Raw genomic sequence first — 113,474 nt, forward strand, 5'->3', positions numbered from 1 at the left:
GATGCGGGCGGTTAATGGGCGGTCATGTTGCCGCTTCGTTACCTGAGGCTGTCGTGCCTGTTGCCGGCGTGCATGCTGGCCGTGCCCGCGCGGGCGCAGCAGGAGGACGAGCAGCTCTGGACGCAGATCAACACCAATGTGCCGGTGACCGAGGACGTGCGGGTGACGCTGGAGCAGATCGCGCGATTCAGCGACCGGCAGGACGGGCTGTACCAGACCGAATTCGGCGTGCTGCTGGGGGCGAAGGTGGCGAAGAGAATCGAGCTCGGCCTCGGCTATCGCAAGGTCGGCGCGCATAACGGCAACACCGCGGCGAACGAGAACCGGTTCCGCCAGCAGGTGGTGGGCACGTTCGGCGCGTTCACGACGCGGTTCCGGATCGACGAACGCGTCAACCCGCGCGGCGACGAGGTGGGGTTCCGCATCCGGCCGCTGGTCCGCTACAATTACCGGCTGGGCGGCCGGACGACGGCGCTGTTCGTCAGCCACGAGAGCTTCTTCCTGCCGAACACGACGCGCTGGGGGCAGCGCAGCGGCTATGAGCGGATGCGCAACATCGTCGGGCTGATGCTGCCGATCGGCCCGCGGATGGTGGCGGATATCGGCTATCTCAACCAATATCGCTTTGCCCGGTCGGGATCGCGCGCGCAGATGGACCATGCGCTCAACCTGCAGCTGACGATCAACATCCGCGGCGTGCTGTTTCCGCATGTGCACGACTGAGGCGGGCGGCATCGCCCGTGTTGCCGGTATGTTGCGGAACCGATGCCGAATGTGAACGCTTCATCCATCGCCCCACAGGAGTCGATCATGATGAAGCCGTTGCTCGTTCTCGCCGTCGCCGGTCTCGCTTTAGCCAGCCCCGCCTTCGCCGACATGCCCGGGCGCGACTGGATCAGTAGCGCCAAGGTATCTGCGATGCTGGCGAAGCGCGGCTATCGCGTGACCAAGATCGAGGCGGACGACGGCCATTGGGAGGGCGAGGCGGTGCGCAAGGCGATGCGCTACGACTTCCACGTCGATCCGCATTCGGGGCAGGTGACCAAGATGGAGCGCGATCGCGACTGATCGTCAGGTGACCGCCTGACGCTCGGCGAACCGGGGATCGCGCCATGTCTCCGTTGCGACGATGTCGCGCAGCTGTTCGCCGGCCTGCCAGACGTCTTCATGACTAAGGTAGAGCGGCGTCAGGCCGAGGCGGAGGACGTCGGGGGCGCGGAAGTCGCCGATGACGCCGCGGGCGATCAGCGCCTGCGTCAGTTCGTAGGCGTAGTCCGCGCGAAAGCTGATATGACTGCCGCGCCGGGCGGGATCGGCGGGGCTGACGCAGCTTAGGCCGGCGGCGGCGCCGGCCTGCGCGAGGATGTCGAACAGCGCGGCGCTTTTGGTGGCGATGGTCGCCATATCGACCTCTGCCCACAGGTCGAGCGCGGCTTCGAGGCTGGCCATGGCGAGGATCGACGGGGTGCCGACCAGCCAGCGCCTCATGCCGGCGGCGGGGCGATAGCCGTCTTGGAAGGCGAAGGGTTCGGCATGGCCCATCCAGCCGCTGACCGGGTTGACGAGCGCCTCCTGATGGCGGCGCGCGACGTAGAGGAAGGCGGGCGCGCCGGGGCCGCCGTTGAGATATTTGTAGGTGCAGCCGACCGCGAGGTCAGCCTGCGCGGCAGTGACGTCGAGCGGCACCGCGCCGACGCTGTGGCTGAAATCCCAGAGCATCAGTGCGCCCGCGGCATGGGCGCGGGCGGTCCATGCGGCGAGGTCGAAGCGCTCCGCCGTCTTATAGTGGACGTGGGTAAGGAGCAGCAGCGCGGTGTCGTCGTCGAGCGCCCCGGCGAGAGCGGCGCGATCGACCACCCTGAGCCGTGCGCCGGGGACGCAGGCGACCGCGCCCTCGGCGATGTGCAGGTCGGTGGGGAAATTGCCGGCCTCGCTGACGACGGTGCGGCGAGCGGGGTCGTGGCGGAGCGCGGCGACGATCGCCTTGAACAGATGCGTCGACGTGGTGTCGCCGACGATCACCTCGTCCGCCGCGGCGCCGATCAGCGGGGCGATCCTGGCGCCGAGGCGCTGCGGCGCGTCGATCCAGCCCTCGTTCCAGCTGCGGATCAGCCGCTCGCCCCATTGGCGCGTCGCCGCATCGGCGAGCGCGGCGGGGACGGCGCGGGGGAGGGCGCCGAGCGAATTGCCGTCGAGATAGAGGATGCCGTCGGGCAGGTCGAACCGGTCGTGGAGGGGGGCGAGCGGGTCGGCGGCGTCGAGGGCGCGGGCGTCGTCGCGGGTCATGTGGTGCTTTCAAGGGCGGCGAGGATGAGGGTGCGCGCCAGCGTCCATGCGGGCGTGCCGGGGGCGATCAGCTCGACATGGCCCGTGTCGGGCACGGTGTGAAGCTGCGCGGCGTCGCCGGCGGCGGTGGCACGGGCGACATAGTCGGTGGCCATGCGATAGGGGACGATCCGGTCCTCGCGGCCGGCGACGATCGTCTGGATGGCGCCGATCGGCAGCAGCGGCGGGATCGACGTGTCGGCGAAGGGGGCGGGGCGGTCGCCGACGAGCCGCGCGATCACATCGGTGCCGCAGCCGTTGTCGGGACTGGCGGCGACCGCTTCCAGATCCGGCAGGCCGCCGAGGACGACGACATGGCGGATCGCCAGCGGGTCGGGATCGTGGAGCGGGCTGGCCGCGGGCAGGCGGTGGCGCGCGGCGAGCCAAAGCGCGAGATGGCCGCCAGCGGAATGGCCGACCGCGACCATGCGGGCGAGGTCGAGGCATTGCGCGTCGGCCGCCACGCGCAGCCGGTCGGCCGACGCGGCGGCATCGCGGAAGGTGCCGGGATAGCCGCCGCCGTCGCGGTCGACGCCGCGATAGTCGATGTTCCACACCGCGACGCCATGGTCCCGCAGGTCGGCAGCGACCCAGTCCATCAGCCGGCGGTCGGCGATGCCGGTCTGCCAGCAGCCGCCATGGACCATCAGCACGACCGGATGCGGCCCGTCGCCGGCGGGGCGCCACAGATCGATGCGCTGGAGCGGATCGGCACCATAAGCAATGGTCGCGTCGGGCATCGCGCGCGGGCGTGCGGTGAGATCGGGCCAGGTGAGATAGTCGGTCATCAGCATCGCCCGGTTAGCCGAAGGCGCGGTCGCGATCCACGGCTTCCCGGGGAAGGGCGGGTTGTTAACGGTGGGGCGGGTAGGCGGTCGTTCGTCACGCGAGGTCAACACGGGGGCGGCGATGAAGATCCTGGTGCTGTCCAGCCTGTACCCCAATGATGCGCAGCCGCGGCACGGCATCTTTATCGAACATCGCGTCGCGCATCTCGCCGCGCTGGGGGATGACATACGGGTGGTGGCACCGGTGCCGTGGTTCCCGAGCGCGCATGCCGCCTTCGGCCGCTATGCCGCCTTCGCGCGGGCGCCGCACAGCGCGGTGCGGCGCGGGATCGCGGTGACCCATCCGCGCTATCCGGTGGTGCCGAAGGTCGGGATGACGGCGGCGCCGTGGCTGATGGCGGCGGCGCTCTATCCGCATATCGCGCGGCTGCGGCGGACGTTCGATTTCGACGCGATCGACAGCTATTACCTGTACCCGGACGGGGTCGCGGCAGGGCTGCTCGCGCGTGCGTTCGACCGGCCGTATCTGATGAGCGCGCTTGGCACCGATGTCAGCCTGATCCCGCAGCATCGCGCCACGCGGGCGATGATCCTGTCCGCGGTTCGGCGGGCGGCGGCGGTGACGACGGTGTGCGGCGCGCTGCGTGACGAGCTGTTGCTGCTGGGCGCGGCGGCGGACGGGGTATGCGTGGTCGAGCATGGCGTCGATCTGACGCTGTTCCGCCCGCCGGCCGATCGCGACGCATTGCGGCGGTCGCTGGGGATCGAGGGGCCGGCGATCCTGTCGGTCGGGCATCTGATCGACCGCAAGGGGCATGATCTGGCGATCCGCGCGGTCGCGGACCTGCCGGGCGCGGTGCTGATGATCGCCGGCGACGGGCCGCGCGCGGGCGCGTTGCGGGCGCTCGCCGCGACGCTGGGCGTGGCCGAGCGGGTGTGCTTTCTGGGGCATGTCGACCAGCCTCGGCTGCCCGATCTGTACGGCGCGGCGGATATCGTCGTGAACGCCGCGGATCGCGAGGGGATCGCCAACGTGCTGCTGGAGGCGCTGGCGTGCGGGACGCCGCTGGTGGCGACGCCGGTGTGGGGATCGCCCGAGGTGGTCAAGGTGCCGCAGGCCGGGGTGCTGAGCGCCGACCGGTCGGCGGCGGCGATCCGCGATGCGATCGCGCATCTGCTGGCCGCCTTGCCCGATCGGGCGGCGACGCGCGCCTATGCCGAACGCTACGACTGGCGCGAGACCGGGCGGCAGCATCGCGCGCTGCTGGCCCGCGCGGTGGGGGACGTTGCCGTTTCCCGCCCCGCCGCCTAGGGTGTTCCCGATATGGCCACCGACTTTCAGGAACCGCCGATCGGCATACTCGATGCGCCGTTCGATACCGCTCTGTCCGACCGTTATCTGGTCTATGCGCTGTCGACGATCACCGCGCGATCGCTGCCGGACGTGCGCGATGGCCTGAAGCCCGTCCACCGCCGCCTGCTGTGGGCGATGCGGCTGCTGAAGCTCGATCCGTCGCAGGGCTACAAGAAGTGCGCGCGCGTCGTCGGCGACGTCATCGGCAAATACCACCCGCATGGCGACCAGTCGGTCTATGACGCGATGGTCCGCCTCGCGCAGGATTTCGCGCTGCGCTATCCTTTGGTCGACGGGCAGGGCAATTTTGGCAACATCGACGGCGATAATGCCGCGGCCTATCGCTACACCGAGGCGCGGCTGACGCAGGTCGCGATCGACCTGATGGACGGGCTGGACGAGGATGCCGTATCCTATCGCCCGACCTACAATGGCGAGGAGCAGGAGCCGGAGCTGTTCCCCGGCCTGTTCCCCAATCTGCTCGCCAATGGCGCCAGCGGCATCGCGGTCGGCATGGCGACCAGCATCCCGCCGCACAATGCCGCCGAGCTGCTCGATGCGGCGATCATGCTGGTCGACAGGCCGGACGCGCCCGACACCGCGGTGCTCGACTACGTCAAGGGCCCGGATTTCCCCACCGGCGGGCTGGTGGTCGATCCGCCGGCGGTGATCGCCGAAAGCTATGCGACCGGGCGTGGCAGCTTCCGGGTGCGCGCCCGCTGGGGGATCGAGCGCGAGAAGGGCGGCGGCTGGCAGCTCGTCGTCAGCCAGATCCCGTACGGGGTGCAGAAGGGCAAGCTGATCGAGCAGATCGCCGGCCTCATCAACGATCGCAAATTCCCGATCCTCGCCGACGTGCGCGACGAATCCGATGCCGAGGTGCGGATCGTGCTCGAACCGCGCAGCCGCACCGTCGATCCGCAGGTGCTGATGGACGGGCTCTTCCGCTTCTCCGATCTGGAGACGCGGGTCAGCCTCAACCTCAACGTGCTCGACAAGGATCGCACGCCGCGGGTGATGTCGCTGGGCGGCGCGCTGAAGGCGTGGGTCGAGCACCAATTCGTCGTGCTCGACCGGCGGACGCGGCACCGGCTGGGCAAGATCGCCGACCGGATCGAGCTGCTCGACGGCTATCTGGTCGCCTATCTCAACCTCGACCGGGTGATCGAGATCATCCGTACCGAGGACGAGCCCAAGCAGGTGATGATCGCCGAATTCAGCCTGACCGACCGGCAGGCGGAGGCGATCCTCAACATGCGGCTGCGCAGCCTGCGGCGGCTGGAGGAGTTCGAGATCCGCGGCGAGCGCGACAAGCTCGACAAGGAGCGCGCCGAGCTGGAAGCGCTGCTCGCCGATCCGGGCAAGCAGAAGCGGCGGATGAAGCGCGACCTCAAGAAGGTGCGGGACCGCTACGGCCCCGAGACTCTGCTCGGCGCGCGGCGGACGACGATCGAGGAGGCGGCGCCGACCCGCGACATCCCGCTCGAGGCGATGATCGAGCGCGAGCCGATCACGGTGATCCTGTCGCAGCGCGGCTGGATCCGCGCGATGAAGGGTCATTCCGACCTGTCGTCGGCGGAGACGCTGAAGTTCAAGGAGGGCGACGGCCCCGCCTTCGCCTTTCACGCGCAGACCACCGACAAGCTGCTGCTCGCGGCGGAGAACGGGCGGTTCTACACGCTGGCGGCGGACAAGTTGCCGGGCGGACGCGGCTTTGGCGAGCCGGTGCGCGCGATGATCGACCTCGACGGATCGGTCGGCGTCACCGCCTTCCTCAACGCGCGCGCGCAGGAGCAATTGCTGATCGCGGCGACCGACGGGCGCGGATTTCGCGTGCCGGTGGCGGACGTGATCGCGGAGACGCGCAAGGGCAAGACGGTGATGACGCCGCGCGTCGGAGCGAAGCTGCTGATCGTGCGACCGGTCGCGCCCAATGCCGATTACGTCGCCGCGATCGGCGACAACCGCAAGTTCCTGGTCTTCCCGATCGCCGAGCTGCCGGTGATGACGCGCGGGCAGGGGGTGCAGATCCAGCGCTTCCGCGAGGGCAGCCTGTCGGATGCGACGACGTTCGTCTTCGCCGAGGGGATGAGCTGGCCGATGGGCGGCGACACCGGTCGCACGCGCACCGAGAGCGACCTGTCGCTGTGGCGGACCGCACGCGGCGCCGCGGGGCGGACGCCGCCGACCGGATTTCCGCGCGACAATCGCTTCGGCGGGTAAGCGCCCGCGTCCCGACTCGCCGATTACGTCGGGTTAGGACCGAATTCGCAAGAATTTTCAGCGGCTCTTAACGTTCACCGCCTAGTCAGGTCGGCATGGCCATCGCCTCGCCCGATCTGGTTTCCCTGCCGCTTGCCGAGCTGGAACTGTTCGCGCGGGACCTGGAGCTGATCCCGATCCCGACCGTGCAGGTGGTGCGCGAAGGGACGGGGTTCGATTTTCTGGCGGTAAACCGCGCCTATCGGCTCGCCGGGCTGGGGGTGATCGCCGACCGGTCGCCGATGCTGGCGCTGCTCAGCAGCCGGATCGACGCCTTCCTGCGCTCTACCGACATGCGCAGCGACTTCGACTGGTCGATCGGGCAGGTGATCGATTCGCGTTACTATCGCGTCACGCTGGCGCGCCCGACGCCGGCGCTGCGCGACCGCTGCCAGATTGCCTTTATCGACCTGACCGCGCAGGTCCACACCGAACGCTCGCTGCGCCGCGAGATGACGACCGACAGCCTGACCGGCCTGCCCAACCGCGAAGGCTTCAGCGACATGATCGAGGCGGTGCAGGCGGACCGCAGCCGCCATGCCGTGCTGGTCATCGACATCGACCGGTTCGGGCGGCTCAACGCCTGTCTGGGCGGGTTGGCGGGCGACGAATTGCTTATCACCGTCGCGCGCCGGATCAAGGGCGTGCTCCGCGCCCGCGATGCGCTGGCCCGGATCGGCGGCGATGAATTCGGCATCCTGATGGCGGTGGACGACGACGCGGAGGAGGCGGCGCGGCTCGCCGAGCGCATCCAGCGCGCGCTGTCGGCTCCGTTCCGGCTCAGCGATTACGAGATCGGCGTCGAATGTTCGATCGGCATCGCGCAGGGCGACGATGCGATCGAGGACGTCGAGGAGCTGATCCGCAACGCGCAGTTCGCGGTGAAGCGCGCCAAGACCGGGCGCCATGTCGAAAGCTACCAGACGCAGGCGTTCACGCTGGCGCGCGAACAGTTCGCGATGGAGACGGCGCTACGCCGCGCGATCGAGGAGCGGCAGCTGCGGCTGGCGTTCCAGCCGATCTGCGACCTGTCGAGTGGATCGATCGTGTCGTTCGAGGCGCTGGCGCGCTGGCGCGACCAGAATGGCGTCGAGCACGACCCGGGCGACTTCATCCCGGTCGCCGAGGAATCGGGGCTGATCGTGCCGCTCGGCCGCTGGGCGATGGACGAGGCGGCGCGGACATTGCGCTGGTGGGACGATATGTGCGGCGGCGATTGCGGGATGCGCGTCGCGGTCAATCTGTCGGCGATCCAGATGCAGCGCGACGATATCGCGCCGGTGGTCGAGGCGGCGCTGATCCGCCACGATCTGGCGGGCAGCCGGTTCAACCTCGAACTGACCGAAAGCGCGATCGTCAGCGATCCCGATCGCATCGCCGGCATCATGCACGCGCTGAAGGCGCTCGGTACCAGTCTGGCGATGGACGATTTCGGCACCGGCTATTCGAACCTCGCCTATCTGCAGAAGCTGCCGATCGACATCCTGAAGATCGACCGCAGCTTCGTGTCGGGCATGCTCGCCGACCGCGACAAGATCGCCATCGTGCGCGCGATCCTGAGCCTGGCGCAGGCGCTGGGGATGCGCACCACGGCCGAGGGGATCGAGAGCAACGAACTGGCGCAGACGCTGGCGGCGCTGGGCTGCACCTATGGCCAGGGTTATCTCTACGCGCGGCCGCTCGAGGCCGACGCGGCGCTGTCGATGATCGTGGCGGCGAGGGCGGCGGCGACCGCTTCGTCGGCGAGCTGATCGACGCGGGGGGCGTCGGGGAAGCCCTCGGCGATCCAGCGATCCTCGATTCCGCGCAACACGCGCGCGACCTCCGGCCCCTTGCGCAGGCCGCGCTGCACCAGCGCGCCGCCACCGATCGGCAGGGCGGGTGGGCTCCAGCCGGTGAGATCCGCGGTATCGGCACCCGCGATGAGCAGGCGATCGGTCGCACTGGCGAGGCCGGCACGATAGGCGAGCGCGCGCGACCCTTCGTCGCCGGCGCCCTGCGTTGCGGCGATCAGCCGCTTCCGATCCGCATTCGACAGCTTGAGCCGCGCCCCGACACCGTCGGCGGCATCGGCGGGCAACAGCGCGGCGAGGCGGCGGATCGCATCGGGGGGAATGCCGGCCGCCGCCTCGCGCGCGGCGAGCGTCGCCAGCGTTCCGGCATCGGTGATCTCGGGCAGGACGGCGCAGAAGATGCCGTGCTCGATCATCAGCGCGATCACCGGCACCGCGTGGCGCGCGACCAGCAGCTTGAGCAGTTCGGCGGCGATGCGCTCGCGCGACAAGGCCATCAGGTCGTTGGCGCGCGCGGCGCAGGCGGCAAGGCCTTCGGGGTCGATCGCGGACTGGTCCGCCGCGCCGAACCGGGCGTGGAAGCGGAAGAAGCGCAGGATGCGCAGATGGTCCTCGGCAATGCGGCGGTAGGCGTCGCCGATGAAGCGGACGCGGCCGGCCGCCAGATCGTGGAGGCCGTCGAACGCGTCGAACACCGCACCCGTCTCCGGATCGGCGTAGAGCGCGTTCATCGTGAAGTCGCGGCGGGCGCCATCCTCCTCCCATGCATCGGTGAAGGCGACGACCGCATGGCGGCCATCGGTCGACACGTCGCGGCGCAGCGTCGTCACCTCGATCGGGCCGTCGGGCAGGATCGCGGTGACGGTGCCGTGCGCGAGGCCGGTCGGCACCGCGCGGATGCCCGCACTCTTCAGGCGATCGAGCACCACCTCCGGCAGCAGCCGGGTAGCAAGGTCGATATCGGCGGGATCGAGGCCGAGCAAGGTGTCGCGCACCACCCCGCCAACCAGCCGCGTCTGTTCCGCGCCGCCGAGCGCGGCGATCAAAGCGGCGAAGCCGTTGCGCGGGGCAATCCGGTCGAGCGGCAGCGTCAGGCCCATGCGAGCTGCCGCGACAGGTTGACGATCATCGCCGCGGTGGCGCCCCAGATGCGGCGATCGGCCCAGCGGATCTCATAATAATGGCGGGTGCGGCCCTGCCACTCCGCGCTCGCCTCGACCTGATTGGCGGGATCGAGCAGGAAATCGAGCGGCACCTCGAACACGCTCGCCACCTCCGCCTCGCTGGGGACCAGCGTCAGGTCGGGCGGGATCACGCCGAGCACCGGCGTCACCGTAAAGCCGGTGACGGTGCGATAGCGGTCGACCTCGCCGACCAGCATCACCGCGGAGGGCGGCAGCGCAATCTCCTCGTCCGCCTCGCGCAGCGCTGCGGCGATCGCGGTTTCGCCGGGGTCGATCCGGCCGCCGGGAAAGGCGACCTGCCCGGCGTGGTTGCGCAGCGTCTCGGTCCGCTGGGTCAGCAGGACGCCGGGGCGCGCGCGATCGGTCACCGCGACCAGCACCGCGGCGGGGGTCAGATCGGCCTCGTCGCGCACCTCCAGCTCGCGATGGTCGCCGGTCAGCAGCACCGGGCGCGTCGCACGGCCACGATCCAGCGCCTCGCCCAGCCGTTCGACCAGGCTCATGCAGTGGGTTCCGATGGGGCGGGTTCCAGAGGGAAGAAGGCGCCGTCGCTCCACACGCCGGGGCGCGCCGCATCGTCGGCGAGGGCGCGCTCGGCGAGGTCGTAATAGACCGCACGCGCGACCAGCGCTTCCAGTCCGCCGCGGACGTGGAGATAGGGGCGCGGACCGTCCTCGCCCTCGGCGAAGCGCAGCGGATGGTCGGGGCCGGCGGTGACGAGATCGCCGGTGTTGAGCCGGAAGGCGAGGCGGGCGGCGCTGCCCTCGCCCTCGGCCTTCATCTCGACCGCGACGAACGGCGCATCCTCGACCGCAATGTCGAGCTTCTCGACCGGGGTGACGAGGACGTAGCGGCCATCTGCCTCGCGGCGCAGGATCGTCGAGAACAATCGCACCATCGCCTGACGGCCGATCGGCGACCCCTGGTGGAACCAGGTGCCATCGCGCGCGATCCGCATCTCGCTGTCGCCGCAATGCGTCGGGTTCCATTGCTCGACCGGCGGCAGGCGCCGCTGTTCGATCAGGGTCGCGATCTCGGCCAGGCTGAGCGTCGCGATGTCGGGCAGGTCCTCCATCGGCATCGGGGCGAGGTAGGGATTGTGGCGGTGCGCGTAAAGGCGCGAGACCGGTCAGGTGACGGCGGCGACCGCGGGGCCGAGCAGACCGGCGACGGCGGGGACGGCGTCGCCGCGGGCGAGCAGCCGGTGGCGCTCGACCGGACCGGGCAAGCGCCAGTCGGCGGTGCGATTCGCGTCGAACCCGAAGAAGCGGCCGTAATATTCGGGATCGCCGATCAGCATCAGCGCGTCGTCCAGCCCCTCCGCATGCGCCGCGTCGAGCGCGCGCGTCATCAACTGCCGGCCGATGCCGTCGCGCTGGAAGCCGGGGTCGACCGCGACGGGGCCGATCATCACCAGCGGCCGGGCCTCGCCGTCGTCGCCGTGCAGCCGGACCGGCCAGCACTGGATGGTGCCGATCAGGCGCCCGTCCGCGACCGCGGCGAGGCTGAGCGCGGCCAGCGGTGCGGCGAGGCCGCGAACCTTGTAGGCGGTGCGGCTGTGCCGATCGGGCCCGAACGCGCGGTCGAGCAGCGCCTCCACGGCGGCTCCGTCGACGGTGCTGAGCGGCACGAATGCGATCACGGCGGCGTTCCTTTCCGGCCCGCCGGTGCGATCCAGCGGCGGGCGGGCCGCGCGCATGGCGCCCGGGGCGGGCGAACGCAAGCGGAATGCGATTCGCGTGGGCGCGCGGGTCTTGCTAGAGGGCCGCGCCATGCAAGACAGTCTACAGCTGGAGGTCCACGACCTCGAGGTCCAGGTGCTCACCGGTATCTATTCGGAGGAAACGCACCTGCCGCAGCCGCTGCGGATCGACCTGACCGTCGACCTGCGCTGTCCCGATCGCTTTGCGCCCGAGACACCGTTGTCGGCGTCGAAAAACTATCTCGATCTGAAACATGCGGCGACGAGCGCGCTGCCCGAGGGGCTGCATTTCACGCTGATCGAGGCGGTGGCGGATCACATCTGCGAGACATTGTTCCTCGGCGACGAGCGGGTGCTGCGCGTGCGGGTCAAGATCGTGAAGCTGGCGATCGCGGAGGCCGGCGAATCGATCGGCATCACCCTGGTCCGCAATCGCCGCTGATCCGGCGTCAGCGCAGCTGGCGCGTCCGTCCGCAGGCGCCCAGTTGCTGCACGACGAAGGCATAATCCTCACGCGCGATCCCCGCATTGGCGGGGTCGAGCGAGGCGGTGCTGCGCTCCGGCAGGCTCGCGGGCAGTGCGCAGGCGAGCCGATACCACAGCAGCGTATCGCGCGCCGGCGGGGCGGCGGCCTCGTCGACGATCTCCGACAGCGCGACCGCATAGCGCGGCTGTTCGCCCGGGCGGCGCAGCACGGTCAGCGACACCGGTGCACCGTTGGCGGTGGTCAGGAACACCTGCGTCTCGCCCTCTCCGGGCAGTGCGCCGGGGACGTGGAAGGCGTTGCCGATGCCGGTGATGACCGGCGGCGCGTCGGCGGCGACGAGCCCTTGCGCGATGGCGCGGATGCGCTGGTCGTCGGCGGGCGTCCAGGCAACCTGCGCGTCGGGCGCGACGAGCTGGATCTGCCCCGGCATCCCCGCCACCGGGCGGCCGAACAGCAGCACGCGCAACTTCTTCAACTTCGGCATGCGACCGGTGGCATCGGGCGCGACATCAAGCAGATAGCCGATTCGCGGCGGCAGGCCGCCGGTACCGCGGACGAGCGCGACGACGTCCGCCTCGACATAGAAGCGCGTCGATCCGGGCGCGACCCCGGTGGCGTCGGCGCCCTTCAGCCGGATCGCCGAGCGGATCGTCGCGTCGGCGATGATCGGCGCGGCGATGACCAGATCGGCGAGGTCGGCATAGCCCGTTCCCGTCGCGGCCGGAGCGGCGGCCTGCGCGGGCGTTGCCTGTGCAGGGGGGCGTGCGGGGGTGGGGGGCGCGGCAAGCTGCATCGCGAGCGCGATGCCGGTCGGCAGGACGATGCGGAAACCCGGTGTCATGTCGCTTTCGCTAGCCGAGTGCACCTGAACGATACAGAAATAATTCTGTCTCGAAGCGATTGTACGTTTGTTGCGTCCGACAAAGCGTTTGCGTGCCGGGAAACGGGACGATAGGGTTCGGTCACTGCCACGCACGGCTTCAGCCGGGGCAGGGGCCTACGCGCGTTCTTCCCCCGGGCGCTGCGAGGACCACGAGATTAGGGAGTGTCGTTGCTGAATGGCCTATGCTGACCAGAAGATGTCCGGTGGCAGGGTGGTCGCGATCGTCATCGTCGTGCTCATCCATGCCGCGCTGGGCTATGCCTTCGTCACCGGGCTCGCGTACCAATACGTGAAGAAAGCCCAAGAAAAACTTAATACGTTCGACGTGGAGGAGCCGCCTCCCCCGCCGCCGGACGAGCCGCCGCCCCCTCCGCCCGACACGCCGATGACGCCGCCACCGGTGGTTTCGCCTCCGCCGATCGTGCAGAATCCCAATCCGCCGCCCGTGGTCATCCAGACGGTCTCGACGCCGCCGCCCGCCGTCAATCTGACGCCGATCGCTGCGCCGCCGGCTCCGCCTGCGCCCCCGGCACCCGCCGCCCCCGTCGTCAGCAAGGCGGCAGGCGCGAAGGGCAATCCCGCGGAATGGATCTCGCAGGACGACTATCCGCCCAGCTCGCTGCGCGGAAACGAGGAAGGGACCAGCGCGATCGCCTGGACGATCAACACGCAGGGTCGCGTCGAGAATTGCCGCGTCACGGCGTCGAGCGGTTCGGCCGCCCTGGATCGTGCGGCATGTCAGGCGATCACGCGGCGGGGTCGTTACACCCCGGCGCAGGATGCGTCCGGCAACCCGATCGCCACGTCGTCGTCGCGTCGCGTGGTCTGGAAGATCCCGAAGGAATGATGCGGTCCCCGCCTGACCGTCCGGAATTGGCCGGACGGGCAGGCGGGTCCTCCCCGAACTTCTACCCCGTTTGATAAGGACTCAATTCACCATGCTCACCACCATTCTCGCGGCCGGCGGCACCGCGGCAGCCGAAAACCAGTTCGGCCTCCAGGCCGCGCTGAAGGAAGGCGGCCTGATCTCGCAGTCGGTCTTCACGATCCTCGTGCTGATGTCGATCGTCTCCTTCTACATCCTGTTCTCGAAGCTGTTCGAGCAGCAGAAGATCATGAACCAGGCGAAGCGCGTCCGTCAGGGCTTCTGGCAGTCGACCTCGCTTCGCGAGGGTTCGGCCAAGCTCGAGAAGAACTCGGCCTACAAGCAGCTCGTCGACGACGGCCTGCAGGCGCAGGACCAGCACGCCAAGCTGACCGATCCGGTCGAGGCGCACGACTGGCTGCACGGTTCGCTCGCCCGTTCGGAAGCAGCGATCAACTCGAAGCTGGGTGGCGGTCTCGCCTTCCTCGCGACGGTCGGAGCGACCGCACCGTTCATCGGTCTGTTCGGCACCGTGGTCGGCATCTACCGCGCGCTCATCAAGATCGGCGCGTCGGGCGATCCCTCGATCGACAAGGTCGCCGGCCCGGTCGGTGAGGCGCTCATCATGACCGCACTCGGCCTCGTCGTCGCGGTTCCGGCCGTGCTCGCCTACAACTGGCTGCAGCGCCGCAACAAGTCGATCGCGGAGGACCTGTCGGCCTTCTCGAACGACGTGCTGGGCTTCCTCGCCTCGAACGGCGCGGTGAAGCCGACGCTGGCCGGTGCGCCTGCGCCGAAGGCAGCTCCGGTGAAGCCGGCAGCGGCTACCACGACCGCCGGCCAGACCGGTGGCGTGCAGACCCGCCCGTAAAGACCAAAGGCTGCGGGGCCGCCACGATGGCGGTCCCGCTACCGGTCGATGGCCCGAAGCCATCGGCAAGAGGAATGGATAGGATAGCTCGCACATGGCGATGAGCGCTGGCGGAGGAGGAGGTTCCTCCGAAAAACCACTGTCGGACATCAACACCACGCCCCTCGTGGACGTGATGCTGGTGCTTCTGATCATCTTCCTGATCGCCGTTCCGGTCGCAATCCAGACGGTCAAGGGCATCGTCCTGCCCAAGGTGCGTTTCGATCCGACGACGACCAAGCCCGAGAACGTGTTGCTCTCGGTCACGACCGGCCCGGACGGCAATTGTCTGGTGTATTGGGGCACGTCCCCGATCACGAGCAAGGACCTGCTGACCCGCGCGGTCGACAAGCTGAAGCTGGAAATCGAACGTCAGGGCGGCGCAGGCAACCCCGATCTCGAACTTCCCGAAGTCCACATCCGCGGCGACGTGAACACGCCGTACAAGTGCATCGGCGGTTCGGTGTACACGATGCAGCAGGCCGGGTTCGCCAAGGTCGGCTTCATCTCGCAGCCGCCACCCGCGGGCGGCGCGTCCTAATCCGTACCGGCCGACCCAGGAGTATCTGACATGGCAATGAGTGGTGGTTCGGAAGACGGCGAACCGATGATGGAAATGAACACGACGCCGTTGATCGACGTCATGCTCGTGCTCCTCATCATGTTCATCATTACGCTTCCCATCCCGACCCACGCGGTGAAGGTGGATCTGCCGGTTAATGACCCGCGGAACCAGACGCCGCCGGTCGATCCGCAGAAGAACAAGATCATCATCGATGCGGCAGGGACGGTGTCCTGGAACGGCGCGCCGGTCGACGAGGTCACGCTGCGCCAGTATCTCGATACGGCAGCGGCGATCAATCCGGAGCCGGAGCTGCACTTCCAGCCCGACCCGCAGGCGAAGTACGACAAGGTCGACCAGACGCTGGCCGTCATCAAGCGGTCCGCGGTCACCAAGCTCGGCTTCATCGGCAACGAGCAGTATCGCAACGACTTCTAAGGTCGCTTCGATAGATAGACGACGATAGGGCGGTTCCGCGAGGGGCCGCCCTTTCCGTTTTGGTGGGCTTGCAAGCGCGTTCCGGCAGTCAGCGATGGAAAGCAGACCTGCGGTGTTGCCGGGAAGAGCCGGCTTACTCTGGGCGGCTTCGCCTTCCCCGTCGTGGGCGGGTACTCATGACCTTCGGGCGGTAGGCCCGGCCCTGAAAAGATTGATTCACGCGGAGGCGCGGAGGACGCGGAGAGTTGCGCCCGCGGCAACGTGGTGCTGCCATCGACGTGGTCCGGTGGGAAGGTGATCGATCAGGCATGCGGAACACCTTCGCGCCTTCGCTTGAATCCAATCCTTCGTGCGATGCCTGTCAGCGCACCTTACGTCTCGACTGGACTGAGGTCGACGAGAAGTCGGAGCCACCCCGCTCATCATGCTGCCCGCCGGGGGCGGCGGCTGGAACTGCGTTACACCGGCCTTCAAACCCAGAGGCTGTCCGCCATGCCCGGGGCGCGGAGGACACGAAGGGGTTGCGCTCGCGGCAGCACGCCGCTTCTAATTAGAAAGCCGATGGGGAGGGCGACCGAACAGGCAGCCGGAACACCTCCGCGTCTCTGCGTCTCCGCGCGAAAACAATCTCTCAGGACCACCAGTGCGGGCCGTCACACCCGCCCGGACGACGATTAGCGGCGGATCGCCAGGTTCCGTCGATCAGTGGCATCGGCGAGGAACCGCGTCACGCTTCCCGTAATGATCTGATTGGTGATGCTGTGATAGGTCGTGTTAAAGTCGTGGCCCGAATAGGGGAACTCGACCAAGCGAACCCGCGCACCGATCGCATGCGCGCGACGGGTGAAGTCCCGTGCCGCAGCGATCGGCAGCAGCGGATCCTCGACCCCGGCAAGGATCAGCGTCGGCGGGTTGGAGTCGTCGAGCAGGCGACGCAGGTCGAGCGCGGCGTAGCGTTCGGGAACGGCGCGCGGCGGGCCACCGATATAGGTGGTCATATACGATCGCTGTACCGGCTGCAGGTCGCCGGGGTTGTTCCACGACCCGGCGGGATCGATCAGCGGCACCCGCGCGGTGACGGCAACGATGCGCGGCAGGCGCGGGCCGCAGCGGGGATCGGCCCGCGCCGTATTGACCGTATAGGCGGCCGCGATCGCGAGGTTGCCGCCCGCGGAGGCGCCGTTCAGCGCGACCCGGTCGAGATCGAGCCGCAGCGCGCGGGCATGCGCCACCGTCCAGGCGAGCGCGCAATGCACGTCCCGGATCGCGAGGTTCCACGTCGGCCGCCCGGGCCGCGCGAGGCGATAGTCGATGCTGATGACCGTCCAGCCGCCGCGCGCATAATGGCGCATGTTGGCCGCGCTGATCCGCCGGTCGCCGCCGACGAAGCCGCCGCCATGGACGACGACGATCACCGGGCTGAGGCGGGTCGGGCCGGCGACGGTGGGGCGATAGATGTCGAGCGACAGCGGCTCGCCGCCGGGCGTGGCATAGACATGGGTTTCGTCGGGCGTGGCATGTTCGCTGAAATGGCGGGTCGACAGGCTGGCGATCAGGTCGATCGCTATGCCGTTGTCGTGCGCGAGCGCCAGCAGGCGCCCGACGACGAGCGCGGCGGCGGCGGTGGTGGCGATGGCGGTCGCCAGCAGCGCGCGGGTCGGTGCCGTCGCTCGCCGGCGATGCGCGATCAGGCCGACCGCGATGCCGCCGCAGCCGATCAGCAGCAACCAGGTCGCGCGGTTGGGCACGACCTCGACCGCTTCGATACGGACCCAGGGGATGACCGGGACGATCGCGGAGAACAGCAGGATGAGGCAGGGCAGCAGGACCAGCCAGGTGACGGTCAGTATGGCCGTGCGGCACAATTGGCGGAACATGGTCACGCCACCGGCTCGCGGTTGGACGAATCGAACGACAGCGACGGTCCGGAGGACCGGTGCCCGACGATTCCGAGAACGACCGCGATGCCGCCGCAGCCGATCAGCAGCAGCCAGGTCGCGCGGTTCGGCACCAGCTCGACCGCCTCGATACGGACCCAGGGGATGACCGGGACGATCGCCGAGAACAGCAGGATGAGGCAGGGCAGCAGGACCAGCCAGGTGACGGTCAGCACGGCCGTGCGGCACAATTGGCGGAACATGGTCACACCACCGGCTCGCGGTTGGGCGAATCGAACGACAGCGACGGTCCAGACGACCGCGGCCGGACGATCCCCAGGATGCGGGCGAGGCTCGCGTGGTGGGCGAGCAGCGGCACCAGCGCGACGAGCGTCGCGAGCGTCAGCGCGAACAGCGCGAGCCCCCGCACATGGTCGGCGTGCCACAGCGCGAAGATGAGCGGATGCCAGAGGTAGTAGAACAGGCTGTTGCGCCCGATCGCCGCGATCCCCGGCAACGGGATCGGCAGCCCCCGCACGACCGGCAACAGATAGATCAGCGGCAGGCAGGCGATGAGTTCCGCGGCGACCTCCGCCGCGACGTTCGGCTGGTCGTATAGCGAACACCACCACAGAAAGCCGATCGGAGCGAGGATCACCGCCGCGCCCTGTCGCACCCGGTCGGGTTCGCGCTGCGCGACCAGCAGGCCGTAGAAGAAGTAGACCGGATAGATGAAGAAGCGTCGGTCGGGCATCCAGTGGTGGAGGGCGGGCGGCAGATGGCCGACGCCGAGCAGGTACATCGCACCGATGCTGACGGGGATCGCGAGTCCCAACATCGCCGGCGGCGTCCAGCGCGATACGGCGGCGATGAGGATGAAGGCCATCATCACCGGCACGAACCAGAGGTGGAACGGCGGCCATAGCAGGAGCGACAGCGGCGTGCCGATATGCAGTTCGCGCGTGAGCGTGACATGGACGAGGCTGGCGACGATCCACGGCAGGATCAGCCGCGGATAATAACGGCGCAACAGCGCGGTGATCGAATCGCCGCGGGCGCGCTCGAGATTGAACAGATAGCCGGTGAGACCGATGAACAACGGCATGCGCAGGCCGGCGCCGATCCAGGCGGGAAAGCTTTCCCCTTCCGTGATTTCGAAGAAATGGCCGAGGATCACGCCGAGGACGAGCAGGCCACGGACGCCGTCGATCCCGGTGCTGCGGTGGCCGGCCGTTCCTGATCGCATCGTCCGCCCCACCCCCCGAGAATTCAGGGTGTTAGCGTGGCCGTCCTAGCGGGGCGTTAACGGCCCGCGCATTCCGCTTGCAAGGCTGTCTTCGAAGTGACACAACAATGTCACAAAAGTGAAACCTGCCATCAAGGCGGGGGAAGGAGACGATGACATGCGTTTGATTGTAGCGACGATGCTGGCGGGTGCATGCCTGACGACGCCAGCGCTGGCCAACGACCGGACTGGCTATCAGGCGATCGCCGCGGGCAATTATGCCGAGGCGACCAAGCGGATCGAGGCGGAGCGGCGGATCTTCCCCCAACGGCCCGAACTGATGCTGAATCTCGCCGTCGCCTATGCGCGGACCGGCCGCACCAGCGAAGCGCGCGCGCTCTACAGCGATGTGCTGCAGCGCCCGGTGGTGGCGATGGACATGCCCGATGGCGCGGTGGTGTCGTCGCACGACGTCGCGACGCTCGGCCTGTCGCGATTGACCACGACGCTCGCGAGCCGCTGACCCGTCGGCGCTGGTCGAAACGCTGCGGCCCGCTCGGTGAGCGGGCCGTTGGCATTTGGGGACCGGCGGTTCGATAGCCGGGGACATGCCCGATGGCGCGGTGGTGTCGTCGCACGACGTCGCGACGCCCGGCCTGTCGCGATTGACCACGACGCTCGCGACCCGCTGACCCGTCGGCGATGGTCGAAACGCTGCGGCCCGCTCGGTGAGCGGGCCGTCGGCGTTTGGAGGACCGGAGGTTCTGGTCCGGCCGGTCAGGGACCGGTAACGGTCAGAGGCGGGGGAGCGTCACCCCGCGCTGCCCCATATATTTGCCGGCGCGGTCGGCGTAGCTGATCTCGCACGGTTCGTTGCCCTGCAGGAACAGGAACTGGCAGGCGCCCTCGTTGGCGTAGATCTTGGCCGGCAGCGGCGTGGTGTTGGAGAATTCGAGGGTGACATGCCCCTCCCAGCCCGGCTCCAGCGGCGTCACGTTGACGATGATCCCGCAGCGCGCATAGGTCGATTTGCCGAGGCAGATGACCAGCACGTCGCGCGGCACCCGGAAATATTCGACCGTCCGCGCCAGGGCGAAGCTGTTGGGCGGGATGATGCAGACGTCGGTCTTGCGATCGACGAAGCTGTTCGACGCAAAGTCCTTGGGATCGACCAACGCATTGTCGACATTGGTGAAGATCTTGAATTCGTCGGCGACGCGCGCGTCGTAGCCATAAGAGGACAGGCCGTAGCTGATGCAGCCTTCGCGGCGCTGGCTCTCGACGAACGGCTCGATCATGTTCTGGCTCAGCGCGGCTTCGCGAATCCAGCGATCGGACAGGATGGACATGGCGGCTCCCCTTCGATGCGCCTCTTCGCCGGTTCGGCGGGGCAGGGCAAGGCTGGCGTCACCCCGCCGTCCGCCCTAGCATCGCGGCATGCGGCCGTTGATCGATCTCGCCTATCGGATGCGCCGGCGGCTGATGGCGCTGGTCGGCTGGCGGACGCGGGGCGTCAAGGTGATGGCGGTCGATGCGGACGGGGCGCTGCTGCTGGTGCGGCATCGTTATGGCCGGTCCGACCTGTGGATGCTGCCGGGCGGCGGCATCGACCGGGGCGAGGCGCCGATGGCGGCGGCGGTGCGCGAGCTGCGCGAGGAAACCGGCTGCGTGCTGCGCGACGCGGCGCCGGCCGGGACGTTCGAGGCGCGGGCGGAGGGACGGCGCGATACCGTGTATCTCTTTCGTGGCACGACCGCCGGGCCGCCGCAGGTCGACGGGGTCGAACTGGCGGAGGCGCGATTCTTTCCGGCCGATGCCCTGCCCGAGGCGATCTCGCCGGCGACGCGGCGGCGGATCGAGGAATGGCGCGGCATGCGCGCGGCGGATGGCCGCTGGTAGGCTTGCCGCCGCGACCGATCGCGGCCACGGTCGCCGCAGACCATGAACGGAGGAGATGGACATGACGGTAAAGGTGATCGCATTCGTGACGGTCAAGCCGGGCCACGAGGACGCCTTCGTCGAGGCGGCGCGCGTGTGCGTCGCGGCGTCGCGCGCCGAGCCGGGCGTGCTCCACTACGAACTGTGGCGCGAGGCGGAGGGCGAGCGGCGCTTCGTGTTCAACGAACTCTATGCGGACGAGGCGGCGGTGCAGGCGCATATGGCGTCCGATCATTTCAAGGCGTTCGGCCGCGCCGCCCGCGACCTCGCCGCCGCCCGGCCGGAAATCATCGCGACGCAGCCGGTCGACGTCGCGGGGTAAGGGCCGCGGGTCGACGGCGCGATGGGGGGATCCCGACGCGGCTGGTGGCTGACGGGCGAAAACGCTAAGGCGCGGGCATGCTGCGCATTACCGAGTTAAAGCTGCCCCTCAACCATCCCGAGGAGGCCCTGGCGGCGGCGATCCGCAACCGGCTGCGGATCACGCCGCGCGATCTGGTGCGCTATACGGTCGCGCGGCGGGCGCATGACGCGCGCGACAAGATGGACATCCATTTCGTCTATTCGGTCGACGTGACGGTGAAGAACGAGGCGCCGGTGCTCGCCCGCTGCAAGCGCGACCGCCACGTCAACCCAACCCCCGACACCGGCTATCGCTTCGTCGCCAAAGCGCCGGCCGACTATGCCGGGCCGCGCCCGGTGGTGGTGGGGGCGGGGCCGTGCGGCCTGTTCGCCGGGCTGATCCTCGCGCAGATGGGGTTTCGCCCGATCATCCTCGACCGCGGCAAGCTGGTGCGCGAGCGGACCAAGGACACCTGGGGCCTGTGGCGGCGCAGCGAACTGAACCCCGAATCGAACGTCCAGTTCGGCGAGGGCGGGGCGGGGACCTTCTCCGACGGCAAATTGTGGAGCCAGATCAAGGACCCACGCCACCTCGGCCGCAAGGTGCTGACCGAATTCGTCAAGGCGGGCGCGCCGCCGGAGATCCTGACCGAGGCGCACCCGCATATCGGCACGTTCCGGCTGGTGACGATGGTCGAATCGATGCGCGCGACGGTCGAGGCGCTGGGCGGCGAATATCGCTTCCAGCACCGGGTCGATGATATCGAGGTGGAAACGGCCGCGGACGGCAGCCGGCACTTGCGCGGGCTGACGCTGCAGACCGGCGAGCGGATGGCGACGGGGCCGGTGGTGCTGGCGCTGGGCCATAGCGCGCGCGACACCTTCCACATGCTGCACGAACGCGGCGTGCATCTGGAGGCCAAGCCGTTTTCGATCGGGGTGCGGATCGAACATCCGCAAAGCTGGATCGACGAGGCGCGGTTCGGGCCCTGCGCCGGCCATCCCGATCTGGGCGCCGCCGCCTACAGCCTGTCGCATCACTGCCGGAACGGGCGCACCGTCTATAGCTTCTGCATGTGTCCGGGCGGCACCGTGGTGGCGGCGACCAGCGAGCCGGGGCGCGTCGCGACCAACGGCATGAGCCAATATTCGCGCAACGAGCGCAACGCCAATTCGGGCATCGTCGTCGGCATCGACCCGGCGCGCGACTATCCGGGCGGTCCGCTCGCCGGGATCGAACTGCAACGCGCATGGGAAAGCCGGGCGTTCGAGGTCGGCGGGGGCGATTATAAGGCACCGGCGCAGCGGCTGGGCGATTTCCTCGCCGGACGGCCCTCGACGACGCTGGGCGGCGTCATCCCGTCGTACCGGCCGGGCGTGCAACTGACCGATCTGGCGGCATGCCTGCCCGATTTCGCGGTGACCGCGATGCGCGAGGCGCTGGTCGCCTTCGGCCAGCAGATCCCCGGTTACGACCATCCCGACGCGGTGATGACCGGGGTCGAGACGCGGACATCGTCGCCGGTGCGGATCACCCGCGGCGACGATTTCCAGAGCGTCAACACCGCGGGCCTGTATCCGGCGGGCGAGGGTGCGGGCTATGCCGGCGGCATCCTGTCCGCCGCGGTCGACGGCATCAAGATCGCCGAGGCGGTCGCGCGCGACCTGATCGGACGGGCGGGCGCCGACCGGCCGGCGGCGGCGCGCGCGGCGTGACGATGGGTTTCAGTCCGCAACGGTCTTGTTTATCGCTGCGCAAATTTCTATACTGAGCGATATGGAAATGGTTGCCACTCTCCCCCCGAAAGGGCGCCCCCGCGAATTCTGCACCGAGGCGGCGCTGGCGGCGGCGCTGCGCGTGTTCTGGAGCAAGGGCTATGAAGGCGCCTCGCTCGCCGACCTGACCGAGGCGATGGGCATCACCCGGCCGAGTCTGTACGCGGCGTTCGGCAACAAGGAGGCGCTGTTCCACAAGGCACTCGACCTCTACGAGGCGGAGAAGCTGGACTATACGCGCGTCGCGCTGCGCCAGCCGACCGCGCGCGGCGTCGCCGAGCATTTCATGCGCGGTGCGCTTGAGATGCAGACCAGCCAGTGCGACCCCAAGGGGTGCCTGGGCGTCATCAGCGCGATGGCCTGCGGCGCCGAGGCCGAGTCGATCAAGGCCGACGTCATCGCCCGCCGCGCCTCGTCTCAGGCGGCGCTGATCGAGCGGTTCGAGGACGCGAAGCGCGACGGCGACCTGCCCGCGCATGTCGACGTGCTCGGGCTAACCAGCTATCTCTACGCGCTGTTGCAGGGGATGGCGGTGCAGGCCGGGTCGGGCGCGAGCCGTGCCGATCTCGAGCGGCTGGTCGATACCAGCCTGGCGGTCTGGCCGAGCCGCTGATCGCGCACCGGCCGCGGATTTCGCGCGGTCGTCGACGGAATCTGTGGCAGCATCGGGGACGATGACCGGATCGCGTCGCATCGGATGGGGGCTGCTCGTCGCCGCGCTGCTGGCGCTGGCGATGGTCGTCGCGGGCAGCCGCTGGGCAAGCCTGTCGGCGCGGACCGCCACCGACCGCGCCGCAACGACGATCGCGCGCAGCCATCTGGGGCTGCTGACCAGCGAATTGCAGAAATTCCGCCTGTTGCCGCTGGTGCTCGCCGAATATCCCGGCGTCGCCCGCGCGCTGGCCGGCGGCGATGCGGCGGCGGCGCGGCGGCTGGACGAGACGCTGGAGCTGCTCGCGTCGCGCACCGATGCCGCGGTCCTCTATGCGGTCGATGCCCGCGGCCGCGCGATCGCGGCGAGCAACTGGCGGTCGCCGACCAGTTTCGTCGGGCAGGACTACACCTTCCGCAGCTATTTCAACGAAGCGATGGCGCGCGGCCAGTCGGAGGTGTTCGCGCTGGGCAGCGTCAGCCGCCGGCCCGGCCTGTACCTCGCGCGCCGGATCGATGCCGGCGGCCGGCCGCTGGGGGTGATCGTCGTCAAGGTCGAGTTCGACCGGCTGGAGCGGGAGTGGGCGCAATCGCCAGGCGCGACCGTCGTCGTCGATGCGCGCGGGCTGATCCTCGTCACCAGCGTGTCGGCGTGGCGGTTCCACCCGACGCGGTCGCTGTCCGCGCCGGCGATCGCGGCGCTGCGCCGTTCGCGGCAGTTTGGGGCGTCGCCGCCGACGACGCCGGCCTTCACGCTCGCGGGGCGCGATGCCGTCCAGCGGACTGCGCGCTATCGCGTGGCGGCGGTCGCGGCGCCGATCGAAGCGACGCGGCTGCTCCATCTCGCGCCGCTCGCGCCACCGCTGGCGGCGGCACGGACGCAGGCGCTGTTGTGGGGATCGGGGCTGCTGCTGCTCGCGGCGCTGGCGGGCGGCATCGGGCTGCGCGGTGCGGAGCGGCGGCGGATGCAGGCGCAGGCGCAGGCGGCGCTGGAGCGTGAGGTGGTGCGCCGCACCGCCGAACTGCGCGACACCAATGCGCGGCTGGTGGTTGAATCGGAGGAGCGCGCCGAGGCCGACCGCCGCTTCCGCGCCGCGCGCGAAGAGCTAGCGCAGGCCAATCGCCTCGGCTCGCTTGGCCAGATCACCGCGGGTGTGGCGCATGAGATCAACCAGCCGCTCGCCGCGATCCGCACCTTCGCCGAGAACGGCGTCACCCTGCTCGATCGCGACGCGCCCGATCGCGCGCGCGACAATCTGTCGCGGATCGTCGCGCTGACCGACCGGATCGGGACGATCACCGCGGAGCTGCGCGCCTTTTCGCGCCGGCGTACGCCGTCGCGCGGCGCGCCGACGCTGGCGGAGGCGATCGCGGGTACGCTGCTGCTGATCGGCGACCGCGCGCGCGGCGTGGTCGAGGACAGGGTGCCCGCCGACATCCGCGGGCTGCGGGTGAGCGCAGACCGCATCCGGCTGGAGCAGATCCTCGTCAACCTGCTCCAGAATGCGCTCGATGCGGTGGCGGGCGTCGCCGACCGGCGGGTGACGATCGCGGCGGAGCGCAGCGACGGCGTCGTCGCGCTGCGCGTCGCCGACAATGGCAGCGGCGTCGACCCGGCGCTGGACGCGACGCTGTTCACCCCCTTCGCCTCGGCCAAGCCGGAGGGGTTGGGGCTTGGCCTCGCGATCGCGCGCGATATCGCCCGCGAATTCGGCGGCGAGCTGGCGCTGGCGCCGGGCGATGGCGGCGCGGTGTTCGTGCTGACGTTGCGCCTCGCATGACGCGGCAGACGGTCCTGCTGGTCGAGGACGACGAGGCGCTGCGCTTCGCGACGCAGCAGGCGCTGGAGCTCGCCGGCCTATCGGTGCGCGCCTTCGCAGGGGCGGAGGGGGCGCTGGCGGCGCTGTCGCCGGATTTCGACGGCGTCATCGTGTCCGACATCCGCATGCCGCGGATGGACGGGCTGCAATTGCTGGCGCGAGTCCGTGCGCTCGACGGCGACCTGCCAGTGATCCTCGTCACCGGCCATGGCGGCGTGCCGATGGCGGTCGCGGCGCTGCGCGACGGCGCCTATGATTTCCTGACCAAGCCGTTCGCCACCGACCATCTGGTCGCGACGATCGGCCGTGCGCTGGAACGCCGCGGGCTGCTGGTCGAGAACCGGCGGCTGCGCGCGGTCGCCGAAAGCGCCGGCGAGGAGAGCCCGCTGATCGGGCAGAGCGTCGCGATCACGCGGCTGCGCGCCGCGATCCGGCCGCTGGCGACCGCCGGGCTCGACGTGCTGGTCGAGGGCGAGACGGGGACGGGCAAGGATCTGGTCGCGACGCTGCTCCATCGTCAGGGACCGCGGCGGGCGCGGCCGTTCATCGCGGTACAATGCGCCGCTTTGGGCGAGGAGCAGGCGGCGCAGGCGCTGTTCGGCCATGCCGCGGACAGCGTCTCGCACACGCGGCTGTCGCGCACCGGCAGCATTGCGACGTCGAGCGGGGGGACGTTGTTGCTCGACGAGATCGATGCGCTCGCTCCCGCGGTGCAGGCGGCGCTGCTGCGCGTGATCGAGGAGCGCGAGGTGCAGCCGATCGGCGCGGAGCGGGCGGAGGCGGTCGACCTGCACGTCGTTGCGACGAGTCGCGGCGACCTTGCCGACGCGGTGGCGGCGGGGCGGTTCCGCGCCGATCTCTACCACCGGCTGGCGGCGACGCGGCTACGGCTGCCGCCGCTGCGCGAGCGCGAGCATGACCGGACCTTGCTGTTCGTCGCCTTCGTCGAACAGGCGCGCGTCGCGCTCGAACGGCCCGGCCATATGATCCGCGAGGTCGAGCGCCGCCATGTGCTCGACCATGGCTGGCCGGGCAACGTACGGGAATTGCGCAATTATGCGTTCGAATGCGTGCTCGCCTCGGGCGGCGATCCCGGCGCGCAGGACGTGCAGGACCTGCCCGCCCGCGTCGCCGAATTCGAGGTGACGGTGATCGTCGACGCGCTGCGGGCGAGCGGCGGCAACGTCATGAAGGCGGTCGAGCGGCTCGGCATCCCGCGCAAGACGCTCTATTACAAGCTCGGCCGCTACGGCATCGATCCCGACGCCTTCCGCACTTTGCGCTCGGGCGGCTAGGATCGGATGACATCGGATTGATCCGAATGTTCGTCATTGCTTCGCGGCGCTCGCAATGACGGATCAGTTCGATGTCATCCCGCTCCAGGATTCAGGCGGGGACGGCCTGCGCCTGCGCCTTGCCCCTGATCGCATCGATATCGCGGTCGATGATCGCGAGCATCGCCTGCACCATCGGCGCCAGCGTCGCCTTCGGACGGACGATCTGGTGGTGGAGCAGGCCCAGCGACATGGTGAGGATGACGTCGGCGAGCGCGGAGCGGCGCTCGGTCAGCGCGGCCCCCGGGGCGAGCATGTCGAGCGCGGCGAGCATCAGCCGGTGGACGTCGTTGTGCGTCCGGTCGAAGATCGCGGCGATTCGCGCATTGCGGCCCGCCTCGGCCATGATCTCGGCGAACAGGCGGCCGTCGTCGGGGTCTTCGTCGGGCAGGACGAACTGGCGAATCCAATCCCTTACCTGTTGTTCGTCGCCCTTTTCGATCGCGAGTCGCAGCGAGTCGGCGGCCATGAAACTGCGGCAATCGGTGTCGACGATGGCGGCGACGATGTCTTCCTTGGCCGCGAAGTCGCGATACAGCTGGCCGACTGCGACGCCCGATTCCCTGGCGATCTGGGCGATGCCCGTGGCATGAAAACCGTTGTCTATAAATAACTTACGTGCCGCATCGATCACCCGTTCACGGCGGAGGGCAGTTCTATTTCGTGGTGCGTCGCAACAAAATCCGGAATCGATCATTCCATCCTCGTACCACGAGCCTTGACGCTCGTTCCTGAACGGTTGTAGCAGGGCGTGAGTGATCGATCACTCACAATTTTTTAGCGGACATTTTGGCATGGCGATGAAGCGACACGGAGTGGCGGTGCTCGCGTTGGCACTGGCTCTGGCGGCGTGCGGCGGCGGCAACGAGCAGCAGCAGCAGGCGCCACAGGGGCCACCGACCGTCGGCTATGTCCTGGTCCGGCAGGAGGCGGTGACGCTGACCACCGAGCTGCCGGGCCGCACCACCGCCTTCGAAACGTCGGAAGTCCGCCCGCAGGTCAATGGCCTGGTGCTGGAGCGCCTGTTCGTCGAGGGTGACGTCGTCCGCAAGGGGCAGCCGCTCTACCGCATCGATCCGTCGCCCTATCAGGCGCAGGTCGCCAGCGCCCGTGCGGCGCTGGCCCGTGCGCTGGCGAGCATCGCGTCGAGCGCGGCGCTCGCCCGCCGGTATGGCGAGCTGGTCAAGATCAACGCGATCTCGCGTCAGGACCTCGAAAACGCGCAGACGACGGCGCAGCAGGCGCAGGCCGATGTTGCGGCGCAGCAGGCCGCGCTGCGCACCGCGCAGATCGATCTCGCCCGTACGACCATCCGCGCGCCGATCACCGGCCGCATCGGGCGGTCGGTGTTCACCACCGGCGCGCTCGTGTCGGCGGCGCAGACGGAGGCGCTGGCGACGATCCAGCGGATCGACCCGATCTATATCGATATCCAGCAGTCGAGCGCCGACCTGCTCAAGCTGCGCCAGCAGATCATGAGCGGCCAGCTGACGCGCGACGGCAATGCGCCGGTCAAGCTGAAGCTGGAGGACGGCAGCGACTATGGTCCGCAGGGGACGCTGCGCTTCGCCGACGTCACCGTCGATCCGACGACGGGCTCGCAGATCATCCGCGCGCTGTTCCCCAATCCCAACGGGCTGCTGCTGCCGGGCATGTTCGTCCGCGCCTCGCTGACGCAGGGCACCGACCAGAAGGCGATGCTGGTGCCGCAGCGCGCCGTCACCCGCGATGAAAAGGGCGGGGCGACCGTCATGGTCATCGGCGCCGACAACAAGGTGCAGCCGCGCGTCCTGCAGACCAGCCGCACGATCGGCGACAACTGGCTCGTCACCGGCGGCGTGAAGCCCGGCGACAAGGTGATCGTCGAGGGCGGCATGATGCTGCGCCCGGGCATGCCCGTGCAGGGCAAGCCGTGGAACCCCAACGCCCCCGCTGCCGGAGCCCAGCCGGGCAACGGCGCCGGCGCGCCCGCAGCTCAGGCGAAGTAACCGCTGATGTCCCGTTATTTCATCGATCGGCCCATCTTCGCATGGGTCATCGCCATGGTGCTGATGCTGGCGGGGATCATCGCGATCCGCAGCCTGCCCGTCGCCCAGTTCCCCGAGATCGCGCCGCCCGCGGTCGCGATCACCGCCAGCTATCCCGGCGCCGATGCGGAGACGCTGGAGCGCACGACGACGCAGATCATCGAGCAGCAGCTCAAGGGCATCGATAACCTGCGCTATTTCTCGTCCTCGTCGTCCTCGGCGGGCACGGTGACGATCACGCTGACCTTCGAACAGGGCACCGATCCCGACATCGCGCAGGTGCAGGTGCAGAACAAGCTGCAGGCGGCGACGCCGCTGCTGCCGCAGGAAGTGCAGCGCCAGGGCATTCAGGTGACCAAGTCGGCCGCCAGCTTCCTGCTGGTCGTCGGCCTCGTCTCGACCGATGGCTCGCACACCAACACCGACCTGTCCGACATGGTCGTGTCGAAGTTCCAGGACCCGGTCAGCCGCGTCTCCGGCGTCGGCGAGCTGCAGGTGTTCGGCGCGCAATATGCGATGCGCATCTGGCTCGATCCGGTGAAGCTCAACAGCTACGCCCTCACCATCGGCGACGTCTCCGCCGCGGTGCAGGCGCAGAACGCACAGGTGTCCGCCGGACAGATCGGCGCGCAGCCCGCGCCCAAGGAGCAGATGCTCAACGCGACCGTCTCGGTCCAGTCGCGCCTGCAGACGCCCGAGCAGTTCGGCAACATCCGCCTGAAGACGACCACCACCGGTGCGGTCGTGCGCCTCAACGACGTCGCCCGGGTCGAACTCGGCGCGGAAAATTACGGCTTCGACGTCCAGTATAACGGCAAGCCCGCCTCGGGCTTCGGCGTCCGCCTCGCCGCGGGGGCCAATGCGCTCGACACGGTCGAGCTGGTCAAGGCGCGGGCGGAATCGATCGGCAAGACGCTGCCCGCCGACGTCAAGGTCATCTACCCCTACGACACCACGCCGTTCGTGCGGCTGTCGGTCGAGCAGGTGATCCACACGCTGATCGAGGCGGTGGTGCTCGTCTTCCTCGTCATGTTCCTGTTCCTGCAGAACTGGCGGGCGACGATCATCCCGACCATCGCGGTCCCGGTCGTGCTGCTCGGCACGTTCGGGGTGATGGCGATGGCCGGCTTCACCATCAACACGCTGACGCTGTTCGGCATGGTGCTCGCCATCGGCCTGCTGGTCGACGACGCGATCGTCGTGGTCGAGAACGTCGAGCGGTTGATCGTCACCGAACATCTCAGCCCGAAGGAAGCGGCGCGCAAGTCAATGGACGAGATCAGCGGCGCGCTGATCGGCATCGGCCTGGTGCTGTCCGCGGTGTTCCTGCCGATGGCCTTCTTTGGCGGGTCGACCGGCGTGATCTATCGCCAGTTCTCGATCACGATCGTCTCGGCGATGGTGCTGTCGGTCATGGTCGCGCTGATCCTGACCCCGGCGCTGTGCGCGACGATCCTGAAGCGTCACGATCCCGACAAGAAGGAAGGCAACGGCCTGCTCGCGCGCTTCTTCCGCTGGTTCAACGAGAAGTTCGACAACGCGCAGCACAAATATGAGGGCGGCGTGAAGCGCACGGCGCGCAGCTGGAAGCGGTCGCTGCTCGTCTATCTGCTGATCGTCGCGGGCATGGTGTTCGTGTTCACGCGCCTGCCGTCGGGCTTCCTGCCCGACGAGGATCAGGGGACGGTGCTCGCGCTGGTCCAGGGTCCGGCGGGTGCGACGACCGCGCGCACCGACAAGGGGCTGACCCTCGTCCGCGACCATTTCCTGAAGCAGGAAAGCGCCAACGTCGCCGGCGTGTTCACGATCAACGGTTTCAGCTTTGCAGGGCAGGGCCAGAATGCCGGCCTCGTCTTCGTCAACCTGAAGCCGTGGGAGGAACGCGGCGGTGCCGAGAACAAGGCGCAGGCGATCGTCGGCCGGGCGATGGGCACCTTCGCCCAGTATAAGGACGGCATGATCTTCGCGCTGGTGCCGCCGGCGGTGCAGGAGCTGGGCAATGCCACGGGCTTCGACGCGCAGCTGGTCGATACCGGCGGGATCGGTCACGAAAAGCTGGTGCAGGCGCGCAACATGATGCTCGGCATGGCCGCGCAGAATCCGAACCTCGCGCAGGTCCGCCCGCTCAGCCTCGACGACGCGCCCCAGCTCAAGGTGCAGGTCGATGAGGACAAGGCCCGTGCGCTCGGCCTCGACCTCGCCGACGTCAATTCCACCATCTCGACCGCCTGGGGCGGCACCTACATCAACGACTTCATCGATCGTGGCCGCGTCAAGCGCGTCTACATGCAGGCCGATGCGCCCTATCGCCTCGCGCCCGATGACGTCGGCGACCTGTACGTGCGCAGCAGTAGCGGCCAGATGGCACCGTTCACCGCCTTCTCGACGCTGGAATGGGCGAATGCGCCGGTGCAGTTGACGCGCTACAATGGCCAGCCGGCGATGCAGATCCAGGGTTCGCCCGGACCGGGGCTGAGCACGGGCGCGGCGATGACGGCGATGGAGGAGATCCATGCCAAGCTGCCCCCGGGCACCGCGCTGGAATGGACCGGCCTGTCGTTCGAGGAGCGGCTGTCGGGCGGTCAGGCGCCGGCGCTGTACGGCCTGTCGCTGCTGATCGTGTTCCTGTGCCTTGCCGCGCTGTACGAGAGCTGGTCGGTGCCGATCTCGGTGCTGCTGGTCGTGCCGCTCGGCGTGCTCGGTGCGGTGCTGGCGGCGTGGCTGACCGGGCTGAACAACGACATTTACCTGCAGGTCGGCCTCATCACGACGATCGGCGTGTCGGCGAAGAATGCGATCCTGATCGTCGAATTCGCCGAGGAGCGGATCAACGAGGGGATGAAGCCCTTTGAGGCCGCGGTGGAGGCCGCCAAGCTGCGCCTGCGACCGATCCTGATGACCAGCCTCGCGTTCATCTTCGGCGTGTTGCCGCTGGCGATCTCGACCGGTGCGGGTGCGGGCGGGCAGAATGCGATCGGGCGTGCGGTGGTCGGCGGCATGCTGTCGGCGACGGTGCTCGCGATCTTCTTCGTGCCGATGTTCTTCGTCGTCGTCCTGCGCCTGTTCGGCCATGGCGGCCAGGCGAAGCCGGTGGCGGAGGATCGGCCGCACGACGACCATGACGATGACGCGCGTGACGATAGCGGACGGGGTCCCAACCCCGCGCCGCAGGGAGCCTGAGTGGTGATGAACAGCAAGTGTGTCCTGGGCCTGCTCGCGGCCACCGCGCTCGCCGGGTGCAATCTGGCGCCCAAATATGTGCGGCCGGTGGGCGCAGTGCCGGCGGCATTGCCGCAGGGTGGCGTCTATCCGGCGGCGGCGACCGACGCGCCCGACGTCACCAAGATCGGCTGGCGGACGTTCTTCACGGACGACCGGTTGCGCAACACGATCGCGCTGGGGCTGGAGAACAATCGCGATCTGCGGCTCGCCGCGGCGAACGTGTTGCAGGCGCGGGCGCAATATCGCGTCCAGCGTGCCGATCTGGTGCCGTCGACGACGGTGTCGGGGTCGGGGACTTATACCAACAACATCTTTGGTGGCGCGGGCGCGGCCGGCGGCGGTGCGGCGGCCGGCGGGGCCGGCGCGGGTGCCGGAGCGGGGGCGGGTGCCGGGGCCGGCGCAAATGTCGGCAGTACCTCGTCGAACCTCGAATTCTATTCGGTCAACGCCGGTTTCTCGGCATTCGAGCTCGATCTGTTCGGCCGCGTGCGCAACCTCAGCCGGGCGGCGCTGGAACAATATTTCGCGACCGAGGAGGCGCAGCGGTCGACGCGGATCAGCCTGATCGCGGAGATCGCGACGGCATGGCTGACGCTGGCGTCGGATCAGGACCAGATGCGCATTTCGCAGGATTCGCTCAAGTCGTTCGCGCAGACGCTGGAGTTGACGCGGGCGCAGTTCCGCATCGGCGTGGCGTCCGAGCTGGAGGCGCGGCAGGCTGAGACGACCTACCAGAGCGCACGCAACGATATCGCGGTGCTCAAGACGCGGGTGGCGCAGGACAAGAATGCGCTCGACCTGCTGGTCGGCGCGCCGGTGACGTCCGCGCTGCTGCCGCAGGGGCTGGGCAATGGCGATACGGCGTTGCAGGTGCTGCCCGCGGGGATCGCCTCCGACGTGTTGCTGCGGCGGCCAGACGTGCTGGAGGCCGAGCATCAGCTGATCGCGCAGAACGCCAATATCGGTGCGGCGCGCGCGGCGATGTTCCCCAGCATCTCGCTGACCGCGACGCTGGGGACGATCAGCACCGCGCTGAGCGGCCTCTTCGCGGGCGGCAGCTTCACCTATACCGGCTCGCCGGCGGTCTCGCTGCCGCTGTTTGACGGCGGGCGGCTGCGCGGCAATCTCGATTCGGCGCGGGCGCAGCAGCAGGGCGCGGTCGCGACCTATGAGAAAACGGTGCAGACCGCGTTCCGCGAGGTCGCCGACGCGCTGGCGCAGCGCGGCACGATCGACGAACAGATCGCGGCGCAGACGGCGCGCGCGAATGCGGCGAACGTCGCGTTCCGGATCTCCGACGCGCGCTATCGGGCGGGGGTGGATTCCTTCCTCACCACGCTCGATTCGCAGCGCAACCTCTATACCGCGCAGCAGCAGCTGGTGACGACGCGGCTGTCGCGGGGGAGCAATCTGGTCGAATTGTACCGGTCGCTCGGCGGCGGGCTGGAATAAGCGCCCGCCGCGATCGGGCGGTCAGGCCGCCTGCGCGGTACAGGTGCGGATCGGCGCGAGGCTGTCGAGGAACTGGCGCGCGCTGTTCGCCCAGGTGAAGCGCGCCGCATAGGCGGCACAGGCGGCGCGGTCGCGGGTCAGCGCCCGACGGATTCCCGCGGCCAGATCGTCGTCGATCGCCCCGACGCTGCCGTCGAGCACGTCCACGGGCCCCGGCGCGGGCAAAGCGGCGACCGGGGTGCCGCAGGCGAGCGCCTCGATCATCACCAGTCCGAACGTGTCGGTGCGGCTGGGGAAGGCCAGCACGTCGGCGCTGCGATAGGCGGCGGCGAGCGCGTCGCCGAACTTCGGCCCGAGGAATTGCGCGTCCGGATAGCGCGCGGCGAGCATCGTGCGGGCGGGGCCGTCGCCGACCACCACCTTGGTGCCGGCGATATCGGCGTCCAGAAACGCCTCGACGTTCTTCTCCACCGCGACGCGGCCGACATAGAGCAGGATCGGGCCAGCAAGCGCCGTGATCGCCGGATCGGCCGCACCCGCGGTGGAGAAGGTGGCAAGGTCGACGCCGCGGCCCCAGCGGCGCAGCCGGCCGAGGCCATGGCTGCGCAACACCGCATCGACCGAGGGGGTCGAGGTCAGGATCGCATCGGCGGGGGCGTGGAACCAGCGGATATAGCGCCAGATCCATTCGGCGTTCACGCCGGTGCGCGCCGCGACGTAATCGGGAAACTGGGTGTGATAGGCGGTGGTGAAGCGCAACCCTTCGCCGAGGCACCAGCGGCGCGCGGCGAGGCCGAGCGGCCCTTCGGTGGCGATGTGGATGGCATCGGCGTCGAAGGCGCGGATCAGCCGGCCGATCGTGCTGCTGCGGGCGAGCGCCAGCCGGATCTCGGGATAGCTGGGGCAGGGCAGGCTGGCGAAGCGGTCGGGCGAGACGACCAGCAACTCATGGCCCTGCGCCTCCAGCTCGCGCTTGATCGAGGTCAGCGTGCGGACGACGCCGTTGACCTGCGGCTGCCACGCGTCGGTGACGAGGGCGATCCGCATCAGGCGGCGATCGCCGCGGCGGCCCGCGCATCGGCATCGCGCCGCGCGATCTCGTCGGCCCAGTGGAGCAGTTCCATCCGCCCGTCGAAATGCTCGACGAGCGCGGTGCAGCCCTCCACCCAGTCGCCGTCGTTGTAATAGGCGATATCGCCGATCTGGCGGATTTCCGCGGTGTGGATATGGCCGCAGACGACGCCGTCGACGCCGCGCGACCCGGCGGCATGGGCGACGACCTCCTCGAAATGCGAGATGAAGGCGACGGCGTTCTTGACCTTCGCCTTGGCGTGCTTCGACAGCGACCAATAGGGCATGCCGAGCCGGCGGCGCGCGACGTTGAGCCACTGGTTGACCACCATCAGCGCGGTGTAGGCACTGTCGCCGACGAACGCGACCCAGCGGTGCGCCAGCGTGATCGCGTCGAATTCGTCGCCGTGCAGGACGAGCAGGCGGCGGCCGTCGGCGGTGGTGTGGATCGCCTTGCGCCGGATCTTCACCCCGCCGAAGTCGAGCCCGGCGAACTGGCGGAACGCCTCGTCGTGGTTGCCGGGGATATAGGTGACGCGGGTGCCGCGCTTGGCGCGCTTCATCAGGCGCCAGACGACGTCGTTATGCGCGGCGGGCCAGTAGAAGCGCTTCTTGAGCCGCCAGCCGTCGATCATGTCGCCGACGAGGTACATGTGCTCGCTGTCGACATGGTCGAGGAAGTCGATCAGCATCTCCGCATTGCAGCCGCGGGTGCCGAGATGGACGTCGCTGATCCAGATCGTGCGGAAGCGGCGGCGGGCGCCGTCGGCCCGTTCCGGCACCGTCGGCCGCTGCGGTACGAAGGCGAGGATATCGGCGGTCTGGTCGCTCGTGCAGTCGCTGGTGGTCATGATCGGCCCCCCGGAACGCGCTGTTCCTGACGGAGCCTATGCCCGTGCGATGTTACGCCGCGGTCACGGGAGCGTGACGGATGTGTTGCGGTCAGGCCATCGTGGTGCGCAGCACGGTCAGCAACAGCCAGTAGAGCGTGCCGGCGAGCAGCATCGCCGCAGGCAGCGTCAGCACCCAGGCGAGCGCCATGTTGCGGATCGTGCGCCATTGCAGCCCGGCGCCGTTCGCGACCGAGGCACCGGCGACACCCGACGACAGGATATGCGTCGTCGATACCGGCATGCCGAAGCGTTCGGCGAGCAGGATCGTCGCCGCGGTCATCAGTTCGGCCGACATGCCCATGCCATAGGTGAGATGCGTCTTGCCGATCCGTTCGCCGACGGTGACGACGATGCGGCGCCAGCCGACCATCGTGCCGAGGCCGAGGGCGATCGCGACGGTGACCTTTACCCACAGCGGGATATAGCGGGTGCCGCGTTCGAGCGCGCTGCCATAGCCCTTGATCCCCTGGATCTCCTGCGCGGTGAAGCGCGCCTGCGCGCCCTCGTCGGCGATCACCATCTTGCTGGCGTCGAGGACGAGATACATGTCGCCGCGCAGGTTGGGCGTGGCGGCGGCGGGGACCTTGCCGAGCGAGCCGTAGCTGGCGAGCCGGTCGCCGACGTCGCGCGACAGCGACGACAGCGCGCCGTACATCGCCTGGCTGTCGACGCGGCGGGCGGCGAGGCCCTGCGTCACGGTGGCGCGGGCGGCATCGATCGAGGTCGGCTCCGGCCCGGGCTGGCGCGCGAAGATCTGCTCGGCGGTGCGCGCCTGCTCGACGAACGCCGGCGTGGCGCTTTCCGGCACGGTGCGGTTGAGCGCATAGGCGGTGGGGGCGCAGCCGATCAGGATGAGCATGATGAGGCCCATGCCCTTCTGCCCGTCGTTGCCGCCGTGCGCGAAGCTGACCGCGGTGCAGGTGAGGATCAGTGTCGCGCGGATGCCCCGGGGCGGCGGCGCGTTGGTATCGGGCGCGCGGTACAGCTTGGGATCGCGCAGGAAGCGCTTCATCACGAGCAGCAGCAGCAGCGCGCCGCCGAAGCCGATCAGCGGGCTGACCATCAGGGCCGTCAGCACCTTTTCCGCCTGGTGCCAGTCGACGCCCGACGTGCCGCCGGTGTTCGACAGCAACTGGTTGGCGAGGCCGACGCCGAGGATCGAGCCGATCAGCGCATGGCTGGAGGAATTGGGCAGGCCGACGTACCAGGTGGCGAGATTCCACAGCACCGCGGCGAGCAGCAGGGCGAAGATCATCGCGAATCCGCCCGCCGAGCCGATGTGGAGGATTAGTTCCACGGGCAGCAAGGTGATGATCGAATAGGCGACCGCGCCCGACGACATCAGCACGCCGAGAAAGTTGAAGAATCCGGACCAGACGACCGCGAGCGGTGCCGGCATGGCGTGGGTGTAGATGACCGTGGCGACGGCATTCGCGGTGTCGTGGAATCCGTTGACGAATTCGAACCCGAGCGCGATCAGCAGCGCCAGCCCGAGGAACAGGAAGACGCCGGTCGCGAGGGTTTCGCCGACCTCCGCGGTATCGGTGACGATGCTGACGCCCGCATAGCCGAGCGCGCCGACCAGCACGGCGAGGAACACCCAGCGGCTCGCGGGGTGCAGATTGCCGTCGAGACGCGGGCCGCGCGCAGCCGTGGGGGAAGGTGCTGCAGAGACCATGGTAGCCATGACGCTGCCGGTGGACCCGCAATGTGACGGGTTCGTGACAGGCGTGTTGCGGCGGTGGGATCGACAGGGCTTTCCCGGCCGCGACGCAGGGCGATGACTTGGCGCGCGCGCTTCCCTAAGACGGCGGGCGTGACCGCCCTGCGCCGCCTTTCGCTGAACCATCGCACGCTCGCCCTGTGGCTGGCGCTGGTGGTGCTCGGCGTGAAGCTGCTGGTGCCGGCGGGGTTCATGGTCGGCGTGGTCGATGGCCGGGTCGCGTTGCAGATCTGCAGCGGCTTCGGCCCGGTCGCGGCGGCGCCGATGGCGCATCATGCGATGGCCGACGCGGCCATGGCCGATCACGGCGCGAAGGGGCATGCGGCGTCCGGCCATGCGCAGTCGCGGCACGGCGGGGCGGACCATCCCGGCGCCGACATGCCCTGTCCGTTCGCCGCGCTGGCGCATGGCGTGGCGATGCCGGTCGATCCGGTGCTGCTTGCGGCCGCGCTGGCGTTCGTGCTGGCGCTGGGTTTCGTCGCCGTCGTTCGTACTTACCTGCGATCCGTGCCGTTCCTGCGGCCGCCGCTCCGGGGACCGCCGCTCCCCGCCTGATCCGCCCCTATGCACAGCGACGGCGCCGTTCCCCGCAAGCGGGGACGCGCGCCCGGATCGGGATTATACCATGACCTATCTTCGAACCGCCGCGGCGGCAGGCCTGATGCTTGCCGTCTGTCCGGCGGTGGCGGCGCAGTCCGCCCATACCGACCAGGACCACGACCCGCGCGCGGCGCGCGACACCAGCTTTTCGGTCGGCGACATCGTCGTCACCGCGCGCGACATGGCGGGATCGACCGCGACCGTGCTGACCTCCGTCGACCGGCTCGGCGGCGACATCGCGCAACGGCAGAGCGTCGACAATGCGTGGGAGCTGTTCGCGCGGCTGCCCGGCGTGACGCTGACCGATTTCAACCAGGGGACGACGTCGGGACGCTTCTCGATCCGCGGCTTCAACGGGGAGGGGGAGATCAACGCGGTCCGGCTGTCGATCGACGGCATCCCCGCCAACACCAACGACGGCGGGATGGCGTTCATCGACGCGGTGATGCCGCTCGACATCGCGCGCGTCGAGCTCGTGCGCGGCACGGCGGACCCGCGCCATGGCCTGCATGCGATCGCGGGCAGTGCCGATATCGCGACGCGGATCGGCGGCGACTATCTGGACGTGCGCGCGCTGGCGGGGGCGTTCGGCACCGCGGAGGGGCAGCTTTCCGCCGGGGTGGAGACGGGGCGGCTCAGCCAGAATTACTTCGTCGGGTATCGACGCAGTACCGGGTTCCGCGACCATGCCGGGCTCGACCGGGTCAGCCTCGCGGGCAAATGGTTCTACGATCGCGGGCCGGTGCGGATCGGCGGGATCGCGCGCTATGCGCAGGCGGAGGCGGACGAGCCGGGCTATCTGACCGATGCCGACGCCTATACCGACCGGCGCCGCTCCTATGCGGTGTCGGCGAGCGACGGCGGGCGGCGGCGGCTGAGCCAGTACAGTCTGCATCTCGACGCCGACGTCAGCGACGATCTGGCGCTGAGCGCGAAGGGCTATGCCAACGGGTTTTACGACGATCGCTATGTCCGCTTTTCCGCCACGGTCGCGCAGCAGCGGCGGCTGACGCGCGAAAGTCATTATGGCGCGATGGCGACGCTGCATCATCACCCTACGGTCGCGTTCCTCCACCGCCTGATGCTGGAGGCGGGCGGCGACGTGCAGGTGCAGGACAATGAGAGCCTGCGCTGGCTGACCGCCGAGCGCCGCATCACCGGCCGGACGCGCGATCAGGCGTTCGGGCTGACCGTCGCGGGCGGCTATGCGCAGGCGGTGATCGAGCCGGCCGGCTGGCTGAGCATCACCCCCGGCTGGCGCTTCGACACCGTGTCGGGAACGCTCCGCAACCGATTGAATGGGCAGCGTTATCCGATCAACGCTTATGGCACGATCAGCCAGCCCAAGGTCAGCGTCGCGATCACCCCGGCGGCGGGCGTCACCGCTTATGCGAATTACGGGCGGACGTTCCAGATCGGCGTCGGCGCGGGCGCCTACAAGGTGCCGCCGCGGACCACCGACCTCGATCCGTCGATCAACGAAGGCTGGGAGGCGGGCGTCAAGCTGACGCGGGGGCGCTGGCTGGAGGCGCGTGTCGCGGTGTGGGAACAGACCGCGAGCGGCGAGATCAAGCGGCGGCTCAACGACCCCTCGGGCGACAGCGACAATCTGGGCGCGACGCGGCGGTCCGGGCTGGACGTGCAGGCGAGCGTGACGCCGGTCCCGGCGGCGAGTCTGTGGGGTGCCTATTCCTACCAGCGCGCGCGGATCGTCACCCCCGATCCGGCGATGCCGTCGCAGGCGGGCAATCGGATCGACCATGTGCCGCGCCACCTGTTCTCGGCGGGGCTGGACGTGGTGCCGGCCGAGCGCTGGCGCGTGTCGCTGTGGGGGAACGGCCAGTCGCGCTACGAGCTGACGCCGGCCAACACTTTGCCGCGCTACGGCGCCTATCTGGTCGCGAACGGCGAGGTCGCATGGCGGGTGCTGCCGCGACTGGAGGTCGCGGCGCAGCTCAAGAACATCGGCGACCGCGCCTATGAATATGTCTGGTTCGACGGCAGCCAGGTGCTGCATGCGCCGGCGGACGGGCGTGCGCTGTACGGCAGCGTCCGGCTGACGCTGTGACGACGCCGGCGCAGCGGGTGCGCGTCCTGGTGCGGCGCGTGCATCTATGGCTGGGGCTAGGCATCGGCCTGCTGTTCGCGGTGACCGGGCTGACCGGCAGCGTGCTGGTCTTCTATCCCGCGATCGACGGCGCGATGCATCCGGGGCTGGCGCGCGTCGCCGCAGGCGCGCGGCCGCCGTCGTGGCAGGCGGTGTACGACGCGCTCCGGCGCGACAATCCGGGCCGCGACGGTGCGTGGCGGATCGAGGTGACGCCCGATGGCGGGGCGATCCCGATCCGCTATTACCGGCCGGTCGAGACGCGCGGGCGCGATTTCGCGCCGCTGATGCTGTGGCTCGATCCGGTCGGGCTGCATGCCGTCCGCCGCGGCTATTGGGGCGATTACTGGACGACGTGGATCTACGACCTGCATTACCGGCTGCTGCTGCAGAAGCCCGGCGGCATCGCGATGGGGATTGCGGGGATCGCGATGCTGGCGCTGCTGGTCAGCGGCCTGTGGGCGTGGTGGCCGCGCACCGGCGGCTGGCGCCGTTCGCTGGCGTGGAAGCGCGCGGCGTCGCGATCGCGGCGCCTGTACGACCTGCACAAATGGACCGGGATCGGCGGCGGGATCGTGCTGATCGTGGTGACGGTGACGGGGGCGATGCTCGATCTGCCCGACCAGGTGCGGCCGGTGGTGGCGCGCGCCTCGCCGCTGTTCGCGACGCCGACGCTGGAGAGCGTGCCGCGGGCGGGCGGCATGCTGCCGCTGGATGCGCTGGTCGCGCGGGCGCGGGCGGTGCTGCCGGGGGCGGCGCTGGCGTGGATCGAGACGCCGGCGGGGCCACGCGGTGTGGTGCGGGTGAACCTGTTCGTGGCGGGCGAGCCGAGCCGCCGGTTCCCGCGCAGCAACGTCTGGCTCGATCCCTATGACGGGCGCGTGCTGGCGGTACGCGATGCGCGCCGCGACGGCGGCGGCGACACGCTGCTGACGTGGCTGCACCCGCTGCACGACGGCGAGGCGTTCGGGCTGGCGGGGCGGTGGCTGGTGTTCGTGTCGGGGCTGCTGCCGGCGATGCTGTTCGCGACCGGCGTGTGGCGGTGGTGGGGGCGGCGGCGGGTGGCGAGGGGGTGACGAAAAAGGCCGCCCGGTGTGATCCGGACGGCCCTTTCGTGCAGTGGTGCAGATCGGATCAGAGGCCGATGCGGACGCCTGCATAATAGCGACGGCCGAGCGCGTCATAGGTGCCGGCATCGGTGTCCTGCCCTGCCGACGCACCGATATCGGCGAGGTAGGGCGGCTTGTTGTTCAGCAGATTGTCGCCGCCGACATAGAATTCGAAATTGTCGGCGGTGCGGAAGCGGAGCTGCGAGTCCAAGTAGAATTGCGGACGGACGCGGTACAGCGGGTTGCTGCCCGGGCGCGCCCCGGTCAGCTGATCGTCGAGGCTCGACTGGCTGATCCACGTACCGGTCGTCGTTAGCCCGACCCCGTCGATATCGAACGAGCCGTTGATCGTGAACTTGTCACGCGGCGCGCCGATTTCCCCGGCGAAATAGTCGCGATCCGAATCCGGCAGCGGGATCGAATAGCCGCTGATGAGGTGCGTGTACGAGCCACGCAGACCGAGCGTGCCGCCGAGGCCCCAATCGGCCAGATTCTGGCGCCACGTCACCGTCGTGTCGATGCCCGACGTCTTCACACCGCCGCTGTTCGACGGACCCGAGTTGACCTCGTCCAGCGAGCCCGCGCTGTTCGGGCCGACCACCGCCGAGCGGCGGGTGACGAGGTCGCAATAGGACTGGATCGAGTTGGCGTAGCATTGATTCAGGATGAACTGCAGCGGCGTCGAGACGATCGCATCCTTGATGCGGATGTTGAAATAGTCGACCGTGACGACGAGGTTGCGCAGGCCGCGGATCGAGCGCGGATTGATGACCACGCCGGCGGTGAACGAATCGCCCTTTTCTTCCTGCAAGTTAGGATTGCCGCCCGCGAAGCTGGTGATGCCCTGCAGATCGGCCTGGTTGGCGACGAACGCCCCGTTTGCGGCGATGTTCGCATTGACGCCCGGTGCCGCGCGGCAGTTGGTCGACACGGTGCCCGTGCTGGTGGCGGTGACGCCAACGCACGGGTCCTGCAAGCCGGACGGGAAGTCCTGCTGCGGCGCCTGGAACAATTCGTTGATGTTCGGCGCACGCACCGACCGTGCCTTGATGACGCGGAAGCGGATGTCCTCGATCGGCGCCCATTCGCCGCCGTAATTGTAGCTGAACGTCGTGCCGACCGTCGAATAGTCGGACACGCGCACCGCGCCGCGCAGGCTGAGCGAATGGAAGAACGGCCGGTTCTGCACGATCGGTACGATCGCCTCGCCGAAGCCTTCCCAGAGGTCGAACTTGCCATAGGTCGATGGCAGCGCATTGTTGCCGTTCAGGCCCTGCTGCGTGAGCAGATCGAACACGTTGCTGCTGGTTTCGCGGCGGTATTCGGTGCCGACGTTGATCCCGATCGGATCGGCGCCGAACAGCGAGAACAGCTTGCCGGTGACGTTGGCGCCGGCAACGGTCTGCGTCACCTTCGTATCGAGCGTCGTCGGTGCGGCCAGATAGGCGGCGGTGTTGGCGAGCGTGCCGATACCGTAGATGTTGGCGGGGATGCAGCCGGCCGCACGGGCCGCCGGATCGGCGCAGACGATCTGGCCGGTGGCGGGATCGCGGTAGGAGTTCAGCGCCTGCACGAAGTTGGCGCTGTTGAACTGGCCGTTGCCGTTCTGCTTTTCCTTGGTTTCACCGTAGATGCCATAGGCTTCGTAGCTAAAGCGATCCTCAAGGAACTTGCCGTTGATGCCGCCGGCGATGCGGAACAGGTCACGGCTGGCCGATTGCGTGCGATTGCCGAAATCGGCGAGGCGACGATCGAAATAGATGTCGCGCAGGCCATCGCCATCGGTGTCGGTCGCGGCGTTGAAGATCGCGTCCGGTACGAACGGATTGCGATAGGTCACGCCGCCGACGACGGTCTGGATCGGCACCTGACCGCCCGATGCGATCGCCACCAGGTCCGAGCTGAGCGGGAACGGTTCGATGACCGTCTGCACCTTGGTCTTGGCGTAATTGCCTTCGAGCCACAGGTTGGCGGCGTCCGACACCTCGAAATTGGCGCGACCGGCGGCGACATAGCGCTCGACCGGAACGGCGAGGTAGCGGAAGTCGGACCGGTTGAACCCGCCGCAATTGGCGCCGGTGCAATTGACCAGCGAACCGGTGTTGTAGCTGAACGTCTGGTCGCCGGCATAGATGCGTCCGCCCGGCGCGAAGCCCGACAGCAAGGTCCGCGGCGTGAACAGATCCTCGTCGCGACCGGTCGAAAGACCCAGGCTGCTCGAATCGATCGCACTGGAGCCAGCCTCGGTCGAGCGGTCCTTCTTGAAGACGGTGCCTTCCTTCGAATAGCCGCCGAACAGCATGATATTGCCGCGACCGTCGGCAAAGTTCTTGCCGGCGAGGATGTTCACCTGCCGGTCGAAGCCGTCACCGCGCTCCGAAATGCCGAGCTGGCCGTCCATCTGCAGACCATCGAACTTGGTCTTGTAGACGAAGTTGACCACGCCGGCGACGGCGTCGGAGCCGTAGACGGCCGAGGCGCCGCCGGTCAGCGTGTCGATCCGCTCGATGAACTGGGTCGGGATGACGTTGAGGTCGACCGCCTGGCTGCCCGGCTGGCCGGACACGAACCGCCGGCCGTTGACCAGCACCAGCGTGCGATCCTCGCCGAGGTTGCGCAGATTGACCGTCGCGGCGCCGGCGCCCTGCGTGGCGAAGCTGGAATTGGTACGACTGATCCCCGGGGTACCGAAGGCCGGGTTCTGCAGCAGCACTTCCTGCACGTTGATCGCGCCCTGCTGCTGGATCTGCTCGGCACCGATGACCTGCAGCGGCGAGGCGGATGCCGCCGCGGGCGAGGCGATTCGTGAACCGGTGACGACGATGTCGGCCCCGCCGGCATCTGCGCCGATCGCCGTGGCGGCGTCGCCGGCGGGCGTCACGCCCGTCGCGGACTGGCCGGCGGCCTGATCGTTGGTGGTCTGCGCCGGCGGGCAATCCGGGCTCGTGGCATTCGGGGGACAAACCGTCTGCGGCGCGACGGGCTGGCCGGCATCCTGGGCCACGGCAGGCGTTGCGAGCATCGCGGCGCCGACGAAGAGGGAGGTTGCCAGCAGCTGCCGGCGGTACGCGAGGGTCATAATGATCGTCCTGTCACTAGCGCTTCAGAAGGGCAGCAAACCTGTCCTGAGCTACAGGGCGGGTAGCTCCGCAAAATCGCGCCGACGAGGGCAAAGTATCCGATATGTCGCGGATTTCGCCCTGGTGTTGCGTCTGTGTAACAGCGGCACGAGGAGAAATTAGGTCAGTATCGTTACATCGCCAGAATTCCGAAGGATGCGGCGAATGGAGGTCCTTCGTTCAGCTTTTCGCAAGGTTTCCAGTAGGCTGAATCGCACTGTCAGGCAGGGATCACATATTGCTGCGATCTGTGCCGGCTCGATCGACATTTTATTTCGACCAGTTACGCTGTCCTAACATGATTGGTCACAGCGCGCATTCTTTCGCGCCCGCAGCAAAGTTCGACCCTGACGCGGGACCCTTCGTCCCCCTCAAGCGTGTTAGCGCGATGCACATCCCCTATCTCGACATCGACCTGCCCGGATGGGCGCAGCGGCTCGCCGGAGTCGCGATGTTCGTGCTGGTGCTGGCGCTGCTGCATCGGGTGCTGCTCGCCGGACTGCGACGACTGGCGAAGCGGACGACGACCAAGACCGACGACATATTGATCGACCGGCTGGGGCGGCCGTCCTTCTGGCTGGTCGTGGTCATCGCGCTCGCCGCGTCGGGGCCGGGGCTGGACCTGCCGCGCTATTGGGAGACGATCTGGCAGCGCGTGCTCGGGCTGCTGACGCCCGGCGTGTTCGGCTGGATGCTGCTCGCCGCGCTGACCGTCTATCGCGATATCAGCGAGGTGCGGTTCGATATCACCGCGTCCGACAATCTGCGCGCGCGGCGGCGGCGGACCAGGATCAGCATCCTGCACCGCATCGGCGTGTTCGTGCTGGTGATGCTGACGGTGATGATGATGCTGATGAGCATCCCGTCGGTGCGGACGATCGGGGTGACGCTGGCGGCGTCCGCCGGTGTCGCTGGCCTCGCGATCGGTGCGGCCGCGCAGCCGGCGCTGAAGAACGTGATCGCCGGGATCCAGATGGCCTTCACCGAACCGATCCGGATCGACGACGTCGTCATCATCGACAACGAATGGGGACGGATCGAGGATATCCGCCTGACCTATGTCGTGGTCCGCATCTGGGACGACCGGCGGCTGGTGGTGCCGGTGTCCAAATTCCTTGAGAACAGCTTCCAGAACTGGACGCGCGAGACGAGCGCGCTGCTGGGATCGGTGTTCTGGTATCTCGATCCCGCCGCGGACGTGCCGCGGATCCGGGCGAAGCTGGAAGAGGTGGTGCGCGCCAACCCGCGCTGGGACCAGCGCTTCTTCAACCTGCAGGTCACCGATTCGAAGCCCGACGGGACGATGGAGGTGCGCGGACTGATGACCGCCAAGGACGCCTCGACCGCGTTCGACCTGCGCTGCGACGTGCGCGAGGCGATCTATGCCTTCATCCGCGCCGAGATGCCCGAGGCGCTGCCCCGGGAGCGGTTCATGCGTGCGCCGGCTGGTCCTGCGGCTCCATCTCCAGCGGACCGGCCATCAGCGTTTCGGTGAAGGTCTTGCGCCACCAGCCGATATCCTCGCGCAGGATGGTGTCCATCATCTTCTGCCAGCGCTCGATCCGCTCCTCGCGCGGCATGCGCAGCGCGAGCATGATCGCGTCGGACATCTCCTCCGCCGAATAGGGGTTGATGAGCACCGCGTCGGTCAGCTGGCAGGCGGCGCCGGCGAAGCGCGACAGGATGAGAACGCCGGGGTCCTCCGGATTCTGCGCGGCGACATATTCCTTGGCGACGAGGTTCATACCGTCGCGCAGCGGGGTGACGAGGCCGATCTTGGCGGCGCGGTAGATGCCGGCGAGCACGTCGCGCGGATAGCCCTGGTTGACGTAGCGGATCGGCACCCAGTCGATATCGGCATAGGCGCCGTTGATCCGGCCGGCGAGCCCTTCGAGATTGCTGCGGATCTTCTGGTAGCTGCCGACGGTCGCGCGGCTCGGCGGTGCGATCTGGAGGAGGGTGACCTCCTTGCGCTCCTCGGGATGCTCGACGAGGAAGCGTTCGTAGCCGAGGAACCGCTCCTCGAGCCCCTTCGAATAGTCGAGCCGGTCGACGCCGACGATCATGTCGCGGCCAACCGCGGCGTCGCGCATCTGACGGAAGGCGAGGCGGCCGCGCGTGCTGGTGGCGAGGTCGGCGAATTCCTTCGCATCGATGCCGATCGGGCAGGCCATGACCTTGACCCGGCGATCGTCGAGGACGAGCTCGCCGTCCTCCATATGCGCGCCGAGTTCGTGCGTCGCATAGTCGCAGAAGGACTGGAGCCATTCGTCGGTGTGGAAGCCGATGACGTCATAGGCGAACAGGCTGCGCACCAGCGCCTGCGCCTCGGGCAGGATCGCGAGCAGGCGGCGCGGTGGCCAGGGGATGTGGAGGAAGAAGCCGAGACGGTTGTTGGCGCCGCGCTTGCGCAGCTCCTCGCCGAGCGGGAACAGGTGGTAATCCTGAATCCAGACTGCGTCGTCCTCCTCGATCAGCGGCTGGACGGTGTCGGCGAAGCGTTCGTTGACACGCTGGTAGCCGCCGGCGAATTCGCGTTCGTATTCCGCCAGATCGACGCGGTAATGGAACAGCGGCCACAAGGTCCGGTTGGCGTAGCCGTTGTAATATTCCTCGATATCCTGCTCTTCGAGGTCGACGGTCGCGGTGGTGACGCCCTCGTTGCGCTGGAAGGTGATCTGGCCGGTATATTCGTCGGTCTGCTCGCCTGACCAGCCGAACCACATGCCCTTGTATTCGCGCAGCGCCGAGGCGAGCGCGACCGCCAGCCCCCCTTGCGCGCCGGACTTGGAGCCCGACGGGGCGGAGACGCGGTTGGATATGATGATGAGACGGCTCAGCGGATCGAACTCCAGGGTTTGGACAGCAGGGCGGCACAGTTAATCATGCCGACCAGCGAATAGGTCTGGGGATAATTGCCCCACAGCTCGCCCGATGTCGGGTCGATATCTTCGGAAAGAAGGCCCGCTGCGGTACGGCGTGCCAGCATCTCGTCGAACAGCGCACGCGCATCGGCCTCGCGGCCGGTGAAGTGCAGCGCCTCGATCAGCCAGAAGGTGCAGACGTTGAACGCAGTTTCGGGCAGGCCGAAATCGTCCTCGGTATCGTAGCGCAGCATGTGGCTGCCGCGGCGCAAGCCCTTTTCCACCGCCTCCAGCGTGCCGATGAAGCGCGGATCGCCGGGTTCGAAGAAGCGCAGGTCGAGCAGCTGGATCAGGCTGGCGTCGAGGTCGTCGCCGGAGAAGGTCGCCGACATGCGATTGGTGTCGGGACGCCAGGCGCTGGCCTCGATATGCTTGCGGATCGTGTCGGCACGCGCTTGCCAGAAATCGCGGCGGTCGGGCAGGTCGAGGACGTGTGCGGCATTGGCGAGCCGGTCGCACGCCGCCCAGCACATCGCGCTCGAATAGGTGTGGACGCTCTGCCGGGTGCGCAATTCCCACAGGCCGGCATCGGGCTGGTCGTGGAACTGCCAGGCGCGTTCGCCGACATGCTCCAGCCGCTGGAAATCCTCGATACCGGACTGGCGGAACAGGCGCTGGTCGAAGAAGGCGTGGACGCTGCACAGCACGATCTGCCCATAGGCGTCGTGCTGGATCTGCTCATACGCCTGATTGCCGACGCGGACCGGGCCCATGCCGCGATAGCCGGGCAGGGCGGGGGCGAAGCGCTCCTCCAGCGTCGCCTCGCCGAGGACGCCGTAGAGCGGCTGGATATGGCCGCCCGCCGCGCTGTCGACGATGTTGCGCAGATAGCCGAGATAGCCCTCCAGCACGTCGAGCGCGCCGAGCCGGTTGAGCGCCTGCACGGTGTAATAAGCGTCGCGGACCCAGCAATAGCGATAGTCCCAGTTGCGCTCAGACCCGGCATGTTCGGGGATCGAGGTGGTGAGCGCGGCGACGATCGCGCCCGTCTCCTCATGCTGGCACAGTTTCAGCGTGATCGCCGAGCGGATGACGACATCCTGCCATTCGAGCGGAATGGCGAGGCCGCGCACCCATTCCTGCCACTCGCTGATCGTCTGGGCGAGCATCGCGTCGAGCGTTTCGGCAAGGTCGCCGCTGAAGCTTTCATCCGGACCGAGGAAGAAGTGGAGCGGGCGTTCGAGGCGGAAGGTGCGCTCTTCCTGCACCATGCCGATCGGCGCGGTGGTGGTGAGGCGCAGCTGCATCGAATCGAGCAGGATGCGCAGATGGTTCGATCCGCCGATCTGTTCGCGGCAGGTGCCGCCCCAGCCGCAGGTGGTGCGCAGCTGCATCGTGACGCGCGGGCTGCCGCGCAGCGGGCGGACGATGCGGGCGAAGGCGACCGGGCGATAGGTGCGGCCGGAGCGGACGAAGCGCGGGCAGAAGTCGATGACCTCCAGCGCGTTGCCGGCATCGTCGGTGTGGACGCTGACCAGGATCGGGGTGTTGCGGATGTAATGCTGTTCGACGCTGACCGAATGTTCGATCGCGATGCCCCAATAGCCGCTGTCGGGCTCGGCGCCGCCGATCAGCGCCGAGAATAGCGGATCGCCGTCGACGCGGGGGACGCAGGCCCAGACGAAGCGGCCGGCGCGATCGACCAGCGCGCTGACCTGGCAATTGCCGATCGGCCAGAGGTCGACGCTGGTCGTAGGGGGCGTGCTGGTCGGCGCGGCGGTCATCGGGCGAGGCTTTCGGTTGCGGCGGCGAGCCAGGAGAGGGTCTGCGGCACGCCGTCGAGGCGCCAGGCGGCGGCGGTGGCGCGCGGAGCGCCGATCAGGATGCCGGCGCCGCCGAGGGCACGCGCGGCGACCATGGCGGGCTCGTCGGTGTCGTCGTCGCCGAGGAAGACGGGCGTGCGGCCGGCGAAGACCGGCGCGCGCATCAGCGTGTGGAGCGCGGTGCCCTTGTCGGCGCCGGGAACACGCACCTCGATCATCATCTTGCCCGTCTGCAGGTGCAGGCCGGCGTCGGCGGCAAGGCCGCGGGCGAGGTCGGTCGCGGCCGTCTCCGCTGCAGGCGCGGCACGATAATGGAGTGCGGCCCCGAGCGGCTTCTCCTCGACCAGCACGCCGTTTGTTGCGGTTGCGAAGGTTTTCATCCGATCGACTATACGGTCGAGGGCGGCGGGACGTTCCGCACGGTCGTGCCGCCCGTCGGGCCAGGCGACCTCCAGCCCGTGGCTGCCGGAGATGGCGAAATGCGGATCGCCGAACAGCGCGCGGATGCCCGCGACCGGCCTGCCGGAGATGATCGCGACCCGCCCGTCGAGCGCGGCGCTGAGCCGGTCGATCAGCGCGGCGAGATGCGCATCCACGGCGACGGCGTCGGGATGATCCTGCAGTTCGACGAGGGTGCCGTCGAAATCGAGGAACAGCGCGGCATTGCGCAGCAGGTCGGCAGGGGGCGGGGGAAGGTGCGTCACCCAGCCGCGTGTCGGGGATCGGGCGGGGAGGGTCAAGCGGGTGTCTGCGCCGGTCGGTTTCGGTGGTCGGAGGGCGTTCGACCGAGAGGCGGTGGGAGGTCCATAGATGCGCGCTCAAGCGCGCAATACAGGTCACCACAAGTCGCGATCATCTGTCGCGTTACTCCGCTTCCGGATGGCAATGCGGGAAAGAGCCATCGGGAACAGGTTTCGGGAGGGATACCTTTGACCACCACCGGCGCGGTCGAGCGGGATCGCCGTCTCGTTACGCGTTCCTCTGTGGGAAGGTTTGAAATCGACCCTATTCCATGATCCGACCAATTCGAACGAGAAGGCCGCTGGGATCGTTGACGGCAAACTCATACGTGCCCCAAGGCTTGGCGTGTGGGGCACCGTCTTCGATTATCAGCTCCCGAACGGCATCCGCCATCGCGTCCACATCTTCGACATACAGATACAGGCCAAAGGGATTGTCGTCGATATTCTTCGGCCATCCCGCCGCATAGGTCAGATGGAGGTGCCAGCCGCGTCCGTCTTCGAGGATCCGATAATGACCATAGTCACTGACGACCGTAAATTTCAGACGCCGGTAGAACGCCTCGCTCGCGTCGAGATTGCTGCTTGGTATGATCGCAACGGCACGATGTTCCATCTCTCGGCGCTCCATGAATGATGATCGGAGCGATGACGGTCGGGATCAGCCTTGGCGAGTGTAAAAACCCCCTTCGAAGGCCGAAGCGGACTATCGCCCCCAATAGTCCGGTGCCCCAATGCTTCCTAGGTGATCCTCGCATGGTAGATCGGGCTATGGCAGAATCCGCTTCCTGGAATGCACGGCAGCTTTCGAGCACCGAGATCACCATCGTCGAAGCGTTCCGCACTTTGGCGATCGAACGGCGATATGGCGCAATTCGTGTGATCGACATCATCGACCGTGCCGGCGTCGCCAAATCCACGTTCTACGAGCATTTCCAAGGAAAGGACGATGTTCTTCTGACAGCGCTGCGGCCGATCCTGCTGGCGCTTGCTACCGCTGCGTCGGGACGGGCAGCACGGTCCTACGTCCGGCCCACCATCGAACATCTCTGGGAGCTGCGTTCATTTGCTAGGTCGATCCTGGAATCGCCCGCCGCTTCGGTCCTGCAGCGCCGTTTGGCCAATGCCGTCGCAATGCACGGCGGGAGGCAGATTGACGCCGAAGGCGTTCCCCCTTTCGCGGTCGGTATAGCCGCGGCCCAATTGGCGATGCTGCGATGCTGGTTGGCAGGCCACGTCGCCGTGACAGTCGATGCGATGACCGACCAATTGATCGCTTGCTCGCGGCTCAACGATGGTGCTTGGCCGTCATGACAGTGTCAGCCGAAGCAAATTACACCTTTTCTCTTTTCGCCATCCTTCTCGGAAAGGGCGGCAGTGCTGCGCGATGTCGGCTATCGCTGACTGCCTCCTGAAGCGGACGATCCACTAGCCATCCTTGACAGTCGTTTGGCACGCAGGGGCATCGGGGACTCCTGCCGGGCGGCAGAGCTAGGCCCGGCGCCAAGCTCCTGATTCCAGCCCGTCCAGCGTCCAGTCGCCGATGCGCCAGCGGATGAGGCGTAGCGTCGGGTGGCCGACCGCGGCGGTCATGCGACGGACCTGGCGGTTGCGGCCTTCGGTGATGGTGAGGCGCAGCCAGGTGTCCGGGATGGACTGGCGGACGCGGATGGGGGGTGTTCTGGGCCAGATGGCCGGTGGATCGATGCGGGCCGCCTCGGCGGGGCGGGTCGGGCCGTCGTTCAGGGTGACGCCGCGGCGCAGGTGGTCGAGCGCGGCGTCGTCGGGCACGCCTTCGACCTGGACCCAATAGGTCTTGGGCAGCTTGAATTTCGGGTCGGCGATGCGCGCCTGAAGGCGGCCGTCGTCGGTCAGCAGCAGCATGCCCTCGCTGTCGCGGTCGAGGCGGCCGGCCGGATAGACGCCGGGCACATCGATATGGTCCGACAGCGTCGCGCGGGTGGTCGGGCTGCCGCGGTCGGTGAACTGGCTGAGGACGTCGTAGGGCTTGTTGAACAGGATGAGCATGTGCCGCCGCGGTTACGCCGCGAGTTTCGTCATCCAGCCTTCGGCATGCGCGAATGCGGGGGCGTCGTCGACGTCGAGCCAGTCGAGATCGCTGCAATCGACGATCCGGGCGTTGCCCTCGGCGGCGAGGATGCGGACGCCCTCGGTCAGCGACGGGCTGTCGAGCGTCGCCAGCGCGGCGAAAAACGCCTGCGACACGGCGAAGATACCGGTGTCGTAGCAATCATGCGGCTCGAGCCCCTTGCCGATGGCGGTGATCGCATCGCCGCGCGTGGCGACGCAGGTGACGTCGAGCGGGTCGACCCAGGCATGACCAAGCCGCCGGTCGATACCGAGGCGGAGGCCTGCCCCTGCGCCCGCCTTGGCCAGCCGGCGGTAGTGGCGCGGCTGGACGAGGTGATCGCACATCGCGAGCACCGCGCCCTCCGCCCCGATCAGCGGTCGCGCCGCGAGCGCCGACACGCCGTTGGGCTGGAGATAGTCGGTCATCACCGTCACCACCTCCAGCGGCCACGGCCGGCTCCCCAGATGCGCGGCGATCGCGTCGGCGCCATAGCCGAGCGACACGATTGCGCGCGTCAGGCCCGCCGCGGCCATGCCGTCGAGCGCATGGTCGATCAAGGCACGCCCTGCGACGAGGCAGAGCGGCTTGAACGGCGTGACCGAACGGAGCCGACTGCCCTGTCCGGCGGCGAGCAGCAGGCCCGTGGTTATCATCAGGCGGCCTTGATGAAGTCCTCGACCGCGATCTGGGCGAGGTCGTCGGTCATCTGGTGGCGCGGATGCTTGCAGAAATAGGCGGATGCCGGGTCGATGACGCCGGCGATGCCGCGGTCCTTGGCGATCGCGGCGCAGCGGATCATGTCGATCGCGACGCCGGCGCTGTTGGGCGAATCCTCGACCGACAGGCGCAGTTCGAGGTTCATCGGCACGCCGCCGAACAGCTGGCCTTCCATGCGCAGGAAGCAGACCTTGTTGTCGTTCTGCCATGGCACGTAGTCCGACGGGCCGATGTGGACGTTGTCGTCGTCCATGCGCTCGGCCGCGACCGACTGCACCGCTTCGGTCTTCGAGATCTTCTTCGATTCGAGGCGACGGTGGTTCGACATGTTGAGGAAGTCGGTGTTGCCGCCGGTGTTGAGCTGGTAGGTGCGGTCCAGCTTGACGCCGCGCTTGGCGAACAGGTCGGTCAGCACGCGGTGGACAATCGTCGCGCCAAGCTGTGCCTTGATGTCGTCGCCGATGATCGCGACGCCGGCGTCCTCGAACTTCTTGGCCCAGACCGGGTTGGAGGCGATGAAGACGGGGATGTTGTTGACGAAGGCGACGCCGGCTTCGAGCGCGCATTCGGCGTAGAATTCGGTCGCTTCCTGGCTGCCGACGGGCAGATAGTTCATCAGCACGTCGGTGCCAGACGCCTTCAGCTCGGCGACGATCTCGGCCTTGGTCGGCTGCGTGTCGTTGGCGACGATGAAGGTGCGGTCGTCCTTATAGTCGGACATATGCTCGGCGACGCCGTCGAGCACGGCGCCCATCTTCACGATCGTGCCGGTGGCGGGCAGGTTGGCGGCGAAGACCGCGGTGCAGTTGGGCTTGGCGAACACCGCCTCGGCGACGTCCTTGCCGACCTTGCGCGCGTCGACGTCCCAGGCGGCGACGACCTTGATGTCCGACGGCTTATAGCCGCCGAGCTCCCAGTGCATCAGGCCGACGAGATCGTTGGCGCCTTCGCGATAATGCTCCAGCCCCTGGACGAGCGAGCTCGCGCAGTTGCCGATGCCGACGATGGCGATGTTGATGCTCTTCATGAATGACCCTGTTCGCTTGGAAGTAGAATGGACTGCGGCGCGAGGCCGTGGACGAAGCGGCGCTCGATGCGCCGGTGACGGTAGAGGCCGACCGCGGTGACCAGCGTCAACGGTACGATCTCGAACCACCAGAAGATGCGCGGATTGCCCGCGAGGCAGGCGATACAGATCGCCCAGACGCGCACATTGGCGGTCAGCAGCGATTGCAGCCGCATCACCGGTACCGCGGCGGCGGCATAGGCGGCGGCGAAGGCGGTGCGGTCCTCGGCGGCGCCGAACCGGCGTTCGAACGGCATCGAGATGCGATCGACGCTGCCGGCGACGCTGTCATAGAGGCGGACGAGCACCATGCCGGTCGGCGTCGGCACCGCGGCGAGAGGCGTGCCGCGGGTGCGGCGGTGGAAGCGGGCGCGCTCGCCCTCGTACAGGCTCGACTGAACGGCATGGCAGGCGGCGGCGGTGAGCGCGAGCACCCAGCCTTCAAGCGTGCCGACAGTCCAGGCGAGCGAGAGATAGATCAGCGCGAAGACGCCGTGGTCGCACAGGCCGTCGAGCGTGCGGCCGAGCGCGCTCGCGGTCTTGGTCGCGCGCGCGATCATGCCGTCGAGCCCGTCCGCGATCAGCCAGGCGACCGAGAAGACGAGGCCGACCAGCGCCAGCGCCGGCACCTGCCAGTTGGCATAGGCGATCGCCGCGACGGTGCCGCAGGCGAGCCCGATCAGCGACACCGCATTCGCCGACACCCCATGCCGAAGGGCAAAGGGGAGCAAGGCGTGAGACGCGGGGTGGATCAGGTAGAGATTCGATGGGTCCTCGATCCGGCGATCGCGTGAGCCATCCCGGGGCGGCGGTGTCATCAGGCCTTCATATTGCGCCTCTATAGGCGCAAAGGCAATATTTATGGGACGTTCGCGGGAACGTTTCGCCGCAACTCGTCCAGCCACGGTGCTGCGGTGCCGTCAGACGGCGCCCGCCAGTCGCCACGCGGGCTCAGCGCCCCCCCGTCCGAGACTTTCGGACCGTTGGGAATCGCCGAGCGCTTGAACTGGCTGAGCTGGAAGAAGCGCAGCAGGAACCGTTCCAGCCAGTGGACGATCGTCGGCAGGTCGTAGGCGACGCGCGCCGCCTCAGGGAAATCCTCCGGCCACGACCCCGCCGCCGCGTCGCGCCAGGCGTGCCAGGCGAGGAAGGCGATCTTCGACGGCGCCAGTCCGTAGCGGATGACGTAATGCGCGAAGAAGTCGTTGAGCGCGTAGGGGCCGATCATCGATTCGGTGCTCTGCATCGCGCCGGTTTCGGCATCGGCGGGGACGAGCTCGGGCGAGATCTCCTGCGCGAGGATGGTCGACAGGATGCGGTCGGTCGCCGCATTATACTGCGCCGTCCGGATGCACCAGCGGATCAGGAACTGGATCAGCGTCTTGGGCACGCCGCTGTTGACCGCATAATGGCTCATCTGGTCGCCGACGCCATAGGTGCACCAGCCGAGCGCCAGTTCGCTGAGGTCGCCGGTGCCGAGCACGATCCCGCCGCGCTGGTTGGCGAGGCGGAAGAGGTAATCGGTGCGCAGTCCCGCCTGTACGTTCTCGAACGTCACGTCGTAGACCGGCTCGCCCTGCGCATAGGGATGGCCGATGTCGGCAAGCATCTGGAGCGCGGTGGGACGGATGTCGATCTCGTCCGCGGTGCAGCCGAGCGCGCGCATCAGCGCCCAGGCGTTGGCCTTGGTCGCGTCGCCGGTGGCGAAGCCGGGCATGGTGAAGCCGAGGATGTCGCTGCGCGGCCGGCCGAGCCGGTCCATCGCCTTGGCCGCGACGATCAGCGCATGGGTCGAATCGAGGCCGCCCGAGACGCCGATGACCAGGGCCTTCGACCGCGTCGCGGACAGGCGCTTGGCGAGCGCCTCGACCTGGATGTTGAAGGCTTCGTAGCAATCCTCGTCGCGCCGGGCGGGGTCGTCCGGGACGAAGGGGAAGCGGGCGACCGCGCGGGCGAGGCCGGTGTCGGCAAGGGCGGGAGCGTGAGTGAAGCCGATGCGGCGGAAGCGCGTCTCGGGATGGCCGGCGGTGATCGCCGAATCGTTGAACGTGCCGTTGCGCAGCCGCTCCTGTACGATCCGTTCGAGGTCGATATCGGCGGCGACCAGTTCGGGCTCGGCGGAGAAGCGATGCGATTCGGCGAGCAGTTCGCCCAATTCGTGGATCATGCCCTGGCCGTCCCAGGCGACGTCGGTGGTGCTCTCCCCCGGGCCGGCGGCGGCATAGACATAGGCGCAGGCGGCGCGGGCGGATTGTGCGGCGGCGAGCAGCATGCGTTCGCGCGCCTTGCCGATGACGATGTTCGACGCGGACAGGTTGCAGCAGATCGTCGCCCCCGCCAGCGCGCCGGTGGTGGAGGGCGGGACGGGCGCCCAATAATCCTCGCAGATCTCGGCATGGACGACGAGGCCGGGCAGGTCGTCCGCCGCGAAGATCAGGTCGGGGCCGAAGGGCACGTCGGCATCGCCCAGCCGGATCGTCAGGCCGTGCAGGCCGAGGCCGGGCGCGAACCAGCGTTTCTCGTAATATTCCCGGTAGTTGGGCAGAAAGCTCTTCGGCACGACGCCGAGGATGCGGCCGCGCGACAGCACGGCCGCGCAATTGTAGAGCCGGCCGTTGCGGACCAGCGCGACGCCGACGAGCAGCATCGGGGCGAGGCCGGCGGTCTGCGCCGCGACCGTCAGCAGGGCGGCTTCGCTGGCGCGCTGCTGCGCCGATTGCAGGTGCAGGTCGTCGATCGCGTAGGAGGTGAGGTTGAGTTCGGGGAAGACGACGAGGTCGATCCCGCGTGCATCGGCCTGCTCCGCCATGGCGACGGTCGCGGCGATGTTCGCGGCGACGTCGCCGACGGTGGCGAGCGGCGTCGCGGCGGCGACGCGGACCATCTGGTGGCGGTGGATCGAATGAAAGGCGTGCGTCATCGCCGGCGATGCTAGCCCGGTTGGCCGACGGGTGCCACCGTTGCGCGTTTTCGCGTGGCAGAGGTTCGCCGGCGGGAGCCGAAGGGTTGGGGTGCGATCGCGCGAATCACCCATTCTCTGCTCCCCGGCGAAGGCCGGGGCCCGGTTGGGCGAAGGGTCGTGATGACCCGCAACGGCTTTCCCAACTGGGCCCCGGCCTTCGCCGGGGAACGTATTCGCCGGGGAACTGAAGGGGCGTTCCAGAAGGCGATGGCTTGTTCCGGCATGCATCGCGCGGCAGATGGCGCCTCGAACCGCCCGCCGCGTGGTTGCGGCGGTTAATGGGGAGTGGGGCGATGACGACGCTGTACGGGATCAGGAACTGCGACACCGTGAAGAAGGCGCGCGCCTGGCTGGATGCGGCGGGCGTCGCCTATGACTTCCACGACTATAAGACCGCCGGCGTCGATCCCGACCGGCTCAGGGGCTGGGTCGACCGGCTGGGGTGGGAGACGTTGCTCAACCGGGCGGGAACGACGTTCCGCAAGCTGCCCGATGCGGACAAGGCCGGGCTGGATGCGGAGCGGGCGATGGCGCTGATGCGCGCGCAGCCGTCGATGATAAAGCGACCCGTCGTCGAACAGGGCGAGACGCTGCTGGTCGGGTTCAGGCCCGATGCCTGGGACGTGCTGCGCTGACGCTCATGCCTTGTAGAGCGCGTCCAACCGCTCGCCGTAGACGCCGCGGATGACATGGCGGCGAATCTTGAGGCTGGGGGTGAGCTGTTCGTTCTCGATCGCGAAGGGCTCGTCCGCCAGCACGAAGCGGCGGATGCGTTCGGTGACGGACAGGTCCTTGTTCACCCGCTCCACCGCCTGGCCGATCGCGGTGCGATAGGCGCTGTTTTCGGCGAGGCGTTCGAACTTGCACGAGGTGCCGTTCGCGGCGCACCATTCCTGCGTCCAGTCGGGGTCGGGTACCAGCAGCGCCACCATATACGGCCGCCGGTCGCCGGCGATCATCGCCTGCACGATCTCGGGCTGCAGCGTCAGCATGCCCTCGACCTTCTGGGGGGCGACATTCTCGCCCTTGTCGTTGATGATGAGGTCCTTCTTGCGGTCGGTGATCGTGATCCGGCCGGCGTCGTCGATCTCGCCGATGTCGCCGGTGTGCAGCCAGCCGTCCTTAAGCACGCGGGCGGTCTCGGCCTCGTTGCGCCAGTAGCCGTGCATCACCAGTTCGCCGCGGACGAGGATCTCGCCATCGGCAGCGATGACCACCTCGGTATCGTCAAGCGCGGGGCCGACCGAATCCATGCGGATGCCCGCCTTGGGCCGGTTGCACGAGATGACCGGCGCCGCCTCGGTCTGGCCATAGCCCTGCAGGAAGGTGACGCCGAGCGACTGGAAGAACAGCCCGACCTCCGGCGTCAGCGGCGCGCCGCCCGACACCATCGCCTTCATCCGGCCGCCGAACTTCTTGGCGATCTTGGGCTTGAACAGCGTCGCCACCAGCAATTGCGCCGGGCGATCGACCAGCCGCAGCGTGCCGCCGTTCGCCCGGGCGCCGACGTCGAGCGCCTTGGCGAGCAGATAGGACGACATCCCGCCCTGTTTCTCGATCGCCTTGCTGATCCGCGTCCGCAGCACCTCGAACAGGCGCGGCACCACGAACATGATCGTCGGGCGGACCTCCTCGATATTCGACGCGAGCTTGTCGAGCCCCTCGGCGTAATAGATCTGGCCGCCGAGCCCGATCGGGAAATGCTGGCCGCCGGTGTGTTCATAGGCGTGGGAGAGGGGGAGGAAGGACAGGAACACCTCGTCGTCCCAGCCGAAATCCTCCGAGATCACGGCCGCGCAGCCCTTGACGTTGTGCAGGATCGCGCCGTGGTGCTGCATGACGCCGCGCGGGGCGCCGCCGGTGCCGCTGGTGTAGATGATGCAGGCGAGGTCGCCGCGCTCGAACGTCGCCGCCGCTGCCGTCACCGCCGGGTCGGTCGGGTGATCCGCGATCAGCGCATGCCAGTTGTGGAAGTCGATGCCGGCGGAGGGTGCGCGGATCGTGTCGATGCCGATCACCGGCTGGCCGCGGTTGGAGCGCAGCACCGCCTGCAACAGCGTCCGCGCCAGCTTGTCCGTCGAGACGATCACCGCGCAGGCGCCCGAATCGGCGATGATATGCGCGTGGTCGCGTTCGGTGTTGGTGATGTAGGTCGGCACCGTGATCGCGCCGGCCGCCATGATCGCGAGGTCGCTGATGCACCATTCGGGGCGGTTCTCGCTGACCAGCATCACCCGGTCGCCCGGCTGGATGCCGATCGCCCGGAGCCCGGCGGCGAGGCTGGCGACCTGTCGCGCCGCCTCCGCCCAGCTGGTCGAAACCCAGGCGCCATCGGTCTTGGCCCAGAGAAACGGCGCGTCGCCCTTCTCGCGTGCCCGGGTGAAGAACATCGTGACGAGATTGGGGAAATGTTCGAGGCTGCGTGGGCGGGACGCCTTGGGGCCGGTCATCATGTCTCTCCTGCCGCGGCGGGCTCATGGCCCGCCGTCGTCGTTCATTCCGAGGGGCGATTGACGACCGGCGCCATCCGCGAGATGTCGCTGATGCTGCCATCCTCGCCGATCGCTACGCCTTCGCTGCGCGGATCGGCGGCGCCGACCCAGCGGCCGCGACGCCATTCGATCGCATTGGCCTTCAGCCCCATCGGCGCGACCTGCACCCGCTCGCCGAGCGCGGTCAGCCCCGCCTGCAACGCGGCGGCGGACGATCCGGCTTCCAGGGTCGCACCCGGGCCGGGCGCGTAGACGAGGCCGAGCGCGATCGATTCCTGCGCCGACAGGTTCCAGTCGAGCACGCCGACCAGTGCCTTGGCGATCTGCGCGATGATCGTCGACCCGCCCGCCGCGCCGACCGCCAGCCGGACCTTGCCGGCGGCATCGTAGACGATCGTCGGCGCCATCGAGCTGCGCGGCCGCTTGCCGCCTTCGACCCGGTTGGCGACCAGATAGCCCGCGTCGACCGGAACGGTGTCGAAATCGGTGAGTTCGTTGTTGAGGACGGTGCCGTCGACGACCAGCCCCGACCCGAACGGCCCCTCGACCGTCGTCGTCACCTCGACGACATTGCCGTCGCGGTCGGCGACGGCGAGGTCGGTGGTGCCGGCGACCTCGCTTACCGGTGCCGGCGTCCGCGCCGGTGCGCCGGGCGGCGTGCCCGCGGCGACGCGCGCCATGGTCGCGGCGGGCGAGATCAGGGCGGAACGCGACGCCAGATAGGCGGGATCGAGCAAGCCCGCGACCGGCACGCGGACGTAATCGGGATCGCCGACGTAGAGGTTGCGATCGGCATAGGCGAGGCGCGAGGATTCGGCGAACAGATGCCAGGCGACGGGCGAATCCTTGCCGAGCTTGCCCATGTCGAACCGTTCGAGCTGCTTCAGGATCATCATCACCGTGACCCCGCCCGACGATGGCGGCCCCATGCCGCAGATCCGGTAGCTGCGGTAGGGCACGCACAGCGGATCGCGCGGCTTGGCATCGTAGCTGGCGAGATCGCCGGTCGTCATCTTCGACGGGTTGCGCGCGGCGCCGTTGACGGCGGCGACCAGCTTCTGCGCCTGCGGGCCGACGTAGAAGCTGTCGGGACCCTGCGCGGCGATCCGCCCGAGCAGCGCCGCCTGCGCCGGATTGCGGACGATGCCGCTGGCGGGGATGTTGAAGGTCGCCTGCGCCTCGGGCGTCAGGTGCCTGCCATAGGAGGCGACCGAATTGCGGAACCGCGGCGTCGCCTGGAAGCCGTCGCGCGCCAGCCGGATCGCGGGTTCGAACAGCCTGGCCCAGGGCAGTCTGCCCGACTGGCGGTGCGCCAGCGCCATGCCGCGCAGCGCGCCCGGTACGCCGACGCTGCGCCCGCCGGGGACCGCCTGCATATGGTCCATCGGCGTGCCGTCGGGGGCGTAGAACCAGCGCGTGTCGGCGGCGGCGGGGGCGGTTTCGCGCGCGTCGATCGTCGTTACCTTGCCCGTCTTCGCCGCATGGCTGACCCAGAAGCTGCCGCCGCCGATCCCCGAACTCTGAGGTTCGACGACGTTGAGCGCCAGCATCGTCGCGATCGCCGCATCCGTCGCGCTGCCGCCCGCCTTCAGGATCTCGACCCCCGCCGCCGATGCGCGCGGATCGGCGGCGCTGACCATGCCGGGGGCTTTGCCGGGCGCGGCGCGGGCCGTCTGCGCGGCGCAGGCGGTGAGCGGCAGCGTCGCGGCGACGAGGGCGATCGACAGGGTCTTCATCGCGGCAAAGCCTAACGGCTGGCCCGGCGAGGGCAACCGATTATGCCGCTACGGCTTCGGCAACATTCGCAAAGCCGTCGCGCGCGAGCCGCGCGTCGAGGTCGCGCAGGATGCGGCGGGGCAGGCCCGGCCCCGCGAACACCAGCGCCGAATAGAGCTGGACGAGGCTCGCGCCCGCCCGGATCCGCGCATAGGCTTCCGCCCCGCTGTCGATCCCGCCCGCGGCGATCAGCGCGATGCTGCCGCCGGCGGCGCTGCGCACGTCCGCCAGCCGCTGGCGCGCGAGCGTGGCGAGCGGTGCACCCGACAGGCCGCCGGTCTCGCCGGCCTCCGGCGCGCGCAGGGCGGGGCGGGAGACGGTGGTGTTGCCCATGATGAGCGCGTCGATCCGGTTGCCGATCGCGGCGCGGACGATGCCGTCGATCGCCGTCGTATCAAGGTCGGGTGCGATCTTGAGGAACAGCGGCGTGTCCCCTCGCGCCGCGGTGCAGGCGGCGAGCAGGTCGTCGAGCGCCGCGCCATGCTGCAGGTCGCGCAGGCCGGGCGTGTTGGGCGAGGAGATGTTGATCGTGACGTAATCGGCGATCGGCGCGGCGGCGGCAACGCCCGCGACATAATCGGCGACGCGGTCCGCGGCGTCCTTGTTGGCGCCGACGTTGATCCCCAGCCGCCCGGTGCCGCGCGTCGCGACCCGCGCCCGCGCCAGCCCCGCTTCGAGCCCGCCGTTGTTGAACCCCATCCGGTTGATGACCGCGCGATCGGCGACCAGCCGGAACAGCCGCGGTTTCGGATTGCCCGCCTGCGGCACCGGCGTCAGCGTCCCCATCTCGACCGCGCCGAAGCCGAGCCCGAACAGGCCCTCGATCGCGACGCCGTCCTTGTCGAGGCCGGCGGCGACGCCGAGCGGGTTGGCGAAGGCGAGCGCACCGATCCGGGTGGCGAGGCGCGGGTTGGCCTTCGCGGCGGGGTAGGGGAGTGCCGCCCGGACCGCCAGCGCCCGCAGCGTGAGGGCATGGGCGCGCTCGGCGTCGAGGGCGAAGAGGAGCGGGCGGAGGGCGTAGGACATGGGCGCGCCCATCGCATTGCGGTCGACGAAGGTCAAAGCGCGGCGTCGTTTCGCCTTGGTCACCCCCTTTCGTAACACCTCTTCGTCATCCCCGCGCAGGCGGGGATCCATATACGCCACTGTATCATACGCCACTGTATCGGCGTGGGCGCAGCGTCAGCGTGTATGGATCCCCGCCTGCGCGGGGATGACGGCAGGAGGGTTGTCGGCGTCGCCATCACCCCCGCCGATTGCCCCCGCACCTTGACCGCAGCGCACAAAAGCCTATCTGGCAATCGGATCGAATTGATCCGATTTGCGAATTGCTCGCAACAACTGATCCGGAGCCGATGCGTCTCAGCAGCCTAGCCGATTATGCGGTCGTGATGATGTCCGCCGCCGCGCGCCATTGCGGCGGCGAGGCGCGACTCAATGCGACGCTGCTCGCTGAGGAGACCGGCGTGCCGCTGCCGACCGCGCAGAAGCTGGTCAGTCGGCTGTCTGCGGCCGGGCTGATCGAGAGCGCGCGCGGCACCGGCGGCGGCTTCCGCCTCGCGCGGCCGGCGGCGGCGATCAGCCTCGCCGACATCATCGAGGCGGTCGAAGGGCCGATCCAGATGACCTCCTGCGTCGAGGGCAGCCGCCACGATTGTGCGATCGAGGGCAATTGCCAGGTCCGCCCCCATTGGGGCGTGGTCAACGAAGCGGTCCGCGGCGCGCTCGCCGGCGTGTCGCTCGCCCGCCTTTCCCGCGCGCCCGCTCCGACCCACGATATCGTGTCCAGCCCCATTCCCGCCCTTCTCGGCGAACAGGTGTAACCATGGCGACCAAGAACGCAGAGGCCTATGCGGCCGTCTCCAAGACCTACGAATGGGGCTTTTCGTCCGATATCGAACAGGATTTCGCACCCAAGGGCCTGAACGAGGACACCGTCCGCTATATCAGCGCCAAGAAGGGCGAGCCGGAATGGATGCTCGACTGGCGTCTGAAGGCGTTCCGCCTGTGGCAGACGATGGAGGCGCCGGACTGGGCCAAGCTCAACGTGCCGCCGATCGACTATCAGGACGCCTATTATTACGCCGAGCCCAAGGCGAAGCCCAAGCTCGGCAGTCTCGACGAGGTCGATCCGGAGATCCTGCGCGTCTACGAGAAGCTCGGCATTCCGATCGCCGAGCAGAAGATGCTCGCCGGTGTCGAGGATCTCGACGCGGAGGGTAATCCCAAGCGCCGCGTCGCGGTGGATGCGGTGTTCGACAGCGTCTCGGTCGCCACCACCTTCCGCAAGGAGCTGGAGGCCGCCGGCGTCATCTTCCGCTCGATCAGCGAGGCGATCAAGGAATATCCCGACCTCGTTCGCAAGTGGCTGGGCAAGGTCGTGCCGCAGCGCGACAATTATTTCGCGACGCTGAACTCGGCGGTCTTCAGCGACGGCACCTTCGTCTACATTCCCGAGGGCGTGCGCTGCCCGATGGAGCTGTCGACCTATTTCCGCATCAACGCGGAAAACACCGGCCAGTTCGAACGCACGCTGATCGTCGCCGACAAGGGGAGCTACGTCTCTTACCTCGAAGGCTGTACCGCGCCGATGCGCGACGAGAACCAGCTTCACGCTGCGGTGGTCGAGCTGGTCGCGATGGACGATGCCGAGATCAAATATTCGACCGTCCAGAACTGGTATCCGGGCGACGAGAACGGCGTCGGCGGCATCTACAATTTCGTCACCAAGCGCGCGCTGTGCCAGGGTCGGAACAGCAAGGTATCGTGGACGCAGGTCGAAACCGGCTCGGCGATCACCTGGAAATACCCCAGCTGCGTGCTCGCGGGCGAGAACAGCGTCGGCGAATTTTATTCGGTGGCGGTGACCAACAACCGCCAGCAGGCCGACACCGGCACCAAGATGATCCACCTCGGCAAGGGATCGCGCTCGACGATCGTGTCGAAGGGGATCAGCGCCGGCCGCTCGGACAACACCTACCGCGGCCTCGTCCGCGTCGGCCCGACCGCGGAGAACGTCCGCAACTTCACGCAATGCGATTCGCTGCTGCTTGGTGATCAATGCGGCGCGCATACCGTGCCGTATATCGAGGTGAAGAACCCCTCGGCGCAGATCGAGCACGAGGCGACCACGTCGAAGATCAGCGAGGACCAGCTCTTCTACGCGATGTCGCGCGGATTGGATCAGGAGGCCGCGGTCGCCCTGATCGTCAACGGCTTCGCCCGCGAGGTGCTGCAACAGCTGCCGATGGAATTCGCGGTCGAGGCGCAGAAGCTGCTGGGGATCAGCCTCGAAGGCTCGGTCGGGTGATTAGGCCGATCGCCGTGGCGTTGTTGGCAGTGGCGCAGGCGCCGCCCGCCGATGAGATCAGCGTCGTCGGCAGACGGCTTCGCAAGCTGCAACTGGATTTGAATATCGACGCCGGGCAATTGCGCGGCTGTCGAGCGCGGGTGTCGAGCGGCGATCGATTTATCGATGAAGCGGCCTGCTCGGCTGCGCGCATCTGTGTCGGCAGACGTTCCGTCGCCCGCACCGGATTGCTGACCTGCATTAACGAAGGCGTCTTCGCAGCCGTGGCTCGCGATCGTGCCAAGGAAGAAAGCCGCAATGCTCAAGATTGAAAACCTCCACGCCGAGATCGACGGCAAGCCGATCCTCAAGGGCCTCAGCCTCACCGTGAACGCGGGCGAGATCCACGCGATCATGGGCCCGAACGGTGCGGGCAAGTCGACGCTCGGCTATGTCCTCGGCGGCCGCCCCGGCTATGAGGTGACCGAAGGCTCAATCACCTTCGACGGGCAGGACCTGCTCGAACTCGCGCCCAACGAACGCGCCGCGGCGGGGGTGTTCCTCGGCTTCCAGTATCCGGTCGAGATTCCCGGCGTGAGCAACGTTCAGTTCCTGCGCGAGGCGCTCAACGCCCAGCGCGGCACGCGCGACGAAAAGCCGCTGTCGGGCGCCGAATTCCTCAAGCTCGCGCGCGAGGAAGCGCGCAAGCTCGATATGGATGCCGAGATGCTCAAGCGCCCGGTCAACGTCGGCTTTTCCGGCGGCGAGAAGAAGCGCAACGAGATGGTGCAGATGGGCGTCGTCAACCCGAAGTTCGCGATCCTCGACGAAACCGACAGCGGCCTCGACATCGACGCGCTGCGCATCGTCGGCGACGGCATCAACCGCATCATGCGCGCCCCCGACAAGGCGGTGCTGCTCATCACGCACTATCAGCGCCTGCTGGACTATGTGCAGCCCGACTTCGTCCACGTGCTGGCGGACGGCCGCATCGTCCGCTCCGGCGGCGCCGACCTCGCGCATGAATTGGAGCGCGAGGGCTATGCGGGGGTGACGGCGTGATCGGTTTTCACGCGAAGGCGCGAAGCCGCGAAGAGGGTGTGGCCCTTGGCAGGTCGTTGGGCATGATCGAGAAGATTTTTGTTCGCGCGGAGGCGCGGAGGCGCGGAGATGGCGTGGCGGAAGGCTTGCTCCCGTCGATCATCGCCAACGATTTTTGCAGTACGCTGACGCGCACGAAGCAGCCCCGCGCCGCAGGCGCCATCACATCTTCTCCTCTTCTTCTCCGCGCCTCCGCGCCTCCGCGCGAACAAAATCCTTCTTCTCTTCGCGTCTTCGCGCCTTCGCGTGAATCCATCTTGCAGCGAGCCGCCGCATGACCGCCGTCCTCGATCTTCCCACCACCCGCGAGGAAGCCTTCCGCTGGGCCGACATGCCCGCGCTGCAAGCCGCCCGCGTACTGACGCCCCGATCGGCCGCGGTGCCGGATGCAATCCTCCCCGACGCGGCGAGACTGGTGTTCGTCGATGGTTGTCTCATTGACCATCTAAGCCGCCCCGGCGACCTCGCCATCGCTCCGACAACCGTCAGCAGCGATCACGCGCTCGCCCGCCACGCCGCGGGCCAGGGCCATGCGATCACGCTCGCCCCGCGCACCGTCACCCGAATCGAGATCGCCCGCGTCAACGCCGGCGAGGACAGCCACACGCCCCTCGTCATCACGCTCGGCGACGACGCCGTGCTGACGCTGGTCGAGAGCTTCACCGGCGCCGGCTGGACCAACACGCTGACCCGATTCGAGCTGGGGCAGGGCGCCCGCGTCATGCGCGCCGTCCGCATCGTGCAAGACGCCGGCTTCGTCTCGACCCGCGACGAGGTGGCGATATCCGAAGCCGCCAGCTTCGTTTCGGTCGCGCTCGGCGCCACCGCGGCGGGCACACGGCTCGACGCGGCGCTGACGCTGAACGGGGACGGCGCCTATGCCGAACTCGGCGGCGCGCTGCTGACCCGCAACGACCAGCGCCAGGAATGCGCGGTCCGCGTCCGCCACGCCCACCCCAACGGCCAGTCGCACCAGCTGTGGCGTGCGGTCGCTGCGGATCGCTCGACCGTCAGCCTCGCCGCTGCGGTCGAGGTCGCGCGCGACGCGCAGAAGACCGATGGCGAACAGTCGCTGCGCGGCCTGCTGCTCCAGCGTACTGCGACGGTGAACCTCAAGCCCGAGCTCGAGATCTTCGCCGACGACGTGAAATGCGCGCATGGCGCGACGGTCGGCGAACTCGACGCGCGCGCGCTGTTCTACATGCAGAGCCGCGGCATCCCCGCCGCGCGCGCCAGGGCGCTGCTGACGCGTGCGTTCGTCGCCGATGCGATCGACCGGATCGCCCATGAAACCGTGCGGGAGGCGTTCGCCGCCGATGCCGACGCGTGGCTGGACGGGGCTTTGTGACCACCACCGAAACCCCGCTCGACGCGCTCGCCGATTTCCCGGCCATCCCGCAGGACTGGGCGTATCTCGACACCGCCGCCACCGCGCAGAAGCCGCAGGTCGTCATCGATGCGATCACGCGCGGCTATGCCGAAACCTATGCCACCGTCCATCGCGGCGTCTACCAGCGCAGCGCCGACATGACGCTCGCCTATGAGGCCGCCCGCGGCAAGGTCGCACGCTTCATCGGTGCGACGACGCCGGACGAGATCGTTTTCGTGCGAGGCGCGACCGAAGCGATCAACCTCGTCGCGCACAGCTGGGCAACGACGCAGCTCAAGGCCGGCGACCGCATCCTGCTGTCGATGCTGGAGCACCACAGCAACATCGTGCCGTGGCAGATGGCGGCGGAGCGCGTCGGCGCGGCGATCGACGTCGTGCCGCTGACCGCGGACCATCGCATCGACCTCGATGCGATGGAAGCGATGCTGACCGAGCGCCACAAACTGGTCGCGCTGGCGCATGTCTCGAACGTGCTCGGCTCGGTCCTCGATGCGAAGCGGGCGACCGATCTGGCGCACCGCGTCGGCGCGAAGATCCTGCTCGACGGCTGTCAGGCGGTGCCGCGCATCGCCGTCGACGTCGCCAAAATCGGTTGCGATTTCTACGTCTTCTCCGGTCACAAGCTGTACGGCCCGACCGGGATCGGCGTGCTGTGGGGCCGGGGCGAGCTGCTGGCGCAGATGCCCCCCTGGCAGGGCGGCGGATCGATGATCGACCGCGTCAGCTTCGCGCGCACCACCTACGCGCCCCCGCCGGGCCGCTTCGAGGCGGGAACGCCGCATATCGTCGGCGGCCTCGGCCTCGCCGCGGCGATCGATTACGTCGAAGGGATCGGCATCGATCGCATCCATGCGCACGAAGCCGCGCTGGTCCGTGACGCCCGTGCCGCACTCTCGTCGCTCAATTCGGTCCGCCTGTTCGGACCGGAGGACAGCGCCGGCATCGTCAGTTTCGAGGTTCGGGGGGTGCATCCGCACGATGTCGGCACCATCTTGGACGAGGGCCGGGTGGCGATCCGCGCCGGGCATCATTGCGCGCAGCCGCTGATGGAGGCGCTGGGCATCGATGCCACCGCGCGGGCGAGCTTCGCGGTCTATAATGGGCCGCAGGATATCGAGGCGCTGGTCCGCGGCGTCGAACGGGTAACGAGGATTTTCGGATGAGCGATACGATCCGTGTCGAGGAAGTGGAGGCGGTCACCCCGCCGCCCAGGGCGCGCGTCGAGGATGCGGCGGATGCCCAGACGGCGTCCGGGCGCGAACGCGACTATCTGTCGGGCTTCCTCCAACAACAGCCGCAGGGCGATGCCCCCGGCGAACCCGGCGGCGCGCTCTATGAGGCCGTCATCGACGCGCTAAAGGAAATCTACGACCCGGAAATCCCGGTCAACATCTACGACCTCGGCCTGATCTACGGTGTCGAGGTCAGCGCGGAGGGGCAGGCGGTCGTCACGATGACGTTGACCACGCCGCATTGCCCGGTCGCCGAATCGATGCCCGCCGAGGTCGAGATGCGCGTCGCCGCGGTGCCGGGCATCGCCTTCGCCGACGTCAACCTGATCTGGGACCCGCCCTGGGACCCGCAGAAGATGTCGGACGAGGCCAAGCTCGAACTGGGGATGCTGTGATGGCCACCACCTTGCGCCAGCGCCCTGCGCCGCTGATCCTCACCGCCGCGGCGGATGCGCGGATCGCCGACCTGATGGCGCGTGCGCCGGAAGGGGCGATCGGCGTCAAGCTGTCGACGCCGCGCCGCGGCTGTTCGGGCCTCGCCTATTCGGTCGATTACGTCACCGAAGCGAAGCCGTTCGACGAGCGTATCGAGACGCCGGGCGGCACCCTGTTCGTCGACGGCGGGTCGATCCTCTACCTCGTCGGATCGACGATGGACTGGATCGAGGACGATTTCACCGCCGGCTTCGTCTTCGCCAACCCCAACGCCAAGGGCGCCTGCGGCTGCGGCGAGAGCTTCACGGTGTAACGACGCCGTCGAAGGGGACCGCCTACAGGTCCTTGCCGTAGACGTTGTAGACCTTGTTCACCCGGCTATCGATCGTCTCGGCGATCGAGCGCATCCCCTGATTGTCGTCGAGGATCCAGCCGATCTCGCCGCGGCTCGCGCCATAATGCGCGACCGAGGCGCGGCGGATATATTCGATCATCATGAAGGCCAACTGGCTCGCCATCCGCGACGCCTGCAATTCCTTGACCACGCCCATCAGCGGCACGCGCATCGTCCGCACCTTCGGTTTACGCAGCCAGAGCAGCAGCTTCGCCCAGCCGAACGGCAGCAGCGAACCATTGAGCGGCTTCAGCGGCTCGTTGAGGTCGGGCAGGGTAATCATGAACGCGACCGGCTTGCCGTCCAGTTCGGCGATGCGGATCAGGTCGTTGAACACGATCGGCTTCAGCTTGACGCCGACGTCCTTGATCTCGGGCGGGGTGAGGGGGACGAAACCCCAATTGTCGCTCCACGCATCGTTGAGGATCGACAGGATGATCGCCGCCTCTTCCGCAAACTTGCGCTTGTCGACCTCGCGCACGACGATCCGCGGGTTGTTTTCGCCCGAGCGGATGATCCGCTTCACGATCGGCGGAAACTCCTGCGTGATGTCGAGTTCATAGGTGAACAGCTGTTTCACCGTTGCGTAGCCGGCGCGCTCGATCCAGCCCTGATACTCGGGCTTGGCATGGCCCATCATGATCGTCGGCGCATGGTCGTGGCCCTGCACCAGCAGCCCCGGCTCCTCCCAGATCGACTGCGAGATCGGGCCGAGCGCCCGCGTCATGCCCTGTTCGCGGAGCCAGCCCTCGGCCTTCGCCAGCAGCGCCACGAAGATTTCCTCGCGCTCGGCATCCATCAGCCCCCATTGGCCGACGCCGGGACCGAAGCCCTGTTCGACCGGCATCGTCAGTGCCAAGGTATCGATATGCGCGGAGATGCGCCCGACGATCCGTCCGCCCTCATGCGCCAGGAAAAGCTGGGCCTTCGCATGGCTGTACCAGCCGTTCTTCTCGGGCGTGAGCAGCCCCAGCGCCTCGCCCTTCAGCGGCGGCACCCAGGCCGGATCGTCCTTGTAGAGTCGGAACGGCAGGTCGACGAACGCCTTGCGCTCGCGCTTGGTGGTGACGGGCGTGATCGTCAGGTCGCTCAATTCGGGCCTCCCATTTGGCCTGCGATCTAGCACGCCCCAGCGGCGAAGCGAGTGACGATTCCGTCATCTGTGATCGGAACGTTGCCGCGGCGTGCAACCGCGCCGACCTGTAAATGCCACGCTGTCGCCACTATCTGGGGGCAATGGAACAGGCCATGGAACACTCGCTGACCCTATCGCGCGCGACCGCTGCGGCGGATGCGCAGGCACGCGCGCCGCGCCAGCGCATCGCCGACGACAAGGCGATGCTGCGCACGGCCGCCGAACTGACCCGCGACCTGATCGCGCCGCGTCCCGGCATCTACTGGGCCGACCTGATCGCCTCGGCACTGGTCGGTTACGGCGCGCTCGCGGTGGCGGTGACGGTGCAGGGGACGGGCTGGGTGGTGCTCGCCGCGCTCGTGTCGGCGCTCGCGCTGTACCGCGCGCTGAGCTTCATCCACGAAGTCAGCCATATGAAGCACAGCGCGCTGCCGCGCTTCCGCGGCCTGTGGAACGTGCTGGTCGGCGTGCCGATGCTGGTGCCGAGCTTCATGTACGAAGGGGTGCACAACCTCCACCACGCCAAGACGCGCTATGGCACGTCGGAAGACCCCGAATATCTGCCGCTCGCGCTGATGAAGCCTTGGACGCTGCCGGCGTTCGTCGTCATCTCCGCGCTGGCGCCGGTCGGATTGCTGATCCGCTATGCGATCCTGTCGCCGCTGTCGCTGCTATCGCCGAAGCTGCGCACGATCGTGATGGAGCGCTATTCGGCGCTGGCGATCAACCCGTCGTTCCGGCGCCGTGCGCCCGAGGGGGCGGCGCGCACGATGTGGAACCGCGTCGAGGCCGCCGCGAGCCTGTGGGCGATCGCGGTCGTCGGGCTGACCGCGACCGGTGTGTTTCCGCTGCGCAGCGTGCTGATCGCCCTAGGCGTCGGTTCGGCGGTCGCCGTGGTCAATCAGGTGCGCACGCTCGTCGCGCATCTGTGGGAGAATGACGGCGAGGCGATGTCGGTCACCGCGCAATATCTCGATTCGGTCAACGTGCCGCCGCCGTCGCTGCTGCCCGCACTATGGGCGCCGGTCGGGCTGCGCTATCACGCGCTGCACCATCTGCTGCCGAGCCTGCCCTATCACGCATTGGGCGAGGCGCACCGCCGCCTCACCGCGGCGCTCGATCAGGCCTCGCCCTATCACAAGGCGAGCTATGCCGGCCTGCCCGGGCTGGTGAACAAGATCGTACGGAGCACCTTGGTCGCCCGCTGACATCCGGATCGGCGCGGCCTGTCGGTCGCCGATCGGTTTAACAGGGGCTACCCCTGTCTCACAGGTAGGGGGCGGGCGACGTTGGACGAACCCGGCCTTCCGTTCGCTCTGAACCTGCCGACGGCTGGCTTTTCCACGCTGACCAGGGGCCTGTCGTCCTCCTTGGCGGAGACGCGGAAACGATAGGCGGGAATAGTTTCCGCTCAGGCGTTCATGTGTCCATGTTGCCCGCACCGACGAAGCGCGCGGGCCCTATTCCTCGGTCCGGATCAGCACCGCCTCGCCGATCAGCAGGAACAGCAGGAATGGCGCCCAGGCGGCGAGGAACGGCGGGTAGGCACCCAGATTGCCCATCGCCAGCGCAAAATTGTCCGCGACGAAATAGGCGAAGCCCAGCGCCATGCCGATCACGGCGCGCACGAACAGTTGCCCCGATCGGGCGATGCCGAACGCCGCGACCGCGCCGAGCAACGGCATCAGCACCGCCGACAGCGGCCCCGAGAATTTGTGCCACAAGGTGCCCTCGAGCGACTTGGTCGGCCGGCCCGCGTCGCGCAGGTCGCCGATCGCCGCCGCCAGCGCGGTGAAGTCGAGCCCCTCGGGATTGACCTTGCCGAGCGTAAACTGGTCGGGTCGCACCCCCGGCGCGACCTTGACCGTGCCGAGGCTGGAGAGCCGGCCGGTCGCGACGTCGAAGCGGGTGGCGGGGCCGATCGCCCAGCCGTCGCCGGCATGGCGGCCCTGCGGCGCGCGGATGATCGCTACCAGCTCGCCACCGGTCCGGTCGTAGACGGTGACGGTGCCGAGCCGGGTCTGCTCGCCGCGCCCGCGCACCTGCTGCACCGCGATCAGGTCGTCGCCGTCGCGTACCCAAACGTTGGTCCGCTCGCCGCGGTCGATCGGCAGCGGGCCGTAGTCGACGTCCTTCCATTGATCGAGCGTCGCGGTGGCGCGGGTGACGATCCGTTCGTTGAAGACGAAGCTGACGGCGGCGACACCGAGGCTGGCGACCAGCAGCGGCGCGAGCACCTGATGCGCCGACAGCCCGGCCGCCTTCAATGCGATGACCTCGCTGTTCTGGTTCATCGTGATGAGCGTCAGGATCGTGCCGAGCAGCACGGAGAAGGGGAGGAGGAAGGCGACGATCTGCGGCGCGCGCAGTCCGACATATTCCCATACCTGCGACTGGGTGTTGCCCGGATGCGCGAGGATCGCACCCGATTCGCTGAGCAGGTCGAGCGTCTGGAGGATCAGCAGCAGCGCGGCGAGCAGGCCGAACGTGCGCACCAGGAACATCCGGCCCATGTAGATCGCGACGGTGCGCGACGGGAAGAAGCTGGTCATGCCGCAGCCCCCTTCTTGCGGCCGCGGCCGGGCAGGTAACGGGTCAGCAGCTTGGCGACCTTCGAGAAGGCGCGCTCGAGCGCGCCGATCGGCTGGCCGCCGGGGACATAGGCGATCTGATAGTACATCCAGAGGATGATCCCGGCAAAGATGCAGAACGGGACCCAGAGGGCGATCAGCGGATCGATCCGCCCGAGTTCGCCGATCGACGCGGCATATTCGTTCACCTTGTGATAGGCGACGATCATCACGATCGCGAGGAACACGCCGAAGCCGGAATTGGACCGCTTCGGCGGCACGCCCAGTGCGATCGCGAGCAAGGGCAGCAGGAACATCGTCGCCACCTCGACCAGGCGGAAATGAAATTCCGACCGGCTGCTGTCGCGCTGTTCCTCGCTGGGCGAAGCGCGGCCCAGCCTGGCCAGCTCGGGCAGGGTGAATTCGAGGTTGCGGCCGCCGCGCGACCGGAAATTTTCATAGCGCGGCAGCGGGATCGGCAGATCGTGGCTGGTAAAGGTCAGCACCCGCGGCACCGCGAAATTGGGCGCCTTGTGGACCAGCGTGCCCTTGGTCAGGCGAAAGATGATCGTGTTAGGATCATCGGTCGCGAGGAACTGGCCCGATTGCGCGGTGACCGAATAGCTCGTGCCCTTGTCGTTATAATAAACGAAGATGCCGTCGAGCTTGCGGCCCTTGTCGTGGCTCTGCTCGATGCGCAACGTCATGCGGTCGCCGAAATGGGTGAATTCGCCGACCTTGATCGACGCGCCCAGCGCGCCGGTGCGCAATTCGAAGCGCAGCTGCTCGTAATAATAGCGCGCCTGCGGCTGGACGAAGCCGACGATCGCGATGTTGAGCGCGGCGAGGATGAGCGCGTACATGAAGGGGACGCGCAGCATCCGGGTATAGCTGACCCCGACCGCGCGCAGCACGTCGAGTTCGGAATTGGCGGCGAGCCGGCGGAACGCCAGCAGGATGCCGAGCAGCAGCCCGATCGGGATGCCGAGGCCGAGATATTCGGGCAGCAGGTTGGCGAGCATCCGCCACACGACGCTGATCGGGCCGCCTTCGGTCGCGACGAAGTCGAACAGTCGCCGGATACGGTCGAGCACCAGCAGCATGGCGGCGATCGTCAGCGTCGAAAACAACGGCAGCGCGATCAGCCGGGCCATGTAGCGGTCGAGGGATGTCATGCGGGAAGGGGCTCGGGCCGGGATAAGAAGCGACCGGTATAGGCGCAGGGCGGGCGGGCGTCAGCTAGAAAAGCCGTGCTATTCCGCTGCGATCTGCTGCGGCGGTGCGGGTCGGTCCTCGGCCATCGCGCGGCCGATCGCGCGCTCAAGTCCGACGAGCGTGAACGGCTTGCGCAGCAGCTGGTGCGCGCCGAACTCGCTCGCATTCGCCTCGCCGGCAAAGCCGGTGACGAACAGCACCGCGATATGCGGATATTGCGGGCCGAGGCTGGCGATCATCTCCGGCCCGGTCTGCCCCGGCATCAGCACGTCGGAGATGATGAGGTCGATGTCGTCATGCGCGGCGAGCAGGCCGGCCGCCCTCTCCGGCGCGTCGCAGCCGATGCCGTGATGGCCCAGCTCCTCCAGCGCGCCCAGCGTCGCGGTCAGCACCCGCGGATCGTCCTCGACGACGAGTACGCGCAGCCCCGCGGCGGCTGGCTCCGGCGGCGCGATATCGACCACGGCGGTGCGGCCGGTGCCGTCGGCCGCGGTGTCGCGCGGCAGGTAGAGCGTCACCGTCGTGCCCCGACCGGGGGCGGTGTCGATCGTGATCGCACCCAGCAACTGGCGGACGAGCGCGAAGATTTGGCTGAGCCCCAGCCCGGTGCCCTTGCCCGCTTCCTTGGTGGTGAAGAAGGGTTCGTAGACGCGCTCGACCACGTCGGGGGTCATGCCGGCGCCGTCGTCGGCTACCGCCAGCGTGACATATTCGCCCGCGGAGCATTGGTCGACCTGATGCTCGGCCAGCGTCGCGGTGCCGGTCGCGATCACCAGCCGGCCGCGGCCGTTCATCGCGTCGCGGGCGTTGACGGCGAGGTTGAGCACCGCATTCTCGAGCTGGACGCGGTCCGCCCGCACCTGCCAGCCGCGCGCATCGTCGCGGGTGACGACGGTGATCGCATCGCCCAGCGTCCGGTCGAGCAACTCGGACATGCCCGATACCAGCTGTGCGGCCGCGATCGCTTCGGGTTTCAAGGATTCCTCGCGGCTGAAGGCGAGCAGGCGGCGGGTGAGCGCGGCGGCGCGGTTGGCGCCGTCGGTGGCATTGTCCAGATGCCGCGTCACCGCCGCGGGATCGACCGCGACCGACCGTTTGGCAAGTTCGAGTCCGCCCAGAACTACTGCCAGCATGTTGTTGAAATCATGCGCGATGCCGCCGGTCAGCTGGCCGACCGCCTCCATCTTCTGCACCTGCCGCAGCTTGGCTTCCTGGACGCGCAGTTCGTCGGTCGCCTGCGTCACCGCGGCGGACAGTTCCTCGGCGCGCTCGCGTTCGGCATCGGCCTCGGCACGGGCGAGGGCGCGTTCGCCGACCGCCTGCAGCGTGAACCAGCCGAGCACCAGAGCGCCCAGCACGATCAGCACGCCGAAGATCGCGAGCACGCCGGCGATCCGGCTCGACCGGTCGACGGTGCGCATCGCGTCCGCGGTGCGCGCATCGAGCAAGGCGCGTTCGCCCGAGATGATCTCGTCCAGCGTCCGGTCGATCGCGGTGAGCGTCGGCGACGAGCGCGATGCATAATAGCGCGCCAGCGCCTGGCTGTTCTTGCCATAGGTGGTGCTGAGCGCGGTCAGCGACAGCTCCTCGCCGCGCCGCATATAGGCGTTGCGCAACTGGGCGACGCGCGCGCTCTGCTCGCCTGTCGCGCGCGTCAGCCGTTCCAGCCGGCCGAGCTGCGTGCCCGCCAGCCGCCATTGGTCGAAATAGATCTGGCCGAGCGCCTGCTGACCCTTGCCGCTGATGACGTAGCGGCCCAGCGACGCCTCAGACCGCGCGATCGTCCCCGACACGGTGCGCGCGAGGATCATCACGTCGTAGCTGTGCGCCTGTGCCTGCAGCGCGCGGTCGCGTTGGCGGTTCGCCTCGCCCAGCGTCAGGATGAGCGCGACCAGCACCACCGCGCCGAGCAGACCCATCACGACCAGCGTAATCATCCGCCAGGCCGCGTCGCCTCCCGGGGCCCCCCCCGGGACCGTCTCGGCGTCATCCCGCATCACGGCAGCGATGCTAACGCGTTTCGCTACGCCTGGAAAGCGCCTGCGGGAAGCGTCAGCCGATCGCGCCCACGGCCTGTCCCGCAGCGCGGAAATGCGCGAGCACCGTATCGAGCTGCGCGCTGCTATGCTCCGCGCACAGCGAGCAGCGCAGCAGAAAGGTGCCGGCCGGCGTCGCGGGCGGGCGCGCCATGTTGACGTAGACGCCCGCCTCCAGCAGCCCCTGCCACATCGCGACCGCCTGTTGCTGGTCGTCAAGGATCACCGCGACGATCGCGCTGTCGGGCGCCTCGGTGCCGAGTCGGAACCCCATCGCCTTGAGCCCGCCGTGCAACTGGCGCGCGTTCGCCCACAGTTGCGCGCGCTTGGCATGCGCGGTCTTCAGCTTGCGGATCGACGCGGCGGCGGTGGCGACCACCGACGGCGGCAGGCTGGCGGTGAAGATGTACGGGCGGCAGGCGAGGCGGATCGCCTCGAACTTCGGATGGTTCGACACGCAGAAACCGCCGACCGTGCCGACCGATTTGGAGAAGGTGCCGACGACGAAATCGACGTCCGCCTCCAGTCCCTGTGCCTCGTACACGCCGCGGCCGTTGGGGCCATAGAAGCCCATCGAATGCGCCTCGTCGCTCAGCACCATCGCGCCGTGCTTCTTGGCGACCGCGACCATCTCCCTGAGCGGCGCGATATCGCCGAGCATCGAATAGACGCCCTCCAGCACGACCAGCTTGGCCGGCTCCTTGGGCAGGCGACCGAGCCGCTTGTCGAGGTCCTCGACGCTGTTGTGGCGGAAGCGGACGATCTCGGCATTGCCCTGCTGGCAGCCGTCGTAGATCGACGCATGGCTGTCGGCATCGAGGATGACGTACTCGCCCTTGCCGGCCAGCGTCGAGATCATGCCGAGGTTGGCCATATAGCCGGTCGAGAAAACGATCGCGCCGGTCGTGCCATAGAATTCGCGCAGTGCCGCCTCGGCGTCCATATGGTCGCGGAAGGTGCCGTTGAGCATGCGGCTGCCGTTGGTGCCGGAGCCGAACTGGTCGAGCGCGGCATGACCGGCGGCGATCACGTCGGGGTCGAAGGTCATGCCCATGTAATTGTAGGTGCCGAGCAGGATCGTGTCGCGACCGGCGATCACCGCCTCGGTCGGGGACTTCACCTGATCCATCACGATCGCGAACGGATCGGTGACGCCGGTGTCGATCAGCGCCTGGCGTTCGGCGATCAGCGCGTCGAACTTGCTCATCAGGTCGCGTTCGGGCGCGATCGCCGGGGGATCGACGGGAAGCGCCTCGGCCTGCAGTCCGGTCTCGGTCATGTCAGCCCTTCAGTTTCTCGACGGCGTCGGTCAGCTGGCCGATATTCTCGATCTCGGCCTGCATGTTCATCGTGATGATGATCTCGAATTCGTCCTCGATCGCCGCGACGAAGTCCATCACGGTCAGGCTGTCCCATTCGAGGTCGCCCTGGAAGGTGGTGGTTTCGGTCAGCGCGACGCCCTTCTTGTTGAAGGGTTCGATCTGCGCCTTGATGGTGTCGAGGATCTGGGTGCGGTCGGTCATGATGCTTATCCGTCTGACGGCCAAATACGGCAGGGTTGCGGCGCTATAGCAGCCCGTTGGCGCGATACCATCGCGCGGTTGCGGCCAGCCCCTCCGCTAGCGGGATCGCCGGGACCCATAAGGCGGGCGGCGGACGGCGGGCGGGATCGGCGGCCCAGTCGGGGTGGACCAGATAGGACACCCGGTCCTGCGTCAGCCGCGCGCCGTCGCCGCGCAGCCGCCGGTCGATGCGCGCGCCGGCCGCGAGCAGCGCGCGGGGCAGGTGGATGGCCAGCACGCGCCGGCCGACCGCCGCGCCGATCGCCCGATGGAAGGCGCGGTGGCTCCACGCTAGCCCGTCGTCGACCTCGTAGGTCGCACGGTCGGCTGCGTTGTCCGCGAGGATCAGCAGCAGTCGCGCCAGATCGTCGACATGGACCAGTCCGACCTTGCCCGGCGGCGGCATCAGCGCCAGTCCGTAGCGCGCGACGCGAAAGATATCGCGCATGTCCATGTCGCCGGGGCCGTAGACGCCGCTCGGGCGGACGATCGTCCAGTCGAGCCCGCTGTGCTCGACCAGGGCCTCCGCCGCCGCCTTCGACCAGCCGTAATTGGACAATTGTGGTTCGCGCGCGGAAAGCGACGAGACATGGACGAAGCGGTCGACGCCCGCCTGCACGGCGGCGGCGAGCATGGCGCGCGTGCCATCGATGTTGCCCGTGGCGAAACCGGCGCGGTCGCGGGCGTTCACGACTCCGGCGACATGGACGATCGCATCGGCGCCGGTGGCAAGCCGTGCGAGGCTGTCGGGGCGATCGAGCGCACCCTCGATCCACGTCACGCCATCGCGCGGCGGCTGCGCGCGGCGGGTGAGGGCGCGGACCTGGTGTCCCGCGGCCAGCGCCCGCGCGACGAGCGCGCCGCCGACGAAACCGGTCGCGCCGGTGATGGCGAGTATGGTCATGCCCGTCCGGTCGCCCGGGCATTACCGTTGTCCGCGCGCCGGCGGGGAACGGGGATCGCAAACGTCAGTGCCCGAACCGTAAGGCCAGCCAGTCTGGATCCCCGCCTGCGCGGGGATGACGGCCTCTTGATTGCCGTTGCCAGCGTAACACCCGCGCCCCGCACGGCGCGTAGCCAGCGAGCATCGCCCGCTCGCCCGGCTGCAAGGCGAACGGCCACGCGGCCGCGTCGCCGCACCTCCCGGCCTGCAGTTCCCCGGCGAAGGGCGGGGGCCAGGTGGGAAACCTTGGTTAATAGAGCCGCGACGGCACCCGAATCAGGCCCTGGCCGTCGCCGGGGAACCGAAACCCCCGACGTCATCACACCAGCGCCAGATGGTTGCGATGCACCAGCGCCGCGCGCGGTGCATAGCCGAGGATCGCCGCCTGCTCGTCCGACCGGGTGCCGATCAGTCGCACGGCTTCGCCGGCATCATATTCGGACAAGCCGCGCGCGAGCAGGCCGTCCGGCCCCGCGATCGTCACGAGATCGCCGCGCGCGAACCCGCCCTCGATTCGCGTCGCGCCGGCTGCAAGCAGGCTGCTGCCCGCCGCCAGCGCCCGCGCCGCGCCGGCATCGACGTGGATCGCGCCCTTTGCAGTCAGCCCGCCCGCCAGCCACGCCTTGCGCGCCGGTGCTGCGCGTTCCGCCACGAACATCGTATGGCGTTGCTCGCCGGACAGCGGATGGTCGAGCCGCCCGCTCGCGATCGCCAGATTCGCGCCGGCGCCGGTCGCGATCCGCGCCGCGGCGATCTTCGACACCATCCCGCCCGACCCCATGCCGGATGCTGATCCGGCATCCGCCATCCCCGCCACCGCGTCGATCCGCTCGACCGTCGCGATATGCCGCGCCGCCGGATGGGTGTGCGGGTTGGCGTCGTACAGCCCGTCGACGTCGGACAGCAGCGTCACGCCCTGCGCGCCGGCCGCCTGCGCGACGCGCGCGGCGAGCCGGTCGTTGTCGCCGAAGCGGATTTCCTCGGTCGCGACGCTGTCGTTCTCGTTGATGACCGGCACCACACCCAGCCCGAGCAGCCGGTTGAGCGTCGCCGCCGCGTTGAGATAGCGCCGCCGGTCCTCGAGGTCGTCGAGCGTCACCAGCATCTGCGCGGCGGTGATGCCGTGCGTGCCGAGCAGTTCGGCCCAGGTCTGGCTGAGCGCGATCTGGCCGGTCGCGGCGGCGGCCTGCGCATCCTCCAGGCTGGCGCGTCCGCCCTTGGCAAGGCCGAGCCGCCGCGCGCCCAGCGCGATCGCGCCCGACGAGACGATCGCGACCTGCTGCCCCGCCGCAACCCGCGCGGCGATATCCGCCACCAGCGTCGCCAGCCACGCCCGCCGCACCGCGCCGTCGGGCGCGACGAGCAGCGCCGAGCCGACCTTGACGATCAGGCGCGGGCAGGTGGCGGGCGGGAACAGCATCGTCACACGGGTGACCAGGTCAGCTCGTCCTCGCCCTCATCGTTCGCGGGGACGGCTTCCGGGCCCGGCCCGATCGCCTCGAGCAGCCGGTCGAGCACCCAGTCGACGCCGGTGCCGGCCGCACCGGACAGCGGGATCACGTCCGTACCGCTTTCGTCCGCCAGCTCCGCCGACAGCGCCTCGATCAGCTCGTCGTCGAGCATGTCGATCTTGTTAAGCGCAACGACGTGCGGCTTGTCGATCAGCCCGCCGCCATAGGCGGCCAGCTCCTCGCGGACGATGCGATAGCTTTCGCCGACGTCGTCGTCATTGGCGTCGACCAGATGCAGCAGCACGCGGCAGCGTTCGATATGCCCCAGGAAGCGGTCGCCGATGCCGGCGCCGTCCGCGGCGCCCTCGATCAGGCCGGGGATGTCGGCGACAACGAATTCGCGCTGCCGGTGGCGCACTACGCCCAGCTGCGGGCGGGTGGTGGTGAAGGCATAGGCGCCCACCTTCGCCTGCGCGTTGGTGACCGCGTTGATGAAGGTCGACTTGCCGGCATTGGGCAGGCCGACGAGGCCGGCGTCGGCAAGCAGCTTGAGCCGCAGCCACACCCATGCCTCCTCATAGGGCCAGCCGGTGCCGTGCTGGCGCGGCGTACGGTTGGTCGAGGTCTTGTAGCTGGCATTGCCGCGGCCGCCGTCGCCGCCGCGCAGGAACACCTCGCGCTGGCCGACCTTGGTGAAGTCGAGCAGCACCTCTTCCTTGTCCTCGGACAGGACCTGCGTGCCGACCGGCACCTTGATGAGCAAGTCATCGCCGCCGCCGCCGGTGCGGTTGCTGCCCGAGCCGCCCGATCCGCGCGGCGCCCGGAAATGCTGGGTGTAGCGGAAGTCGATCAGCGTGTTGAGGCCCGCCACCGCCTCGAAGATGATGTCGCCGCCCTTGCCGCCGTTGCCGCCGTCTGGGCCGCCATATTCGATGAACTTTTCGCGGCGGAAGCTGACGGCGCCGGGGCCGCCCCCGCCGGAGCGGACGAAAATCTTGGCCTGATCGAGAAAATGCATGGCGCCTCTTTAGCGCGATGGGCGGGAACGGCCACCCCCGGCGGCGGTGCGCCGCTGCCGGCGGCGCGACGACAAGGCCGCTGGACCATATGTGCGGCAACGTTATGGGGATATTGGTGAAGTACGCGCCCGAATCCATGGTGCCCGCGGGGCCGCAGTCGGGATCGCAGCCGCCCCTGGCATGGGGGCGGTTGTTCGAGAGCGATCTGCTGCCCGAATCGCAGCGCTACAGCTGCTGGCGTGATTCCGACGTCGGTGGCTACCGGCGGCGGTTCGACACGGACCCGCACGAACCGTTCGCCGCCACGATCGATGCGCTCGACCTGGGTCCGCTGGTGATCGGCCATGCGCGTTTTACCGCACAGGACTGGATTCGCGACCGGGCCAATATCGTCGCGGACGATTGCGACGACCTTGTCGTCAACATCCGCCATCGCGGCGGCGCCGTGGGTGAGATGGAGGGGCGGACCGTCGTCGCCCCGGCCGGATCAATCGTGCTCGCCGACATGGCGCAGGTCGGCCGCCATACGTCGGACGCGTCGGTCACGTCGGGCTTCGTCCTGCCCCGGGCGGTGGCGGAACGGATGCTGCCGTCGGTCCGCAGCCTGCACGGCCATGTCATCGCACCGCAGCACGCCGCGCTGCTGGCGTCGCACCTGACGATGATTCGCCATCACGCCGGGCAGCTTCCCGCGAGCAGCGGGCCGCTACTGGCGCAGACCATTCTCGACCTGTTCACGGTCGCGGTGACCGCGAGCCTGGGCAGTGTGCCCGCCGATGCCGGGCAGCACGAACGCGGCCTGCGCCACCAATTGTGCGATTCGATCGAGCGGCATCTCGGATCGCCCTCGCTCAACACCGCGCGGCTGAGCCGGATGCTCGGCGTGTCGCGGTCGACGCTCTATCGCCTGTTGCAGGCCGAGGGTGGCGTCCAGGCCTATATCCGTGCGCGCCGGCTTGCCCGCGTCGCCGAGACGTTGCGCGGCGACGGGGATCGCGAGACGATCGCGGCACTCGCCGAACGATGGGGTTTCTGCGACGCGGCCTATCTCGGGCGGGCGTTTCGCGAGGTCTATGGCGTGACGCCGGGCGACTATCGCGCGCTGCACGGCGGCGGGCGGCCGTAACGGGCCCATGGCGGACGGCGCGAGAAAGCCGCCGGCCAATCCCGCGACCCCCATCGCGAACACCGGCCGACGGCCCCTTCGGGCGGGCGCCTGGAGCACCCGCCGGTCCGAACATCCCCTCCCGATCCGCGTCAGGCTGCGCTGACGTCGCGTCCGGTTCGATCGAGGGGCATCCCCGTTGCGTCCCGGCGTCGGTCGACAGCGCGCGATCCCGCGACCCGTCCGACCAGACGCGGCACCGCGCAACGCTTTAGACCGACCCGGCCACCGTCTGTACGGTGAAACGACCCCTGTTCTCGAGCCGCGTCCATAGCGCAGCGGCGAGGGCGAAAGGAGGGGCGGCGCCATTGCTCTGGTGCCAGCGGCTATTGTCGCTGGTTCAGCCGCATCCTGCGTCGTCCGAACCGCCGGTCAGCATCGCGACGGCGAGATCGCGCGCCTTGCTGCGCGGCAGGTCGAGCGCCCGGGCCATCGGTGCGCCGAGCAGGGTGTCGCCGAGAGCGAGCAGGACGAGGTGCAGCGTTTCGTCCTGGATCGGCCGTTCCGCCGGCTGCATCCCAACTGCGAGTTCGTCGACCAGATCGTGCACCGCCGACAGGATGGGATCGAGTGCGTCGCGATTGCCGGACAGGATCATCCAGCTCGCCAGCGCGCCCGCACCCCCGCTGTCGAACGCATCGAAGACGAGGTCGACGATCCGGCGTGGATCGGGTTCGCCATCGCGATTGCTCAGCACGGCGTCGCGGATGGTCGAGGTGATATAGGTCGCCATGCGGGCGATCAGCGCGCGCTGCAGTCCCTCCGCCGAACCGAAATGGTGGAGCAGGTTGGCGTGCGTCCGGCCGATTCGCGCACCCACGGCCTTCAGCGTCACCGCCTGCGGACCGCTTTCGATGAGCAATTGCTGCGCGGCCGTCAGCGCGGCGTCGCGGCTTTCGCCCGGAGACAGGCGGCGGCGGGGAGGGGCGGTAGGGGTTGCAGCGGACAGGGCAGGGGCCTATTTACAATGGTGTCAGTAAGTAGCGTAGCCCTGTGTTCGGAGGATTCCATGGCGAAAGCAACCACCCCGCACGATCTGGTCATCACGCCGCGCGACCGCCGCTTCGGTCGCGGCGTCCGCATGGGCCGCTGGTGGCTGAACGACGACCCGATCGCGACCGCCTTTTACAACGCCTTGTCGGTGACCTTCCCCAAGGGCGAGGGCTATTTCGTCGACAGCGTCCGCAAGTTTCGCGAGGGCACGCCGCCGCGGCTGACCGCGGAGATCAACGCCTTCATCAAGCAGGAGGTGATGCACACCCGCGAACATGTCGCGTTCAACCGGCACGTCACGGATCAGGGCTATGACGTAGGCCTGCTCGACCGTGACGTCGACGCCGCGCTGGCGCTGACCCGGGACCGGCCGCCGATCGCGAGCCTGGCGGCGACCACCGCGCTCGAACATTTTACCGCGATGCTCGCGCACCAGTTGATCGCCGATCCCCGCCATCTACGTGGCGGCGAGGAACAGGCCAAGGCCCTGTGGCTGTGGCATGCCGCCGAGGAGATCGAGCACAAGGGCGTCGCCTATGACACCTGGCTGCACGCGACGACGGGCTGGTCGCGGTTCGCGCGCTGGCGCATCAAGTCGCTCGTGATGCTGGTGACGACATGGCGGTTCTTCGGCGGGCGGACGCGCGGGATGCTCGAACTGCTGCGGCAGGACGGGCTGACGGGGCCGAAGGTATGGGCGCGGCTGTTCTGGTATGCGTTCGGCAACCCCGGCATGGCGCGCAAGGTCGCGGGCGTCTGGGCGGCCTATTTCCTGCCCGGCTTCCATCCGTGGAAGCATGACGACCGCGGGCTGATCGGCCTCGCGGAGAGCGATTACGAGGCGGCGGTGCTACCCCGCGCCGCCTGATCGCGGCGTCGGGCTTCAACCGACCGCGGCAAAGGCGCTAAGGTCGGAGCATGACCCGATATACGAAGCGCTTCTGGATACTGGGTGCGGCGACGGCTGGCCTCGCCGGCTATGTCGATGCGATCGGATTCCTCAAGGTCGGAGGATTGTTCGTCTCGTTCATGAGCGGCAATTCCACGCGGTTCGCGGTCGGGCTGGCGACGGCAGGGCCGGTGGCCGGGATCGCCGCAGGACTGATCGGGGCCTTCGTCGGCGGAGTGGTGGCCGGCACGATCGTCTCCGCGATGGCGGGCGTATGGCGCAAGCCCGCGGCGATGATCGGGGTCGCTATCCTGCTCGCCGGTGCGGCGGCGGTCGATGCACGCGTGCCCGTCGGCGTCACCACCGCCCTGCTCGCCGCGGCGATGGGGATGGCGAATACCTTGTTCCAGCATGACGGCGAGGTGAGCGTCGGCGTGACCTATATGACCGGCGCGCTGGTCAAGTTCGCCCAACGGCTGGCGATGGCCATGCTCGGCGGACCGCGCTGGGCGTGGCTGCCCTATCTGCTCCTGTGGGGCGGCCTCGTCGCGGGCGCGATCGTCGGCGCGACCGTCTACCCGCACGTCGGCACAGCGGCGATCAGCGCGGCGGCCGGCGGCGCAGCGTTGCTCGCGTTGTACGCGGCGCTGCTAGGGCCGGCGGAGCGGCGCTAGGTCTTTACGCGCTACATCGGCAAGAAATCACGTTCGCGCAGAGGCGCAACGGTGATGCGCCTGCTGCTGCCACGGCCATGCCTCTCACCCGTCGAGACGTCAGGGCCGAGGCCCATCCAGCTCGATACACGTCCGCGTCCTCTGAATGAACGCGATCGTCCCTGCGCCGCGTGCCCGCACGAGCCCGATCGCCGCGTTCCGGTCACGCGGCGATCGGCATCGGTTCACGTTGGTCGTCGAGGTCGAGGTCGTAACTGACCGCCGGTGCCGCCTCGCGGCGTGCCAATGATTCGCGCATCACGGTCTGGCCCGTCGCGCGGAATCCGAGCTTGTGCAGGACCGCGCCCGATGCCGGATTGTCGGCGAAATGCCAGGCGGACAGGCGGCGCAGCGGCAATGCGTGCCGCGCCATGTCGACCACCGCACGCCCCGCCTCGGTCGCATAGCCGCGTCCCCAGGCGGATGGCGTCAGCCAGTAACTGAGTTCGACGCCACTCGCGCCACCGTGATCGGTCAACGCTATTCCGCCGACAAGTGCCGGTTCCACCGCCTGATGCGACAGGATCAGAAAACGCGGTTCATGTGCCGCCCGGGGCCGCGCGGCAAACGCCTCGGCATCGGCGACGCCATAAGGGAAGGGAACGCGCATCAGCATGCGGGTGACCGCTTCGTGGCCGATGGCCTGCGCCAGAGCCGGCGCGTCCTCCGGCCACGCGGGCCGCAGCGTCAATCTGTTGGTTCTGGCGAACATTCTTGCTCTCTCCTTGGCCACGCCGCTGCCACGCGCCTGTGACGCGGCAGGGACAAAGGGTTGGGGAGCAAGAAAAAAGGGAGCCGGGGCGGACCCGTCTCCCTTGTTGGCTGGTCCCTCGCTGCCGAGGAACCCGGGTCACCCTGGTGGGCAACCCGTCTGGTTACCCGATTATTCGGCGGCTTCCGCCATAATCTGCACCGAGCAGAATTTACGGCCGAGCTTGCCCTCGTGGAACGCCACGCGGCCGTCGACGAGCGCGAACAAGGTGTGATCCTTGCCGATGCCGACGTTGGCGCCCGGATAGAATTTGGTGCCGCGCTGACGCACGAGGATGTTGCCCGCGATCGCTTCCTGACCGCCGAACTTCTTCACGCCGAGACGACGGCCGGCCGAATCACGACCGTTGCGCGACGAACCGCCTGCTTTCTTATGTGCCATGCTGCTCTAACTCCTGTTCGCTGCGCTGGGCTCAGCCGACCGAAACGATCTTGAGGATCGTGTGGTTCTGGCGATGACCGTTCTTGCGGCGGTAATTGTGACGGCGACGCTTCTTGAAGACGATGACCTTCTCGCCCTTCGCCTGTGCGACGATCTCGGCGGCGACGGTCAGGCCCTCGACGCTCTTTAGCTCGGAGCCTTCGCCCGCGAGCAGGACGTCACCCAGCGTGATCGATGCGCCGGCTTCGCCGTCCAGCTTCTCGACGACGATTTTGTCTCCGGCGGCGACGCGATACTGCTTGCCGCCCGTGCGCACGACTGCGAACATGGCTCTAGTCACTTCCCAAAAAACTGCGCCCGCTCGGGTATACCCCGGCGGGATGAGGGGTGGCAGCTAAGGAAAAGCCGCCAGCCTGTCAACCTCCCGCCGCGGTGAATCTGCGATGGCGGCGGATTTCGACCGGGCTAGTGGCGATGCTCGCGGCGCAGGGCGTAACGCCCGTCGGCAAAATCGTTGAACAGCCCGGGAATCGCCGGATGATCGATCGGTTCGTCGCTTTCGTCCGGCACCAGATTCTGCTGGCTGACATAGGCGACGTAGCTCGATTCCATATTCTCGGCGAGCAGGTGGTAGAAGGGCTGGTCCTTGTCGGGCCGCACCGCCTCCGGAATCGCCTCATACCATTCGTCGGTGTTGGCGAAGACCGGATCGACGTCGAAGATCACCCCGCGGAAATCGAACAGGCGATGGCGCACGACCTCGCCGATCGAGAATCGCGCATGCGCGATCGCGGGCGCGTCGAGCCCGATATTGGGCGACGAGGCGCCGGAGGACGTGCCGATAGGATCGTGGCGGGGCATGCGGGCAATTTAGTGGTCTTTCTGCGCTGCACAAGCGCAAGGGTGCTTGCCTCCTGAAAACGAACCCGTTAGAGGCGCGCCCTCGACCGACCGACCAGACCCCTAGCGGACCTCTGGAAACGTCTTCTGCGGAGAGGTGGCAGAGTGGTCGATTGTACCGCACTCGAAATGCGGCGTGCCTTTGCGGGCACCGAGGGTTCGAATCCCTCCCTCTCCGCCAGTTTCCTTATTGATCGGTAGATCCGACGCGACACGCCTCAACGCGTCGCGGTCGTTTGCCCTGCCAGATAGCGCGCGACCGGATCGATCATCTCCTTGGGGATGCGGCGCGCGATGACGGGCATCGTTGCGGCGCTCTTGCGCGCGTCGACGATCGTGTCGTCGCCCTGCCAGTGGCGCAGGCGCTGCGCGATAAAGTCGGCGCGCTGGCCGGCGATCACGGGATACGGCTTGCCCGGCGCGTGGCAGCTGGCGCAGGCGGGCAGTTGGATGCGGGCGATACCCTGCGTCACGATCCGCGCGGCCGCGGCGCTGCCGGCGGGCGCCGCGCCGAGGCCCGGCATCGCGGCGAAGCGGCGCGCGGCGTCGGTCATGGCGGCGGGCGTCATGCGCATCGCGACCTGCTGCATCACGGCGCTGGAGCGTGTGCCGTCGGCATAACCCTTCAATGCGGCGAGCAGATAGGCGGGATCCTGGCCGCCAAGCACGGGGATGTCGGGGGCGCCGCGGCCCTTGCCGTCGGCCCCGTGGCAGCCGGTGCAGCTGGCAAGGTCGTCGCCCGGATTCGCCTCGTTCACCAGCGCCTCGTATTGCGCCGGCGTCACGCCGGGCAGGCGGCGGACGAAGGCGACCATGCGGCGTACCTCATCGGGACGGTCCTGCACCGCCCAGGCGGGCATACCGGTATATTTGACGCCGTGCTGGAGGATCCAGAACAGCTGTTTGTCGCTCCATTCGCGCGCGTTGATCGCGAGGTCGGGCGCGGGCGGGGTGGCGGATTGCATGACCGGCGCAGGCTTTACCCCGGGCGCGCCATGGCAGACGGCGCAGGCATTGGCGAAATGGCCCGCGGCGCTAACCAGACCGGTCGCGTCGGCGGGATCGTCGGGGCTGGTGAAGGCGGCATGGGTGCGCACCGAATTGCGCATCGTCCAATGCAGGAACCAGTCGGTGATCGGCCAATGACCGCTGGAGGCGGCGATGTTGAACAGTCCCGACCAGGCAAACAGCAGGCCCGCCGCGCCGAGCCCGACCAGCGTGGCGATGGCGCGCGCCCAGGTGATGCGGATCGTCATGCGGCGGGTGCCTCCGGGCGGGTCTGGAGCAGGCGGCCGAGCATCGCGAGCCCGCCGACGAGATAGGCTATGCCGCCGACCAGCAGCATGACGACGCCCGCGACCTGCTGGTCGGTGAGCGCGTCGGCACCATGGTGCATGTACAGCGGCCGGGGGGCGAGGCCGATCAGCGCGCCGAGCAGGGTCATGTGCATCGAGGTGACGAGCAGGGCGCCGACGCCGGCGGCGCGGTGGCGCGGGGCGAGGACGGCGGACCAGAGCAGCAGTCCGGCGGCGAGGAAGCTGGCCTGTTCGACGACCAGCGCCAGCGGATGATGCGCGGCGAGGTTGCGCAGTGCCGGCACATGCCAGCCCCAGACGATCACCGCCTCGATCATCGCGGCGGGCAGGGGGGTGGCGAGTCGCGGCCAGCGCATGGCCGGATCGAACCGGCCGCCTTGCACGCCGATTGCAATCAGCGGCGCGGCGATCGCGACCGCGATCATATGCGCCGCCATATGGCCCGACATGCCGTAGCGGCTGAGCGTCCAGCCGATCGGCAGCAGCGCGAGGCCGGCGACGAGCGTCGGCGGTTTCACCGGCAGTCGCTCAGCACGATGACCGGCGCGGCGGTGAACAGCACCGCGATGAAGCTCAGCCCTGACAGTAATAATGTCGAATAGGCGAGGAAGCGCAGACGGTCGATCTCGGTGCCCTCGTCGTGCGGGGCGGGTGCACCGGGGGTGCGCGCCTGCTGCCACGCGATCAGCCCCGCCGCGACGATGATGAGCAGCGCCGCCACCGTCCCGATCGCGAAGGCGGTGGGAAAGCGCGCCCAGCTGCCCAGTTTCGCGCAGGACACCGCCGCCCACAGATAGGAGAAGAGGAAATGCACCGCCCACGTCGTCGGCGGCACGATCAACGTCCACAGCGTGACGCGCAGATCGCGTGCGCGGCGCAGCCAGCGCCTCACAGTCCCGCCTCCGGGAACAGGCCGATGGTCAGATAGGCGACCAGCGCCGTCAGCGCGAAGAAATGCTGGTAGACGGTAATGTTGCGCAGGTCGGCGTCATGCGCGGGGTCCATGCGGCCGGCCAAGCTGCGTGCGAGCGTGTAGAGCTGCATGATCGCGCCGACCGCCGCGTGGACTACGGTCCAGATCACCAGTACCCAGACGATCGCCGGATAGACGTTCGCCTTTGGATCGAGCCCGTCGAGGCAGCGCAGCCCGACGGCGAGGCTGGCGAGTGCGGCGACCGCACCGGCGATCAGCAGCGCGCGCGCCGGCGGCACCGCGCCGCGGGCGTGGACTTCCCGCGCGGCGAGCGTCGCGGCCCAGCTGGCGAGCGACAGCAGCAGCGCGACGATCGGCCAATAGGTGCCCGGTCCGTCGAAGCCGGCGCCGAAATCGGGATGGATCGTCCAGTAGAAATAATAGCCGAAGACGAGGCCCGAGAAGGCGGTGGCGTCCGCCATCATCGTGATGAACATCGCCCACCAGCCCGGCGCTGCGGGACCGGAAATATAGAGCGGCATATGCATACCATGGCCGATCGGCTTTTCGGGCTTCTCCGGGATCTCGGCCGTGTCCCACAGCCACCAGAGCACGCAGGCGAGCGTCACCACGCCGCTGAGCGCGGACAGCAGGTAGAGGTGGTAGGTGGTCAGGATGAACACCCCGCCGAGCGCGACCGCGGTCATCATCGGCTTGACGCTGGGGGTGCCGAGCCGGATCACCGACACCGGCTTCGCATCGAGGACGGAGGTGATGATCGTCTCGCGGCGGCCTTCCTCGGCATCGGGCAGGAAGAAACGGCCCTCGTCGACCTTGGCGACGAAACCGGGCTGGTCCCAGATCGGGTAGCGGCTCTCGATCAGCGGCACCGAGCGGATGCCCCAGTCCTCGTCGTCCGGATGCGCGAGCCATTCGAGCGTGCCGGCGTTCCACGGGTTGCGGACCGCCTTCTTCCGCGTCGGCGACAGTGCGAGGTCGACCACCAGCACCAGCACGCCGGCGGCGAACAGATAGGACCCTGCGGTCGAGGCGAGGTTGAGCCAGCCGATGTTGAGATCGGCGGGATAGGTGAAGACGCGGCGCGGCATCCCCTCCAGCCCCGACAGATGCATCGGGAAGAAGGTCAGGTTCACGCCGACGAACATGATCCAGAAGGCGATGCGGCCGAGCCGGTCGCTCAGCTTCTTGCCGGTGATGAGCGGCCAGTAATAATAGAGGCCGCCGAACAGCGGCAGCAACGTGCCGCCGATCAGCACGTAATGCAGGTGGGCGACGATAAAGTAGGTGTCGTGCGCCTGCCAGTCGAACGGCGCGATCGCGACCATTACGCCGGTCAGGCCGCCGATGACGAAGATCGCGAGGCTGCCCGAGGCGTAGAGCAGCGGCGTCGACCATTTGACCTTGCCCGCCCAGAGCGTCGCGATGAAGGCGAAGATCTGTACGCCGGTCGGGATCGCGACGGCTTCGGATGCGGCCGAGAAGAAGGCGAGGCTGATCTTGGGCAGCCCGGTCGCGAACATGTGGTGCACCCACAGGCCGAACGACAGGAAGGCGGTGCCGACCGCGGCTAGCACGATCCACGGATAGCCGAGCAGATGTCGTTGGGCGAACGTCGGGATCAGCATCGCGAATAGCGCGATCGAGGGGAGAAAGACGATATAGACTTCCGGGTGGCCGAAGATCCAGAAGAGGTGCTGCCACAGCAGGGGATCGCCGCCCTTCGCCGCGTCGAAGAACGGCCAGCCGAGCAGCCGCTCCATCTCGAACAGCAGGTCGCCGGCGATCAGGGGGGGGAAGGCGAACAGGATCATCACTGCGACGACGAGGATGTACCAGGCGTAGAGCGGCATCAGGTTGAGCCGCATGCCCGGCGGGCGGCACTTGAAAACGCCGACGATCAGCTCGACCGCGGCGGCGACCGACGATACCTCGATGAAGCTGAGGCCCAGCATCCAGATATCGGCGCCAAGCCCCGACAGGTCGGTGCGGGTCGTCAGCGGCGGGTACATGAACCAGCCGCCATCGGGCGCGGCGTTGAAGAAGATCGATCCCCCGACGAAGACGCCGCCGAGCAGGAAGCTCCAGTAACCGAACGCCGACAGACGCGGGAAGGGCAGGTCGCGTGCGCCCAGCAGCTGCGGCAGCAGGATGATCGACACCGCCTCGAACATCGGCACCGCGAACAGGAACATCATCATCGAGCCGTGCAGCGTGAACAGCTGGTTGAAGGTGTTCGCGGAAACGAGATCGTTGTCCGGCACCGCCAGCTGCGTGCGCATGATGAGTGCGAGTACGCCGGCGAACAGCATGAAGCCGAACGCGGTCAGCGTATACCAGACGCCGATCCGGTTGTTGTTGACGTCGGTCCAGCGGAAGAACCAGCCCGTGGGCGGCTTCCACACCTCGCGCAGGCGCGCTTCCTGCTCGCGGCGAAGCTGCGGATCGTCTTGCGCGTGGAGGCTCATTTCAGGCCCTGGAGATAGCGGGCGATGGCGGTGGCCTCACCTGGCGACAGTTGCGGGAAGGCGGGCATGCGCACGCCGGGTTTGGTCGCCTGCGGATGGCGGATGAAGGCCGCGACATTGGCGGTGGTCATCGGCAGGATGCCCGCGGCGAGCGTCGGTCGCGCGCCGAAATGGGTGAGGTCGGGACCGATCCGCCCGGTCGCGGCGGTGCCGCGGATCGCGTGGCAGGCGTTGCAGCCGTTGGCGGCGAACAGCGCGGCGCCCTCGCCGGTCGCGGTGGCGAGCCGGCGCTGGTCGGCAAGCCAGGCGTCGAAGGCGGCGGGCGGCATCGCGACGACGTCGAGCGCCATCAGCGCATGACTCAGCCCGCAGAATTCGGCACACTGGCCGCGATAGCGCCCGGCCTTGTCGGCGCGCACCACGAGCGTGTTGGTGCGGCCGGGGATCATGTCCATCTTGCCGCCGAGGCCGGGAATCCAGAAGCTGTGAACGACGTCCGCCGCGCTCAGGCGGAAGGCGACGGTGCGCCCAACCGGGATGCGCACCTCATTGGCGGTTTCCACCGGAGCGGCGCCCGCCGGGCGATAGAGGACGCGCCACCAGAATTGTTCGCCCTCGACCGCGATGGTGAGGTCGGCGGGGCCGACCGGTCGCGGCTTCATATAGGGGAGCGACCAGACGAGCAGGCCAAGCAGCACGACCGTCGGCACGATCCCGCCCAGCCACAGCACCAGCCGCATGCCGCCGGCATGCGTCAGCTCGCCCTCGGGCGCACGCACCGCATGCCGCATCAGCAGCGCGACGGCGATAGCGATCACCAGCGCACCGCACAGCATGACGAGGAACAGATAGCGGATATCGGCCGCGTCCGCGCCGAACGGCGCGAGCGTCGATTGATGCGTGTTGCAGCCGGCAAGCAGCATGGCTGCGCCGCCGAGCGACGATGTTCTGAGCCCCCTCATCCGCATCGTAACGCGTCGGGTCCGGAACGGTTCGTTTTTCCAGGGCGTTTTGTTGTGACGAAATGTTGCCGTCTATTGATCCGCGGCGGCAAGTTCTTCGCCGTTGCGGGTCGCGAAGTGCAGCGGCATGTCGTCCGTCCCGCCCGACGCGACCAGCGCGAGGTCGCTGGCGCCCTGCATCAGCCCGTCCTCGATCTCCGGCTCATGCGCCTCCGCGGCAGCGACCGTCGCGGCAAGCAGGTTGCGCGCCTCGGCCTCGCCATAGGTCATGGCGAATGCGGTGTGGGCGATGGTGAAACATTCGTGATCGCTTGCCGGTGCCGCGCTCTGATGCTGGAGCGAGGCGCAGGCCGCGCCGAGTATGTAGCCGCGCGACCAGGCCGACCCCGTCGGTCCGTCGTGCGGCAACTCGCCGGCGGGCAGGTGCAATCGCTCGAACTGCGGCAGCAGCAGCGCGCCGAGCGGCGACCGCAGCGTCGCGGCCAGCGTCTTGCGCTTCGGCCGCTTCGGCGCGATCAGATGGTCGAGGACCCCCATCGGTCAGATTCCCTATCAATGTGCTGGCGACCGCTGTGCACGAACGAGGTTAACCGACGCCTAAGCGGGGGTGCCGCCGCCGCCGCGAGATCCGGCCCGCATCGCAATTCCTTCGCATCACCGCATCCTTCTTGTATAGCCGGTCGTATTTACCCCCCGGGATGAGGTGACGTTTTCCGTGTTCAAGGGCCTGAAGCCGATCGTGTACAATGGCCGTGAGGTCTGGCCGCTGGTCGAAGGGGGCAAGGGCGTCGCCGCGACCAACCACGCCTCCGCCGGCGCCTGGGCTGCCGCCGGAGGGATCGGTACGGTATCCGCCGTCAATGCCGACAGCTACGACCCCGACGGCAAGATCATCCCTCAGGTCTACAAGGCGCTGACCCGCCGCGAACGCCACGAGGAACTGGTCGAATATGCCATCGAAGGCGCCGTGCAGCAGGTGCAGCGCGCGCACGAGATTTCCGGCGGCAAGGGCGCGATCAACATCAACGTGCTGTGGGAGATGGGCGGGGCGCAGCGCATCCTGCACGGCGTGCTCGAGCGCACCCGGGGCATGGTGTCGGGCGTCACCTGCGGGGCGGGCATGCCGTACAAGCTGTCCGAGATCACCGCGTCCTACGGCGTGTCCTACCTGCCGATCGTATCCTCGGGCCGCGCCTTTCGCGCGCTGTGGAAGCGCGCCTATTCGAAGGCGGCGGACTGGCTGGCGGCGGTCGTTTACGAGGACCCATGGCTCGCCGGCGGGCATAACGGCCTGTCCAATGCCGAGGACCCGCTGAAGCCGCAGGATCCGTTCCCGCGCGTCGCCGAACTGCGCGCGGTGATGCGCGAGGGCGGCATTCCCGACACGACGCCGATCGTGATGGCGGGCGGCGTCTGGTATCTGCGCGACTGGAACGACTGGATCGACAATCCCGAGCTCGGCACGATCGCCTTCCAATATGGCACGCGGCCGCTGCTGACGCAGGAGAGCCCGATCCCGCAGGACTGGAAGGACCGGCTGACGCAGATCGAGGAAGGCGAGGTGCTGCTCCACCGCTTTTCGCCGACCGGTTTCTATTCGTCTGCGGTGCGCAATCCGTTCCTGCGCAACCTCGAGGCGCGTTCGGAACGCCAGATCGCCTTTTCGACGCAGGAGGCGGGGGACCACGTCTTCCAGCTCGACGTCGGCGTGAAGGGCAAGAATTTCTGGGTCACGCGCAACGACCTGCTACGCGCGCGCCAGTGGTTCGGCGAGGGCTATACCGACGCGCTGAAGACGCCGGACAATACGCTGGTGTTCGTCTCGCCGACCGAGAAGGGCATCATCCGCAAGGATCAGGCGGATTGCATGGGCTGTCTGTCGCAATGCTCCTTCTCGAGCTGGGCGGATACCGAAACCAATTCGACCGGGCGGCTCGCCGATCCGCGCAGCTTCTGTATCCAGAAGACGCTGCAGGACATCGCGCATGGTGGCGACGTCGACCAGAATTTGATGTTCGCCGGCCATGCTGCGTACAACTTCAAGCGCGACCCCTTCTATTCCAACGGCTTCGTGCCGAGCGTGAAGCAACTGGTCGATCGCATCCTGACGGGGGACTGAGTGTGGCGGCGGTCGCACCGCCGGCATACCGGCGTGACGCCGGTGATTGAGACGGGTGTCGCGACAGCGCTGACGGCGGTCGCTGCCGCGATGCGCGACGCCCGTGGTCCGTGGTGGGTGATCGGCAGTGCGGCGGTCGCGCTGCATGGCGTTGTGACCGATGTCGCGGATATTGATCTGCTGGTCGGCGAAGAGGATGCAGCGGATCTGGTGTCGCGATTGGGACTGAGTGCGGAGCGGCTGGATCCTCATCCGCTGTTCCGGTCCGGGATTTTCGCGCGCTGGCCTAGGCTAGACCGCACGGTCGAGATCATGGGGGGCTTTGCGATCTGCGAAGGCGGCGCGTGGCGACCGCTGGTTCCTGTCACTCGCATTGCTCTGGATGGCGTGTACGTGCCGGATCGCGAGGAACTGATGACGATCCTGTCCCGGTTCGGCCGGGCCAAGGATATCGAGCGCAGGCAGTTGCTCGCCGCGCTGTAGATGTACGGGAGCGCCGGGTTGAGGCGCTCGACGCTCCCGAACCTGGTCAGTCGGCGACGGTGCCGACCACCGCGCCACCGGTGCCGCCGATCGCGGCGCCCTTTTCGACGCTGCCACCGGTCGCTGCGGCGACGCCCGCACCACCCGCGGCACCGATCCCTGCGCCCTTCAGCGTCGAGCAGGCCGACAGGCTGACGGCAGAGGCGAGCAGAAGGGCGGTGGCGGCGATGGGCTTGATGGACATGGCTGAAATCCTTCGTTGCGGGGATGCGGAGGTAATGTCGCGGCGCAGCAAAGGTTTCCGTTCAGCAATCATTTATCACGAACAATGCGCGCGTTACGCCCAGCCTTCGAGCACCTGATCGGGCGGGCGGTGGCCGTCCGCCCACATGCGGATGTTCTGGATCACGCGCTCACCCGACGCCTGCCGCCCCTCCAGCGTCGCGCTTCCCATGTGCGGGGTCATCACGACGTTGTGCAGTGCGAGCAGCCGCGGATCGATGCGCGGTTCGTGCTCCCATACGTCGAGGCCCGCGCCGGCGAGGCGGCCGGCCTCCAGCGCGTCGACCAGCGCGCCCTCGTCGACAATGCCGCCGCGCGAGGTGTTGATGAGATAGACGTGGGGCCGCATCAGGCCGATGCGGCGGCGGTCGATCAGGTCGCGGCTGTCGGCGTTGAGCGGGGTATGGATGCTGACGATGTCCGCCGCCGCCAGCATCGCGTCGAGATCGGCGTGGAAGGTCGCGCCGAGCTCCGTCTCGACCACGGCGGGCAGGCGGTGGCGATTGTGATAATGGATCGACAGGCCGAACGCGCGGGCGCGGCGTGCCACCGCCTGGCCGATGCGGCCCATGCCCACGATGCCCAGTGCCTTGCCGCCGATACGATGGCCGAGCATGCCGCCCGGGCTCCAGCCGTGCCATTCGCCCGATCGCACCAGCTTCTCGCCCTCCGCCAGCCGGCGCGGGACGGAGACGATCAGCGCCATCGCCATGTCGGCGGTATCCTCGGTCAGCACGCCCGGCGTGTTGGTGACGATGATGCCACGCGCGCGTGCCGCCTTTAGCGCGATATGGTTCACGCCCGCGCCATAATTGGCGATCAGGCGTAGCCGCTCGCCGGCGCCGGCGATCAGCGCGGCGTCGATCTCGTCGGTGACGGTCGGCACCAGAACGTCGCAATCCGCCATCGCCGCGGCGAGCTGCGCGCGGGTCATCGGGGCGTCGCCCCGGTTGTTGGTGGTGTCGAACAGCGCCTCCAGCCTGTCCATCACCGTATCGGCGAGTTCGCGGGTCACGACGACCTTGGGGGTGCGGCGGGAATCTGACATGGCGCCACCGGCTTGGCGAAGCGCGCGGCGGGCGTCAACGGATCGTTGCCGTTCATCCGCGCCACGCTAGAGAGGACGAAGAGGAAAAGGACAGGAACGATGCGGTTTTGGGCTTTGGGCGCGATGGCCATCGCCGGGCTGGCGATGGTGACGGCGGATGACGCAGCGCGTGCCGCGGACGGCAAGAAGACGCTGCCCTATTACGCGTCGATCAACGCTGGCCGCGCGCGGATGCGCACCGGTCCCGACAAGACCTATCCCGCAAGCTGGCTGTACCAGCGTGCCGATCTGCCCGTGCGCGTGATCGCGACGTTCAAGCAGTGGCGCAAGGTGGAGGACCCCGACGGCACGCAGGGCTGGATGCTCGCCGCCTTGCTCAGCGAGCGGCGGACCGGGATCGTGCGGAGCGCGCAGCCGGTCGAGATGTATGCGCGCCCGTCGGCGGGGGCGAAGCTGTTGTGGCGGGCCGCGCCGGGCGTGGTCGGGCGCCTGTCGGAATGCGGCGGCGGCTGGTGCCGGCTCGACGTGAAGGGGCAGGCGGGCTTCGTCGAGGTTGCCGATTTGTGGGGCGTCGAAGGCGGCGAGCGGCTGCCGTAACATCGCGCGCCGCCTAACGGGATGTTAGGACCGCACCGCTACCGATCCGGCTCCCCATGCGAAGGCCGCCATCGTGACGCCGACCGAACCGCTGCAACTGCATCATAGCTGGCCCATGGTCGAGGTCGACCAGCGGTTCGATCTCGGCCGGCTGTCCGACGATCCGCGCGGCGCCGATGGCGAGGCCGCCCCACCGAACGCGACCCTGGGGCTGTGGGCGTGCGACCTTGCCGACAATCGTCTCAGCTGGTCGCGTGAGGTCTATCGGTTGTTCGGCCTGCCCGAGCATGTCGCGCCCGCACGCTGTACGACCGTCGCGCTCTATGCCGAGGCGTCGCGGGTGGCGATGGAGCGGCTGCGCGCGCATGCGATCCGCCATCGCCGCGGCTTCACGCTGGATGTCGCAGTCTTTCCGCATGATGCCGGCCAGCGCTGGCTGCGGTTGGTCGCCGCGCCGGTGTGCGAGGGCGGGCAGGTCGTCCGCCTGCCTGGCAGCAAGTCGGATGTCTCGCACCTCTATCGCCGCTGATTTACTGCATCAGCTCCACCGCCATCGCGGTCGCCTCGCCGCCGCCGATGCACAGCGACGCAAGGCCGCGCCTTTGTCCGGTCGTCTGCAGGGCCGACAGCAACGTCGCGAGGATGCGCGCACCGCTCGCGCCGATCGGGTGACCCAGCGCGCAGGCGCCGCCATGGACGTTGAGCCGTGCAGGGTCGATTCCGAGGTCGTGGATCGCGATCATCGACACTGCGGCGAACGCCTCGTTGACCTCGAACAGGTCGATGTCGTCGCGATCCCAGCCGGCGCGCTCCATCGCCTTGCGCATCGCGAACACCGGCGCGGTGGTGAACTTCGCCGGATCGTGCGCATGCCCGGCATGCGCGACGACGCGGGCGATCGGCGTCAAGCCCAGCCGTTCGGCGACGCTGGCACGCGTCATCACCAGCGCCGCGGCACCGTCGGAGATCGACGAGGCGTTGGCGGCGGTGATCGTGCCGTCGCGCGAAAAGGCGGGCTTCAGCGTCGGGATCTTGGCGACGTCGCCTTTGGCGGGCTGTTCGTCGAGTGAGACCGTGGTGCTGCCCTTGCGGCCCTTCACCTCGACCGCGACGATCTCGCGATCGAACGCGCCCGCTAGTTGCGCCTTTTGCGCGCGGTTGAGCGATTCGATCGCATAATCGTCCATCGCGGCGCGGGTGAACTGATAGTCGGCCGCGGTTTCCTCGGCGAAATTGCCCATCAGCTTGCCGGGTTCGTAGGCGTCCTCCAGCCCGTCGAGGTACATATGGTCGTACAGCGTGTCATGGCCGATGCGCGCGCCGGCGCGATGCTTCTTCGATAGATAGGGCGCGTTCGTCATGCTCTCCATGCCGCCGGCGACCAGCATCTCGACCGATCCGGCGGCGAGCGCGTCCGCGGCGAGGATCGCCGCCTGCATACCCGATCCGCACATCTTGTTGACCGTCGTCGCCTCGACATGCGTGCCGAGGCCCGCGCCGATCGCCGCCTGCCGCGCCGGCGCCTGGCCGAGGCCGGCAGGCAGGACGCAGCCCATGTAGATGCGCTCGATCGCTTCTGCCGAGGCGCCCGCGCGTTCGACCGCCGCCTTCACCGCGGCCGCGCCGAGTTCGGTCGCCGATGCGCCGGCGAGCGCGCCCTGAAACGAGCCCATCGGCGTGCGGGCATAGCCGAGGATGACGACGGGATCGGTGGACATGGGCTCTCCGGTATTTTGTGTTGCCAGCTATCTAGGATGCGGGGCAGGGCGGGGCAATGAGCGTGCCGGCCCGCATCTGTCCAGCATATGGCGAGCCCGGACGGATCGATCCGCGACCCCGCGCGCTGGGCGGTGATGGAAGAATTTATCGAGCCAGTACGGTGGTTTGCATCGATCAGCGGGATGATTGCCGCCGGCGTGGTCGCACTGGACTGGGGGCGTCGGGACACCGGCTGGGCGATGGTGCTGTTTTGCCTGTCGGCGGTGGCGTGGATTACCGGCGCGGTGCTGATGCGCGACTGGGCGCTGGGGTCGCAGAACATCGTGCTGCTCGGCATCGATCTGCTCGGCGTCTATCGCTATCTGATCCGCGAGCCCGACCCCGGCGAAGCCTGACATGAGCGCGGCCATCGTCTGGCCGCTCGCACTGGCCGTGCTGGGGACGATCTTCGGCAGTTTCATTGCCGCGCTGGTGATCCGCTGGCCGCAGGGGCGATCGGTGATGCGCGGGCGTTCCGCCTGCGACGGGTGCGGGCGGCCGCTGTGCGCGGGGGAGCTGGTGCCGTTGCTGAGCTTCGCCGTGCAGCACGGGCGCTGCCGGGGTTGCGGTGCCCGAATCGATCCGTGGCATGCGGGGATCGAGCTTGCCGCTTCGGCGATCGGCCTGGCCGCCGGCATCGTCGCACCCGATGCGGGCGGGATCGCCGGTGCTGTATTCGGCTGGCTGCTGCTCGCGCTGGCTGCGCTCGACGTCATCGCCTTCTGGCTGCCCGACCGGCTGACCGGCCTGCTCGCCGCGACCGGTCTGGCGGCGGGGGTGGCGGGGCTCGACCCGTCGCTCGTCGACCGGCTGATCGGCGGCATCGCCGGTTATGCGAGCCTCGCGCTGATCGCATGGGGCTACAAAGCAGCGCGCGGGCACGACGGCATGGGTGGCGGCGACCCCAAATTGTTCGGTGCGATCGGGCTCTGGCTCGGCTGGCGGATGTTGCCGGCGGTGCTGGTGATCGCCAGCCTGATCGGACTCGGCGTGGCGCTGTTCGCGCATCTGACCGGCCGGGGCGTCGCCCGCGATACCGCCCTGCCGTTCGGCGCGCTGCTGGCGGTGGCGGCTTACCCTGCGTGGCTCGCCATGATATCCCTCGCGCCATGATCGCGCTGTTGCTCGCCGTCGCGGCCCAGGCCGCCCCTGCCGCCCCGGTGTTGGGGGCGATCGGCCGCCAGCAGCTGCCCGACAAGGGCTGCGCCGCCTATCTGTGGAGCGCGACCGACCGTCAGCTGGTCGCGATGGCGACCGCCGACCCCGCGACGATCCGCATCGCGATCGGCGGCCGGACGATCGATCTTGCGCGCAGCGCCGGCGACGGGCCGGGCAAGCTCGGCTTTGCCGACGCCGCGGAATATCGCCGCGACGACATCACCGCGCGGTTGACGATGGATATCGTTCAGCAGGAGGGGCTGACCGCGGGCGCGAAGGTGCCGACCGGGTCGTTGCAGATCGACCGGCCCGGGCAGGACGGCATCGTCGTTCCCGTCGCCGGGCTGATCGGCTGCCGAGCATGACGATGGACGCGCTGCTGGCGGCGCAGCGCGCCGCCTTCATCGCCGAACTGCCGGTGACGCTTGCGGTACGCAAGGACCGCCTCAGGCGGGCGGCGGCGATGATCCGCGACCATGCCGTCCGCTTCTGCGACGCGCTGAGCGACGATTTCGGCCATCGCAGCCGCGACCAGTCGATGCTGACCGACATCGGCGGATCGATCGCGCCGATCGCGCATGCGCTGAAGAAGCTCGACGGCTGGGCGAAGCCGGAGAAGCGCGCGGTCCAGTTCCCGCTCGGCCTGCTCGGTGCGCGGGCCTGGGTCGAATATCAGCCCAAGGGGGTCGTCGGCGTGATCGCGCCGTGGAACTTCCCAGTCAACCTCGTGATGGGGCCGGTCGCGGGCGCCTTTGCGGCGGGGAATCGGGTGATGGTGAAGGCGAGCGAGTTTACTCCTGCGACCGCGGCTTTGTTCGAGGAGGTGGTCGGCAGCTATTTCGCGCCCGACGAACTCGCTTTCGTGTCCGGCGGGCCGGAGGTCGGCAAGGCGTTCGCCGCGCTGCCGTTCGACCATCTGCTGTTCACCGGCGCGACCGGGATCGGCCGCCACATCCTGCACGCCGCGGCGGACAATCTGACGCCGGTGACGCTCGAACTCGGCGGCAAGAGCCCGGCGATCATCGGCGCCGACGTCGACCTCGCCCGCGCCACCGAGCGAATCGCGCTCGGCAAGATGCTGAATGCCGGGCAGATCTGCCTCGCCCCCGATTACGTCCTCGTCCCCGCCGCACAGGAACGCGCGCTGGTCGACGGGCTGACGGCGGCGGCGAGCGCCATGTATCCGACGCTGCTCGCCAACCCCGATTACACCGCGATCATCAACGATCGCCATTACCAGCGGCTGACCGACTGGCTCGACGATGCCCGCGACAAGGGCGCGCGGATCGAGACGGTCAATCCCGCCAACGAGGATTTCGCCGGTTCCAACAGCCGCAAGATGCCGCTCCACATCGTTACCGATGTCACCGACGACATGGTGCTGATGCAGGAGGAGATTTTCGGGCCGATCCTGCCGGTCGTCCGCTACGACGGGATCGACGCGGTGATCGCACGCATCAACCGCGGTCCGCGCCCGCTCGGCCTCTATCATTTCGGCCGCGATGCCGACGAGCGCCGCCGCGTGCTCGACCGGACGATCTCGGGTGGGGTGACGCTGGACGACGTCCTCTTTCACGTCTCGATGGAGGACCTGCCGTTCGGCGGCGTCGGGCCATCGGGCATGGGCAGTTATCACGGCGTCGACGGGTTCCGGACCTTCAGCCACGCCAAGGCGGTCTTCAAACAGGCGCGGCTCGACGTCGCGAAGATCGCCGGGCTGAAACCGCCGTACGGCAAGGCGCTGGCGGCATCGGTAAAGCGGCAGATGAAGGCCTGATTCTGCCGACGACAGCATGTCGTACAAATAGGCCGCCTCCCATCCCGTTGATCGCCCACCGGAAATTCCGGCGGTTCCGACAAAAGTCCTCGCTGCGATGCAACCAAGATGCGGGCGGCGGCGTTATCGGCGTGCTTGGGGGTGGATTCGAACGCGAACGCTCTCGCAAAGGGGAACGAACACGCGTGCGAGTATCGACCGGACGACATTACTGGCTTGCCATGGCTCTGGTCGCCGCGGCCCCGGCTCATGGCCAATTCAACCAGCAGCAGGGCGTTGCACCTGCCCGCGGTCCTGACGCGCCCAAGGTCGAACGCGACAATGATGGCGTCCAGACGGGCGTCACCGACCCGAACGGCAACGCGCCGATCGTGCCCGACAGCGAATTCAATGCCGCTCTGCCGCCGCTGAGCGGTGATATCAACGCGCCGCTCGAACCGATGCCGGCAGAAGCCCCCGTCGTCCGGACGCCGCCGGCCCAGACGTCGACCCCAGGCGCGACCGTGGCGCAACAGCCGCTGGTCAACCCCGACGGGACGCTGCCGCCCGCCGCGGCGGAGAATCCGGAACTGGCGCAGCCGCTCCAGCCGCTCGGCACCTTCGATTCCGCGCCGCTGCAGACGGTGGCCGACGTCAAGGACGCCGACGCGCCGCAGATCCGCTACGACACCGAGCTCAAGGGGCTGGAGAAGCTCGACCTTGCCGCGCAGTTCAAATCGCTGTCGGCCCTGCAGGAAGGCGGCGGCAAGGCGGCCAATGCGACGCAGGTCGCCGCGCGGGCGCGCGAGGACGAGGCGCTGGCGGTGCGGCTGATGAAGTCGCTGGGCTATTATGACGGCACCGCGATTTCGATGGTCGAGACGGTGCCGAACGCCGATGCGACGAAGGCCGGTCGTCTGCGCGCGACGGTGACCGCGACGCCGGGCCGGCTCTACACGCTGTCGTCGGTCGCGATCGAGGCGCAGCCGGTGACCCCGCCGGACCTGCTCAGCCGCAACCTGCCGCTGCGCGTCGGCGATCCGATCGAGGCGGCGCGCATCCAGGGGGCGGAGGCGAACGTCAGCCTCGTCCTGCCGCAGCAGGGCTATCCCTTCGTCAAGCTCGGCGATCGCGATATCCTGCTCGACGACCAGTCGGAAAAGGCGACCGGCGCCTATACGCTGCCGGTCGATACCGGTCCGCGGTCCAGTTTCGGCAATCTCGTCACCACCGGCGACCCGGTGTTCGACCTGAAACATCTCAACGTCTTCCCGCGGTTCGACGCGGGCGACCTCTATGACAGCCGCAAGCGCGACGATTTGCGCGACGCGCTGGTCGCGACCGGTCTGTTCTCCAGCGTCTCGGTCGAGCCGCAGCGGACCGGCCGCACCAATGCCGACGGCACCGAGGCGGTCGACCTGCTCGTCCGCCAGAGCAAGGGGCCGGCGCGGACGCTGGCGGGCAGCGCCGGCTATTCGACCGGGCAGGGCTTCAAGGCCGAGGGCAGCTGGACGCACCGCAACCTGTTCCCGCCGGAGGGCGCGCTGATCGGCACGATCGTCGCCGGTACGCAGGAACAGGGCGCGTCCGGCACCTTCCGCCGCTCCAACGCCGGCCGGCGCGACAAGACGTTCACGGCGATCGCCAGCGCGGTCCACCAGAATTATGACGCCTTCGACGCCTTCACCGGCACGCTGTCGGCGCGCTGGAGCTATGTCTCGACACCGATCTGGCAGAAGCGATTCACCTATTATTACGGCGGCGAACTCGTCGGTACGAACGAGAGCGTCTACGATTTCACGGAAGGGCGGAACGTCCGCCGGACCTATGGCATCGTCGCGCTGCCGGGGCAGGTCGAATGGGACACGTCCGACAGCCTGCTCAACCCGACGCGCGGCTATCGCCTGCGCCTGAACGTCAGCCCGGAAGGTGCAGTGAGCGGCGGGTTCAAACCCTATGTCCGTACGCAGATCGAAGGCACGCTTTATTATCCCGTCTCGAACAGCCTGGTGATCGCGGGACGCGCGCGTGCCGCGTCGATCCAGGGCATCGCGCGCGACGACCTTGCGCCCTCGCGCCGCTATTATGGCGGCGGCGGCGGATCGGTGCGCGGCTATGGCTATCAGCGGCTCGGGCCGTTCGACCCCAACGGCGATCCCGTCGGCGGTCGCAGCCTCAACGAATTCGCGCTGGAGGCGCGCTACCGGTTCGGCAATTTCGGCATCGTGCCGTTCGTCGACGCCGGCAACAGCTATGAATCGAGCCTGCCCAAGGGGTCCGAACTGAAGTTCGGCGCCGGCATCGGCGGCCGCTTCTATACCAATTTCGGGCCGATGCGCATCGACGTGGCGACCCCGCTCAACCCGCGGCCCGGCGACGGCAAGGTCGCGCTTTACATTTCGATCGGGCAGGCATTCTGATGGCGCAGGATATGCCCGTGACCGAACCGACCGATGCCGCCGTCGTCGTCAGACGGCCGCTCTGGCAGCGTATCCTCAAATGGGTGCTGTTCCTCATCCTCGGCCTCGCGGTGCTGGTCGGCGTGGTGGTGCTGGGGATCAACACCGATCCCGGCCGCCGCTTCGTCGCCAACCGGATCGGCGGCTATACGACCGCATCCGGCCTCAACATCAAGGTCGGGCGGATCGATGGATCGCTCTATGGCCGGATGGTCCTGTCCGACGTGCGCGTCGCCGATCCCAAGGGCGTGTTCCTCACCAGCCCCCGGTTGAGCGTCGACTGGCGCCCGTTCGCGTTCGTGGACAATCACGTCGACGTGCGCGCGCTGTCGACCGAACTGGTCACGCTGGCGCGCCGGCCGGAACTGAAGCAGACGCCGAGCGATCCCAACGCGCCGCTGCTGCCCGATCTCGACATCGACGTGAACCGCCTGCACGTCGGCCGGCTGGTGCTGGCCAAGCCGGTGACCGGCGAGACGCATATCGTCCGCATCGACGGCGCGGTGCATATCGCCGATCGCCGCGCGCAGCTCGTCACCGATGCCGCCGCGCTGCGCGGTGCCGGTGTCGCCGGGGGCGATACGCTGCACCTGAAGCTCGACGCGGTGCCGGAGCGCAACCAGCTCGACATCGACATGAAGCTGAACGCGCCGGTCGGCGGCGTCGTCGCCACCATGGGGGCGCTCAAGGCACCGCTGACCGCGACCGTCGACGGGCGCGGCAGCTGGCAGGCTTGGCAGGGCAAGGCACGCGCCACGCTGGGCGGCCGGCAACTCGCCGACCTCGACGTGACCGCACGCAACGGGCGCATCGCCGTGCGCGGCTTCGCGACGCCCGGCCTGTATCTGCAGGGGCCGGTCGAGCGTCTGACCGCGCCGCGCCTCGACCTCGCGCTCGATACCACGCTCAACGACCGCAAGGCGGATACGCGGCTGACGCTGAAGTCCGATGCGCTGGCGGTGGATGCGGGCGGGCTGATCGACCTTGCCAACAACACGTTCGGCAATTTCGCAGTCAACGCGCGCCTGCTCACCCCCGGGGCGATCGCGCCCAACCTGCGCGGCCGCGACGTGATGGCGCGCGTCGTGCTCGACGGGGCGTTCGCGACGCCGACGGTCGATTACAAGATCAACGCCGCGGCGATCGGCTTCGGCACGACGACGGTCGAAAATGTCTATGCCGAGGGCCTCGCCCGCGTGAACGCCGACCGCATCCTGGTGCCGGTCAAGGCCCGCGCGCGTCGCATCACCGGCCTCAACGCCGCGGTCGGCGGGCTGGCGAACAACGTCCGGATCGAGGGCGACTTCGCCATTTCGATGCCTAACATCCTGTCGGACAACCTCCGCATCCGCTCGGACAATATCGACGCGACTGCGATCGTCGTCGCGAACACGCAGACCGGCCGCTACACCGGTGCGCTGAAGGGGCGGGTCAACAACTACCGGCTGGAGAGCATCGGCATCCTCGACCTGTCGACCGACGCCAAGCTGGTGCCGGGCGCCAATGGCGGCTTCGGCATCACCGGCCGCGTCGTCGCGCAGACGAAGCAGCTGTTCAACAGCGGCGTGCGCGATTTCCTGGGCGGGAATGCGATCGTCCGCAGCGACATCGGCTACAGCCCCGAGGGCATCGTCACCTTCCGCAACCTGCGGATGAACGCGCCGCAGTTCCGCATCACGCGCGGCGAAGGGCGCTTCAACCCGGCGAACGGCGGCGTGCTGGTCAATGCCGACGCCTATTCGACGCAATACGGGCCCCTATCCGCACGCGTCACCGGCAGCGCGGATGCGCCGGTCGTCGTGCTGCGGGCGGCGCGTCCCGGCGTCGGCATCGGCCTCGTCGATCTCAACGCGCGCGTCGTCGGGCGGGGCGGGGCCTATGCCGTCACCGCAACCGGCGGCACCGATTACGGGCCATTCACCGCGGACGTGCTCGTGCGTCCGAGCCCGCAGCTGACCGTCGACGTCAATCGCGTCGTGCTCGCCGGCATCACCGCGCGCGGTCGCGTCGCGGCGACCGCCGCGGGACCGTTCGCCGGGTCGCTGCAATTCGCCGGTCGCGGCGTCAGCGGCAACGTCCGCCTCGGCAATCAGGGCGGCTACCAGCGCGCGGACGTCGCGGCGCGGGCCTATAACGCCAGCATCCCGGGCATCGCCGATTTCACCATCGGCCGGGCGATCGTGAATGCGAACGTCGTCATGTTCCCCAAGGCGCCGCAGGTGATCGCCGACGTGCAGGTCGCCGACACGCGCTACAATGCGTTCGTCATCCAGGCGATGCGCGCCAAGGTGAACTATGTCGGCGGTCGCGGCACCGCGCAGGCGCTGCTGACCGGATCGAGCGGCGTGCCGCTGCGGATCGCGCTCAATGCGCAGCTGTCGCCGGGCAATTACCTCGTCGCGGCGCAGGGGCAGGCGAACAACATCCCGTTCCGCACCGTCAATCCGGCCCGCATCACCGCGTCGGGCAATGCCTATCGCCTCGCCGCGACGCGGATCGATTTCGGGCAGGGACCGACCGCCGGTTCGACTCGCATCGCCGGATCGTTCGGCGGCGGCGTCACCGCGGCGCAGGCCCGGCTCGATCGGCTCAACCTGTCGATGCTGTCGGCGTTCGTGCCGAACCTCGGCCTGTCGGGCGCGGTCACCGGCAGCCTCGACTATCGCCAGCAGGGCAGCGCCATTCCCGCCGCCGATGCGCGGATGACGATCGCCGGTTTCCAGCGCACCGGCCTTGCCGCGGTGTCGGAGCCGGTCGACGTGCAGTTCGTCGGTCGCCTGGTGCCCGATGGCGGCGAGGCGCGGGCGCTGGTCAAGCGTGGGCCGAACACGATCGGCCGCATGCTCGCGACACTGCGGCCGCTGCCGCCGGGCGCCGGATCGTGGACGACGCGTCTGATGCAGGCGCCGCTGTCCGGTGGCATCCGCTACAACGGTCCGTCGGGGGTGCTGTTCAGCCTCGCCGCGCTGCCCGAGCAGCAGCTGACCGGGGCGATCGCGGTCGCGGCGGACTTTTCCGGCCGGGTCGCGGCACCGCGGCTCAACGGGCTGATCCGGGCGGACAACCTCACCTATGACAACGAGACCTTCGGGACGCGCCTGTCGCAGATGAAGATCGCGGCCCGTTTCACCAACGACCGGCTCGACCTGACCAGCCTGACCGCACGTGCGGGCAAGGGCAGCGTACAGGCGCAGGGCAGCGTCGGGCTGGCGGCGGACAGCGGCTTCCCGATCGACCTGCGCGCCAAGTTCGACAATGCGCAGCTCGCCAAGAGCGACGCGCTGGCGGCGACGACCTCGGGCGACATCCGCTTCACCTACGGACGCGACGGCGGGCTGCTGCAGGGCAACCTCAACGTGCCCGAGGCGCGCTACCAGATCATCCGCCAGGGTTCGGCGGAGGTTCCGGAACTGACCGGTATCCGGCGCAGGAGCCAGCTGGTCACCCCGCGCCCGACCGACCGGGCGAAGCCGGCACCGGTTAGCGTGATCCGGCTCGACCTGACGGTGCGTGCGGAAAACCAGCTGTTCGTGTCCGGCATGGGCCTCGAATCGGAATGGGAGATGAACCTGAAGGTCGGCGGCACTTCGGCGGCGCCGGTCATCACCGGCGGGCTGGACCTGGTGCGCGGCACCTATTCCTTCGCCGGCAAGCGCTTCGAGGTGACGCGCGGCACGATCCGCTTCCGCGGCGGCCAGCTGACCGACCCGGATATCAACATCCAGGCATCGACCACGGTCAACGGCATCACCGCCCTGATCGCGGTCACCGGCACCGGCCAGCGCCCGCAGATCGCCTTCACCTCGACGCCGGCGCTGCCGCAGGACGAGGTGCTCAGCCGCCTGCTGTTCGGGACCAATCCGGAAAATCTGTCGGCGACCGAGGCGATCCAGCTGGCGAGCGCGCTCAATTCGCTGCGCGGGTCCGGCGGCGGCGGGTTGAACCCGCTCGGCAAGCTGCGCTCGGCGACCGGGTTCGACCGCCTGCGGGTGCTGGGCGCCGACGAGGCGAGCGGGCGCGGCACCAGTCTGGCGGCGGGCAAGTACCTGACCGACGACATCTATGTCGAGATCGTCACCGACGCCCGCGGCTTTACCGCGACGCAGCTGGAGATCGCGCTGACGCGGGCGCTGAGCCTGCTCACCTCGACCGGTTCGGCGGGCGGGTCCGATGCGCGATTGAAATATTCGAAAGACTATTGAGGGCGATTAGGGTAGGCCTCTCCACCAAACCGAATAACGGGTATGGTGGAGGGGCCGATGGCCGAGCATGTCGACGTGGTCGTGGTGGGCGCCGGTATTTCGGGCGTGGGGCAGGGCTATCACCTGCAGACACGGTGCCCGGACCGCAGCTATGTGATCCTCGAGGGGCGGGCGGCGCTGGGAGGCACTTGGGACCTGTTTCGGTATCCGGGTATCCGATCCGACAGCGACATGCACACGCTCGGCTTCTCCTTCCATCCCTGGACGGCGGCCCGATCGATCGCGGACGGCCCGTCGATCCGCGCCTATGTCGAGGAGACGGCACGGACCTACGGCATCGACCGTCACATCCGCTTCCGCCACCACGTCACCAGTGCCGCCTGGTCGACCGAGGATGCGCGCTGGACGGTCGAGGTCATCGGCCCCGACGGTGAGCCGCTGACCTTCACCTGCAATTTCCTGTGCATGTGTTCGGGCTATTACAATTATGCCAAGGGCTACACGCCCGAATTCGCCGGCGCCGAGCGTTTCGGCGGCCGCATCGTGCACCCGCAATTGTGGCCCGAGGATCTGGACTATGACGGCAAGCGCGTCGTCGTGATCGGCAGCGGCGCGACCGCCGTGACGCTGGTGCCGGAAATGGCGAAGAAGGCCGCGCACGTCACCATGTTGCAGCGATCGCCGACCTATGTCGTTTCCCGTCCTGGGGAGGACAAGATCGCCAACTGGCTGCGCACCAAGCTGCCCGCCAAGGCGGCGTACGGCGTCACCCGCTGGAAGAACGTGCTGACCAGCATGGTCTTCTATCGTATCGCCAAGAAGCGGCCGGAGAAATTCAAGCAGCGCCTGATCGGCATGGTCCGCGACCATCTCGGCCCGGACTATGACGTCGATACGCATTTCACGCCGCGCTACAATCCGTGGGACCAGCGGCTGTGTCTCGTGCCGGACGCGGACCTGTTCGAAAGCCTCAAGCGGGGCGATGCGTCGGTGGTCACCGATACGATCGACGGTTTCACCGAAACCGGCATCCGCCTGCATTCGGGCGAGGAACTGCCTGCGGACGTCATCGTCACCGCGACCGGCCTGGAGCTGCAATTGCTCAGCGACGTGCGCTTCAGCACGGACGGCGTGCCGATCGACCTGTCCAAAGCGCTGCAATATAAGGGGATGATGTTCTCGGACGTGCCGAACCTCGCCTATACCTTCGGCTATACCAATGCTTCCTGGACGCTGAAGGCGGACTTGGTCGCGATGTACGTCTGCCGCCTGCTCAACACGATGAAGAAGCGCGGCTTGCGACAGGCGACGCCGCACAACAGCGATGCGAGCATGGCGACCGAGCCGTTCGTCGATTTCAGCTCGGGCTATATCCAGCGCGCCGAACATACGCTGCCCAAGCAGGGCGCGCGCAAGCCGTGGAAGCTCAACCAGAATTATGCGCTGGACGTACTGGCGCTGCGGCTGGGGTCGGTGGACGACGATATGGTGTTCGGGAATCCGGCACCGAGGTCGGGGCGGTTGGCGGCTTAAGTCCTGTATCGGGGCATGTAGCGTCCCCGATTCGCCTGACCGCATTCAGTCAGAGATCAGCGCAATCGACCAGCCGTTCGGCTGCGTCGGAGCCCCTGTCACGCCAGCGAGACCATCGGGATATGGTTCCGCATGGGTCCGCACGGGCGCGTGCCGCGTCATCGTCGCGGGCTGAAAACCGCACTTTTGCGAAGAATTCCGGCTCGGCCCCCTTCAGCGGAGTCACGCGACTCACGCGTCAAAGCGACCGAGCCGGGATCGATGTCACCAGGGCTTGATGTTGATCGAGATGGCGGCGAGCACCAGAGCGAAAAGAACCGACATGCTTATCTCCCTATTTGGCACCTTTAGGATGCGTGCCAACGTTAACAGAAAATTAAGCATTTTCCAATCGCATTCCCGGGAGGGGCCCTGTCAGGGGGAGTTAATGCATTCTTCAACACTCGGGCTTAGTCGGAATGGGTCATGACCGTCGCGCAACGCCCGGAAACCGTGGATAAGTCCGCCTCTCAGGCCCGGGGAGAAACCGCGCAGGTGGCGACGGACGCATGGCGGTTTCACGTGCTGCTCGAGATCGCGAACTTTACGGATCTGCGCCGTCGCCTTGGCTGCCAGCGCGCGGACCTGCTCGTCGGGCTGATATCGGACCGAATCGGGAGGGTGGCTCCGGTCGCGAGCATCGCGCCCATCGGACGGACGCAGATTGCCTGCGCATTTCGCGATGCCCGACCGGATGCGGCCGACACGATCATCACTGCGATCAAGGCGGCCTGCGCGCGGCCGTTTGTGATCGACGATCAGAACGTCATCGTCATGATAACGTCGGGCGCAGCCAGTGCGCCCACATCCAATGTCGACGAAGTGGCGATGGTGGAACAGGCGGAGGTGGCTCTGGCCGAGGCGCGTGCGGGATATCGCGCGGTGACGCATGCGCTCCCTCCACGCACCATGCCGGATGTGCTGCAACTGGCGAGCGAACTGGCGATCGCGATCGACGACGAACAACTCGTGCTACATTACCAGCCGAAGGTGCATGTACGCCGGCAGGAGATCACCAGTGCCGAAGCATTGGTGCGCTGGCGTCATCCGACGCGCGGGCTGGTCATGCCCAACGACTTCATTCCTATCGCGGAAGAATGCAATCTGATCGGTCGGATGACGTTGTGGACTATACGTCAGGCCATTGAAGATCAGCGCAAGCTCGCCGCGCGGGGGCATCAGCTGCGGCTGTTCATCAATATCGCCGGGCAACTGCTTGGCGATGCGGCGTTTGTGCGTGAGGCGTGCGACCTCGTCGGCGGCAGCGATGCCAAGCTGGGGTTCGAGATCACCGAAACCTCGGTCATTCGCGATCCGGCCGGCGCGATCGCCAACCTCAACATCTTCGCCGACTTCGGCATCACCATCGCGATCGACGATTACGGCGCCGGCCTGTCGTCGCTCGCCTATCTCAAGCAATTGCCCGCACGCGAGCTGAAGATCGACAAATTGTTCGTGACGCAGCTGACCAGCTCCAACCGCGATCCGCTGATCGTGCGGTCGACCATCGATCTCGCACACGCGCTGGAGATGGAAGTGGTCGCCGAGGGCGTGGAGACGCATGCGGCGCTCGCGCTGCTGACGGTGATGGGCTGCGACATGGTGCAGGGGTTCCTCATCAGCCGCCCTGTCGTGCTCGAATCGCTGTTCCAGTATCTGGAGGAAGGGCGCCATCGCGCGCCGACGCCCGACCCGCTTGCCGCATTCGCAGGTTTCGCCACGCCACGCCGCATGGCCTGAACGATGGCGTTGCGCATGGTGATGTTCGTGTGCGCCCTGCTGCTGATGCCGGCGGGGGCCGCTGCGCTGGACAGTCGGACCGCCGCGTTCGATGCCCTGATCGCCGATGCGAAGGCGGCGATGCTGACCGACCCGCGCGAAGCGGAGACCAAGGCGCATGCCGCCGAGCGTCTGGCGGATAGCCAGCCGCCGACGCGCGGGCATGCCGTGCAACGCGCGACGGCGATGTGGCTGCGGGGCGAAGCGCTGTCCCGGCTGAACGATCTGGCGCGTGCCGAGCCGCTGATTACCGGTGCGGTCGAACTGACGTCGCGCGTCGCACCCGGGTCGAATCTGCAGGGCGACGCCTTGCTGGCGAGCGGGTGGATCAACACCGCGCAGGGCGATGTCGCGGCGGCGCTCAGCGCCTATCAACGCGGCTATGCGATCTTTCGTGCGTTGGGCGAAACGCGCAGTCAGGCGAAGGCGCTCCAGTCGATCGGCTCGCTCTATGCCGATGCGAACGACTATGCGAACGCGCTGCGCTATTACGGGCAGGCGCTCGAAGCGTACAAAGCCGATCCGATGCTGGCGATGACGCTGTACAACAATCGCGGCAATGCCTTCAAAGACCTCAAGCGCTATCGCGACGCCGAGGCGCAGTTCCGTCAGGCGCTGGCACTGACGCAGGAGATGGGCAGCCCGTTGCTGCGCATCGTCGTGCTCGCCAATATCGCGGAGGCGCGTCTGCTCGGCCGCGACGTCGCGGGTGCCCAGCAGGCGATCGACGAGGGATTGCGGCTGGCCGAGCGGGGCGAGGCGGCGTCGTATCGCAAGTTCCTGATCGGCCTCGCCGCGCAGGCAGCCTATCAGCGCGGCGATCCGCGCCGTGCCGCGGCCCTGATCGGCGAGCGGTTCGCCGGCGAGGATCTGGACCGTACGACCCTGATCGACCGGACCGCCCATCAGAGCGCCTACACCATCTACAACGCGACCGGCGCGCACGACCTTGCGCTCCGGCATCTGGTCGCGTTGAAACGGCTCGACGACGAGGCGACGACGCTGGCGCGGTCGACGGGGGCGGCGCTGATGGCGGCGCGGTTCGATTTCGCCAATCAGGAACTCAAGATCGCCAATCTGCAGCGCGACGAGGCGCGGCGGAACGTGGCGTACGAACAGACGCGGGCGCGGACGCAGCGCAACATCTTCCTCGGCGTCGCGGCGGCGGCGGTGCTGATCGTGGCGATGCTCGCCTTCGGCCTCGTCACGCTGCGCCGCAGCCGCAACAAGGTGCGTGCGGCCAACGCTGACCTCGCCGTGACCAACACCGCGCTCGGCAAGGCGCTGGCGGCGAAGACGGAGTTCCTCGCGACCACCAGCCACGAGATCCGCACGCCGCTGAACGGCATCCTCGGCATGACGCAGGTGATGCTCGCCGATCAGGGCGTGGCGGGGGCGACGCGCGACCGGCTGACCGTGGTGCACAGCGCGGGCGTGACGATGCGCGCGCTGGTCGACGACATCCTCGATGTCGCCAAGATGGAGACGGGCAATCTGGTGATCGAGGCGGCACCGTTCGACCTCGATGCGATGCTGCGCGATTCGACGCGGCTGTGGGACGATCAGGCGCGCGCCAAGGGGCTGACCTTCGCGCGCGATCTGGACGATTGCCCGGGCATGATCGTCGGCGATGCGGTGCGGCTGCGGCAGGTGGTGTTCAATTTGATGTCGAACGCATTGAAGTTCACCGCAACCGGCGGGGTGTCGCTGAGCGTCGCCGCCACCAGGGACGACCGGCTGCACATCGTCATCGCCGATACCGGCGTCGGCATCGCGCCCGACAAATGCGAGGAGATCTTCGAATCGTTCCGTCAGGCCGACACCAGCACGACGCGCCAGTTCGGCGGCACCGGACTGGGCCTGTCGATCTGCCGCAACCTCGCGCGCGCGATGGGCGGCGACGTTACCGTATCGAGCGCGCCCGGCGCCGGATCGCGCTTCACGGTCGACCTGCCGCTGGTGCTCGCCCCCGCGGTCGATGCCGAGAGCGCCGGGGCAGCGCCGACGCCGGCGCTGCTGATCGTCGATCGCAGTCCGATCACCCGCAGCATGCTGAAGACGCTGCTGGCGCCGCATGCCGGGGAGATTGCGCTGGCGGCATCGCTGGACGATGCCCTGCCGATCCTCGCTCGCGGCGGCGTCGAGCGCATTCTGATCGACGCCGCGGTCCTGTCGGCGACCGGCGATGCCGTCATGGCGGCAGAACGGCTGGCACAGCAGGGCGGCGGCGCGGGGATCGTCATCCTGTGGCCCGCCGGCAGCGATCCTCATTGTGACGGTATCGCAACGACGCCGCGTTTTACTAACGTTATCAAACCGGTCAGCGGCGTGTCATTGGTCGCATCCTTATATGCGTCGGGTGACGACGCCCTTGTATCGCAGGCGGCATGAAGCGTAGACGCAAGACCATGCTGCCGCCGAAACCGCCTACCAAGCAGATGTCCGGGCGATGAACGTCCTGTTCATCGAGGACGACCGGATGAATCGGCGCGTCGTACGGGACATGCTGGACGTCGCCGGCGCCAGCATGACCGAGGCGGAGAGCGCCGAAGCGGGTCTGGCGACGCTCGATGCGCAGACGTTCGACATGCTGCTGATCGATCTGCGGATGCCCGGCATGGACGGGAT

Annotated in this window: 104 protein-coding genes and 1 tRNA gene (1 of these 105 only partly in view); 54 read left to right on the plus strand and 51 right to left on the minus strand. The window is 68.3% G+C overall.

Annotated features, from left to right (window positions below; genetic code table 11):
* Positions 1-72: 72 nt before the first annotated feature.
* Both B2515_RS15240 and B2515_RS15245 read left to right on the plus strand, forming a co-directional pair.
* Positions 73-723 carry a DUF2490 domain-containing protein gene (locus B2515_RS15240; RefSeq protein WP_293877780.1) on the plus strand — a complete coding sequence of 217 codons (651 nt, stop codon included), beginning with the start codon at positions 73-75 and terminating at the stop codon, positions 721-723.
* A gap of 87 nt (positions 724-810) precedes the next feature.
* Positions 811-1,068: a PepSY domain-containing protein gene (locus tag B2515_RS15245; protein WP_293877782.1), complete on the plus strand. Its 258-nt coding sequence runs from the start codon at positions 811-813 to the stop codon at positions 1,066-1,068.
* 3 nt (positions 1,069-1,071) lie between these two features.
* Here B2515_RS15245 and kynU read toward each other — a convergent pair whose 3' ends face one another.
* Together kynU and B2515_RS15255 are read right to left on the minus strand one after the other, a co-directional pair.
* Positions 1,072-2,286, minus strand: coding sequence for a kynureninase (gene kynU, locus B2515_RS15250; protein WP_293877784.1), 1,215 nt, complete (start codon positions 2,284-2,286; stop codon positions 1,072-1,074).
* On the minus strand, positions 2,283-3,113 hold the full coding sequence (locus tag B2515_RS15255; RefSeq protein ID WP_293877785.1) for an alpha/beta hydrolase family protein: 831 nt from the start codon (positions 3,111-3,113) through the stop codon (positions 2,283-2,285). The genes kynU and B2515_RS15255 overlap by 4 nt, the downstream gene beginning before the upstream one ends.
* Before the next feature lie 121 nt (positions 3,114-3,234).
* Between B2515_RS15255 and B2515_RS15260 the strand changes: the two genes are divergently transcribed.
* From B2515_RS15260 to B2515_RS15270, 3 genes are all read left to right on the plus strand, one after another.
* On the plus strand, positions 3,235-4,425 hold the full coding sequence (locus tag B2515_RS15260) for a glycosyltransferase (protein ID WP_293877786.1): 1,191 nt from the start codon (positions 3,235-3,237) through the stop codon (positions 4,423-4,425).
* A 12-nt stretch (positions 4,426-4,437) separates the two neighbouring features.
* Positions 4,438-6,690, plus strand: a complete 2,253-nt coding sequence (parC, locus tag B2515_RS15265; protein ID WP_293877787.1) for a DNA topoisomerase IV subunit A — start codon at positions 4,438-4,440, stop codon at positions 6,688-6,690.
* A gap of 95 nt (positions 6,691-6,785) precedes the next feature.
* The gene (locus B2515_RS15270) at positions 6,786-8,480 is read left to right on the plus strand and encodes a putative bifunctional diguanylate cyclase/phosphodiesterase (protein WP_293877788.1); all 1,695 of its coding nucleotides are present in this window, start codon (positions 6,786-6,788) and stop codon (positions 8,478-8,480) included.
* Here B2515_RS15270 and B2515_RS15275 read toward each other — a convergent pair.
* From B2515_RS15275 to B2515_RS15290, 4 genes are read right to left on the minus strand one after another with little or no spacing between them, the layout of a single operon-like run.
* Positions 8,396-9,622: a CCA tRNA nucleotidyltransferase gene (locus B2515_RS15275; RefSeq protein ID WP_293877790.1), complete on the minus strand. Its 1,227-nt coding sequence runs from the start codon at positions 9,620-9,622 to the stop codon at positions 8,396-8,398. The two genes, B2515_RS15270 and B2515_RS15275, sit on opposite strands and share 85 nt — an antisense overlap.
* Positions 9,613-10,209: a CoA pyrophosphatase gene (locus B2515_RS15280; RefSeq protein WP_293877792.1), complete on the minus strand. Its 597-nt coding sequence runs from the start codon at positions 10,207-10,209 to the stop codon at positions 9,613-9,615. Before B2515_RS15280 ends, B2515_RS15275 begins: the two co-directional genes overlap by 10 nt.
* Positions 10,206-10,787 carry a DUF1285 domain-containing protein gene (locus B2515_RS15285; protein WP_293877794.1) on the minus strand — a complete coding sequence of 194 codons (582 nt, stop codon included), beginning with the start codon at positions 10,785-10,787 and terminating at the stop codon, positions 10,206-10,208. Before B2515_RS15285 ends, B2515_RS15280 begins: the two co-directional genes overlap by 4 nt.
* 48 nt (positions 10,788-10,835) lie before the next feature.
* Positions 10,836-11,348 carry a GNAT family N-acetyltransferase gene (locus B2515_RS15290; RefSeq protein WP_293877796.1) on the minus strand — a complete coding sequence of 171 codons (513 nt, stop codon included), beginning with the start codon at positions 11,346-11,348 and terminating at the stop codon, positions 10,836-10,838.
* 130 nt (positions 11,349-11,478) lie between these two features.
* Between B2515_RS15290 and B2515_RS15295 the strand changes: the two genes are divergently transcribed.
* Entirely contained in the window at positions 11,479-11,850 is a 372-nt protein-coding gene (locus tag B2515_RS15295) for a dihydroneopterin aldolase (RefSeq protein WP_293877798.1), read from the plus strand.
* 7 nt (positions 11,851-11,857) lie between these two features.
* Here the strand turns inward: B2515_RS15295 and B2515_RS15300 are convergent, their stop codons facing one another.
* Positions 11,858-12,736 carry a hypothetical protein gene (locus B2515_RS15300; protein ID WP_293877800.1) on the minus strand — a complete coding sequence of 293 codons (879 nt, stop codon included), beginning with the start codon at positions 12,734-12,736 and terminating at the stop codon, positions 11,858-11,860.
* A 217-nt stretch (positions 12,737-12,953) separates the two neighbouring features.
* Between B2515_RS15300 and B2515_RS15305 the strand changes: the two genes are divergently transcribed.
* From B2515_RS15305 to B2515_RS15320, 4 genes are all read left to right on the plus strand, one after another.
* Positions 12,954-13,625: an energy transducer TonB gene (locus tag B2515_RS15305; protein WP_293877801.1), complete on the plus strand. Its 672-nt coding sequence runs from the start codon at positions 12,954-12,956 to the stop codon at positions 13,623-13,625.
* A gap of 91 nt (positions 13,626-13,716) precedes the next feature.
* Positions 13,717-14,514 (plus strand): MotA/TolQ/ExbB proton channel family protein, encoded by a 798-nt coding sequence (locus B2515_RS15310; protein ID WP_293877803.1) that lies wholly within the window; start codon positions 13,717-13,719, stop codon positions 14,512-14,514.
* Positions 14,515-14,608: 94 nt separating this feature from the next.
* Positions 14,609-15,094: an ExbD/TolR family protein gene (locus B2515_RS15315; RefSeq protein ID WP_293877805.1), complete on the plus strand. Its 486-nt coding sequence runs from the start codon at positions 14,609-14,611 to the stop codon at positions 15,092-15,094.
* Between the two features lie 30 nt (positions 15,095-15,124).
* Entirely contained in the window at positions 15,125-15,553 is a 429-nt protein-coding gene (locus B2515_RS15320) for an ExbD/TolR family protein (protein ID WP_293877807.1), read from the plus strand.
* A 674-nt stretch (positions 15,554-16,227) separates the two neighbouring features.
* Here B2515_RS15320 and B2515_RS15325 read toward each other — a convergent pair.
* Genes B2515_RS15325 through B2515_RS15335 form a run of 3 tightly spaced genes read right to left on the minus strand, consistent with a single transcriptional unit; the run spans position 16,228 to position 18,676 of the window.
* The gene (locus B2515_RS15325) at positions 16,228-17,430 is read right to left on the minus strand and encodes an alpha/beta hydrolase (RefSeq protein WP_293878482.1); all 1,203 of its coding nucleotides are present in this window, start codon (positions 17,428-17,430) and stop codon (positions 16,228-16,230) included.
* Positions 17,431-17,432: 2 nt separating this feature from the next.
* Positions 17,433-17,699 (minus strand): hypothetical protein, encoded by a 267-nt coding sequence (locus B2515_RS15330; RefSeq protein WP_293877809.1) that lies wholly within the window; start codon positions 17,697-17,699, stop codon positions 17,433-17,435.
* Entirely contained in the window at positions 17,696-18,676 is a 981-nt protein-coding gene (locus tag B2515_RS15335) for an acyltransferase family protein (RefSeq protein WP_293877811.1), read from the minus strand. The genes B2515_RS15330 and B2515_RS15335 overlap by 4 nt, the downstream gene beginning before the upstream one ends.
* Positions 18,677-18,833: 157 nt before the next feature.
* Here B2515_RS15335 and B2515_RS15340 point away from each other — a divergent pair, with 157 nt between their 5' ends.
* Positions 18,834-19,178, plus strand: coding sequence for a tetratricopeptide repeat protein (locus B2515_RS15340; protein WP_293877813.1), 345 nt, complete (start codon positions 18,834-18,836; stop codon positions 19,176-19,178).
* A gap of 271 nt (positions 19,179-19,449) precedes the next feature.
* Here the strand turns inward: B2515_RS15340 and dcd are convergent, their stop codons facing one another.
* A complete protein-coding gene (gene dcd / locus B2515_RS15345) occupies positions 19,450-20,004 on the minus strand; it encodes a dCTP deaminase (protein WP_293877815.1) in 555 nt (184 codons plus the stop codon).
* A gap of 88 nt (positions 20,005-20,092) precedes the next feature.
* On the opposite strand from dcd, the gene B2515_RS15350 reads away from it, so the two are divergent.
* The 6 genes from B2515_RS15350 (at position 20,093) to B2515_RS15375 (ending at position 26,477) form a co-directional block, all read left to right on the plus strand.
* On the plus strand, positions 20,093-20,554 hold the full coding sequence (locus tag B2515_RS15350) for an NUDIX domain-containing protein (RefSeq protein WP_293877817.1): 462 nt from the start codon (positions 20,093-20,095) through the stop codon (positions 20,552-20,554).
* Between the two features lie 61 nt (positions 20,555-20,615).
* Positions 20,616-20,915 carry a putative quinol monooxygenase gene (locus tag B2515_RS15355; protein WP_293877819.1) on the plus strand — a complete coding sequence of 100 codons (300 nt, stop codon included), beginning with the start codon at positions 20,616-20,618 and terminating at the stop codon, positions 20,913-20,915.
* Between the two features lie 77 nt (positions 20,916-20,992).
* The gene (locus B2515_RS15360) at positions 20,993-22,651 is read left to right on the plus strand and encodes an NAD(P)/FAD-dependent oxidoreductase (protein WP_293877821.1); all 1,659 of its coding nucleotides are present in this window, start codon (positions 20,993-20,995) and stop codon (positions 22,649-22,651) included.
* Positions 22,652-22,712: 61 nt separating this feature from the next.
* The gene (locus B2515_RS15365) at positions 22,713-23,324 is read left to right on the plus strand and encodes a TetR/AcrR family transcriptional regulator (RefSeq protein WP_293877823.1); all 612 of its coding nucleotides are present in this window, start codon (positions 22,713-22,715) and stop codon (positions 23,322-23,324) included.
* Positions 23,325-23,385: 61 nt separating this feature from the next.
* Positions 23,386-25,143 carry a sensor histidine kinase gene (locus B2515_RS15370; protein WP_293877825.1) on the plus strand — a complete coding sequence of 586 codons (1,758 nt, stop codon included), beginning with the start codon at positions 23,386-23,388 and terminating at the stop codon, positions 25,141-25,143.
* Positions 25,140-26,477 carry a sigma-54-dependent transcriptional regulator gene (locus B2515_RS15375; RefSeq protein ID WP_293877827.1) on the plus strand — a complete coding sequence of 446 codons (1,338 nt, stop codon included), beginning with the start codon at positions 25,140-25,142 and terminating at the stop codon, positions 26,475-26,477. The genes B2515_RS15370 and B2515_RS15375 overlap by 4 nt, the downstream gene beginning before the upstream one ends.
* Before the next feature lie 91 nt (positions 26,478-26,568).
* Here the strand turns inward: B2515_RS15375 and B2515_RS15380 are convergent, their stop codons facing one another.
* Entirely contained in the window at positions 26,569-27,150 is a 582-nt protein-coding gene (locus B2515_RS15380; protein ID WP_293877829.1) for a TetR/AcrR family transcriptional regulator, read from the minus strand.
* Positions 27,151-27,316: 166 nt separating this feature from the next.
* Here B2515_RS15380 and B2515_RS15385 point away from each other — a divergent pair, with 166 nt between their 5' ends.
* The 3 genes from B2515_RS15385 to B2515_RS15395 are packed head-to-tail and all read left to right on the plus strand — an operon-like array spanning position 27,317 to position 33,217.
* Complete coding sequence (locus B2515_RS15385; protein WP_414711415.1) at positions 27,317-28,504, plus strand: efflux RND transporter periplasmic adaptor subunit; 1,188 nt, start codon at positions 27,317-27,319, stop codon at positions 28,502-28,504.
* A gap of 6 nt (positions 28,505-28,510) precedes the next feature.
* On the plus strand, positions 28,511-31,723 hold the full coding sequence (locus B2515_RS15390) for an efflux RND transporter permease subunit (RefSeq protein WP_293877832.1): 3,213 nt from the start codon (positions 28,511-28,513) through the stop codon (positions 31,721-31,723).
* 6 nt (positions 31,724-31,729) lie between these two features.
* Entirely contained in the window at positions 31,730-33,217 is a 1,488-nt protein-coding gene (locus B2515_RS15395) for an efflux transporter outer membrane subunit (protein WP_293877833.1), read from the plus strand.
* A gap of 21 nt (positions 33,218-33,238) precedes the next feature.
* Here B2515_RS15395 and B2515_RS15400 read toward each other — a convergent pair whose 3' ends face one another.
* The 3 genes from B2515_RS15400 to B2515_RS15410 all read right to left on the minus strand — a co-directional run bounded on the left by B2515_RS15400 (position 33,239) and on the right by B2515_RS15410 (position 36,868).
* Positions 33,239-34,264, minus strand: coding sequence for a glycosyltransferase family 4 protein (locus tag B2515_RS15400; RefSeq protein WP_293877835.1), 1,026 nt, complete (start codon positions 34,262-34,264; stop codon positions 33,239-33,241).
* Positions 34,264-35,139, minus strand: a complete 876-nt coding sequence (locus B2515_RS15405) for a UDP-2,3-diacylglucosamine diphosphatase (RefSeq protein WP_293877837.1) — start codon at positions 35,137-35,139, stop codon at positions 34,264-34,266. Before B2515_RS15405 ends, B2515_RS15400 begins: the two co-directional genes overlap by 1 nt.
* A 91-nt stretch (positions 35,140-35,230) precedes the next feature.
* The gene (locus B2515_RS15410; RefSeq protein ID WP_293877839.1) at positions 35,231-36,868 is read right to left on the minus strand and encodes an inorganic phosphate transporter; all 1,638 of its coding nucleotides are present in this window, start codon (positions 36,866-36,868) and stop codon (positions 35,231-35,233) included.
* A 129-nt stretch (positions 36,869-36,997) separates the two neighbouring features.
* Here B2515_RS15410 and B2515_RS15415 point away from each other — a divergent pair, with 129 nt between their 5' ends.
* From B2515_RS15415 to B2515_RS15425, 3 genes are all read left to right on the plus strand, one after another.
* Positions 36,998-37,459 carry a hypothetical protein gene (locus B2515_RS15415; RefSeq protein WP_293877841.1) on the plus strand — a complete coding sequence of 154 codons (462 nt, stop codon included), beginning with the start codon at positions 36,998-37,000 and terminating at the stop codon, positions 37,457-37,459.
* 70 nt (positions 37,460-37,529) lie between these two features.
* On the plus strand, positions 37,530-39,572 hold the full coding sequence (locus tag B2515_RS15420; protein WP_293877843.1) for a TonB-dependent receptor: 2,043 nt from the start codon (positions 37,530-37,532) through the stop codon (positions 39,570-39,572).
* Positions 39,569-40,687, plus strand: a complete 1,119-nt coding sequence (locus tag B2515_RS15425; protein WP_293877845.1) for a PepSY-associated TM helix domain-containing protein — start codon at positions 39,569-39,571, stop codon at positions 40,685-40,687. Before B2515_RS15420 ends, B2515_RS15425 begins: the two co-directional genes overlap by 4 nt.
* Before the next feature lie 58 nt (positions 40,688-40,745).
* Here B2515_RS15425 and B2515_RS15430 read toward each other — a convergent pair whose 3' ends face one another.
* Positions 40,746-43,799 carry a TonB-dependent receptor domain-containing protein gene (locus tag B2515_RS15430; protein ID WP_293877847.1) on the minus strand — a complete coding sequence of 1,018 codons (3,054 nt, stop codon included), beginning with the start codon at positions 43,797-43,799 and terminating at the stop codon, positions 40,746-40,748.
* A gap of 428 nt (positions 43,800-44,227) precedes the next feature.
* Here B2515_RS15430 and B2515_RS15435 point away from each other — a divergent pair, with 428 nt between their 5' ends.
* Complete coding sequence (locus tag B2515_RS15435) at positions 44,228-45,334, plus strand: mechanosensitive ion channel family protein (protein ID WP_293877849.1); 1,107 nt, start codon at positions 44,228-44,230, stop codon at positions 45,332-45,334.
* On the opposite strand, the gene B2515_RS15440 is transcribed toward B2515_RS15435, so the two are convergent.
* From B2515_RS15440 to B2515_RS15455, 4 genes are all read right to left on the minus strand, one after another.
* A complete protein-coding gene (locus tag B2515_RS15440) occupies positions 45,270-46,679 on the minus strand; it encodes an alpha,alpha-trehalose-phosphate synthase (UDP-forming) (RefSeq protein ID WP_293878484.1) in 1,410 nt (469 codons plus the stop codon). The two genes, B2515_RS15435 and B2515_RS15440, sit on opposite strands and share 65 nt — an antisense overlap.
* Positions 46,676-48,487: a glycoside hydrolase family 15 protein gene (locus B2515_RS15445; protein WP_293877851.1), complete on the minus strand. Its 1,812-nt coding sequence runs from the start codon at positions 48,485-48,487 to the stop codon at positions 46,676-46,678. Before B2515_RS15445 ends, B2515_RS15440 begins: the two co-directional genes overlap by 4 nt.
* Positions 48,484-49,230, minus strand: coding sequence for a trehalose-phosphatase (otsB, locus tag B2515_RS15450; protein WP_293877853.1), 747 nt, complete (start codon positions 49,228-49,230; stop codon positions 48,484-48,486). The genes B2515_RS15445 and otsB overlap by 4 nt, the downstream gene beginning before the upstream one ends.
* 301 nt (positions 49,231-49,531) lie before the next feature.
* Positions 49,532-49,882 (minus strand): VOC family protein, encoded by a 351-nt coding sequence (locus tag B2515_RS15455; RefSeq protein WP_293877854.1) that lies wholly within the window; start codon positions 49,880-49,882, stop codon positions 49,532-49,534.
* Positions 49,883-50,037: 155 nt separating this feature from the next.
* Between B2515_RS15455 and B2515_RS15460 the strand changes: the two genes are divergently transcribed.
* Positions 50,038-50,580: a TetR/AcrR family transcriptional regulator gene (locus tag B2515_RS15460; protein ID WP_293877855.1), complete on the plus strand. Its 543-nt coding sequence runs from the start codon at positions 50,038-50,040 to the stop codon at positions 50,578-50,580.
* Positions 50,581-50,757: 177 nt separating this feature from the next.
* On the opposite strand, the gene B2515_RS15465 is transcribed toward B2515_RS15460, so the two are convergent.
* From B2515_RS15465 to B2515_RS15485, 5 genes are all read right to left on the minus strand, one after another.
* Positions 50,758-51,294 (minus strand): pseudouridine synthase, encoded by a 537-nt coding sequence (locus B2515_RS15465; protein WP_293877856.1) that lies wholly within the window; start codon positions 51,292-51,294, stop codon positions 50,758-50,760.
* A 12-nt stretch (positions 51,295-51,306) separates the two neighbouring features.
* On the minus strand, positions 51,307-52,011 hold the full coding sequence (locus tag B2515_RS15470) for an NTP transferase domain-containing protein (protein WP_293877857.1): 705 nt from the start codon (positions 52,009-52,011) through the stop codon (positions 51,307-51,309).
* Positions 52,011-53,102 carry an inositol-3-phosphate synthase gene (locus B2515_RS15475; RefSeq protein WP_230629460.1) on the minus strand — a complete coding sequence of 364 codons (1,092 nt, stop codon included), beginning with the start codon at positions 53,100-53,102 and terminating at the stop codon, positions 52,011-52,013. Before B2515_RS15475 ends, B2515_RS15470 begins: the two co-directional genes overlap by 1 nt.
* On the minus strand, positions 53,099-53,830 hold the full coding sequence (locus tag B2515_RS15480) for a CDP-alcohol phosphatidyltransferase family protein (RefSeq protein WP_293877860.1): 732 nt from the start codon (positions 53,828-53,830) through the stop codon (positions 53,099-53,101). Before B2515_RS15480 ends, B2515_RS15475 begins: the two co-directional genes overlap by 4 nt.
* Before the next feature lie 170 nt (positions 53,831-54,000).
* Complete coding sequence (locus B2515_RS15485) at positions 54,001-56,061, minus strand: NAD(+) synthase (protein WP_293877862.1); 2,061 nt, start codon at positions 56,059-56,061, stop codon at positions 54,001-54,003.
* A gap of 335 nt (positions 56,062-56,396) precedes the next feature.
* Between B2515_RS15485 and B2515_RS15490 the strand changes: the two genes are divergently transcribed.
* Positions 56,397-56,738, plus strand: a complete 342-nt coding sequence (locus tag B2515_RS15490) for an ArsC family reductase (RefSeq protein ID WP_293877864.1) — start codon at positions 56,397-56,399, stop codon at positions 56,736-56,738.
* Positions 56,739-56,741: 3 nt separating this feature from the next.
* Here B2515_RS15490 and B2515_RS15495 read toward each other — a convergent pair whose 3' ends face one another.
* The 3 genes from B2515_RS15495 to B2515_RS15505 are packed head-to-tail and all read right to left on the minus strand — an operon-like array spanning position 56,742 to position 61,397.
* Entirely contained in the window at positions 56,742-58,553 is a 1,812-nt protein-coding gene (locus B2515_RS15495) for an AMP-dependent synthetase/ligase (RefSeq protein ID WP_293877866.1), read from the minus strand.
* A gap of 44 nt (positions 58,554-58,597) precedes the next feature.
* A complete protein-coding gene (ggt, locus tag B2515_RS15500) occupies positions 58,598-60,331 on the minus strand; it encodes a gamma-glutamyltransferase (protein WP_349676254.1) in 1,734 nt (577 codons plus the stop codon).
* Positions 60,332-60,371: 40 nt separating this feature from the next.
* Complete coding sequence (locus B2515_RS15505) at positions 60,372-61,397, minus strand: quinone-dependent dihydroorotate dehydrogenase (protein ID WP_293877868.1); 1,026 nt, start codon at positions 61,395-61,397, stop codon at positions 60,372-60,374.
* A 329-nt stretch (positions 61,398-61,726) separates the two neighbouring features.
* On the opposite strand from B2515_RS15505, the gene B2515_RS15510 reads away from it, so the two are divergent.
* The 9 genes from B2515_RS15510 (at position 61,727) to B2515_RS15550 (ending at position 68,131) form a co-directional block, all read left to right on the plus strand.
* On the plus strand, positions 61,727-62,194 hold the full coding sequence (locus tag B2515_RS15510) for an SUF system Fe-S cluster assembly regulator (protein ID WP_293877870.1): 468 nt from the start codon (positions 61,727-61,729) through the stop codon (positions 62,192-62,194).
* A 2-nt stretch (positions 62,195-62,196) separates the two neighbouring features.
* Positions 62,197-63,681, plus strand: coding sequence for a Fe-S cluster assembly protein SufB (gene sufB / locus B2515_RS15515; RefSeq protein WP_293877871.1), 1,485 nt, complete (start codon positions 62,197-62,199; stop codon positions 63,679-63,681).
* Positions 63,678-63,992 carry a hypothetical protein gene (locus tag B2515_RS15520; protein ID WP_293877873.1) on the plus strand — a complete coding sequence of 105 codons (315 nt, stop codon included), beginning with the start codon at positions 63,678-63,680 and terminating at the stop codon, positions 63,990-63,992. Before sufB ends, B2515_RS15520 begins: the two co-directional genes overlap by 4 nt.
* Positions 63,979-64,722, plus strand: coding sequence for a Fe-S cluster assembly ATPase SufC (gene sufC, locus B2515_RS15525; RefSeq protein ID WP_293877875.1), 744 nt, complete (start codon positions 63,979-63,981; stop codon positions 64,720-64,722). The genes B2515_RS15520 and sufC overlap by 14 nt, the downstream gene beginning before the upstream one ends.
* A 62-nt stretch (positions 64,723-64,784) precedes the next feature.
* Positions 64,785-65,039: a hypothetical protein gene (locus B2515_RS15530; RefSeq protein WP_293877876.1), complete on the plus strand. Its 255-nt coding sequence runs from the start codon at positions 64,785-64,787 to the stop codon at positions 65,037-65,039.
* Entirely contained in the window at positions 65,036-66,109 is a 1,074-nt protein-coding gene (locus B2515_RS15535) for a SufB/SufD family protein (protein ID WP_293877878.1), read from the plus strand. Before B2515_RS15530 ends, B2515_RS15535 begins: the two co-directional genes overlap by 4 nt.
* Complete coding sequence (locus tag B2515_RS15540) at positions 66,106-67,314, plus strand: aminotransferase class V-fold PLP-dependent enzyme (RefSeq protein ID WP_293877880.1); 1,209 nt, start codon at positions 66,106-66,108, stop codon at positions 67,312-67,314. Before B2515_RS15535 ends, B2515_RS15540 begins: the two co-directional genes overlap by 4 nt.
* Complete coding sequence (locus B2515_RS15545; RefSeq protein ID WP_293877882.1) at positions 67,311-67,778, plus strand: SUF system Fe-S cluster assembly protein; 468 nt, start codon at positions 67,311-67,313, stop codon at positions 67,776-67,778. The genes B2515_RS15540 and B2515_RS15545 overlap by 4 nt, the downstream gene beginning before the upstream one ends.
* Positions 67,778-68,131, plus strand: a complete 354-nt coding sequence (locus B2515_RS15550; protein WP_293877884.1) for a HesB/IscA family protein — start codon at positions 67,778-67,780, stop codon at positions 68,129-68,131. The genes B2515_RS15545 and B2515_RS15550 overlap by 1 nt, the downstream gene beginning before the upstream one ends.
* A gap of 22 nt (positions 68,132-68,153) precedes the next feature.
* On the opposite strand, the gene B2515_RS15555 is transcribed toward B2515_RS15550, so the two are convergent.
* Complete coding sequence (locus B2515_RS15555) at positions 68,154-69,305, minus strand: N-acetyltransferase (protein ID WP_293877886.1); 1,152 nt, start codon at positions 69,303-69,305, stop codon at positions 68,154-68,156.
* Positions 69,306-69,460: 155 nt separating this feature from the next.
* Between B2515_RS15555 and B2515_RS15560 the strand changes: the two genes are divergently transcribed.
* Positions 69,461-70,555 (plus strand): fatty acid desaturase family protein, encoded by a 1,095-nt coding sequence (locus B2515_RS15560; protein ID WP_294138235.1) that lies wholly within the window; start codon positions 69,461-69,463, stop codon positions 70,553-70,555.
* A 252-nt stretch (positions 70,556-70,807) separates the two neighbouring features.
* On the opposite strand, the gene lptG is transcribed toward B2515_RS15560, so the two are convergent.
* The 8 genes from lptG to obgE all read right to left on the minus strand — a co-directional run bounded on the left by lptG (position 70,808) and on the right by obgE (position 80,142).
* Positions 70,808-71,899: an LPS export ABC transporter permease LptG gene (gene lptG / locus B2515_RS15565; RefSeq protein ID WP_293877890.1), complete on the minus strand. Its 1,092-nt coding sequence runs from the start codon at positions 71,897-71,899 to the stop codon at positions 70,808-70,810.
* Positions 71,896-73,092 carry an LPS export ABC transporter permease LptF gene (gene lptF / locus B2515_RS15570; protein ID WP_293877892.1) on the minus strand — a complete coding sequence of 399 codons (1,197 nt, stop codon included), beginning with the start codon at positions 73,090-73,092 and terminating at the stop codon, positions 71,896-71,898. Before lptF ends, lptG begins: the two co-directional genes overlap by 4 nt.
* 78 nt (positions 73,093-73,170) lie before the next feature.
* Positions 73,171-75,129: an ATP-binding protein gene (locus tag B2515_RS15575; protein WP_414711411.1), complete on the minus strand. Its 1,959-nt coding sequence runs from the start codon at positions 75,127-75,129 to the stop codon at positions 73,171-73,173.
* A gap of 55 nt (positions 75,130-75,184) precedes the next feature.
* Entirely contained in the window at positions 75,185-76,447 is a 1,263-nt protein-coding gene (gene spt / locus B2515_RS15580) for a serine palmitoyltransferase (protein ID WP_293877895.1), read from the minus strand.
* A 1-nt stretch (position 76,448) separates the two neighbouring features.
* A complete protein-coding gene (locus B2515_RS15585; RefSeq protein ID WP_293877897.1) occupies positions 76,449-76,691 on the minus strand; it encodes an acyl carrier protein in 243 nt (80 codons plus the stop codon).
* Positions 76,692-76,734: 43 nt separating this feature from the next.
* A complete protein-coding gene (locus B2515_RS15590; RefSeq protein WP_293877899.1) occupies positions 76,735-77,634 on the minus strand; it encodes an NAD-dependent epimerase/dehydratase family protein in 900 nt (299 codons plus the stop codon).
* Positions 77,635-77,992: 358 nt separating this feature from the next.
* Positions 77,993-79,093, minus strand: a complete 1,101-nt coding sequence (proB, locus tag B2515_RS15595; RefSeq protein ID WP_293878488.1) for a glutamate 5-kinase — start codon at positions 79,091-79,093, stop codon at positions 77,993-77,995.
* A gap of 2 nt (positions 79,094-79,095) precedes the next feature.
* Positions 79,096-80,142: a GTPase ObgE gene (gene obgE / locus B2515_RS15600; RefSeq protein ID WP_293877901.1), complete on the minus strand. Its 1,047-nt coding sequence runs from the start codon at positions 80,140-80,142 to the stop codon at positions 79,096-79,098.
* Positions 80,143-80,258: 116 nt separating this feature from the next.
* On the opposite strand from obgE, the gene B2515_RS15605 reads away from it, so the two are divergent.
* Entirely contained in the window at positions 80,259-81,269 is a 1,011-nt protein-coding gene (locus B2515_RS15605) for a helix-turn-helix domain-containing protein (protein WP_293877903.1), read from the plus strand.
* A 379-nt stretch (positions 81,270-81,648) separates the two neighbouring features.
* Here B2515_RS15605 and B2515_RS15610 read toward each other — a convergent pair whose 3' ends face one another.
* Positions 81,649-82,257, minus strand: coding sequence for a TetR/AcrR family transcriptional regulator (locus B2515_RS15610; protein WP_293878490.1), 609 nt, complete (start codon positions 82,255-82,257; stop codon positions 81,649-81,651).
* A gap of 60 nt (positions 82,258-82,317) precedes the next feature.
* On the opposite strand from B2515_RS15610, the gene B2515_RS15615 reads away from it, so the two are divergent.
* Positions 82,318-83,169 (plus strand): metal-dependent hydrolase, encoded by an 852-nt coding sequence (locus tag B2515_RS15615; RefSeq protein WP_293877905.1) that lies wholly within the window; start codon positions 82,318-82,320, stop codon positions 83,167-83,169.
* 50 nt (positions 83,170-83,219) lie between these two features.
* Positions 83,220-83,864, plus strand: a complete 645-nt coding sequence (locus tag B2515_RS15620) for a YoaK family protein (RefSeq protein ID WP_293877907.1) — start codon at positions 83,220-83,222, stop codon at positions 83,862-83,864.
* 202 nt (positions 83,865-84,066) lie between these two features.
* Here B2515_RS15620 and B2515_RS15625 read toward each other — a convergent pair whose 3' ends face one another.
* From B2515_RS15625 to hspQ, 4 genes are all read right to left on the minus strand, one after another.
* Positions 84,067-84,615 (minus strand): GNAT family N-acetyltransferase, encoded by a 549-nt coding sequence (locus B2515_RS15625; RefSeq protein ID WP_293877909.1) that lies wholly within the window; start codon positions 84,613-84,615, stop codon positions 84,067-84,069.
* A gap of 171 nt (positions 84,616-84,786) precedes the next feature.
* On the minus strand, positions 84,787-85,056 hold the full coding sequence (rpmA, locus tag B2515_RS15630; protein WP_037534549.1) for a 50S ribosomal protein L27: 270 nt from the start codon (positions 85,054-85,056) through the stop codon (positions 84,787-84,789).
* Between the two features lie 31 nt (positions 85,057-85,087).
* Positions 85,088-85,384: a 50S ribosomal protein L21 gene (rplU, locus tag B2515_RS15635; RefSeq protein ID WP_017979337.1), complete on the minus strand. Its 297-nt coding sequence runs from the start codon at positions 85,382-85,384 to the stop codon at positions 85,088-85,090.
* Between the two features lie 137 nt (positions 85,385-85,521).
* Positions 85,522-85,917, minus strand: coding sequence for a heat shock protein HspQ (gene hspQ, locus B2515_RS15640; RefSeq protein WP_293877916.1), 396 nt, complete (start codon positions 85,915-85,917; stop codon positions 85,522-85,524).
* 130 nt (positions 85,918-86,047) lie between these two features.
* Between hspQ and B2515_RS15645 the strand changes: the two genes are divergently transcribed.
* Positions 86,048-86,137, plus strand: a tRNA-Ser gene (locus tag B2515_RS15645).
* A gap of 37 nt (positions 86,138-86,174) precedes the next feature.
* Here B2515_RS15645 and B2515_RS15650 read toward each other — a convergent pair.
* The 6 genes from B2515_RS15650 to B2515_RS15675 form a co-directional block, all read right to left on the minus strand.
* A complete protein-coding gene (locus tag B2515_RS15650) occupies positions 86,175-87,212 on the minus strand; it encodes a c-type cytochrome (RefSeq protein WP_293877918.1) in 1,038 nt (345 codons plus the stop codon).
* The gene (locus tag B2515_RS15655; protein ID WP_293877920.1) at positions 87,209-87,790 is read right to left on the minus strand and encodes a cytochrome c oxidase assembly protein; all 582 of its coding nucleotides are present in this window, start codon (positions 87,788-87,790) and stop codon (positions 87,209-87,211) included. Before B2515_RS15655 ends, B2515_RS15650 begins: the two co-directional genes overlap by 4 nt.
* Complete coding sequence (locus tag B2515_RS15660) at positions 87,787-88,164, minus strand: hypothetical protein (RefSeq protein ID WP_293877922.1); 378 nt, start codon at positions 88,162-88,164, stop codon at positions 87,787-87,789. The genes B2515_RS15655 and B2515_RS15660 overlap by 4 nt, the downstream gene beginning before the upstream one ends.
* Entirely contained in the window at positions 88,161-90,671 is a 2,511-nt protein-coding gene (gene ctaD / locus B2515_RS15665) for a cytochrome c oxidase subunit I (protein ID WP_293877924.1), read from the minus strand. The genes B2515_RS15660 and ctaD overlap by 4 nt, the downstream gene beginning before the upstream one ends.
* Complete coding sequence (gene coxB / locus B2515_RS15670) at positions 90,668-91,633, minus strand: cytochrome c oxidase subunit II (protein ID WP_293877926.1); 966 nt, start codon at positions 91,631-91,633, stop codon at positions 90,668-90,670. The genes ctaD and coxB overlap by 4 nt, the downstream gene beginning before the upstream one ends.
* Before the next feature lie 72 nt (positions 91,634-91,705).
* Positions 91,706-92,170 carry a hypothetical protein gene (locus B2515_RS15675; protein ID WP_293877928.1) on the minus strand — a complete coding sequence of 155 codons (465 nt, stop codon included), beginning with the start codon at positions 92,168-92,170 and terminating at the stop codon, positions 91,706-91,708.
* Between the two features lie 178 nt (positions 92,171-92,348).
* On the opposite strand from B2515_RS15675, the gene B2515_RS15680 reads away from it, so the two are divergent.
* Together B2515_RS15680 and B2515_RS15685 are read left to right on the plus strand one after the other, a co-directional pair.
* Entirely contained in the window at positions 92,349-93,752 is a 1,404-nt protein-coding gene (locus B2515_RS15680; RefSeq protein ID WP_293878492.1) for an NAD(P)H-dependent flavin oxidoreductase, read from the plus strand.
* Between the two features lie 33 nt (positions 93,753-93,785).
* Positions 93,786-94,235, plus strand: a complete 450-nt coding sequence (locus B2515_RS15685; protein ID WP_293877930.1) for a nucleotidyltransferase domain-containing protein — start codon at positions 93,786-93,788, stop codon at positions 94,233-94,235.
* Between the two features lie 46 nt (positions 94,236-94,281).
* Here the strand turns inward: B2515_RS15685 and B2515_RS15690 are convergent, their stop codons facing one another.
* Together B2515_RS15690 and B2515_RS15695 are read right to left on the minus strand one after the other, a co-directional pair.
* A complete protein-coding gene (locus tag B2515_RS15690; RefSeq protein ID WP_293877931.1) occupies positions 94,282-94,479 on the minus strand; it encodes a hypothetical protein in 198 nt (65 codons plus the stop codon).
* Positions 94,480-94,572: 93 nt separating this feature from the next.
* Entirely contained in the window at positions 94,573-95,565 is a 993-nt protein-coding gene (locus B2515_RS15695; protein WP_293877932.1) for a 2-hydroxyacid dehydrogenase, read from the minus strand.
* 99 nt (positions 95,566-95,664) lie between these two features.
* Here B2515_RS15695 and B2515_RS15700 point away from each other — a divergent pair, with 99 nt between their 5' ends.
* Together B2515_RS15700 and B2515_RS15705 are read left to right on the plus strand one after the other, a co-directional pair.
* The gene (locus tag B2515_RS15700) at positions 95,665-96,162 is read left to right on the plus strand and encodes an SH3 domain-containing protein (protein WP_414711412.1); all 498 of its coding nucleotides are present in this window, start codon (positions 95,665-95,667) and stop codon (positions 96,160-96,162) included.
* A 73-nt stretch (positions 96,163-96,235) separates the two neighbouring features.
* Positions 96,236-96,691, plus strand: coding sequence for a hypothetical protein (locus B2515_RS15705; protein ID WP_293877934.1), 456 nt, complete (start codon positions 96,236-96,238; stop codon positions 96,689-96,691).
* A 1-nt stretch (position 96,692) separates the two neighbouring features.
* Here the strand turns inward: B2515_RS15705 and B2515_RS15710 are convergent, their stop codons facing one another.
* Positions 96,693-97,880, minus strand: coding sequence for an acetyl-CoA C-acyltransferase (locus tag B2515_RS15710; protein ID WP_293877936.1), 1,188 nt, complete (start codon positions 97,878-97,880; stop codon positions 96,693-96,695).
* Positions 97,881-97,967: 87 nt separating this feature from the next.
* Between B2515_RS15710 and B2515_RS15715 the strand changes: the two genes are divergently transcribed.
* From B2515_RS15715 to B2515_RS15760, 10 genes are all read left to right on the plus strand, one after another.
* Positions 97,968-98,276, plus strand: a complete 309-nt coding sequence (locus B2515_RS15715) for a hypothetical protein (protein ID WP_293877938.1) — start codon at positions 97,968-97,970, stop codon at positions 98,274-98,276.
* A 1-nt stretch (position 98,277) separates the two neighbouring features.
* A complete protein-coding gene (locus B2515_RS15720; RefSeq protein ID WP_293877940.1) occupies positions 98,278-99,033 on the plus strand; it encodes a prepilin peptidase in 756 nt (251 codons plus the stop codon).
* Positions 99,030-99,443 (plus strand): hypothetical protein, encoded by a 414-nt coding sequence (locus B2515_RS15725; RefSeq protein WP_293877941.1) that lies wholly within the window; start codon positions 99,030-99,032, stop codon positions 99,441-99,443. The genes B2515_RS15720 and B2515_RS15725 overlap by 4 nt, the downstream gene beginning before the upstream one ends.
* Complete coding sequence (locus tag B2515_RS15730; protein WP_293877942.1) at positions 99,440-100,855, plus strand: coniferyl aldehyde dehydrogenase; 1,416 nt, start codon at positions 99,440-99,442, stop codon at positions 100,853-100,855. The genes B2515_RS15725 and B2515_RS15730 overlap by 4 nt, the downstream gene beginning before the upstream one ends.
* Positions 100,856-101,076: 221 nt before the next feature.
* Positions 101,077-103,254 (plus strand): autotransporter assembly complex protein TamA, encoded by a 2,178-nt coding sequence (locus B2515_RS15735; RefSeq protein ID WP_293877944.1) that lies wholly within the window; start codon positions 101,077-101,079, stop codon positions 103,252-103,254.
* On the plus strand, positions 103,254-107,495 hold the full coding sequence (locus B2515_RS15740) for a translocation/assembly module TamB domain-containing protein (RefSeq protein WP_293877946.1): 4,242 nt from the start codon (positions 103,254-103,256) through the stop codon (positions 107,493-107,495). Before B2515_RS15735 ends, B2515_RS15740 begins: the two co-directional genes overlap by 1 nt.
* A gap of 57 nt (positions 107,496-107,552) precedes the next feature.
* Positions 107,553-109,028, plus strand: coding sequence for a flavin-containing monooxygenase (locus B2515_RS15745; RefSeq protein ID WP_293877948.1), 1,476 nt, complete (start codon positions 107,553-107,555; stop codon positions 109,026-109,028).
* A gap of 465 nt (positions 109,029-109,493) precedes the next feature.
* Positions 109,494-110,807 carry an EAL domain-containing protein gene (locus B2515_RS15750; RefSeq protein ID WP_293877949.1) on the plus strand — a complete coding sequence of 438 codons (1,314 nt, stop codon included), beginning with the start codon at positions 109,494-109,496 and terminating at the stop codon, positions 110,805-110,807.
* Between the two features lie 15 nt (positions 110,808-110,822).
* Positions 110,823-113,237: an ATP-binding protein gene (locus B2515_RS15755; RefSeq protein ID WP_293877951.1), complete on the plus strand. Its 2,415-nt coding sequence runs from the start codon at positions 110,823-110,825 to the stop codon at positions 113,235-113,237.
* Positions 113,238-113,295: 58 nt separating this feature from the next.
* Positions 113,296-113,474, plus strand: partial view of a response regulator gene (locus tag B2515_RS15760; RefSeq protein WP_293877953.1) — the start only. 211 nt of this gene lie beyond the right edge of the window; only the first 179 of its 390 coding nucleotides appear in the window; the start codon lies at positions 113,296-113,298; its stop codon lies beyond the right edge, outside the window.

Origin of the sequence: Sphingomonas sp. UBA978, from assembly GCF_002292295.1 — a bacterium.
Lineage (GTDB): Bacteria > Pseudomonadota > Alphaproteobacteria > Sphingomonadales > Sphingomonadaceae > Sphingomonas.

What these genes read in the sequence shown, in the direction of transcription:
- B2515_RS15745 (WP_293877948.1), top strand. Translation starts at nt 107,553, where the DNA reads ATGGCCGAGCATGTCGACGTGGTCGTGGTGGGCGCCGGTATTTCGGGC.
- dcd (WP_293877815.1), bottom strand. Translation starts at nt 20,004, where the DNA reads ATGTCCATCCTGTCCGATCGCTGGATTCGCGAAGCCGCGCTGAGCCAG.
- B2515_RS15560 (WP_294138235.1), top strand. Translation starts at nt 69,461, where the DNA reads ATGGAACACTCGCTGACCCTATCGCGCGCGACCGCTGCGGCGGATGCG.
- B2515_RS15275 (WP_293877790.1), bottom strand. Translation starts at nt 9,622, where the DNA reads ATGGGCCTGACGCTGCCGCTCGACCGGATTGCCCCGCGCAACGGCTTC.
- B2515_RS15370 (WP_293877825.1), top strand. Translation starts at nt 23,386, where the DNA reads ATGACCGGATCGCGTCGCATCGGATGGGGGCTGCTCGTCGCCGCGCTG.
- B2515_RS15310 (WP_293877803.1), top strand. Translation starts at nt 13,717, where the DNA reads ATGCTCACCACCATTCTCGCGGCCGGCGGCACCGCGGCAGCCGAAAAC.
- kynU (WP_293877784.1), bottom strand. Translation starts at nt 2,286, where the DNA reads ATGACCCGCGACGACGCCCGCGCCCTCGACGCCGCCGACCCGCTCGCC.
- B2515_RS15295 (WP_293877798.1), top strand. Translation starts at nt 11,479, where the DNA reads ATGCAAGACAGTCTACAGCTGGAGGTCCACGACCTCGAGGTCCAGGTG.
- B2515_RS15530 (WP_293877876.1), top strand. Translation starts at nt 64,785, where the DNA reads ATGATCGAGAAGATTTTTGTTCGCGCGGAGGCGCGGAGGCGCGGAGAT.
- B2515_RS15495 (WP_293877866.1), bottom strand. Translation starts at nt 58,553, where the DNA reads ATGACCGGCCCCAAGGCGTCCCGCCCACGCAGCCTCGAACATTTCCCC.
- rplU (WP_017979337.1), bottom strand. Translation starts at nt 85,384, where the DNA reads ATGTTCGCAGTCGTGCGCACGGGCGGCAAGCAGTATCGCGTCGCCGCC.
- B2515_RS15510 (WP_293877870.1), top strand. Translation starts at nt 61,727, where the DNA reads ATGCGTCTCAGCAGCCTAGCCGATTATGCGGTCGTGATGATGTCCGCC.
- obgE (WP_293877901.1), bottom strand. Translation starts at nt 80,142, where the DNA reads ATGCATTTTCTCGATCAGGCCAAGATTTTCGTCCGCTCCGGCGGGGGC.
- B2515_RS15750 (WP_293877949.1), top strand. Translation starts at nt 109,494, where the DNA reads ATGACCGTCGCGCAACGCCCGGAAACCGTGGATAAGTCCGCCTCTCAG.
- B2515_RS15550 (WP_293877884.1), top strand. Translation starts at nt 67,778, where the DNA reads ATGGCCACCACCTTGCGCCAGCGCCCTGCGCCGCTGATCCTCACCGCC.
- B2515_RS15305 (WP_293877801.1), top strand. Translation starts at nt 12,954, where the DNA reads ATGGCCTATGCTGACCAGAAGATGTCCGGTGGCAGGGTGGTCGCGATC.
- B2515_RS15430 (WP_293877847.1), bottom strand. Translation starts at nt 43,799, where the DNA reads ATGACCCTCGCGTACCGCCGGCAGCTGCTGGCAACCTCCCTCTTCGTC.
- B2515_RS15315 (WP_293877805.1), top strand. Translation starts at nt 14,609, where the DNA reads ATGGCGATGAGCGCTGGCGGAGGAGGAGGTTCCTCCGAAAAACCACTG.
- B2515_RS15585 (WP_293877897.1), bottom strand. Translation starts at nt 76,691, where the DNA reads ATGACCGACCGCACCCAGATCCTCGACACCATCAAGGCGCAGATCGAA.
- B2515_RS15625 (WP_293877909.1), bottom strand. Translation starts at nt 84,615, where the DNA reads ATGTTCGCCAGAACCAACAGATTGACGCTGCGGCCCGCGTGGCCGGAG.
- B2515_RS15455 (WP_293877854.1), bottom strand. Translation starts at nt 49,882, where the DNA reads ATGGAACATCGTGCCGTTGCGATCATACCAAGCAGCAATCTCGACGCG.
- B2515_RS15535 (WP_293877878.1), top strand. Translation starts at nt 65,036, where the DNA reads ATGACCGCCGTCCTCGATCTTCCCACCACCCGCGAGGAAGCCTTCCGC.
- B2515_RS15475 (WP_230629460.1), bottom strand. Translation starts at nt 53,102, where the DNA reads ATGAAGAGCATCAACATCGCCATCGTCGGCATCGGCAACTGCGCGAGC.
- B2515_RS15375 (WP_293877827.1), top strand. Translation starts at nt 25,140, where the DNA reads ATGACGCGGCAGACGGTCCTGCTGGTCGAGGACGACGAGGCGCTGCGC.
- spt (WP_293877895.1), bottom strand. Translation starts at nt 76,447, where the DNA reads ATGACCGAGACCGGACTGCAGGCCGAGGCGCTTCCCGTCGATCCCCCG.
- B2515_RS15695 (WP_293877932.1), bottom strand. Translation starts at nt 95,565, where the DNA reads ATGTCAGATTCCCGCCGCACCCCCAAGGTCGTCGTGACCCGCGAACTC.
- B2515_RS15545 (WP_293877882.1), top strand. Translation starts at nt 67,311, where the DNA reads ATGAGCGATACGATCCGTGTCGAGGAAGTGGAGGCGGTCACCCCGCCG.
- B2515_RS15400 (WP_293877835.1), bottom strand. Translation starts at nt 34,264, where the DNA reads ATGCGGATCGCCCTCGTCACCGACGCGTGGCAGCCGCAGGTCAACGGC.
- B2515_RS15320 (WP_293877807.1), top strand. Translation starts at nt 15,125, where the DNA reads ATGGCAATGAGTGGTGGTTCGGAAGACGGCGAACCGATGATGGAAATG.
- B2515_RS15690 (WP_293877931.1), bottom strand. Translation starts at nt 94,479, where the DNA reads ATGTCCATCAAGCCCATCGCCGCCACCGCCCTTCTGCTCGCCTCTGCC.
- B2515_RS15340 (WP_293877813.1), top strand. Translation starts at nt 18,834, where the DNA reads ATGCGTTTGATTGTAGCGACGATGCTGGCGGGTGCATGCCTGACGACG.
- B2515_RS15410 (WP_293877839.1), bottom strand. Translation starts at nt 36,868, where the DNA reads ATGGCTACCATGGTCTCTGCAGCACCTTCCCCCACGGCTGCGCGCGGC.
- B2515_RS15710 (WP_293877936.1), bottom strand. Translation starts at nt 97,880, where the DNA reads ATGTCCACCGATCCCGTCGTCATCCTCGGCTATGCCCGCACGCCGATG.
- hspQ (WP_293877916.1), bottom strand. Translation starts at nt 85,917, where the DNA reads ATGCCCCGCCACGATCCTATCGGCACGTCCTCCGGCGCCTCGTCGCCC.
- B2515_RS15615 (WP_293877905.1), top strand. Translation starts at nt 82,318, where the DNA reads ATGGCGAAAGCAACCACCCCGCACGATCTGGTCATCACGCCGCGCGAC.
- B2515_RS15445 (WP_293877851.1), bottom strand. Translation starts at nt 48,487, where the DNA reads ATGACCGCCGCGCCGACCAGCACGCCCCCTACGACCAGCGTCGACCTC.
- B2515_RS15240 (WP_293877780.1), top strand. Translation starts at nt 73, where the DNA reads ATGCTGGCCGTGCCCGCGCGGGCGCAGCAGGAGGACGAGCAGCTCTGG.
- B2515_RS15335 (WP_293877811.1), bottom strand. Translation starts at nt 18,676, where the DNA reads ATGCGATCAGGAACGGCCGGCCACCGCAGCACCGGGATCGACGGCGTC.
- B2515_RS15620 (WP_293877907.1), top strand. Translation starts at nt 83,220, where the DNA reads ATGACCCGATATACGAAGCGCTTCTGGATACTGGGTGCGGCGACGGCT.
- sufB (WP_293877871.1), top strand. Translation starts at nt 62,197, where the DNA reads ATGGCGACCAAGAACGCAGAGGCCTATGCGGCCGTCTCCAAGACCTAC.
- B2515_RS15650 (WP_293877918.1), bottom strand. Translation starts at nt 87,212, where the DNA reads ATGACGATCCGCATCACCTGGGCGCGCGCCATCGCCACGCTGGTCGGG.
- B2515_RS15675 (WP_293877928.1), bottom strand. Translation starts at nt 92,170, where the DNA reads ATGGGGGTCCTCGACCATCTGATCGCGCCGAAGCGGCCGAAGCGCAAG.
- B2515_RS15365 (WP_293877823.1), top strand. Translation starts at nt 22,713, where the DNA reads ATGGAAATGGTTGCCACTCTCCCCCCGAAAGGGCGCCCCCGCGAATTC.
- B2515_RS15575 (WP_414711411.1), bottom strand. Translation starts at nt 75,129, where the DNA reads ATGCGGGATGACGCCGAGACGGTCCCGGGGGGGGCCCCGGGAGGCGAC.
- B2515_RS15490 (WP_293877864.1), top strand. Translation starts at nt 56,397, where the DNA reads ATGACGACGCTGTACGGGATCAGGAACTGCGACACCGTGAAGAAGGCG.
- B2515_RS15300 (WP_293877800.1), bottom strand. Translation starts at nt 12,736, where the DNA reads ATGACACCGGGTTTCCGCATCGTCCTGCCGACCGGCATCGCGCTCGCG.
- B2515_RS15460 (WP_293877855.1), top strand. Translation starts at nt 50,038, where the DNA reads ATGGCAGAATCCGCTTCCTGGAATGCACGGCAGCTTTCGAGCACCGAG.
- B2515_RS15730 (WP_293877942.1), top strand. Translation starts at nt 99,440, where the DNA reads ATGACGATGGACGCGCTGCTGGCGGCGCAGCGCGCCGCCTTCATCGCC.
- parC (WP_293877787.1), top strand. Translation starts at nt 4,438, where the DNA reads ATGGCCACCGACTTTCAGGAACCGCCGATCGGCATACTCGATGCGCCG.
- ggt (WP_349676254.1), bottom strand. Translation starts at nt 60,331, where the DNA reads ATGAAGACCCTGTCGATCGCCCTCGTCGCCGCGACGCTGCCGCTCACC.
- B2515_RS15715 (WP_293877938.1), top strand. Translation starts at nt 97,968, where the DNA reads ATGGCGAGCCCGGACGGATCGATCCGCGACCCCGCGCGCTGGGCGGTG.
- B2515_RS15700 (WP_414711412.1), top strand. Translation starts at nt 95,665, where the DNA reads ATGCGGTTTTGGGCTTTGGGCGCGATGGCCATCGCCGGGCTGGCGATG.
- coxB (WP_293877926.1), bottom strand. Translation starts at nt 91,633, where the DNA reads ATGAGGGGGCTCAGAACATCGTCGCTCGGCGGCGCAGCCATGCTGCTT.
- B2515_RS15355 (WP_293877819.1), top strand. Translation starts at nt 20,616, where the DNA reads ATGACGGTAAAGGTGATCGCATTCGTGACGGTCAAGCCGGGCCACGAG.
- B2515_RS15280 (WP_293877792.1), bottom strand. Translation starts at nt 10,209, where the DNA reads ATGAGCCTGGTCGAACGGCTGGGCGAGGCGCTGGATCGTGGCCGTGCG.
- B2515_RS15435 (WP_293877849.1), top strand. Translation starts at nt 44,228, where the DNA reads ATGCACATCCCCTATCTCGACATCGACCTGCCCGGATGGGCGCAGCGG.
- lptF (WP_293877892.1), bottom strand. Translation starts at nt 73,092, where the DNA reads ATGACATCCCTCGACCGCTACATGGCCCGGCTGATCGCGCTGCCGTTG.
- B2515_RS15470 (WP_293877857.1), bottom strand. Translation starts at nt 52,011, where the DNA reads ATGATAACCACGGGCCTGCTGCTCGCCGCCGGACAGGGCAGTCGGCTC.
- B2515_RS15390 (WP_293877832.1), top strand. Translation starts at nt 28,511, where the DNA reads ATGTCCCGTTATTTCATCGATCGGCCCATCTTCGCATGGGTCATCGCC.
- B2515_RS15405 (WP_293877837.1), bottom strand. Translation starts at nt 35,139, where the DNA reads ATGACCACCAGCGACTGCACGAGCGACCAGACCGCCGATATCCTCGCC.
- proB (WP_293878488.1), bottom strand. Translation starts at nt 79,093, where the DNA reads ATGCTGTTCCCGCCCGCCACCTGCCCGCGCCTGATCGTCAAGGTCGGC.
- B2515_RS15270 (WP_293877788.1), top strand. Translation starts at nt 6,786, where the DNA reads ATGGCCATCGCCTCGCCCGATCTGGTTTCCCTGCCGCTTGCCGAGCTG.
- B2515_RS15385 (WP_414711415.1), top strand. Translation starts at nt 27,317, where the DNA reads ATGAAGCGACACGGAGTGGCGGTGCTCGCGTTGGCACTGGCTCTGGCG.
- B2515_RS15255 (WP_293877785.1), bottom strand. Translation starts at nt 3,113, where the DNA reads ATGACCGACTATCTCACCTGGCCCGATCTCACCGCACGCCCGCGCGCG.
- rpmA (WP_037534549.1), bottom strand. Translation starts at nt 85,056, where the DNA reads ATGGCACATAAGAAAGCAGGCGGTTCGTCGCGCAACGGTCGTGATTCG.
- B2515_RS15485 (WP_293877862.1), bottom strand. Translation starts at nt 56,061, where the DNA reads ATGACGCACGCCTTTCATTCGATCCACCGCCACCAGATGGTCCGCGTC.
- B2515_RS15735 (WP_293877944.1), top strand. Translation starts at nt 101,077, where the DNA reads ATGGCTCTGGTCGCCGCGGCCCCGGCTCATGGCCAATTCAACCAGCAG.
- sufC (WP_293877875.1), top strand. Translation starts at nt 63,979, where the DNA reads ATGCTCAAGATTGAAAACCTCCACGCCGAGATCGACGGCAAGCCGATC.
- B2515_RS15260 (WP_293877786.1), top strand. Translation starts at nt 3,235, where the DNA reads ATGAAGATCCTGGTGCTGTCCAGCCTGTACCCCAATGATGCGCAGCCG.
- B2515_RS15720 (WP_293877940.1), top strand. Translation starts at nt 98,278, where the DNA reads ATGAGCGCGGCCATCGTCTGGCCGCTCGCACTGGCCGTGCTGGGGACG.
- B2515_RS15505 (WP_293877868.1), bottom strand. Translation starts at nt 61,397, where the DNA reads ATGTCCTACGCCCTCCGCCCGCTCCTCTTCGCCCTCGACGCCGAGCGC.
- lptG (WP_293877890.1), bottom strand. Translation starts at nt 71,899, where the DNA reads ATGACCAGCTTCTTCCCGTCGCGCACCGTCGCGATCTACATGGGCCGG.
- B2515_RS15245 (WP_293877782.1), top strand. Translation starts at nt 811, where the DNA reads ATGATGAAGCCGTTGCTCGTTCTCGCCGTCGCCGGTCTCGCTTTAGCC.
- B2515_RS15350 (WP_293877817.1), top strand. Translation starts at nt 20,093, where the DNA reads ATGCGGCCGTTGATCGATCTCGCCTATCGGATGCGCCGGCGGCTGATG.
- ctaD (WP_293877924.1), bottom strand. Translation starts at nt 90,671, where the DNA reads ATGAGCCTCCACGCGCAAGACGATCCGCAGCTTCGCCGCGAGCAGGAA.
- B2515_RS15395 (WP_293877833.1), top strand. Translation starts at nt 31,730, where the DNA reads ATGAACAGCAAGTGTGTCCTGGGCCTGCTCGCGGCCACCGCGCTCGCC.
- B2515_RS15740 (WP_293877946.1), top strand. Translation starts at nt 103,254, where the DNA reads ATGGCGCAGGATATGCCCGTGACCGAACCGACCGATGCCGCCGTCGTC.
- B2515_RS15725 (WP_293877941.1), top strand. Translation starts at nt 99,030, where the DNA reads ATGATCGCGCTGTTGCTCGCCGTCGCGGCCCAGGCCGCCCCTGCCGCC.
- B2515_RS15420 (WP_293877843.1), top strand. Translation starts at nt 37,530, where the DNA reads ATGACCTATCTTCGAACCGCCGCGGCGGCAGGCCTGATGCTTGCCGTC.
- B2515_RS15590 (WP_293877899.1), bottom strand. Translation starts at nt 77,634, where the DNA reads ATGACCATACTCGCCATCACCGGCGCGACCGGTTTCGTCGGCGGCGCG.
- B2515_RS15465 (WP_293877856.1), bottom strand. Translation starts at nt 51,294, where the DNA reads ATGCTCATCCTGTTCAACAAGCCCTACGACGTCCTCAGCCAGTTCACC.
- B2515_RS15360 (WP_293877821.1), top strand. Translation starts at nt 20,993, where the DNA reads ATGCTGCGCATTACCGAGTTAAAGCTGCCCCTCAACCATCCCGAGGAG.
- B2515_RS15285 (WP_293877794.1), bottom strand. Translation starts at nt 10,787, where the DNA reads ATGCCGATGGAGGACCTGCCCGACATCGCGACGCTCAGCCTGGCCGAG.
- B2515_RS15325 (WP_293878482.1), bottom strand. Translation starts at nt 17,430, where the DNA reads ATGTTCCGCCAATTGTGCCGCACGGCCATACTGACCGTCACCTGGCTG.
- B2515_RS15755 (WP_293877951.1), top strand. Translation starts at nt 110,823, where the DNA reads ATGGTGATGTTCGTGTGCGCCCTGCTGCTGATGCCGGCGGGGGCCGCT.